101 protein-coding genes, 3 tRNA genes and 4 rRNA genes (2 of these 108 cut by a window edge) are annotated in these 115343 nt (G+C 46.9%); 56 read left to right on the top strand and 52 right to left on the bottom strand.

The genetic code is table 11. From position 1 onward, the window contains the following. From CEQ32_RS16675 to CEQ32_RS16660, 4 genes are all read right to left on the bottom strand, one after another. Positions 1-1341 carry the 5' portion of an AMP-dependent synthetase/ligase gene (locus CEQ32_RS16675; protein ID WP_069453857.1) on the bottom strand. 453 nt of this gene lie to the left of the window's left edge, so only the first 1341 of its 1794 coding nucleotides appear in the window; the start codon lies at positions 1339-1341; its stop codon lies off the left edge, out of view. A gap of 128 nt (positions 1342-1469) precedes the next feature. Further along, positions 1470-2780 carry an ABC transporter permease gene (locus tag CEQ32_RS16670; protein ID WP_069453858.1) on the bottom strand — a complete coding sequence of 437 codons (1311 nt, stop codon included), beginning with the start codon at positions 2778-2780 and terminating at the stop codon, positions 1470-1472. Further along, positions 2777-3640 carry an ABC transporter ATP-binding protein gene (locus tag CEQ32_RS16665; protein ID WP_047536432.1) on the bottom strand — a complete coding sequence of 288 codons (864 nt, stop codon included), beginning with the start codon at positions 3638-3640 and terminating at the stop codon, positions 2777-2779. The genes CEQ32_RS16670 and CEQ32_RS16665 overlap by 4 nt, the downstream gene beginning before the upstream one ends. A gap of 40 nt (positions 3641-3680) precedes the next feature. Further along, positions 3681-4052: a GntR family transcriptional regulator gene (locus CEQ32_RS16660; RefSeq protein WP_037427968.1), complete on the bottom strand. Its 372-nt coding sequence runs from the start codon at positions 4050-4052 to the stop codon at positions 3681-3683. A gap of 92 nt (positions 4053-4144) precedes the next feature. On the opposite strand from CEQ32_RS16660, the gene CEQ32_RS16655 reads away from it, so the two are divergent. From CEQ32_RS16655 to CEQ32_RS16640, 4 genes are all read left to right on the top strand, one after another. Further along, entirely contained in the window at positions 4145-5752 is a 1608-nt protein-coding gene (locus tag CEQ32_RS16655) for an alpha/beta hydrolase (RefSeq protein WP_088586466.1), read from the top strand. A gap of 3 nt (positions 5753-5755) precedes the next feature. Then, positions 5756-6490, top strand: coding sequence for an ATP-binding cassette domain-containing protein (locus CEQ32_RS16650; RefSeq protein ID WP_037416198.1), 735 nt, complete (start codon positions 5756-5758; stop codon positions 6488-6490). A gap of 89 nt (positions 6491-6579) precedes the next feature. Continuing rightward, positions 6580-7719, top strand: coding sequence for an ABC transporter permease (locus tag CEQ32_RS16645; protein WP_037427971.1), 1140 nt, complete (start codon positions 6580-6582; stop codon positions 7717-7719). A 56-nt stretch (positions 7720-7775) separates the two neighbouring features. Continuing rightward, positions 7776-8036, top strand: coding sequence for a phage-shock protein (locus CEQ32_RS16640; RefSeq protein WP_037416192.1), 261 nt, complete (start codon positions 7776-7778; stop codon positions 8034-8036). Between the two features lie 169 nt (positions 8037-8205). On the opposite strand, the gene mog is transcribed toward CEQ32_RS16640, so the two are convergent. From mog to CEQ32_RS16620, 4 genes are all read right to left on the bottom strand, one after another. Next, the gene (mog, locus tag CEQ32_RS16635; RefSeq protein WP_088587005.1) at positions 8206-8739 is read right to left on the bottom strand and encodes a molybdopterin adenylyltransferase; all 534 of its coding nucleotides are present in this window, start codon (positions 8737-8739) and stop codon (positions 8206-8208) included. 206 nt (positions 8740-8945) lie between these two features. Beyond that, a complete protein-coding gene (locus CEQ32_RS16630) occupies positions 8946-9905 on the bottom strand; it encodes a carbohydrate kinase family protein (protein WP_088586465.1) in 960 nt (319 codons plus the stop codon). A 92-nt stretch (positions 9906-9997) separates the two neighbouring features. Further along, the gene (locus CEQ32_RS16625; RefSeq protein ID WP_088586464.1) at positions 9998-12394 is read right to left on the bottom strand and encodes a TonB-dependent receptor domain-containing protein; all 2397 of its coding nucleotides are present in this window, start codon (positions 12392-12394) and stop codon (positions 9998-10000) included. Positions 12395-12652: 258 nt separating this feature from the next. Further along, a complete protein-coding gene (locus tag CEQ32_RS16620) occupies positions 12653-13873 on the bottom strand; it encodes an MFS transporter (RefSeq protein ID WP_088586463.1) in 1221 nt (406 codons plus the stop codon). Between the two features lie 257 nt (positions 13874-14130). On the opposite strand from CEQ32_RS16620, the gene gtfA reads away from it, so the two are divergent. Then, positions 14131-15615: a sucrose phosphorylase gene (gene gtfA / locus CEQ32_RS16615; protein ID WP_088586462.1), complete on the top strand. Its 1485-nt coding sequence runs from the start codon at positions 14131-14133 to the stop codon at positions 15613-15615. A gap of 60 nt (positions 15616-15675) precedes the next feature. On the opposite strand, the gene CEQ32_RS16610 is transcribed toward gtfA, so the two are convergent. The 4 genes from CEQ32_RS16610 to CEQ32_RS16595 all read right to left on the bottom strand — a co-directional run bounded on the left by CEQ32_RS16610 (position 15676) and on the right by CEQ32_RS16595 (position 19583). Beyond that, on the bottom strand, positions 15676-16704 hold the full coding sequence (locus CEQ32_RS16610; RefSeq protein WP_088586461.1) for a LacI family DNA-binding transcriptional regulator: 1029 nt from the start codon (positions 16702-16704) through the stop codon (positions 15676-15678). 88 nt (positions 16705-16792) lie between these two features. Next, the gene (locus CEQ32_RS16605; RefSeq protein WP_088586460.1) at positions 16793-18241 is read right to left on the bottom strand and encodes an MFS transporter; all 1449 of its coding nucleotides are present in this window, start codon (positions 18239-18241) and stop codon (positions 16793-16795) included. Between the two features lie 24 nt (positions 18242-18265). Beyond that, complete coding sequence (locus CEQ32_RS16600) at positions 18266-18730, bottom strand: NlpC/P60 family protein (RefSeq protein WP_037427995.1); 465 nt, start codon at positions 18728-18730, stop codon at positions 18266-18268. Between the two features lie 115 nt (positions 18731-18845). Further along, the gene (locus tag CEQ32_RS16595; protein WP_055646922.1) at positions 18846-19583 is read right to left on the bottom strand and encodes a sulfite exporter TauE/SafE family protein; all 738 of its coding nucleotides are present in this window, start codon (positions 19581-19583) and stop codon (positions 18846-18848) included. Positions 19584-19716: 133 nt separating this feature from the next. Here CEQ32_RS16595 and CEQ32_RS16590 point away from each other — a divergent pair, with 133 nt between their 5' ends. The 4 genes from CEQ32_RS16590 (at position 19717) to CEQ32_RS16575 (ending at position 23270) form a co-directional block, all read left to right on the top strand. Then, on the top strand, positions 19717-20643 hold the full coding sequence (locus CEQ32_RS16590) for a pirin family protein (protein ID WP_055646923.1): 927 nt from the start codon (positions 19717-19719) through the stop codon (positions 20641-20643). 228 nt (positions 20644-20871) lie between these two features. Next, complete coding sequence (locus tag CEQ32_RS16585) at positions 20872-21918, top strand: ATP-binding protein (protein WP_055646924.1); 1047 nt, start codon at positions 20872-20874, stop codon at positions 21916-21918. Further along, the gene (locus CEQ32_RS16580; protein WP_088586459.1) at positions 21919-22608 is read left to right on the top strand and encodes a response regulator transcription factor; all 690 of its coding nucleotides are present in this window, start codon (positions 21919-21921) and stop codon (positions 22606-22608) included. A 44-nt stretch (positions 22609-22652) separates the two neighbouring features. Continuing rightward, complete coding sequence (locus tag CEQ32_RS16575) at positions 22653-23270, top strand: potassium channel family protein (protein ID WP_088586458.1); 618 nt, start codon at positions 22653-22655, stop codon at positions 23268-23270. On the opposite strand, the gene CEQ32_RS16570 is transcribed toward CEQ32_RS16575, so the two are convergent. Next, complete coding sequence (locus CEQ32_RS16570) at positions 23267-24166, bottom strand: IS982 family transposase (RefSeq protein ID WP_088585327.1); 900 nt, start codon at positions 24164-24166, stop codon at positions 23267-23269. The two genes, CEQ32_RS16575 and CEQ32_RS16570, sit on opposite strands and share 4 nt — an antisense overlap. A gap of 203 nt (positions 24167-24369) precedes the next feature. Here CEQ32_RS16570 and CEQ32_RS16560 point away from each other — a divergent pair, with 203 nt between their 5' ends. After that, positions 24370-25731: a TrkH family potassium uptake protein gene (locus tag CEQ32_RS16560; protein ID WP_069453861.1), complete on the top strand. Its 1362-nt coding sequence runs from the start codon at positions 24370-24372 to the stop codon at positions 25729-25731. Between the two features lie 36 nt (positions 25732-25767). Here CEQ32_RS16560 and CEQ32_RS16555 read toward each other — a convergent pair whose 3' ends face one another. The 6 genes from CEQ32_RS16555 to CEQ32_RS16520 form a co-directional block, all read right to left on the bottom strand. After that, the gene (locus CEQ32_RS16555) at positions 25768-26847 is read right to left on the bottom strand and encodes a Fic family protein (RefSeq protein WP_088586457.1); all 1080 of its coding nucleotides are present in this window, start codon (positions 26845-26847) and stop codon (positions 25768-25770) included. A gap of 1198 nt (positions 26848-28045) precedes the next feature. Beyond that, a complete protein-coding gene (locus CEQ32_RS16540) occupies positions 28046-28366 on the bottom strand; it encodes a hypothetical protein (protein WP_047539601.1) in 321 nt (106 codons plus the stop codon). Positions 28367-28387: 21 nt separating this feature from the next. Then, on the bottom strand, positions 28388-29572 hold the full coding sequence (locus CEQ32_RS16535; RefSeq protein ID WP_088587004.1) for an NAD(P)/FAD-dependent oxidoreductase: 1185 nt from the start codon (positions 29570-29572) through the stop codon (positions 28388-28390). A 238-nt stretch (positions 29573-29810) separates the two neighbouring features. Then, positions 29811-30827: an NAD(P)H-dependent glycerol-3-phosphate dehydrogenase gene (gene gpsA / locus CEQ32_RS16530; RefSeq protein WP_088586456.1), complete on the bottom strand. Its 1017-nt coding sequence runs from the start codon at positions 30825-30827 to the stop codon at positions 29811-29813. Positions 30828-30831: 4 nt separating this feature from the next. Next, positions 30832-31317 carry a protein-export chaperone SecB gene (secB, locus tag CEQ32_RS16525; protein ID WP_011620882.1) on the bottom strand — a complete coding sequence of 162 codons (486 nt, stop codon included), beginning with the start codon at positions 31315-31317 and terminating at the stop codon, positions 30832-30834. 260 nt (positions 31318-31577) lie between these two features. Continuing rightward, positions 31578-32012, bottom strand: a complete 435-nt coding sequence (locus CEQ32_RS16520; protein WP_037414466.1) for a rhodanese-like domain-containing protein — start codon at positions 32010-32012, stop codon at positions 31578-31580. A 265-nt stretch (positions 32013-32277) separates the two neighbouring features. Between CEQ32_RS16520 and gpmM the strand changes: the two genes are divergently transcribed. The 4 genes from gpmM to CEQ32_RS16500 are packed head-to-tail and all read left to right on the top strand — an operon-like array spanning position 32278 to position 36988. After that, positions 32278-33822 carry a 2,3-bisphosphoglycerate-independent phosphoglycerate mutase gene (gene gpmM, locus CEQ32_RS16515; RefSeq protein WP_088586455.1) on the top strand — a complete coding sequence of 515 codons (1545 nt, stop codon included), beginning with the start codon at positions 32278-32280 and terminating at the stop codon, positions 33820-33822. A gap of 10 nt (positions 33823-33832) precedes the next feature. After that, positions 33833-34966, top strand: coding sequence for a murein hydrolase activator EnvC family protein (locus CEQ32_RS16510; RefSeq protein WP_037414470.1), 1134 nt, complete (start codon positions 33833-33835; stop codon positions 34964-34966). A gap of 48 nt (positions 34967-35014) precedes the next feature. After that, entirely contained in the window at positions 35015-36220 is a 1206-nt protein-coding gene (locus CEQ32_RS16505) for a S41 family peptidase (protein WP_088586454.1), read from the top strand. Positions 36221-36232: 12 nt separating this feature from the next. Further along, complete coding sequence (locus CEQ32_RS16500) at positions 36233-36988, top strand: divergent polysaccharide deacetylase family protein (RefSeq protein WP_088586453.1); 756 nt, start codon at positions 36233-36235, stop codon at positions 36986-36988. Here the strand turns inward: CEQ32_RS16500 and CEQ32_RS16495 are convergent. From CEQ32_RS16495 to CEQ32_RS16460, 8 genes are all read right to left on the bottom strand, one after another. Then, positions 36963-37418 carry an Rrf2 family transcriptional regulator gene (locus tag CEQ32_RS16495; protein WP_088586452.1) on the bottom strand — a complete coding sequence of 152 codons (456 nt, stop codon included), beginning with the start codon at positions 37416-37418 and terminating at the stop codon, positions 36963-36965. The two genes, CEQ32_RS16500 and CEQ32_RS16495, sit on opposite strands and share 26 nt — an antisense overlap. Positions 37419-37439: 21 nt before the next feature. Further along, positions 37440-37694, bottom strand: a complete 255-nt coding sequence (locus CEQ32_RS16490) for a YkgJ family cysteine cluster protein (protein ID WP_011624688.1) — start codon at positions 37692-37694, stop codon at positions 37440-37442. Positions 37695-37998: 304 nt separating this feature from the next. Beyond that, positions 37999-38075, bottom strand: a tRNA-Asp gene (locus CEQ32_RS16485). Positions 38076-38105: 30 nt separating this feature from the next. Beyond that, positions 38106-38221 (bottom strand): 5S ribosomal RNA (gene rrf, locus CEQ32_RS16480). Between the two features lie 221 nt (positions 38222-38442). Then, positions 38443-41335: ribosomal RNA gene (locus CEQ32_RS16475) — 23S ribosomal RNA — on the bottom strand. Between the two features lie 282 nt (positions 41336-41617). Continuing rightward, positions 41618-41693 (bottom strand) — tRNA-Ala (locus tag CEQ32_RS16470). 137 nt (positions 41694-41830) lie between these two features. Further along, positions 41831-41907, bottom strand: a tRNA-Ile gene (locus CEQ32_RS16465). Positions 41908-41977: 70 nt separating this feature from the next. Further along, positions 41978-43519, bottom strand: a 16S ribosomal RNA gene (locus CEQ32_RS16460). A gap of 554 nt (positions 43520-44073) precedes the next feature. Here CEQ32_RS16460 and CEQ32_RS16455 point away from each other — a divergent pair. Next, entirely contained in the window at positions 44074-44622 is a 549-nt protein-coding gene (locus CEQ32_RS16455) for a gamma carbonic anhydrase family protein (RefSeq protein WP_055647940.1), read from the top strand. A gap of 56 nt (positions 44623-44678) precedes the next feature. On the opposite strand, the gene CEQ32_RS16450 is transcribed toward CEQ32_RS16455, so the two are convergent. Together CEQ32_RS16450 and aroE are read right to left on the bottom strand one after the other, a co-directional pair. Then, positions 44679-44954, bottom strand: coding sequence for a DUF1488 domain-containing protein (locus CEQ32_RS16450; protein ID WP_037413524.1), 276 nt, complete (start codon positions 44952-44954; stop codon positions 44679-44681). Positions 44955-44974: 20 nt separating this feature from the next. After that, entirely contained in the window at positions 44975-45853 is an 879-nt protein-coding gene (aroE, locus tag CEQ32_RS16445) for a shikimate dehydrogenase (RefSeq protein WP_055647939.1), read from the bottom strand. A gap of 171 nt (positions 45854-46024) precedes the next feature. Here aroE and CEQ32_RS16440 point away from each other — a divergent pair, with 171 nt between their 5' ends. Then, complete coding sequence (locus CEQ32_RS16440) at positions 46025-46462, top strand: group II truncated hemoglobin (protein ID WP_037413521.1); 438 nt, start codon at positions 46025-46027, stop codon at positions 46460-46462. A 31-nt stretch (positions 46463-46493) separates the two neighbouring features. On the opposite strand, the gene hemF is transcribed toward CEQ32_RS16440, so the two are convergent. The 6 genes from hemF to CEQ32_RS16410 all read right to left on the bottom strand — a co-directional run bounded on the left by hemF (position 46494) and on the right by CEQ32_RS16410 (position 51537). Next, positions 46494-47402 (bottom strand): oxygen-dependent coproporphyrinogen oxidase, encoded by a 909-nt coding sequence (gene hemF / locus CEQ32_RS16435; RefSeq protein ID WP_037429386.1) that lies wholly within the window; start codon positions 47400-47402, stop codon positions 46494-46496. A 28-nt stretch (positions 47403-47430) separates the two neighbouring features. After that, positions 47431-47997 (bottom strand): L-threonylcarbamoyladenylate synthase, encoded by a 567-nt coding sequence (locus CEQ32_RS16430; protein WP_037413519.1) that lies wholly within the window; start codon positions 47995-47997, stop codon positions 47431-47433. 131 nt (positions 47998-48128) lie between these two features. After that, positions 48129-48692, bottom strand: a complete 564-nt coding sequence (locus CEQ32_RS16425) for a type I DNA topoisomerase (RefSeq protein WP_037429392.1) — start codon at positions 48690-48692, stop codon at positions 48129-48131. Between the two features lie 123 nt (positions 48693-48815). Continuing rightward, positions 48816-49292: a DUF494 family protein gene (locus CEQ32_RS16420; RefSeq protein ID WP_011070451.1), complete on the bottom strand. Its 477-nt coding sequence runs from the start codon at positions 49290-49292 to the stop codon at positions 48816-48818. A 2-nt stretch (positions 49293-49294) separates the two neighbouring features. Further along, positions 49295-50311 (bottom strand): DNA-processing protein DprA, encoded by a 1017-nt coding sequence (gene dprA / locus CEQ32_RS16415; RefSeq protein WP_055647938.1) that lies wholly within the window; start codon positions 50309-50311, stop codon positions 49295-49297. A gap of 83 nt (positions 50312-50394) precedes the next feature. Further along, positions 50395-51537, bottom strand: coding sequence for a LysM peptidoglycan-binding domain-containing protein (locus tag CEQ32_RS16410; protein WP_037413515.1), 1143 nt, complete (start codon positions 51535-51537; stop codon positions 50395-50397). 125 nt (positions 51538-51662) lie between these two features. On the opposite strand from CEQ32_RS16410, the gene def reads away from it, so the two are divergent. From def to CEQ32_RS16385, 5 genes are read left to right on the top strand one after another with little or no spacing between them, the layout of a single operon-like run. Continuing rightward, positions 51663-52169 (top strand): peptide deformylase, encoded by a 507-nt coding sequence (gene def, locus CEQ32_RS16405; RefSeq protein WP_055647937.1) that lies wholly within the window; start codon positions 51663-51665, stop codon positions 52167-52169. Positions 52170-52184: 15 nt separating this feature from the next. After that, positions 52185-53141, top strand: a complete 957-nt coding sequence (gene fmt, locus CEQ32_RS16400) for a methionyl-tRNA formyltransferase (RefSeq protein WP_055647936.1) — start codon at positions 52185-52187, stop codon at positions 53139-53141. Positions 53142-53143: 2 nt separating this feature from the next. Further along, positions 53144-54430, top strand: a complete 1287-nt coding sequence (rsmB, locus tag CEQ32_RS16395; RefSeq protein ID WP_088587003.1) for a 16S rRNA (cytosine(967)-C(5))-methyltransferase RsmB — start codon at positions 53144-53146, stop codon at positions 54428-54430. Between the two features lie 15 nt (positions 54431-54445). After that, on the top strand, positions 54446-55855 hold the full coding sequence (gene trkA, locus CEQ32_RS16390; protein WP_037429374.1) for a Trk system potassium transporter TrkA: 1410 nt from the start codon (positions 54446-54448) through the stop codon (positions 55853-55855). An 11-nt stretch (positions 55856-55866) separates the two neighbouring features. Next, a complete protein-coding gene (locus tag CEQ32_RS16385; protein ID WP_037413506.1) occupies positions 55867-57309 on the top strand; it encodes a TrkH family potassium uptake protein in 1443 nt (480 codons plus the stop codon). 46 nt (positions 57310-57355) lie between these two features. On the opposite strand, the gene hemG (CEQ32_RS16380) is transcribed toward CEQ32_RS16385, so the two are convergent. Next, the gene (gene hemG / locus CEQ32_RS16380; RefSeq protein WP_037413503.1) at positions 57356-57910 is read right to left on the bottom strand and encodes a menaquinone-dependent protoporphyrinogen IX dehydrogenase; all 555 of its coding nucleotides are present in this window, start codon (positions 57908-57910) and stop codon (positions 57356-57358) included. Positions 57911-58108: 198 nt separating this feature from the next. On the opposite strand from hemG (CEQ32_RS16380), the gene CEQ32_RS16375 reads away from it, so the two are divergent. Beyond that, the gene (locus CEQ32_RS16375; protein ID WP_011715321.1) at positions 58109-58417 is read left to right on the top strand and encodes an ArsR/SmtB family transcription factor; all 309 of its coding nucleotides are present in this window, start codon (positions 58109-58111) and stop codon (positions 58415-58417) included. 59 nt (positions 58418-58476) lie between these two features. Here CEQ32_RS16375 and hemG (CEQ32_RS16370) read toward each other — a convergent pair whose 3' ends face one another. From hemG (CEQ32_RS16370) to pepQ, 4 genes are all read right to left on the bottom strand, one after another. Continuing rightward, complete coding sequence (hemG, locus tag CEQ32_RS16370) at positions 58477-59001, bottom strand: menaquinone-dependent protoporphyrinogen IX dehydrogenase (RefSeq protein ID WP_037413499.1); 525 nt, start codon at positions 58999-59001, stop codon at positions 58477-58479. A gap of 1 nt (position 59002) precedes the next feature. Beyond that, complete coding sequence (locus CEQ32_RS16365; RefSeq protein ID WP_037429372.1) at positions 59003-60460, bottom strand: TrkH family potassium uptake protein; 1458 nt, start codon at positions 60458-60460, stop codon at positions 59003-59005. Between the two features lie 77 nt (positions 60461-60537). Then, positions 60538-61152: a YigZ family protein gene (locus CEQ32_RS16360; protein WP_037429370.1), complete on the bottom strand. Its 615-nt coding sequence runs from the start codon at positions 61150-61152 to the stop codon at positions 60538-60540. A gap of 15 nt (positions 61153-61167) precedes the next feature. Beyond that, a complete protein-coding gene (gene pepQ, locus CEQ32_RS16355) occupies positions 61168-62487 on the bottom strand; it encodes a Xaa-Pro dipeptidase (protein WP_088586450.1) in 1320 nt (439 codons plus the stop codon). Positions 62488-62930: 443 nt separating this feature from the next. Here pepQ and fadB point away from each other — a divergent pair, with 443 nt between their 5' ends. The 5 genes from fadB (at position 62931) to CEQ32_RS16330 (ending at position 70767) form a co-directional block, all read left to right on the top strand. Further along, positions 62931-65081, top strand: coding sequence for a fatty acid oxidation complex subunit alpha FadB (fadB, locus tag CEQ32_RS16350; RefSeq protein WP_055647934.1), 2151 nt, complete (start codon positions 62931-62933; stop codon positions 65079-65081). 22 nt (positions 65082-65103) lie between these two features. Further along, positions 65104-66267, top strand: coding sequence for an acetyl-CoA C-acyltransferase FadA (gene fadA / locus CEQ32_RS16345; RefSeq protein ID WP_037429364.1), 1164 nt, complete (start codon positions 65104-65106; stop codon positions 66265-66267). Between the two features lie 391 nt (positions 66268-66658). After that, on the top strand, positions 66659-66904 hold the full coding sequence (gene tusA, locus CEQ32_RS16340; protein ID WP_023266036.1) for a sulfurtransferase TusA: 246 nt from the start codon (positions 66659-66661) through the stop codon (positions 66902-66904). Between the two features lie 35 nt (positions 66905-66939). Next, complete coding sequence (locus tag CEQ32_RS16335; RefSeq protein ID WP_088586449.1) at positions 66940-67377, top strand: MOSC domain-containing protein; 438 nt, start codon at positions 66940-66942, stop codon at positions 67375-67377. Between the two features lie 201 nt (positions 67378-67578). Then, positions 67579-70767, top strand: a complete 3189-nt coding sequence (locus tag CEQ32_RS16330; RefSeq protein ID WP_088586448.1) for an amidohydrolase family protein — start codon at positions 67579-67581, stop codon at positions 70765-70767. An 85-nt stretch (positions 70768-70852) separates the two neighbouring features. Here the strand turns inward: CEQ32_RS16330 and CEQ32_RS16325 are convergent, their stop codons facing one another. Beyond that, a complete protein-coding gene (locus CEQ32_RS16325) occupies positions 70853-71428 on the bottom strand; it encodes a DNA-3-methyladenine glycosylase I (RefSeq protein ID WP_055647932.1) in 576 nt (191 codons plus the stop codon). Positions 71429-71546: 118 nt separating this feature from the next. On the opposite strand from CEQ32_RS16325, the gene glyQ reads away from it, so the two are divergent. After that, complete coding sequence (gene glyQ, locus CEQ32_RS16320; RefSeq protein WP_011070431.1) at positions 71547-72452, top strand: glycine--tRNA ligase subunit alpha; 906 nt, start codon at positions 71547-71549, stop codon at positions 72450-72452. A gap of 9 nt (positions 72453-72461) precedes the next feature. Continuing rightward, positions 72462-74528 carry a glycine--tRNA ligase subunit beta gene (gene glyS / locus CEQ32_RS16315; RefSeq protein WP_088586447.1) on the top strand — a complete coding sequence of 689 codons (2067 nt, stop codon included), beginning with the start codon at positions 72462-72464 and terminating at the stop codon, positions 74526-74528. A gap of 62 nt (positions 74529-74590) precedes the next feature. Here the strand turns inward: glyS and CEQ32_RS16310 are convergent, their stop codons facing one another. Beyond that, positions 74591-75634: an HDOD domain-containing protein gene (locus CEQ32_RS16310; protein ID WP_088586446.1), complete on the bottom strand. Its 1044-nt coding sequence runs from the start codon at positions 75632-75634 to the stop codon at positions 74591-74593. A gap of 291 nt (positions 75635-75925) precedes the next feature. On the opposite strand from CEQ32_RS16310, the gene CEQ32_RS16305 reads away from it, so the two are divergent. After that, positions 75926-76588 (top strand): glutathione S-transferase family protein, encoded by a 663-nt coding sequence (locus CEQ32_RS16305; RefSeq protein ID WP_088586445.1) that lies wholly within the window; start codon positions 75926-75928, stop codon positions 76586-76588. Between the two features lie 86 nt (positions 76589-76674). On the opposite strand, the gene gyrB is transcribed toward CEQ32_RS16305, so the two are convergent. The 4 genes from gyrB to dnaA all read right to left on the bottom strand — a co-directional run bounded on the left by gyrB (position 76675) and on the right by dnaA (position 82856). Further along, positions 76675-79092: a DNA topoisomerase (ATP-hydrolyzing) subunit B gene (gene gyrB, locus CEQ32_RS16300; RefSeq protein WP_088586444.1), complete on the bottom strand. Its 2418-nt coding sequence runs from the start codon at positions 79090-79092 to the stop codon at positions 76675-76677. Positions 79093-79108: 16 nt separating this feature from the next. Further along, entirely contained in the window at positions 79109-80191 is a 1083-nt protein-coding gene (gene recF / locus CEQ32_RS16295) for a DNA replication/repair protein RecF (protein WP_055647930.1), read from the bottom strand. A 161-nt stretch (positions 80192-80352) separates the two neighbouring features. Next, the gene (gene dnaN / locus CEQ32_RS16290; protein ID WP_088586443.1) at positions 80353-81453 is read right to left on the bottom strand and encodes a DNA polymerase III subunit beta; all 1101 of its coding nucleotides are present in this window, start codon (positions 81451-81453) and stop codon (positions 80353-80355) included. 20 nt (positions 81454-81473) lie between these two features. Further along, positions 81474-82856, bottom strand: coding sequence for a chromosomal replication initiator protein DnaA (gene dnaA / locus CEQ32_RS16285; protein WP_037413464.1), 1383 nt, complete (start codon positions 82854-82856; stop codon positions 81474-81476). 445 nt (positions 82857-83301) lie between these two features. Here dnaA and rpmH point away from each other — a divergent pair, with 445 nt between their 5' ends. The 5 genes from rpmH (at position 83302) to mnmE (ending at position 87128) form a co-directional block, all read left to right on the top strand. After that, positions 83302-83439 (top strand): 50S ribosomal protein L34, encoded by a 138-nt coding sequence (gene rpmH / locus CEQ32_RS16280; RefSeq protein WP_011070423.1) that lies wholly within the window; start codon positions 83302-83304, stop codon positions 83437-83439. A 16-nt stretch (positions 83440-83455) separates the two neighbouring features. Continuing rightward, positions 83456-83812 (top strand): ribonuclease P protein component, encoded by a 357-nt coding sequence (gene rnpA, locus CEQ32_RS16275; protein ID WP_011070422.1) that lies wholly within the window; start codon positions 83456-83458, stop codon positions 83810-83812. Further along, a complete protein-coding gene (gene yidD / locus CEQ32_RS16270) occupies positions 83779-84033 on the top strand; it encodes a membrane protein insertion efficiency factor YidD (protein ID WP_037413461.1) in 255 nt (84 codons plus the stop codon). The genes rnpA and yidD overlap by 34 nt, the downstream gene beginning before the upstream one ends. A 3-nt stretch (positions 84034-84036) precedes the next feature. Then, entirely contained in the window at positions 84037-85662 is a 1626-nt protein-coding gene (gene yidC, locus CEQ32_RS16265; RefSeq protein WP_037429332.1) for a membrane protein insertase YidC, read from the top strand. 104 nt (positions 85663-85766) lie between these two features. After that, positions 85767-87128, top strand: a complete 1362-nt coding sequence (gene mnmE, locus CEQ32_RS16260) for a tRNA uridine-5-carboxymethylaminomethyl(34) synthesis GTPase MnmE (protein ID WP_037429346.1) — start codon at positions 85767-85769, stop codon at positions 87126-87128. A 156-nt stretch (positions 87129-87284) separates the two neighbouring features. On the opposite strand, the gene CEQ32_RS16255 is transcribed toward mnmE, so the two are convergent. Together CEQ32_RS16255 and CEQ32_RS16250 are read right to left on the bottom strand one after the other, a co-directional pair. Next, positions 87285-88256, bottom strand: coding sequence for an L-threonylcarbamoyladenylate synthase (locus tag CEQ32_RS16255; RefSeq protein WP_088586442.1), 972 nt, complete (start codon positions 88254-88256; stop codon positions 87285-87287). Next, complete coding sequence (locus tag CEQ32_RS16250; protein WP_088586441.1) at positions 88253-89098, bottom strand: DUF6671 family protein; 846 nt, start codon at positions 89096-89098, stop codon at positions 88253-88255. The genes CEQ32_RS16255 and CEQ32_RS16250 overlap by 4 nt, the downstream gene beginning before the upstream one ends. Positions 89099-89266: 168 nt before the next feature. On the opposite strand from CEQ32_RS16250, the gene CEQ32_RS16245 reads away from it, so the two are divergent. Continuing rightward, positions 89267-90148 carry a LysR family transcriptional regulator gene (locus CEQ32_RS16245; RefSeq protein WP_088586440.1) on the top strand — a complete coding sequence of 294 codons (882 nt, stop codon included), beginning with the start codon at positions 89267-89269 and terminating at the stop codon, positions 90146-90148. Positions 90149-90345: 197 nt separating this feature from the next. On the opposite strand, the gene CEQ32_RS16240 is transcribed toward CEQ32_RS16245, so the two are convergent. Beyond that, positions 90346-91893, bottom strand: a complete 1548-nt coding sequence (locus tag CEQ32_RS16240; protein ID WP_088586439.1) for a POT family MFS transporter — start codon at positions 91891-91893, stop codon at positions 90346-90348. 179 nt (positions 91894-92072) lie between these two features. Between CEQ32_RS16240 and mioC the strand changes: the two genes are divergently transcribed. The 18 genes from mioC (at position 92073) to glmS (ending at position 111279) form a co-directional block, all read left to right on the top strand. After that, complete coding sequence (gene mioC, locus CEQ32_RS16235) at positions 92073-92513, top strand: FMN-binding protein MioC (RefSeq protein ID WP_037429343.1); 441 nt, start codon at positions 92073-92075, stop codon at positions 92511-92513. A gap of 440 nt (positions 92514-92953) precedes the next feature. Beyond that, positions 92954-94843: a tRNA uridine-5-carboxymethylaminomethyl(34) synthesis enzyme MnmG gene (gene mnmG / locus CEQ32_RS16230; RefSeq protein WP_037413447.1), complete on the top strand. Its 1890-nt coding sequence runs from the start codon at positions 92954-92956 to the stop codon at positions 94841-94843. Between the two features lie 117 nt (positions 94844-94960). Then, on the top strand, positions 94961-95581 hold the full coding sequence (rsmG, locus tag CEQ32_RS16225; protein WP_069453896.1) for a 16S rRNA (guanine(527)-N(7))-methyltransferase RsmG: 621 nt from the start codon (positions 94961-94963) through the stop codon (positions 95579-95581). Between the two features lie 74 nt (positions 95582-95655). Continuing rightward, positions 95656-96444 (top strand): ParA family protein, encoded by a 789-nt coding sequence (locus CEQ32_RS16220; RefSeq protein WP_011718840.1) that lies wholly within the window; start codon positions 95656-95658, stop codon positions 96442-96444. Positions 96445-96453: 9 nt separating this feature from the next. Further along, the gene (locus CEQ32_RS16215; protein WP_037413441.1) at positions 96454-97332 is read left to right on the top strand and encodes a ParB/RepB/Spo0J family partition protein; all 879 of its coding nucleotides are present in this window, start codon (positions 96454-96456) and stop codon (positions 97330-97332) included. Positions 97333-97557: 225 nt separating this feature from the next. Then, positions 97558-97941 (top strand): ATP synthase subunit I, encoded by a 384-nt coding sequence (locus CEQ32_RS16210; RefSeq protein WP_011074336.1) that lies wholly within the window; start codon positions 97558-97560, stop codon positions 97939-97941. Positions 97942-97953: 12 nt separating this feature from the next. After that, the gene (atpB, locus tag CEQ32_RS16205; protein ID WP_037413438.1) at positions 97954-98748 is read left to right on the top strand and encodes a F0F1 ATP synthase subunit A; all 795 of its coding nucleotides are present in this window, start codon (positions 97954-97956) and stop codon (positions 98746-98748) included. Between the two features lie 70 nt (positions 98749-98818). After that, on the top strand, positions 98819-99070 hold the full coding sequence (gene atpE / locus CEQ32_RS16200; RefSeq protein WP_006083840.1) for a F0F1 ATP synthase subunit C: 252 nt from the start codon (positions 98819-98821) through the stop codon (positions 99068-99070). 38 nt (positions 99071-99108) lie between these two features. Further along, complete coding sequence (gene atpF, locus CEQ32_RS16195) at positions 99109-99579, top strand: F0F1 ATP synthase subunit B (RefSeq protein WP_011624650.1); 471 nt, start codon at positions 99109-99111, stop codon at positions 99577-99579. A 16-nt stretch (positions 99580-99595) separates the two neighbouring features. After that, entirely contained in the window at positions 99596-100129 is a 534-nt protein-coding gene (gene atpH, locus CEQ32_RS16190; RefSeq protein WP_037413434.1) for a F0F1 ATP synthase subunit delta, read from the top strand. 14 nt (positions 100130-100143) lie between these two features. Beyond that, on the top strand, positions 100144-101685 hold the full coding sequence (gene atpA, locus CEQ32_RS16185) for a F0F1 ATP synthase subunit alpha (protein ID WP_037413433.1): 1542 nt from the start codon (positions 100144-100146) through the stop codon (positions 101683-101685). Positions 101686-101735: 50 nt separating this feature from the next. Beyond that, positions 101736-102596: a F0F1 ATP synthase subunit gamma gene (atpG, locus tag CEQ32_RS16180; protein ID WP_037413431.1), complete on the top strand. Its 861-nt coding sequence runs from the start codon at positions 101736-101738 to the stop codon at positions 102594-102596. Positions 102597-102631: 35 nt separating this feature from the next. Continuing rightward, entirely contained in the window at positions 102632-104023 is a 1392-nt protein-coding gene (atpD, locus tag CEQ32_RS16175) for a F0F1 ATP synthase subunit beta (RefSeq protein WP_037413426.1), read from the top strand. Between the two features lie 36 nt (positions 104024-104059). Continuing rightward, positions 104060-104488: a F0F1 ATP synthase subunit epsilon gene (locus tag CEQ32_RS16170; RefSeq protein WP_011624645.1), complete on the top strand. Its 429-nt coding sequence runs from the start codon at positions 104060-104062 to the stop codon at positions 104486-104488. Between the two features lie 170 nt (positions 104489-104658). After that, entirely contained in the window at positions 104659-106023 is a 1365-nt protein-coding gene (gene glmU / locus CEQ32_RS16165; protein ID WP_088586437.1) for a bifunctional UDP-N-acetylglucosamine diphosphorylase/glucosamine-1-phosphate N-acetyltransferase GlmU, read from the top strand. 259 nt (positions 106024-106282) lie between these two features. Then, a complete protein-coding gene (locus tag CEQ32_RS16160) occupies positions 106283-108403 on the top strand; it encodes a TonB-dependent receptor (protein WP_088586436.1) in 2121 nt (706 codons plus the stop codon). Positions 108404-108603: 200 nt separating this feature from the next. Further along, positions 108604-109374, top strand: coding sequence for a DeoR/GlpR family DNA-binding transcription regulator (locus tag CEQ32_RS16155; protein WP_037430947.1), 771 nt, complete (start codon positions 108604-108606; stop codon positions 109372-109374). A 75-nt stretch (positions 109375-109449) separates the two neighbouring features. Continuing rightward, positions 109450-111279, top strand: coding sequence for a glutamine--fructose-6-phosphate transaminase (isomerizing) (gene glmS, locus CEQ32_RS16150; protein WP_088586435.1), 1830 nt, complete (start codon positions 109450-109452; stop codon positions 111277-111279). Positions 111280-111358: 79 nt separating this feature from the next. On the opposite strand, the gene CEQ32_RS16145 is transcribed toward glmS, so the two are convergent. The 3 genes from CEQ32_RS16145 to CEQ32_RS16135 form a co-directional block, all read right to left on the bottom strand. Then, a complete protein-coding gene (locus CEQ32_RS16145) occupies positions 111359-111562 on the bottom strand; it encodes a DUF2061 domain-containing protein (protein WP_023266065.1) in 204 nt (67 codons plus the stop codon). Between the two features lie 167 nt (positions 111563-111729). Continuing rightward, positions 111730-112632, bottom strand: coding sequence for a 1,4-dihydroxy-2-naphthoyl-CoA synthase (locus CEQ32_RS16140; protein WP_037431666.1), 903 nt, complete (start codon positions 112630-112632; stop codon positions 111730-111732). Between the two features lie 116 nt (positions 112633-112748). Continuing rightward, positions 112749-113099 (bottom strand): hypothetical protein, encoded by a 351-nt coding sequence (locus CEQ32_RS16135; RefSeq protein WP_037424115.1) that lies wholly within the window; start codon positions 113097-113099, stop codon positions 112749-112751. A gap of 91 nt (positions 113100-113190) precedes the next feature. Between CEQ32_RS16135 and ccoG the strand changes: the two genes are divergently transcribed. Together ccoG and CEQ32_RS16125 are read left to right on the top strand one after the other, a co-directional pair. Then, positions 113191-114618 carry a cytochrome c oxidase accessory protein CcoG gene (gene ccoG / locus CEQ32_RS16130; RefSeq protein ID WP_037431664.1) on the top strand — a complete coding sequence of 476 codons (1428 nt, stop codon included), beginning with the start codon at positions 113191-113193 and terminating at the stop codon, positions 114616-114618. Between the two features lie 558 nt (positions 114619-115176). Continuing rightward, positions 115177-115343: ribosomal RNA gene (locus CEQ32_RS16125) — 16S ribosomal RNA — on the top strand; it runs 1375 nt beyond the window's last position.

Below are 115343 nucleotides of genomic sequence, written 5' to 3'. Positions count from 1 at the left end.
TCGTCCCGCATCGCCAGTCTTTAACCAGCCGTCTTCAAAGGCGGCGGCAGTATCTTCAGGGCGATTGTAATAACCACGCATCACAGTGTCGCCACGGACTAAGATTTCATCGTCTTTACCCAGTTTAATTTCGATTTCGGGCAAGACTTTACCGTTTGACCCCGCGACACGGTTATCCAAAGTGTTACAGGTCACAGTAGCGTTTGTTTCGGTCATGCCATAGCCACAAAGCACAGGAATACCAATAGCATGGAAAAAAGACGCCACATTTAAATCAAGTGCAGCACCGCCACAGGGCATAAACTTTAAGCGTCCACCGAGCACTGCCTGCAACTTGCTGTAAACCAATTTATTCGCCAAACGCCATTGCAAGGATAACCACAAACCGCCCTTAGCGCGGCCTTGGCTCACTTCAAACTGACGCTCGCCAACCCTCATCGCCCAAGCAAATAATTTTTTACGACCCTCTGCGGATTTCGCGACCTTATCCTGTACTGCGCTGTAAACCTTCTCGAGGAAACGCGGCACCACACACAAGGTATGCGGACGCACAGCACTTATCGCCTCTTTTACTCTTTGGGTATTTTGCAGATACACATTATGGCCACCACGGCATAAAACGTAGAAACTCCAGCTACGCTCAAACACATGGCTTAGCGGTAGGAAAGCTAAAGACACATCGCCAGCATTAAAAGGCAAAATCTGATCGTGCTGACGCACAGTCGAAGCCATATTGCGGTAATCCAGCATGACGCCCTTAGGATCACCCGTGGTGCCGGAGGTATAAATCAGGGTTAACAGATCATCAAGATTCGCGTCTTTTAAGCGTTGCCCCAGCTCGGCACTTTGGTCGTATGCCTGCGCTAGCACGTTATCTAAATGTCTATGCTGAGGTTTATCCTGAGCCAACTGAACTGCGGCATCGAACACAATCACATGCTCTAGAGTCGGACACTGTTTTTGTAGCTCGCAGGCCAGCGCATATTGCTTAGCGTCGTCGACAAAAATCACCTTAGCCGCCGCATCATTAATGATAAAGCTGGCTTGCTCTAAGGTACTGGTTGGGTAAATAGGCACGACAATGGCACGGCTTTTCAGAATGCCGATATCGGCACAGGTCCATTGTGGGCAGTTTTGTGACAGGATCACACAGCGGTCTTGCACTTGTACGCCGAGTTGAATCAACACTTGTGCAATTTTATGGCTGATCTCATCAAATGCCTGCCAACTGACTTGATGCCAAGGGGCTGCCATTTCAAAACCTTCCAGCGCAATAGCCTCCTTTAACGACTGGCTTTGCTGCTGTAATAGTCGAATTACGTGATATTGTTCGAGCGACATGAGTGACTCACCTTTTAGCTTACAAGTGTTCCGCTTTTGCAGCATTCTACCTGAAGGCAAGCTAAAAACTAAGAGTTTTTGCTCTAATCTTGTGCAAATGTCGCCCAAATCACGTCATTTAAGGCCGATTACAGCCCAACGATATCGCCCCGCCATAACTTTTTACGGCCGCCAAACAGGGCAATTTGCCCCAACACAACCAGTAAAAGATCGCCTATTAACCAATAATATAGATGACCATCATGCTGCAATGCCGCCAAACTGATAGACACCCATAGTGAATGCCCCAGCACCACCAGCATAGTCAAGCTAACCTGTAACACTCGGCGGCACAGGCAACCTAGCCCTAACACCAAGGCACAAGCCCAATAGGTGCTCATCACTAAATGCGCCAGCAATGGCGCACTTATCCCGCCATTGAGCCAAGTAATAAACACACTACAGAGCAACATGCCGACACTGATGAGATACAGCAATCGTTGCTGCCCTCGGGCAAAAGCATTAACCAAACCGGTTCTGCCATCAAAACCCGGCATCAATAACAGTAACTCTGTTGCACGCGCTCGTTGCACCCGACTCCAATGCACCAGCGAACAGCTGATCACACAAAACTGCGCCAGTAGCAGTAACACCGGAAAATCCCAATTAAACTGATGGGATAATACCCCCAGCACCAATGTCAGCACGGGCAGCAACAACAGCAATACGGTTAACATCGGCCCGATAAAAAAGTTAACCGGATGCAAATAACGCTCGAAACGGCTCAAAAACCGCATGGATTGCAGATTAGGCAACCAAAACCAGCCCATTTCTAACCCGTTGAGGTACACACTGCGTGCTTCCACCCGCCAAGGTAACACTAGGCAGCGGCGCCAAATCAGAACGACAAACACAAACAACACTATGATGCTCAGCCACAATGGTACTTGCTCAGCCAAAGCGCTAGAAAACGGCACTAAGATAAACAGTAAAAATGAGGAGTAAAACCATTGGGTGTGCCGCAGACACAGCAAAATAAAACCTAAGCTTATCCCTTGGGCAAACACCAGTAGCGACAGGCTAGAGGTAAAATCAAACAATACGCATAAGAGCACCGCAAGGCTAAACACGCCAATGAGCATCACCTCGCACTGGATAAAAATATTCTGCCGATAACGGGGGATTAAGATTGAGCACTCACTCGCCATCAAGCGAATCAACTGCCATGCGACCGCTGCCGAGGTAGAGACAATCCCCATGCCGACAAAAATATCAAAACTCTCCTTCTGCCCGGCCCATCCCGCCAAAACGCTCAGGGCTAAGCCAAATAATCCGGTACCCAAAAAACTCACACTGCCCACGTCAAATAACCACAGGCGCAGCATGCCGTTAAAGGGATTGATTGAATGCTGTGTTACAGGCTTATCAGTAGGTTGCACAAGCGGTTTAGCTGAACTCATTTGTGTAACTCCACAAAGAGTTGCTCCAAATTAAGCGCTTCACTTCGCTGCACGCCGGGAAGATTGAGATCGATTGCGCCACTATCCACCAGCACAGAATTACCATCACGGCTCAAAATACGCACCTGCTCAGGCAACTCCGTACCCACAGCCAGTTTGAGTAGACGCACCTCTTCCCGTAGAGCATCGATTTCCTTAAACAGCACTAATTCGCCCTGTTTAATCAGTGCCACATGACTCGCGACCCGCTCTAAATCTGAGGTGATATGGGATGAAAACAGCACCGCCGAGCCGGATTCGAGGGCCAAGTCGAACAAATCGACCATAAATTTGCGTCTGACGATAGGATCGAGACTGGCCACGGGTTCGTCGAGGATCAGCAACTCGGGACGATAGGCCATTGCCATGATCAGCGCCAAGGATTGGCGCTGGCCGACGGACAGACGTTGTACCTGTTGGCTGACATCTAACTCAAAGCGGGCAAGCCAATCTTGCTCTAACTGCATGTCCCAATGGGGATAAAAGCTGCGGTGTAAATCAAGGGCGCGCTCAACGGTAAAACCTTCATAACCAAAGGGTTGTTGTGGCACATAACCAAGGCGCTCCTTTGCGGCTGACGAAAGTTGTTCCGGCGTCTCACCTAAGGTGCGGATGTCACCCGAATCGGGCGAAAGAATCCCCAAAGCGCAGCGCATTAAGGTCGATTTACCCGCACCATTTTGTCCCAATAAGCCAACCACCATCCCGGCAGACAAGCACAAGGACAGATCCTTTAACGCCTGTTTTTCAACGCCATTTTTTCCACGAAAAACTTTGTTTACCTTAGAAAACTCAAGTATTGGGGGAAACTCTTGATCCATCGAATTGCGTCCTTTTTATTCTCGTTTTCGCTTGGGCCGACTAGGCTTGCCAGCGCTCGTTAATCAATTGCAGCAACTCGGGCAGGCTCACGCCCAGCTGCTTGGCTTGTGCCAATAAGCCATCTAATTGCGGCTCAAGCAAACTCACGCCCGACTCCATCGCCTCGGTACGGGCAGCAACCCGAGTCGCCTGCCCACGGCGGCGTTCTAACCAGCCCTGATCCACCAATTGCTGAATCGCGCGAGATACTGTCATCGGGTTCACCGCAAGGTATTCCGCAATCTGGCGCACTGAGGGTAATACGTCTTCCTCTTGCAGTTGGCCGCCCACAATCAAGCGCACGATTTGCTCGTGTAATTGCTTGTAAATTGGCTCACCACTGCTGGGGTTGACATTTAAAAGTTCTAACATTAGGCTTTACACACTGTATTAATACATTGATACACCGATACACTGCATTTAAAGTATCACACTCATCCTGAAATGCAAAAAGGAAAGCGCTCATGATAGATAGCATGATCCACAGGAAGTCCCATAATGCCGGCGCTTGCGTTGCGATTAAGCGTTCAAACACAGGCTGGCATAAACATATTTCAACTCGCAAAATCATAGGGTTGAGTACGCTTATGCTCGCTATGGCTAGCGCAACGGTTTGGGCAAGTGAAAAATCAGCTCCTTCAACAACCCCCACAAATACCTGTTATGTGGACGGTGTTTCGGACCGTTTAAACTGCGGCTTTGTGACTGTGCCTGAGAATCCCAACAAGCCCGATGGCAAACAGATCCAAGTGCATTATGTGGTCTTGCCTGCGGTGAAAAACGTCAATCATGAAGAAGCACTGCTGGCGATAGCAGGCGGCCCAGGTCAATCGGCCATAGATAATGCGGCAAGCTTTGATAGCATGCTGAATAAAGTGCGACAGCAGCGGGATATTTTGCTGATTGATCAACGCGGTACAGGTCGCTCAAATCTATTGAATTGCGATGCAGGTGAACAATCCTTACTCGCCCTCAACGATGACAATATTGATAGCTTAGCCGAGGCGCAAAAATGCCGAGATCAATTAACGGGTAGCGATGTAACCCAATACGGCAGTCTCAATGCAGTGGCAGACTTCGAAGCCGTGCGCGCCCATTTAGGCTACAAAAAGCTGCACTTATACGGCATTTCTTACGGCACACGCATGGCGCAGCTCTATATGCGTTTGTATCCCGAGCATCTAGCCACAGTCACCTTAGACGGCGTAGTGCCGATGCAGCAAAGCGTATTAGAAATCGGCTCGGCAATTGAGCGCGGCTTTGACTTATTGTTTAAAGACTGCCAAGAAACCGCGGCCTGCCATGCCGAGTTTCCTGAGCTCAAGGCCGAGTTTGACCAAGTGGTCGCAAGACTAACCGAAGGGCCAGTGATGGAGCAAGTACACGACCCGGTCACGGGTGAAAAGACCTTACTCACACTCACCCGCGCGAAGTTTTATGGCGCGATCAGAATGGCGTTATATCAAACCAATGTGCGCGCCTTAGTGCCCCATGCGATTCATCAAGCCGCCAAAGGTAACTATCAACCGCTACTCGGATTGTATGCCTTAACTACCGATGGTGCAGGCATGGCAATGGGCATGCACGCCTCCGTAGTTTGCGGTGAAGACATCCATCGCATCACCCCAGCGATGCGTGAACAGGCAAAAACCTCCTATGTTGGCAAATCTATGCTCGAAGGCCTAGAGGCATCATGCTCTGTGTGGAAAGTGCCACCCGTCGATGCCAGCTTTAGCGAGCCTATTAAGAGTGCTATCCCCACACTGTTGCTGTCGGGCGAAATAGACCCTGCCACACCACCAAGTTGGGCGGAACTTGCGATGGAAAAACTCACCAACGCTAAACACTTGGTCGCGCCATACGCCACCCATGGCGTGGCCTATCAGTCCTGTGCCAATAACTTAATCGCCGAGTTAGTGCGTACTGGTTCGGTTAAAGATCTCGATGGTGAATGTTTGAAAAAGGATGTGCGCCGTAGTTTCTATTTAAATGCCAGCTCGGTTGAGCCACTCGCGACCGAAGATGCAACCCAATCTGCCAAAGATAAGCCCAGCACTGGAGCCAAGGAGTAAGTCATGATCAAAGTATCCCATCTTTCTAAGCGCATCGGCGAAGTGCAGGCCTTAAACGATTTGAGTTTTGTTGCCGAAAATGGCCAGATCACCGGCCTACTCGGCCCTAATGGCGCGGGTAAAACCACCTGTTTACGCACCATTTTTGGCCTGTTAAAGCCCGATACTGGCACGGCTGAAATTGAAGGTATCGATGTCGCCATCGACCCGATTGGTGCTAAGCAGCAACTCGGCTTATTCCCCGATCCATTTGGCCTGTATGAGCGCCTCACGCCGCGGGAATATATCCGTTACTTCGCCGAACTCAGCGGGTTATCTGCGAGCGACGCCAAAGAAGCCACCAGCAAGGTTATCGCCAAACTGCGCCTCGAAGATATTAGCGATCGCCGCTGTAAAGGCTTCTCCCAAGGGCAACGAATGAAAACCGCCCTCGCCCAAGCCATAGTCCACAGTCCGAGCAATATTATCCTCGACGAACCGACCCGTGGGCTGGATGTAATGAGCACTCGCTTGCTGCGCGATATTCTTATCGACCTTAAAAACCAAGGGCATTGTGTGCTGTTTTCCAGCCATGTGATGCAGGAAGTCGCGGCGCTGTGCGACCAAGTGATTGTGATGGCACAGGGCCGAGTGGTGGCCATCGGCAGCCCAGAACAGCTTTGCGCACAAACGGGTAAGGCCTCACTCGAAGATGCCTTTATCCAGCTGATCGGCACCGATGAGGGTATTGCCGCATGATGACTCACAGCATCAACGCTCACACAAATTGCGATAACACCTGCTTCGACTTAAATAGCGAACAGATAAACTTGGGATAAGGAATAATCATGAACAAAATCATCGCAATGGTTCGCAAGGAACTGATAGACGCCGCCCGCGATAAACGCTCTGTGATGGCGGGGCTCTACTACGCCATCGGTACGCCGCTGATCATGTGCGGCCTGTTTATGGTGCTTATTGGCCAGCTGACCAGCCCGGACGATCTTAAAATCAGCATCACTAATCCCGACAAAGCGCCGGATTTAGTGCGTTTTTTATCTAACAAGGGCATTACCCAAGGCGAAGCTGGCGCGAAGGATTTGAAAGCCATCGAGCTGATTATCAGCCCCGACTATGCTAAGCAGATGAACCAAGGCAAAGGCGCAGAGATCACTATCGTTGCCGATAACTCAGAGGAAAAACTGCAAAACTCGATTCGCCGCTTAGAGAAACAGTTGCAGGCCTACAGCGCCGAAATGGGCAGCCTGCGCTTAATCGCCCGCGGTATCGACCCTCGCGTGGTGCAGCCCCTGAAAGTGAATGTGCACGACCAAGCCACCACCGACTCTAAGGGCGGGATGATCTTAGGCATCGCCATTTTCACTATGATTTACTCAGTGTTTATCTCGGGGATGAACTTGGCCATCGACACCAGCGCCGGTGAGCGTGAACGTAACTCCTTGGCATTGTTACTCAGCCATCCGCTAACCACGCGCCAATTAGTGCTCTCTAAAATCATTGCTGTCGGTCTGTTTGCCCTACTCGGCTTAGTGTTGATTTTATTAGTATCTAAGGTCGCCTATACCTTCGTGCCTTGGCAGGAGCTCGGCTTTAGCGTCAGCATTACCAGTGAATTTATGGCGTTGATGCTGCTGGTCGGTATCCCAGTTGCCCTGATGGCTGCCTGTTTGCAATTGTTTGTGTCCTTTATGGCCAAAACCTTTAAGGAAGCCCAGTCCTATCTAACCATGGTGCTGTTTGTGCCCTTGGCACTGTCGATGGCCGCCAGCTACAACATCGCGCCCGACGTCCTGCAATGGTTGCCCGTCTCGGGTCAGCAACAGGCACTGATGGACTTTATTAAAGGTAAAGATATGAACATGCTGCAATTGCTGGTATCGACGCTGGGCACACTCGCCATTGCGGTAATACTGGCATTCGGCATGGAAAAATCGTTAAAGAGCGAAAAAGTGATCTTCGGTTTATAACACTATCAACCCACAGAGGGCGCGCCGCGCCCTAACATTGAGTTAAGGAGCCAATCATGGAAAAAGAATTTATTATCATGGTCATTATGGTGACCTTTATTATCGGTGTAAGCGCTACAGAGATGTTTAAGCATTACCTAAAAATGCGCCAACTGGGTGGCGGAAACGATCGACAGCTTGAGGATAAACTCACCCAGCTGAGTCTACAAAATCAGGTACTGATTGAACGAGTACAAGTGCTGGAGCGCATAGTGACAGATGCAGAGGACAACGCCGCCAAGACCACACTGGCACAGCAAATTGAGGCATTAAAATAGTCGTTAATGCACCGCAGTTAAACTCGTATTACAGAGTATTAAAGCTGTGTCTATAGGCGCTAAGTCAAGCTGCGTAGTTGCGACTTAGCGCGACCACAACCGTCCATAACGAATGCCAATAAAAAACCCAAGCTAGGCTTGGGTTTATGTCATCTTGCTGTGCGGCGCGTTATTTTGCCTTAGGTCTAAAAGGCTTCATCACGGCCTCGTTACACTCGAGGTACGGCCCTTCCATCAGGTCGATACAGTAAGGAATCGCTGGGAATACCGCATCTAAACATTCGCGGATTGATTTAGGCTTGCCCGGCAGGTTCACAATTAATGAATCCCCCCGTAAGCCCGCGGTTTGGCGCGAGAGAATCGCCGTCGGTACAAACTTTAACGACTCAGCGCGCATCAGCTCGCCAAAGCCCGGCATCATGCGATCGCATACGGCCTCGGTTGCCTCAGGGGTGACATCACGTTTTGCAGGGCCAGTACCACCCGTAGTCACAATCAAGCAGCAATCCTGCTCATCAGCCATCTTGATCAGGGTCGCTTCAATCACATCCTGCTCGTCGGGGATCACTTGATAAATCGGTTCCCACTCGCTGGTGAGGTAGTCATTGAGAGTATCGATAATCGCCTTGCCCGAGATATCCTCATAAATCCCCGCGCTGGCACGATCGCTCACCGTAACAATCCCGATTTTTGCTTTGCTCATTGGAAATCCCCAATCATGTTGAAATAAAACCATATCGACCGTAAGCAGAGGAGAAACCTATGCTCCTTCGACTATAAGCCGCAGCTAAAATAGCATAAATGCTCGGCCAATGGGGCAAGTAAAACGTGATGAAGTTCGCGCAATATGCTCGAAAAAAGCTAAGGCAAGCCATAGCTCACCTTAGCTTGATAGTTTGGAGTGAAGGGTTAACTCACCTGCAACAACGTGGGTAAAGCAGGAAAAGCGCCTTTCTGGCAACAGGTTACAGCGCCGCAACGCACCGCAAACTCAACCGCCTTGCGCAACTGTGCCTGACACGCAAGTCGATGTTTTAAGGTTAAATGCTCGAGATCAAACTCCAACTCAGAACCCAGTGCAAACAAAAATCCCGCCATAAAGCTGTCACCCGCCGCCGTGGTATCTACGGCTTTAATTTGGGGGACTGGTACGCTAAATCGCTCATCTACTGTTATGCATTGCACTGGATTGGCGCCGTCAGTAATCAAAATCACTTCAACACCTTGCGCCAAACAAAACTGCAAATAATCTTCGAAACTCTTATTCCGCGTTAAGGCTAAATAGTCGGCTTCTTCACGGCTCATTTTCAGCACTTGTGTGTAACGAAAACACTGCTCTACTCGCTCTGCAAGCAATGCGGTATCGGGCCAGAGTGATAAGCGCAAGTTAACATCAAAACTCACTATCTTATTGAATGAATTAGCACAACGGGCGCCATAGAGACTCGCGTTAAAAATGTTCGCTTCGGTAAAGGTATTAGAACAGAGATGGAAAATATCCATCTGCGGCCATGGAATGGCATCGAAATGGCGCGGGCTATAGCACAGATCGGCCGTAGCCTGACGGTTAAACTCGAAGGTTCGTTCACCATTTTCATCCAAATTTACGACCACTGTCGCCGTTGGCGCACCTGGCACTTCGGTCAAGTAATCCGTTACAACCCCTTCATTCGCTAGGGCTTGTTTTAACATTGCGCCATAATCATCGCAGCTAATGCCGCCAGCAAAATAACTCTTACCGCCCAGTTTGGCATAACCTACAGCCACGTTTGCAGGCGCGCCGCCTGCAATGGCTTGATGGGATTTGTCGCTAGCCTCCGTGGGTAATAAATCCACTAACACCTCACCAAAACTGAGTAATACCGTCATATGGATCCCTTTATATTTCTATTAGTTAAGCAAAAAGCCCATGCTGGATGGGCCTTTTAAATTGTCGGTTTTAAACCCCAAACCCGCCGGAGTTAAAACTCGTATTTCAAGGTTGCACTCGTGGTTCTGCCATTAATGGTGCGAGCGCGGATAATATTGTTATCAGGAATCGAACCTTCCTCTGCTTCGGTAATACCCGTAGCGTCAAACAGGTTGTTGACGTTTAAGGAGACACTTAAGGCCTGAGTTAAGTTGTAGGTTGCAAAGGCATTGACCTGATTGTAACCATCAAACTTGAGGTCATTATTATCCTGTGCATAGGAGTCAGTAGTGCCAATCAGGTTGATACCCACTGAACCTTGGTCAAAGTTATAACGTCCCATCAGCGAGTAGATAAAGTCGGCCTGTCTTCTTGGAGTATTCCCGACAACGTCGGGTGTTAGAGCGTCCTTAGCAATTTCAGCGTCGGTCCAAGTGACATTGCCCCTAAAATCGAAGTCACCGATAAAATAGGCCGATTCAATTTCAATTCCTTTAGCTTTGTACTTACGGTCGAAGAAACGCTGACTCGTCGCCTCAAAGTTTTGCTCCTCGGTCTCTGAATAGAAGGCGGTCGCGAACACCGATAAGTCATCGTAACGGTACTTAACGCCTAACTCATATTGATCCACATTATCGACAGCATCTTCTTTTGCCACTGAACCATCGGCACGAACCTTACCAAACAACAGGCGATCCGCATTGGCGCGGCCACCATGACTCAAGCGACCAAATGCAGCTAAATCACTGGAAAACTGATAGTTTGCACCGAGAGAATAGGAGGTGTAACTCCAGTCATAATTTACGGTTTGCGGATTGGCATTATCGATAGAAGAGACACTTTGCTCAGGAATAGAGATAACGCCATCCAAGTTCATATCGACTTGCGATTGCACATTGCCGGCGTAGTAACCACTGGCATCACCGCTGTCGTAACGCACACTGGCATCCAGCGACAAATCCCCAAAGCTCGACGCGACCGCAAGATAAGGCGCCTTAATGTTGTATTCGGTATCGTAATTACGTTGGCAACAGTTGCCCCAATAAGGCACGCCATAGCCGTACAGTCCAGCATCTGAATAGGCGGTACCATCGGCGGCCACAACATCAAGCAATGCGGCGTTATCCCCTTTGACTTCCATCAAATAGGAGTTCCACATCCAGGTCATATTGATATTTTGGGTGGCATTGTAATAACCCACAGTAACGCTGGTATCGTCAAAGGTTTTCGTTAATTTTAAGTCGTTTACGATTGAGCCAAAGTCATTCATCTTAACGTCGAAGGTATGGATCCGCATGGCGAGTCCATCCATAGGATTGCCCGCATCAGGGCCATTGGCATAAATTAACTTAGCGCCAGTGCCGGCGATACTGGCCGCAATGTCGGCGCCATTAGCCACCTCGGCTGGGAATGGTGCCATAAAATTGCCGCTCACATCCGAGAAACGGAAGCGGTTTTCGACCTGCCAATCATTGCCTAAATCAAAAGACGCCTCTAAACCCACAGAGTTAACCTCAGGGTTCATCCCATCGCGCATATCACCGCGACGACGCTCACCATCGGCGCCCAAACTCAGGGTTGAGAGGAAATATGCTGACTGAATGGCATCGGATTTCGCATTAAAACCTGGGACAGAGCTACCGTCCGAATACATTGGCATGGGTAAGTAGCCAATACTTTTATCATCTAAGTGCTTGAAATAAAGACGAACATAGCCACTATCGAACTCTTTGGTTATGTTAGCTTTTACCTGACCGCCCTTGTTGGCGTCATAACCTGCTTGGCGAGGGCCTTCACCAGTACGCACAAAACCACCCACATGGAAACGCAGGCTGTCATTGATGCTGGTGCCATATTCAAAGTCGGTACGGAAGGTATCGTAGTCCAAGCCAAAGGTGGTCGACACGCTGCCAGCATCTGAACTTCCGGTTTTACTGATCACGTTAATAATGCCACCGGGCGCATTACTGGCTGCAGTTGATGCCGAACCACCACGAATAGATTCAATGGTTTGTACTGTAGAGTCTAAACGTAAAAAGATATCCGCATTACCAAAGGCAATATCGCCAAACTGCAGAATTGGTAAACCATCTTCTTGAATTTGGAGAAACTTAGCACCACCCGATGCCACAGGTAAGCCACGGACAGCAATGTTAGCGTTACCTTCGCCGCCCGTTGATTCCACCTTCATCCCTGGAATGATCCGAAATGCTTCGGCGGATGAACGTGGAGTACTAACCTCCAACTCGGCGAGTGATACGCTGCTGACTGACACGCTCGAGTCCATGACGCGGGTGCCACGGGCCACGCCCGTAACAGTAATGCGCTCAAGGCCTAACGCATCTTTCTTGGTTTCTTCCTGTGCAGGTGCATCGGCAGCCCAAAGCTGAGAACTCACCAAGACGGCGATTGTGCTTAACAAGAATTGTTGTGATGTGCGATTTATCATTTTTATGTCCCCACCCATATTTGAGAAGCCGCCCCTCTCCCCACGGCGACTTCTACTGAAATTGTTGTTAATCGATTAGCCTGTTATTTCACTTTACTAAAAAACATCTTAATCGATTAAGTTAACAAGTTAGCAACTAAATAACAAAAAGCAAGTGCATTTTTTGTACAAACCAACAAACTTAAAGTGGGAACAACAGACAATTAATTGATTCATTAGAGAAATGTGACATAAAAATTTTTTCTGTCACATTTCAATTTAAGCAGTTTCACGGCCCAACAATGATTGGGTAGGATCTTTAATCAGATTAACGCCCGCTAACAGGCACAGTAAAACGGCAAACCCAGTTGCGAGGTAAAAGCCATACTTCACATGGCCGAAAATATCCCCAACTAACCCCATACAAAGGGGAGCCAGCGCCGCAGAAACCGCGGTAAAAAACAGGATAACTCCAGCCACAGAACCGTGCTGCGCCACGGGGAAACAACTGATCCCCTTGGAGTTTAAGGTGGGATATATCATTGACATAAACAGCCCAGAGAGCGGCAAGAGAATAACAGCGGCCTCAACCCCATAGAGCATAGAGCCGAGATAGCAAAGGCTAATCGCTAAGCTAAACCAGAACATAACCTGTTGCCATGAAAAGTGATTTAGTATCCATCCGCCCAAAAACCGCCCACCCGCTCGCAGGGTAAAAAAGAGGGTCAAGGCATAAGCCGCCAGTACAGTGTAATCGCCCTGATACTCTTGCAGCAGGCTAGGCATCCATACATAAATCGCCACTTCGGTGGCCACATACAAACCAATCGCAAGGGAAAACCCTAATGCATAAGGGTTTTTCATCATGCGGAAGGTGTTCGCCAGATTAATTGTCTCCGTCGAGGATTGCTTAACCTGCGGATAATCGGCCCTAAACGCCAACCAACAAAGCAGCAGACAAAAAATCCCTGCCCCAAAATACAAATACTTCCATGACACACCACTGATAAGCAGATAGCTAACGATAGCTGGCCCCACCATAGCGCCAACCCCAAAGAATCCTTCGACCGTGTTCATGGTGCTGGAATGTTGTTTTGGTGACCGAGAGATATCACCGATCAGAGCTAAAGCCCCAGTTTTAAATACCCCAATTGCCAAGCCCACCAAGGCCAATAGCATCAGGAAATAATAAAACGACTCCCCAAGCGCAAATAAAAAACAGGCAATAGCGAACAACAACAACCCTAATAAAATGGTTAGTTTACGCCCTATTTTATCCGCCAAAAAACCCAGAAACAGACCGCTTATTGCGATAAAAATCATCGGCATATAATGGAAGGCGCTCGCCTGAGACAAAGAGAGGCCAAATTCAGATATCAGCTGCGGGATGATCACGCCCACGGCATCGGAGGTCATAGCAAACATAAAAAACATTAAATACGTCAGCACTCTAATACGAGTGTGATGGCGATTTTCTACAGAATTTGAATCACTTACCATACTGTTTCACCTTATCGTTATCGCGCCTAACTCCCTTTGAAGCTGGCTAAGCCCCAAACAGCTTTAGGCATTATTTATGTACAGCAGTGAGCTAATCCCCCCAAAACCTAAGACTAACTCAAAAATAAAACAAACCACTTGAATAATGTTTCACATTGGTTAAATATACAACTTAATCGATTAAGTTTGTTTGCGCAATTTATAAATAAAAGCGGGCAAACTTTACTCTGGGAAGGCTACTCAAACGTGGGCAAAGTATGAAAAATCAAGTGCAATTGATCACCTATGTCGATCGGATAACCGGTGCCGGACTCAAAGAACTCAAAGCCTTACTCAATAACGAGTTACAGGGGTTATTTGGGGGCGTTCACCTACTGCCCTTTTACTATCCTATCGATGGCAGCGATGCGGGTTTTGATCCCATAGACCATGTGCAAGTGGATTCTCGCTTAGGTGATTGGGACGATGTCAAAAGCATAGGTGAAGAGTTCGACATCATGGCCGACTTGATCGTTAACCATATGTCCGCGGAGTCTCCCGAGTTTAAAGATGTGCTCAAGCATGGCAAACAATCGGCTTACTGGGATTTATTCCTAACCAAGGACAAGGTATTCCCCGAAGGATTAAGCGAGCAGGATCAAAAAGCTATCTACCGCCCTCGCCCAGGGAGCTGTTTTAGCACTTACACCTTAGCGGATGGTTCAACGGAAGAGTTTTGGACCACCTTTACCCGCAACCAGATCGATATCGACGTTAATTCCGCAGCAGGTAAGGATTACTTAAACCGCGTATTGGCGCGATTTAACCACAGCAAAGTCAATTTAATCCGCTTAGATGCCGCAGGTTATGCAATCAAAAAGCCCGGCACTAGCTGCTTTATGATTGAGGAGTCCTTCGAGTTCGTGGATAAATTAGCAAAGCAAGCCAATCAGTTAGGCATGACAACCCTAGCCGAAATCCACTCACATCATATGACGCAAATCGATATCGCCAAACGGGTCGATATGGTTTACGACTTTGCATTACCGCCGCTGATTTTACACACGCTCTTCAGCCAAGATTGTCGCGCCCTGAGCCACTGGCTTGAAATGGCGCCTCGCAACTGCATTACCGTACTAGATACCCACGATGGTATTGGCATTATCGATGTCGGCCCAATGGATGGCTTGCGCGGATTATTAGACGAAAAACAAATCGATAATCTAGTTGAAACCATACACAGCAACAGTCAAGGCGAGAGTTTGCAAGCCACAGGGGCGGCCGCCAGCAATGTCGATTTGTATCAAATCAACTGCACCTACTACGATGCCCTAGGGCAAAATGACCTAGATTACTTGATGGCGCGAGCAATTCAGTTTTTCGCACCAGGTATTCCACAGGTCTACTACACAGGCCTGCTTGCCATACCAAACGACATGACGTTGCTGAATCAAACCCACATCGGCCGAGACATTAATCGCCCCTATTTAAACCGAGAAAAGGTGCAACAAGCCCTGCAAAAGCCTGTCGTTAACGCTTTAATTAAATTGATAAAACTGCGTAATAGTAGCGCAGCATTCAATGGCGGCTTTTCGATGGCTGCCAGTGGAAAATCACTAACACTCACATGGTCTGCACAAAATGCATCGGCCAGTCTTAGTCTCGACTTTGCCCATAAACAAGGGCTGATCACCCTGCTTGATGAGCAAGGCATCGAAACCCAAATTGCCTTGACCGACCTGCTTACCCCTGCGCAGGGGTAAATACCAAACATAAAACAAAAGGCGCTTTAACAGCGCCTTTTGCATTTAAAAATCAATACATTAGCAGCTTTTACCTAACCGTAATTCATACCCTAATACCTGAGCATGCACGGCATCGTCGATAAACATCTGCGCCGCCATTTGGCCTTTTTGCTCTGAGTATTGATAAACCGTGGTCAGCGGTGGAGTTGAGCGAGTTGCCTCATCAATACCATCAAATCCCACAACACGAATATCCTCTGGAATTGCTAATCCCATGGCCTGCGCCTCCCCCATCACACTGAGAGCAATTAAGTCGCTCATACATAAAAATACATTGGGTCTTGGGGTCGAATTCAGTGCCTCCTTAGCCGCTATCCGTGCATATTCCGCATTACTTTCTGGAATATTCCAAATCCGATCATTACCAAGGGTGACACCCGTTTCCTCAATCGCCTGTAAGTATCCCTGCAACCTCTGGTGTGCAATCGACATATCGATTTCGAGCAAATTCAAATCGTAAACTCGGCAGGTTAAATGGGTATCGAGCAACCTTAACCCTAATACAGCCACCTGATCGGTGGGAGATTTTAACGCTAATTTGGCCACCTCATAGGCGGCTAACTTATTGTCGATGCTGACAGAAGCGTTGCGGTGGATATCAAAATCCACAGTAACCACCTTCTTCTTAACTTGTTTTAGTTGCTCGGCAAGCAAGGCATTGCGCGGGCGACCATAACAAATAAACCCATCCACAAAATCGGCCACTGCATTCACACTGTCGGAGCTGCCAGAAAACAACAATAAGTTTAGTTTTTCCCGCTCCAATACCGAAGCTACCCCCTTCATAAACTTACTGGCGACAGGATCGGACACCATATATTCAACACTATCGGACAATACCAACGCGACGGTATCAAATTTGCCCCTACGTAGGGACTGCGCCGCCTTGTTTGGGCCAAAGTAACCCAATTTAGAACAGGCGGCCAAAATTTCGTTGCGGCGTTTTTCCGATAGTTGATCGGGACGATTAAAAGCATTAGAAACAGTGGCGTTAGAGACACCTAGCTCGTTAGCTATGCTTTTTAAGGTCCAGTTTTTAGTTGTCATGCAGAATTCCTGGCAAAGAATGGGGTCACAGCGGAAGCTAACCTATCGCAAATACTACACAGCTTAAATCCGTCGTGCACCAACAAATCTACTCATGATCCCTAAGCGCTGTGGCGGGCGAGAGATACCCTACAATCGCAGAGCTGAGCGCCACCAAGGCCGCCGCGATAAAACCCCATTGGAAGGCGTGATGCACAACCTCAATGGGTAGCTTTTTTATCGCCGCAATCCCCACCTGCGCCCCTTCGAGCGGTAACAAGCTATATAGCAACAGGCTGAATAAGGCCGTACCAATTGCCGCGCCCATGGAGCGACACAAGGACACCATAGCGGTAATTTGGCTTAAACGCGCCTTGCCCGACACACTCTGCACAACTAACTGCACGCTGGGCATCACGGTTCCTAACCCTATGCCCACCAGCACACCTAATCCGCCAATAAGATCCGCATTGGGCGGGACTAAACCGATAGAGAGTAAACCGATAGAAGCCAGCCCCATCCCGAAGGTCGGCAACCATTTAGGTGCTACATCTCGGCTCAACAACCGGCCCGCAATAGTAGAACCTGTCACTATACCAAAGGTCATTGGTATCAATAGCAAGCCCGTTTTGGCCGGATTGGTTTGCAGACCAACCTGTAAGTAAATGGGTAAAAAGAAGATCATCGCAAACAGACAGGCGGCAAACAGCGCAGCGGTTAATAGCGGCATATAAATGGCTTTGTTGGCGAGTAAATCCAGCGGCAAAAAAGGACTCTCACGCTGACGCTCCCACCACAACAGCAAGGCGGCGCCCACAAAGATAAATCCGATAAAGCCTAAGCTTGTGGCCGATAGCCAAGCAAAGTCTTGCCCTGCCACAGACAACCAATACAGCAGCGCCGTAATGATAGAAGGAAATAACAGCACGCCAAGCAAATCAAACCGACCCAGTCGTACTGGTTTAATACTCTGTTTATGCAAGCGATTAAGTCGCCAAACCGCCAGCATAGCCAAGGGAATATTCGCCCAAAATAACCAGTGCCAAGAATAGGCATGCACCACAAAACCACCAATCACTGGGCCGCCAACACTGGCGAGGGTAAACATAGCGGCAAAATAGCCCTGAAAACGCGCCCGTTGCCGTATCGGCACCAATTCCCCCACAAGGGATTGGGACAGACTCATCAGCCCGCCACCGCCGAGGCCTTGGAGAATCCTTCCGGCAATCATATGGTCCATCGTCCCGGCACTGGCGGAGACAATTGAGCCTAACGCGAACACCGCCAAGGCAATCATCAAGATTTTGGCGCGGCCAAAGTTATCCCCCAGCCAGCCATAAATAGGTACACTGGCCGCCATTGCCAACATATAGCCGATAGTGATCCACGAGGCTTGCCTGAGGCCGCCAAGATCTTCCACTATGGCTGGGGTTGCGGTGGCGAGTAGGGTTTGATCGACCGCCGCCAAAAACATGGGTAAGAACACGGCGGAGAAAATCGCCAGAAAAATCGAAGTGGGTAGAGGCTCATGTTGGGACGAAGCAGACGCTGGGGTCATAGAGTCTCTACCTGTGATTAAGGCTTAAATTCGCCTTGCATTCCAATACTTTGATGCCCAATAGCTATTAAGTAGGCTCGAAATTTTTACCCCTTGGCTCGTCGAGACATGGAGGAAATTATTCCCGCCCACATAAATGCCGACATGGTGCGTGCTCCAGCCAGTTTTAAAGAACACTAAGTCCCCCTTACGCAGTTGATCCCGCGCCACGGGTTTACCAAGTGCTTGCTGCTCCTCCACTGTACGCGGCAGAGTCATACCCAACATTTTTTGGTAAGCGACCGACACAAAGGCCGAGCAATCGATGCCTTTCTTGGTCGCGCCCCCCAAACGATAAGGGACGCCGCGCCATTCGGAATGCAATTCGGCGATATTGCTATCGTTCCAAACGGAGACGGGTTCAACTTGCTTAACCACAGGCTTAGGTTCTGGCGCGCTCGCACAGGCACCAAGACCTAAGGCTAAGATAACTATCAGTAATCGTTTCATTAGCGTAAAACTCATCGCGGGCAATTCTTGCGTAATATCGGGTGCTATCAAAGCGATAACTAACATACCGTGAAAAAATCGATGGTAACAGCCTAAGCTAATCTCAAGCTTAAAACTATAACGCCGTCCACAATAAGCGAATACCCACCAGCACCATTAAAATCAAGATGATGCGTTTAAACAACCTATCGCTGATCTTATCTTGGATCGACAACCCCAGTTTTACCCCTAACCAAGCCAAAGGCGCAAGTAACAGAGAAATCAGAATGTTACCTTGATTAATTTGCCCGAGCAGACTGTAGGGCACTAACTTAATCAGATTCACCACCGCAAAAAATACCACTGCCGTGGCTAAAAACTCTGGTTTGGCCAAACGTAACGGCAGCAAATAGGCATTGAGTGGCGGCCCGCCTGCATGGGCCACAAAGCTGGTAAAACCTGCGGTTAAGCCGCAGAGTCGTCCCACCAAAGGTGAAGGGGTCGCTTGGGTTTTATCCCCTAAAACCAAGCCATAAAGACCAAACCCTAAGGACACACAGCCTAAAATCGCCCGTAAGTAATCTTCGTTTAATCGGTCGAACAACCAATAGGCGATACCTATACCCACAATCGCCGCGGGTAAGAGGATCCATAATTGGCGTGGATTATGTTGGCCCCACCACGAACGAACACTTAAAAAATCCATATAAATCAGCAGTGGTAACATGATTGCCGCCGCTGTCGCCGGGCTTATGGCTAGCGCTAACAGGGGCACGGTCAAGCCACCGACGCCGCCGGCAAAACCCGATTTAGAGATCCCCGTAATCAACACCGCAGGAATCGCCACTAGCCAAAAAACAGGGTCTGTTAACATCCCTTATTCCCAATATTGCGTTAAAGTCATTAAGGTCGAGCGTGAGTAACAGACCTTGAGGGCGATAACACGCCTCGCTGCACCAGCATAAATGTTAAATCTATCCGTGTCTAAATGAAGATAAGGAGTCGATATGAGTCAAATGCAAACGTCGCCGTTTTACGGCGGCCCAAGGGAATGCCCCGTCGAAGATGGGCGGATCCAAATCCAACATATAGCCTCCAAAATCGGTGATGTAGGCGGGATACCCGTAGCGCGGGCTATTCCGCAAAAACCGCGTCGACTCATAGGCCCTTGGTGTTTTCTGGATCATATTGGTCCTGTCACCAACGGCCCCTTAATGAATGTGGGCGAGCATCCCCATATCGGCCTACAGACCTTCACTTGGATGCTGGAGGGGGAAATCATGCACAGGGACAGCCTAGGTAGCGCCCAAGTGATCCGCCCTAAGCAAGTCAATCTGATGACCGCAGGCCATGGTATCGCCCACACCGAAGAGTCCGTCGAAGGTCATCGCACTATGCATGCGGTGCAGCTATGGATTGCGCTACCGCTGGAACACAAAGACACAACCCCGAGGTTCGACCATTATCCCCAGCTGCCCACTTGGCAGGAGGCGGGCGCTGAATTCACCCTATTGATTGGCTCGTGGAAGGATAAACAAGCGCCCACACTACACTTTTCGCCAATCGTCGCGCTCGATATCTTCGCCACAGAGGCCACTCAACTAACACTTCGGCTCGATCCGCGATTTGAATATGGCCTAATGCCGCTTGAGGGCCGATTCGATATCGACGATGAATCCTTTGATAACAATAACCTCGCTTACCTTGGCATGCTGCGCGAGAGTATAACGCTCGACCTTCACCAAGGCGCACGTTTACTGCTGATTGGCGGCGCGCCCCTCGCCGACTCTGTCAGTATCTGGTGGAATTTTGTCGGCTACAGTAAGGAAGATATCGCCAGTGCCCAAGCCGATTGGGAGGCCAAGTCCCCACGTTTTGCCACTGTGCCGGGTTATAGCGGCAAACGCTTAATGCCGCCGCCCATCCCTTGGTAATCCCAGCCGTTCATGCGTTAGCGCGAGGTAATCGAGCTAGATTACCTCGCCTAATGGAGGTATTTGCAGCCACTATCTAATGCAAGTTGGTGAGTAGAACAGACTGCCTGATGTAAATGCCAGACAACATTCACACGCCAAGCCACAGAAAATTTTACGGATTTTTTACGCGCTATCCCTACAGGCCTTTGCTAGAGTAGCCTTAACTTCAGCAATGCCTTAGCCATTATGACTTTTGCAAACACAGCCTCCATCAACCAATACTGGCGCACGCATCCCGCGTTATTTACCGCCATGTTGTTAGTGGTAACGTTAATAACTAGCTATTTTATTGATGTATTTTCAGGATCAGCCATTGCTGTGCTGCTTATCCTGCAATTAGCCGTGATCGCCGTGGCCCTGCAATGCAGCGCCAACTATGCCTACTTTGTGGCCGTGTTTGGCGCCGTCAGTTTCAATTTTTTATTCACCACACCGCGCTATTCGTTACAGATGTTCAACGTCGAAGACATAGTCAATCTAAGCGTATTTTTGCTGGTCGCCCTTACTAGCAGCAAATTGGCTGAACATTACCGCCGCCAGCAGCATGCACTCGAACAGGCGCAGCTCAGAAACAGCATTTTGCTCTCGGTCTCCCACGATTTACGCACGCCCCTTGCGACCATTATCGGCACCTTAACCACGCTGAAGGAATACCAAGCCAAGCTCAACCCAGAGCAAACTGAGGAGCTTATCGACTCGGCCGCCGCCGAGAGTCATCGCCTGCACCAATATATCGAAAATCTTTTGCAAGCCACTAAGTTACAACATGGTGCGCTCAAATTTAGCCTAGATGAAGCCAATCTACGCGAAGTGCTACAGCGCACTATCGCTCGCTTTCAAACTGAGCAACCCAGAATCAAAATTCATACTGAGCCAGAGCTACCACCATTAATGATTTGCAGCTCTTTGATTGAACAGGCGATTTTTAATGTGCTCGATAATGCCCTGCATTATTCCCCCACCAACCAGCCTGTGATCGTAAGCCTCTATCGCCACCAAGATATGCTGCGTATCGATATTCAAGACTTAGGACAAGGCATAGCCCCATCTCAAAAGGAGGCGATTTTCGAACTGTTTTACCGCCAACATCCCTCTACCGATGGCGGAGCTGGATTGGGTCTGCCTGTCGCCAAAGGGATTATTACTGCCCATAACGGGCGTATCAGTGCCGAAAATGTTGCTCAAGGCAGCCTGATCCGCATCGCGTTACCGATAACGAAGGAAAGTGCATAAATGGCTTACAAGGTGTTAGTGGTGGATGATGAGCCACAAATCCATACCTTTATGCGGATCTCACTTGAGGCGGAAGGCTTTGAATACATAAGCGCCACCAGCATAGCCACGGCGCTCAAACAATACCAAAGCCACCAGCCGCACCTTATCGTGCTCGACCTCGGCCTGCCCGATGGCGATGGCATCGAACTACTCCAAGCACTGCGCCAGCAAGATAAGACCCCCGTGTTGGTTTTAACCGCCCGCGATCAGGAGGAAGAAAAAATCCGCCTGCTCGAGGCCGGTGCTAACGATTATCTAAGTAAACCCTTTGGTATCAGGGAATTAATCGTGCGTATCAAGGTATTAGTCCGTGACCTTGTGGATACCTCAAACACTATCGATATGCTGCAATTTGGCCCGCTCACCCTACAAAAGAGCAGCCATCAATGCTGGCTTAACCAGCAGGAAATCGCCCTCACCAAAAAAGAGTTTGCCCTACTGGTTCAGTTAATGTCCCACCCTGGGCAATTGCTGAAACAGAGCGAACTGCTGCGCAATATCTGGGGCGAAACTCACCAAGAAGATAGCCATTATCTGCGGATTTTAGTCAGCCAACTGCGTAAAAAGCTTAACGATAGTGACGAACAACAACTGATCAAAACCGAGCCTGGTTTAGGGTATCGACTCACCGACCTCGGCCCGCCGTAGGCCAGCTCGCCTCACTCTTTAGCTCAACCACACAAGGATATGAAATGGCACATTTTACTGTCATCGGATTAGGCCGCTTCGGCGTTGCTGTAAGCAGAGAACTGATCCACTTAGGTCATACAGTTACGGGTGTCGACAATGACCACAAAGCTGTTGAAAAATATGTAGAAAGTCTTACCGAAGCGGTGATTTGCGACTGCGCTGATGAGGCGTCGCTGCGGGAACTCGATCTTACCAGTAGTGAAGTCGTGATTGTCGCTATCGGTTTTGATATGCAATCGAGCCTGCTGTGCACTCTGGCACTTAAAAATCTCGGCGTGCAAAATATTTGGGTTAAAGCCAGCAATAAAGCGCACCACACCATATTGTCTAAACTCGATGTCGCGCGAATTATTCACCCCGAGGAAGATATGGGGATCCGCGTCGCCCAGTCGCTAAACTACCCTATGGTGAATAACTTTCTCGCCATCGGCGATGGGCTCTATATTGTTGAAATCCATATTAAAGCCCATTTACATCAAGTCACAGTTGGCCAACTACTAGGGAGCCTACAAGAGAAAAACACCGATGAGCAAACCAACGTACAGCGCAGCCCTAAAGGCAAAGTCACACCGCTGATGGTTAAGCGCGGGCAGAGTGTATTTAACCTCAGATCTGGTTAAGCCAGCACTAAATTAGAGCTATCTAACAGTTCAAGCTCCTGAGCTGTTAGATTTAACGATGGCTTTTCTTCTTTTAAACAATATGCAATCAATCCACCAAGTAGATTGAGCATGAACCCATGCTCGCTGCGGTGTCTTGAGTGTTCAATATAGGAAATGTTCTTCAATTGGTCATTCACTGTTTCAATGATGAATCGCTTTTTTAAGATTGCTCTATCCCATAGAGAAATAAACTTTTTCTTCATGTTCTTACGAACTGTGGTGATTAACTCAACGCCCTTTTCCAAAAGCTCACCTGTTAGGGCTTGGCTAATATAGCCTTTATCACCATAAAGCTTACCAAAAAGAGACTCAGCCATTTCACTGACAGGTTGCCTGTCATCGACATTACCTTTCGTCAGTTTTAACGCTACAATTTCACCCAAGTGATTGATAATAAGATGCAGTTTAAATCCAAACGACCAGCCCATAGTTCCCTTTCCATGTTCGGCAATGCCTTCAAAAACCTTATTTCGCTTCGCTCGAATAATATGACAGACTTCAATTTTAGTGGAGTCGACAAACTGAATTCCCGTTGGCTTTCCAAGCTTTGAAGTCAGATAGCTACACATAGGGACAACGACGCTAGGCATTAATGCAAGGAAACGAGTGTAGCTCAACAACTCTGGAAAATAGGGTTTTAGCTGGCGACAAACATAGTGCAGATAATAATTTTTGAAATCTCGGTAATGTGATTGATGGAAATGAATGATAATGGTCATCACTTCTGCGGGAGAAAGGCGACAAGGTCTATTACGCTTCATTTCACCATTATCAAGCAATAAGCGTTGCCAATGTGGGATAAATAACTGACAGAAATCATCGACATCACAGTAAGTTTCAACTAGTTTGTTCATGCTCGTTCCTTTTTCTAATCACTCTTGGTCGAATGATCGGATCAGGGAACGAGCATTTAGTTCCTTTTGGGAGCTAAATTCTTATCCGAAGCTCAGGTTATTTAGCAAGATTGATAGTGACTTTAGCCTGCACACTGAGGATGCTCTATTCCTCTGCGGTAGCCGTGCCGAGTTAAAACAGCTCGCATCAAGGTTGGTGTAACGTGGTTCAATGGCATCCTTCGCTCACCCTAGAGCACACACCGAAAACCAGTAAAAAACTCTTTGGCGCGCCGCCCTTTATCTTAAGTGCAAGCTTTGCTCTGCTAATCTTGGTCGGCACTTGCTTGCTTAAACTGCCTATCGCCACCGAGTCGCCCATTACTTGGCTGCAAAGCCTCTTTACCGTGACCTCGGCGGTGACGGTCACAGGGCTAGTTGTTGTCGATACCGGCAGTGTGTTCACGCCCTTTGGCCAAGTGATTATCGCGCTGTTAATTCAATGCGGCGGCCTAGGCTTGATGACCTTTGCCATTGTCACTCTGATAGCACTGGGCGGTAAGATAGGTTTCTTGCAGCAAACAGTGGCGAAAGAAGCGTTTAATCAAACTGATACCTCTACCTTAGTCTCGACTGCTAAGGCCGTACTGGTGTTTTCGCTATTGGTTGAAGCCGTGGGTATGCTGATTTTATCTGTCTACTGGAGCGGCGAATTGGGTTGGCAAACTAGCCTGTTTCACGGCTTCTTTTATACCATTAGCGCCTTTAATAACGCGGGTTTTGCCCTAAGCCCAGATAGCTTAATCCCTTATGTCGCAGACCCAGTTATCAACCTCACTATCACAGGTTTATTTATTGTGGGCGGCCTTGGGTTTTCGGTGTGGATTGATCTTAAACGCAATAAACGTTGGTCGAAACTCACCGTTTACAGCCGTATGATGATTACCGGCACCATATTGATCAATGCCGTGGCCGTGATAGCCATTTATCTGATTGAGTACAACAACCCCAACACCCTCGCGCCCTTAAGCGAACTCGGCAAATGGTTGGCCTCTTGGTTTCAGGCCGTAACCCCGCGCACCGCAGGCTTTAACACCCTACCCATAGACCAACTCGAGGATGGTTCCACCCTATTGATTTTAGTGCTGATGTTTATCGGCGGCGGCTCCCTCAGTACCGCCAGCGGCATTAAAGTCGTGACCTTTATGGTGTTAATCCTCGCCACCTACGGCTATTTACGCCGCGATGAAGCAGTGTATGTGTTTAAGCGCGAAATCCCCAAAGACACCATTAGCAAGGCACTCGCCCTCACGATGATCTCCATCGGCGTCACTTGGCTGGCAATATTCGCCCTCGTACTCACCGAAAACGCCCCGATAATGGATATCGCCTTCGAAGCCGTATCCGCCCTCGGCACCGTCGGGTTATCCCGCGGATTAACAGGTAATTTATCCAGTGCAGGCCAAGGGATTATCATCTTTATGATGTTTATGGGACGCCTCGGCCCATTGATGTTGGCCTACTTCCTTGCCAACCCAAGGGTAAAAAAGCTGCGCTATGCAGAAACCAAATTAGCGATTGGATAAGGAAAACACTAAGGCGCGCCGTAAAAAATAATTCGCTTAGCTATGAGCTATCAACAACCGACACAGTGGGGCATTAATGTAATAATTAGCACGCCCCACTTTTTGTTTCGTTAAGAAACCGTGCTCGACCAGCTGCTCTAAATATTTAGTGGCGGTAATGCGTGTCACACCCAATTCTTCGATTAGAAAGTCAATCTTGGTATAGGGATGATTAAACAAATTGTTTAGTAAATCTTGGCTATAGACTTTTGGAAGCTGCTCACGGATACCTTGTTTGACATCAGTCATCAAGGTTTTCATTTCGGTGATCAGCGAAATGGTATTTTGTGCTGTGTCGATAATGCCATCAAGCATAAATAGCAGCCACTGCTCCCAATTCCCTGAATCTCTTACCGCCTGCAATTTCGCATAATAATCAGGCTTATGCTGAATAATATAACGGCTTAAATACAGAACTGGCAGGTTAAGTAAATCTTTAATAACCAAGTACAAAATATTCAATATACGGCCAGTTCGACCATTACCGTCATAGAAGGGGTGAATACTTTCAAATTGATGATGAATAATTGCCATTTTTACCAACGGATCGGCATCACATTGCTCGTCATCGTTGATAAACAGAATCAGATTTTCCATAAGCTCAGCAATATCATCTGCATGCTGTGGTGGTGTATAGATCACTTCCCCAGTCCGCGTATTCTTAAGCTCCGTGCCCGGTAACTTCCGCAGTCCCGCATTGTTGTGCTCTAGATTTTGTTGTATCGCAAGAATATCGCTGAGGCGGATCAATTTGTTTTGCCGCGCAATATGAAACCCTTGCTTTAAAGCAAAAGCATAATCTTGGACTTCTTTGGTAGCAGGGTTAGTAATGGCCTCTTCAAATAAATTGGCCTTATAAAGCTCATCGTGCGTAGTGACGATATTCTCAACTTCAGAACTATCTTTTGCCTCTTGTAGAGCTAACGTATTGATTAAAATAGCTTCATTGGGAATGCTGGCTGCGACACCTTTAAGCTCTGCCAAGTAGCGATGTGCTTCGGCAGTTTTTTTGAGTACCGAACGGGTTTCCCACAGTTCAATGTTAGGAAGAGGAAGCAAAGCCAGTGAGTCTAACATAGATAAATTCCACTCTTTTTTATACTGAAGAGATTCAATATGTATAGTTTTCCTCAAAAATTATACATGACAGAGAAAACATGTATAGTTTTTCAAGTTTTCTATACATTACACCTAACTCGTTAGACTCAATGGCAAGAATGTTAAAAATGGTAGGATTACCGCAAAAGAGTCACGCAGCACAACACAGCTAACCAACTGATATACAAGAATGAACTCGAGGCTTTTCAGAGTTCTGCGAAGAAGCGGCATACAAACCTCCTTGTTTAATGCTTAACCAAACCAAGCATAATAGGAGGCTGACTTAAGTGCTATTAAGGATGAGTGTCCAGTTTTTCAGCCTCAAGTAAAGTTAAGCATAAATTCGTCCAAATCTTTTGCGATAGTATCTATCGTTTTCTTTTCTGACTGCCGAAGAACTGCTGCATGATAAGAAAATTTGTTACGCAATTGCTGAAAGTTCAATTGGTAGCTTTTCCCACTCAATATGGTTTCAATCGGATTATTGTAGCCTTTGAATAGACCGAGCAAACCAGACCTTTGGTCTAAACTACTTTTTATGGATGCAGCAACATTTACGACATCATGGTAATCATCACAAAACTGCCTTAGCATCGTCTCATAATTAAATTGACTAATTTGAAATTCATTTTCTAAAGCAACACGATTTTTTAATTCATTGATTTGGTCAAAATAGAAGATAAACGTAAATAAATATTAGATACGTCGATCTGAGCTATTAATCCAATATTCCGTTTATAATTTTTTTCGTTTAAGTCAAAAGAGTTTGTTGGGTTTCTCATTTCTTCAAAAACACTCATTATTAGTTTTTTGAACAAATCTAATACGTAGTTCGGATCAGTTAGTTCCATAATCTTACCTAAAAAATAGAGTCACCCAAAGTAAAGCAATAACATAATTCACTTTCGATTTTCCGACAACACATCTGGCTAGAATGACTTGAATAAGTAACAAGAAAAGTAGCAAGGCTGCATTCGAGGTAAAGAATCGAGATAATAGCTTAGATAGTTACGATTGCCATTGTCGTAACTTTGACCGTTGGCGGCATGTATGCCGCCGTCGAGCCTATAGGGATACTTCTTGTAAAATAAAAGGGCGGCGTGTCACAGGGGAAATAGTGACAATGTATACAACGCCAACTTCCTTGAATTGTTATGTGCAGAAAACAAACTTAAATTTACGTATTCCACCGCGCTAACTGAGAATTTCCCAATATTAATTCGATCTCATTATGCGACAGTACATTTGCATCTTCAGATTCAAGCACTTTAATATCTAAATGACATCCCATATTGGCACAAAAGAACTTTACTATTTTCAATCTAAAACTAGTAAGTTCATTCACTTCTAACTCTTTGCTTGCGCTACTTAGCAACTTGAGAGCATCAGCTCTTATACGGACGTATTCTTCATCAACCCAATGTTCATCTGAATCATCCTCAAAATTGTTATGACAAGCGATTTCTAGTTCATTTAATTTTTCTAAATATTTCTTCAAACTTTATTGTTCCCAAACAGACTAAACCGCTTGTCCAGCCGCCACACCAGATGCCCAGGCCCATTGGAAGTTAAAGCCGCCTAACCAACCGCTGACATCCATCACTTCGCCGATAAAAAACAGGCCGGGGACTTTTATGGCTTCCATGGTTTTGGAGGAGAGTTCATGGGTATCCACGCCGCCGAGGGTGACTTCGGCGGTGCGATAGCCTTCGGTGCCATTCATTAACACAGTCCAGCGGTGCAGATCATCGACTAACTTGGCGCGCTCTGCATGAACAAGCTGATTTAAGGCTTTGTTGAGTAAAGCCTCATCGAATAACACTTCCACCAGCCGCTTAGGTAACCACAGGCTTAAGGTATTACGCAGACTCTGTTTAGGATGTGCGGCCAGTTGTTGCTCTAAAGCCTGCGCGGCATCCATATTGGGTAATAGATTGATTTCTATGGTTTCGCCGGCTTTCCAATAGTTGGAAATCTGCAAAATAGCGGGGCCAGATAAGCCTCTGTGGGTAAAGAGCAGGGCTTCGCTAAAGGCGGTGCCATCTTTGGCGGTAATGCGGCTCGGTACGGCAATGCCCGACAGCGGTTCGAAGCGAATTTTATCTTCGCTGTGCCAAGTAAAAGGCACCAGACCCGCGTGAGTTGGCAACACCTTAAGCCCAAACTGCTCGGCCAATTGATAGCCGTAGGGCGTGGCGCCAAGTTTTGGCATGGATAAACCGCCGGTGGCGATCACTAAGGAGTCACAACTTAACTCGCCATTTGAGGTGGTTAGCGCAAAGCGGCCTGCCTCAGTTTTGCTCACCGCCAGAATATCGGTACGCAGCTTAATGCTCACACCCGCCCATTCACATTCGGTCAGCAGCATAGTGACTATCTCTTTGGCCGAGTCATTACAGAACAGCTGACCATGGTCACGCTCGTGGTATTCAATGCCGTGGCGCTCAACCAGTTCGATAAACTGCTGCGATGGATAACGCGCCAATGCGGATTTGACAAAGTGCGGGTTACCACAGATAAAGTTGGCGGGTTCAACTTTAAGGTTGGTAAAGTTACAACGGCCGCCACCGCTGATAAGGATTTTACGCCCTGCCTGCTTGGCATTATCGAGTACCAGTACATCACGACCTCGGTAACCCGCTGTTGCAGCACACATTAATCCTGCGGCGCCGGCTCCGATAATAATTACATCATGATGTTTCACACTCATACTCCAGTCGATAAATTAATTTGGCTATTGCCCATCATCCCAAATAGTTCAAAGACTTGGTTACGGTATTGGTCTTCGATATTGGGGTAGATATTCCGCGTTCAGCATCCAGCCTTAATGGATACAGCCAATGCAGACTGCTGCCAGTACATTAAGGCGATAGCGATCGGACATAAAAAAGGGCGCTATTTTAGCACCCTTTATTTTATTCAGCATCATCACGACTCGCGCTTTATTGCGCTGGCGTTTCTGATTTCTTTTCTCTGCTGAGCAGTTCTTTTGCGGCATCCAAGGGCGCTTTGCCTTGGTATAACACTTGGTAGATTTGCTCGGTGATCGGCATTTCGACGCCCATGCGCTTCGCCAGCGTAAACACTTCTTTAGTATTGCGATAACCTTCAACCACTTGGCCAATTTCGGCCTGTGCGGTATTCACATCGCAGCCTTTACCTAAGGCTAAACCAAAGCGGCGGTTACGGGATTGGTTGTCGGTACAAGTTAACACTAGATCGCCTAATCCAGCCATGCCCATAAAGGTGGCGGTGCTGGCGCCTAAGGCTTCGCCTAAGCGGGTTAACTCGACTAAACCACGGGTAATTAACGCCGTTCTGGCGTTGGCACCAAAGCCAATACCGTCGGACATCCCCGCGCCAATGGCGATAACGTTCTTCACCGCGCCGCCTAATTGCAGGCCGATAAAGTCGTCGTTAGCGTAAACGCGTAAACGTTTAGGGCTGTGCAGCAATTCCACTAGCTCAGCGGTAAATTTAGGACAAGTGCCCGCAACCGAAATCGCCGTAGGTAACCCCATGGCTAATTCCTTCGCAAACGTAGGTCCTGACAATACCGCCAGCGGATATTGCTCGCCTAACACATCACGGGCCACATCTTGCAGCAAACGTCCGGTTTCAGGCTCGAGTCCTTTGGTCGCCCATACGATGCGAGCATCTTGGCGTAACAAAGGTTTCGCTTGGGCCAGTACCGAGCCAAACACATGGCTAGGTACCACAACCAGCACATTATTGCTGGCCGCTAAGGCTTTGGCTAAGTCGGCTTCGATATGTAAACACTCGGGGAAGGCAATACCAGGCAGGAATGCTTGGTTGCATTTGTCCTGAGCGAGCGTTTGCATATGGGCAGGATCGTGCCCCCACAACAAGGTCTTATGACCATTGCTGGCTAGAGAGATGGCAAGGGCGGTGCCATAAGAGCCCGCCCCTAACACCGTGATATCGGCAGAGTTTTTCATGTAATTAAGCGTTAGCTTCTTCGGCTGCTGGTGCAGCTGCTGCGGCTTGACGTTGTTGCACGTATTGTGCGAACAGAGCGTCGAAGTTTACTGGTGCTAAGTTAAGTTGTGGGAAAGTACCACGACCTACTAAGCTACCTACAGCTTCACGCGCATATGGGAATAGGATGTTAGGGCAGTATGCACCTAATGAGTGAGCCAGTTGTGGCTCAGTCAGACCTGCGATTGAGAAGATACCTGCTTGTTGTACTTCACACAGGAATGCAGTTTCGCCAGCGTTTTGTGCAGTCACAGTCAAAGACAGAACCACTTCGTATACGTCGTCGGCTAATTTAGCGCTGCGAGTGTCTAAATCTAACTTAACTTCTGGATTCCATTCTTTTTGGAATACAGCTGGGCTGTTAGGTGTTTCGAAAGAAACATCTTTAGTGTAAACACGTTGGATGTTGAATTGTGGGGCTTGTTGTTCGTTGTTTGCTACTTCAGCCATAATTTCCTACCTATCCTATCAATGTTATGCCAACACTTATCTGGTTGGCTTTTTTGTCTATTTAGCTGGGCTTATGCTTTGATGCCTGAATGAGATCTCAGTACCGTCCCAACGTTCCCTTAACGGGGTACTTTTGAAGTCAATCTAAATACTTAATTTAAGCCCTTAGTGACCACAGGATTAGTATGCCAAACAATGATGACGCAACTGCTGCACAATCAATTAACTATGCAGCACAGCGCATAACTGCCGCCGACAACTTATCTTTTGCTTTTTGAAACAGGCATATTCGCTGCCTGCCATTCACCCATACCACCTTTCAAGTTATACAGGTTTTCAAAACCTTGTTTACTTAAAAGCTGAGCCGCTTGAGACGAGGTCATGCCAGCATTGCATACCAGTATAATGGGACTACCTTTAAACTTTTCAAGGGCAGAAACCTGATTATTTTTGATATCCGCGAGCGTAACGTTAACTGCATCAACAATATGGCCCTTGCGGAATTCGTCATTAGAACGCACATCCACGACTTTGGCGTCTTGTCGGTTCACCATAATAGTGAGTTCTTGATGAGTAACATTTTTGATTTTTGAAAAGCTCGATTTGATCACACTGACCACAAGCATTACAAACAAACCCACCCAAGCCAGACTTAGCATAGTGTGAGCCTTAAAAAATTCGATATATTCTTGCATGGTTACAGCCCGTATAAATGGCGAAAAATTCGATAAGGGCACAGAGTATACCCATTGCCTTGGCAGATTGCAGCAGTTTAGTCACAGTTCTAGAACACAGCTCAGCCCTTGCGCCATCTCGCTTCTCTTGGCGCTCACAGAATCCGCTGAAATAGCCATTCGATGACCTTAATCTAGGTAAAGCGCTTTTTCGTACCCCGCTTACGTAGTAATATTTAACCAATTTCAGATTTCTTTAGCTTCCTTAAACTTTAAAGGTATCACCATGACGACAACTAAACGTCCAATCGCGTTGTTGATCCTCGATGGCTGGGGTTACCGTGAAAATACGCATATGAATGCGATTTACCACGCCAACACACCAGTACTCGACCGTCTCAACGCCCAATATGCCCACGGTTTAATTTCAGGCTCAGGCTTAGATGTAGGCTTGCCCGATGGGCAGATGGGGAACTCTGAAGTAGGCCATATCAACTTAGGTTCTGGCCGAATCGTTTACCAAGAGCTGACTCGTATCAGCAAAGCCATTGCAGATCATGAGTTTGAACAAAACCCAGCCCTTTGCGATGCCGTAGATGCGGCCATCAAAGCCGGTGGTGCGGTGCACATTATGGGCCTGCTCTCTCCCGGTGGCGTACACAGCCATGAAGAGCATATCGAAGCCATGTGCCGCATGGCAGTAGCACGCGGCGCCACTAAAGTATACTTACATGCTTTCTTAGATGGGCGCGATACCCCACCTCGCAGCGCCAAAGGCAGCCTAAGCCACTTTGATGATCTGTTTACTACATTGGGCCATGGCCGTATCGCCTCGATTATTGGTCGTTACTTTGCTATGGACCGTGATAACCGTTGGGACCGCGTGTCACAGGCATACGATCTGATCACCCAAGGCAAGGCGAAGTTCCAATACGATAACGCCGTGACCGCGTTAGAAGCCGCTTACGAGCGTAACGAAAACGATGAGTTTGTGTCGTCGTCAGCCATTACCGACAGCGAAGGCAAGGTTGCCAGCTTGAACGATGGCGATGCGCTGATTTTCATGAACTTCCGCGCCGACCGTGCTCGTCAAATCACCCGCAGCTTTATCAATGCCGATTTCGACGGTTTTGAACGTGCAGTGACGCCAAAGGTTAACTTTGTAACGCTGACCGAATACGCGGCTGATATCAAAGCACCTATTGCTTATCCTTCTGAAAACCTAGTAAATACCTTAGGTGAAGTGCTGCAAAATCGTGGCCGTACTCAGTTACGTATCTCAGAAACTGAAAAATACGCCCATGTGACCTTCTTCTTCAACGGCGGTAAGGAAGAGCCATTCAACGGTGAAGATCGTATCCTGATCAACTCACCTAAAGTGGCAACCTACGACTTACAACCTGAGATGAGCTCAACCGAGCTGACGGATAAGTTAGTCGCAGCGATTGAATCCGCTAAATACGATGTGATTATCTGTAACTACCCTAACGGTGATATGGTGGGTCATACTGGCAACTTCGATGCGGCGGTTAAAGCCTGCGAAGCTGTCGATGCCTGTATCGGCCGCGTAGTTGACGCACTGGCAAAAGTAGGCGGCGAATGTATTATTACCGCCGACCACGGCAACGCCGAGCAGATGACCGACGAAACCACTGGCCAAGCCCATACGGCGCACACCAGTGAACTCGTACCCTTTGTGTTTGTTGGCCGTGACGCCACCATAGATGAAGGTGGTAAACTGAGTGATGTCGCCCCAACGATTCTGCACCTGATGGGTGAAACCATTCCCGCAGAGATGACGGGTAAGCCCTTAATCCACGTTAAAGAGTAGTTGTTACCTAGTGAGCACTCGACTCCCCGTTAAAGCCAGCATTATTGCTGGCTTTATGATGTTATCTTTCTCGGTCTACGCTTCTGATTTGGAGAAGCGTCAGTCCGAGTTGAAATCCATCCAAGCGCAAATCAACCAACAACAAAGCGCGCTTAAAAACACCAGTAAGCAGCGGGAAAAGTTACTCGCACTGCTACGCAGCGATGAAGAGGCGATTGCGGCGGCAGCCAAAAAGGTCAATAGCACCAAAACCAGTTTGGCGCAGATTGATAATACGCTTGCCGAACTCAAGCAACGCCAGGAAGAGTTAGAAACCCTCAAGGTGAGCCAGCAAAATACGCTTTCAAAACAACTTGCGAGCGCATACCTAGCCGGTAACCACGATTACACTAAGATGATGCTGAATCAGCAAAGTCCCGCCACTATTGAGCGGATGTTGGCCTATTACCAATATCTCAACAAAGCGCGGATGAAGTCGATTAACGAGTTAAAACAAACCATCACAGAGCTGGATGAGATTAAAGTCACCCAAACCAGCAAGCAAAAACAATTAACTAAGTTGATGGCCGAGCAACAAGTGCAATCTAAGCGCTTGAATCAAGAACAAGATCAACGCCAATTAACCCTCAATGAATTACAGCGCACCTTAAATACTAAAGGTGCCGAACTCGAACAACTGCAAATTGAAGAGGCCAGCTTAAAACGGGTGGTTGAACAAGCGCTTAAGGCCATGCGTGACAATCCTTCGATGGAAGGCTTCGATAAACAAGGCGGTAAACTCAAATGGCCAACAAAGGGCCGTGTTACTGCTGGTTTTGGCAGCCCGAGATCGGGCCAAGTGGTGTGGAAAGGCACTATGCTCTCTGCGCCCGAAGGACAAAATATTCGCGCGGTTTCTGGCGGTAAAGTCATCTATGCCGATTGGCTTAAAGGCTTTGGTATGGTGATGGTGATAGACCATGGTAAAGGTTATATGAGCCTCTACGGCCATGCGCAGGCCCTGTTAAAAAGCCCTGGAGACATGGTCAAAACCGGTGAAGCAATTGCTTTAGTCGGACGTTCGGGTGGACAGACAGAGCCTGGCCTATACTTTGAAATAAGGTATAAGGGGCAAGCGGTCGATCCAGCCAAGTACTGTCGTTAATCAGTACTGTCGCTAAGGTGGCCGTCCCCATCAACATCGGGGACGGCTATGAAACATCTAATCCGCAATATCGTCTGCCTTGGACTCGGCCTAAGCCTAGGCTTATCCATTAGCCTCTCCAGCCAAGAGAATGCCAAATCATATCAGAGTGACTTCGACTACCCGCTATTGCAGGATGTATTAGAAACGGTCGAAACCTATTACGTTAAAACCGTTTCCAAAGATGAGCTGGTGCAAGCGGCCATTAAAGGGATTTTTGAGCACTTAGATCCCTATTCCAGCTTTTTAAATCACCAAGAGTTACTCGACTTAAAAGACTCCAATCGCGGCGAATACTTCGGCTTTGGCTTTGAGGTCGCCAGCGATAAAGACCATATCAGCATTATCGCGCCCTTTGCGAACTCGCCCGCCGAACAGGCAGGTATCCAAGCGGGTGACATCATTATCAAGCTAAATAACACGCCAACCACCGAAACCAATCTTGCGGATATCCTCAATCAAATCAAACAACATAGTCTGAGTAATCAGGGTATTCACCTCACACTGAAGCACCATAATGATGACGCCCAGTTCGAGGTATCACTCAAACCAAGCACTATTACGATTCAATCTGTCGCCAGCAAATTACTGGATGGTAATATCGGCTATATTAGGCTCAGCAGCTTTCAAGAAAACTCCACCGAGGATATGGTGCGCAGTTTAAGCCAGTGGCAAAACGCGCATCTTACGGGCTTGATTTTAGATTTACGCAATAATCCCGGCGGCTTGCTGGATCAGGCAATCAAAATTGCCGACCTGTTTTTAGCTAAAGGACGAATCGTCTCAACCTCAGGCCGCTTCTTCGATGCCAATTCCGACTATTACGCCTCCCCCCAAACCATGCTGACCAATGTGCCTATGTTAGTGCTGATCAATAAAGGCTCGGCCTCCGCCTCCGAAGTCCTCGCCGCAGCACTACAAGAGAATGGTCGCGCCAAGCTGCTCGGTGAAACCAGCTTCGGCAAAGGCACAGTACAAAGCCTGATCCCCATACTGAACGACGGCAATGCCATCAAGCTCACTATCGCCCAGTACAACACACCCAAAGGGGAAAACATCCACGCTATCGGCATAGTGCCAGATATCAAAGTTGCAACCGAAACTGGCTCCAATCAAAAGAATATGGCTATAATCGACGCCATCTCAGCACGAACCGATGTCAGCCAAGATAACATAGTCATTTCCGCTATTGCTTGGATACAACATCATGACTAATAAGAAGAAATAGTGCGTCTATTTTATATATTGGCCCTTTTGGCTATCAGTATTGCGCCAAGCAATGCAGCTCAAATCGCCTTAATCATCGATGATATCGGCTATCGTCACACCGACGAAGCCGTGCTTTCACTCCCCAGCGCAGTCACCTTATCGGTGCTGCCACACACGCCGCTCAGCAATAAGCTAGCCAAAGCCGCACACGCCAAAGGCCACGAGATTATGCTGCACTTACCCATGCAGGCGCTCAATGGTAAAGCCTTAGGGCTTGGCGGTTTAACCAACAAAATGAGCGAAGCACAGATACGTAGCAGTGTACTTGCTGCTATCGCTAGCGTGCCCTTCGCTAAAGGTGCCAACAATCATATGGGGAGCCTGCTGACGCAGCTCGATGATCCTATGTTATGGGTAATGGAAACGCTAAAGCAGAAGCAGCTCTACTTTATCGATAGCATGACAACCAAATTCACTAAGGCGGGAGATAAGGCAGATTTACTCGGCGTGCCACTGCTACGACGCCAACTCTTTCTCGATAATGACGTCAGTGCAACAGCACTGGAAAAACAGTTTAACTTGATGATAAGCCAGGCTCACGCGCAAGGCAGTTTAGTGGCCATCGCGCATCCTTACCCCGAAACCATTCACTTCTTAAAAACGAACTTAGCACGCCTAAAGGCGGAAGGAATTGAGCTAGTACCGACATCACGCTTGTTGCCCATCGAACTAGCCCATGAGAAAGGCGCTAATCCAACTGTAAGACAGAAATAGTCATACCTGGCAGCAATGCTAGCAACTCATTTCGATTGCTTACAATGTCCTCCAAGCTGTATTGATCGAGCACACTTAAATACGCCTCAACCGCTTTGGCTAATACGCCCTTCAACTGACAGGCGGGAGTGAAGCGGCAGTAAGGTTTGCTGCAATCAATCGGTGCCAGCGAGTTCTCTAACGCACGAATGAGTTGCCCAAGATTAATCTCGCTCGCTGGTTTCCCTAAACGAAAGCCCCCCATCTTACCGCGTATGGTTTCTAGATAACCTAACTTGCCTAAGTGATGCACAATTTTCGAGACATGATTTGGTGACAAATCGAAGACCTCGGTAATCTCAGCGATCCTAAAAAGGGTTGTTCTATCGGGCTGAACCGCCAAATACATCAGCGTGCGAACACCAAAGTCGGTATAGCGTGTTAACTGCATAATTCACCTGTCAGCAATAAACTATTGAGATGTTTGAGATTCAAGGTTTGTGATCAACCAGAGCGCCTCTTCGTTTGAATCCCCACAGACATCTAAAGACGCTTCAAAATCACTACAAACCGCAGGACGATCAGGCGAGCCGAAAATCAAACATAAATTGTCATCACTGAGCTGCACACAGCGCTCTCCAGCCGCCTTACCATTTGGCATACCAGGGATCCCACTGCTGATTGAAGGCGCAATACAGCAAGCACCGCAACCTAGACGACAATTCATTTTATTACTCGTAAAAATTGGTAAACATTATACCGTTTAATTTATCTGAGGGCAGAAACACAGTTCAATACTGCCAAGTGGCGCACAACCACCTCACCCACAAATGAAAAACTGACCTGTCCAGCCGTAAAAACTAGCAGTCTATCATAAAGAAAACCGCTAAACCCTTTTAATAAAAAGAGTGGTTTCAGAATAACTTACATAAACGAGGCTGAGTAAAACACCGCTGAAAGTGAGTCTGAGCAGATTTTTCAACGCATAAACGAAAAAAGCCTCATCTTTCGATGAGGCTTATCTCTTGTGTTGGCGGAGCGGACGGGACTCGAACCCGCGACCCCCGGCGTGACAGGCCGGTATTCTAACCAACTGAACTACCGCTCCAACTCTGTCTGGTCATAGACCAAATTAGGCGCTTGGCGATGACCTACTCTCACATGGGGAGACCCCACACTACCATCGGCGCGATTGCGTTTCACTTCTGAGTTCGGGATGGGATCAGGTGGGACCACAATGCTATTGTCACCAAGCAAATTCTTACTGGTTAATTCTACGTCTGACGGCATTGTCTCCTCACTCCAGTACTCATGTACTACCGTACACTCCGCCCTTCGCTCGTCACGGCTTTGTCTGCCGTACAATTACCTGCGTAATTAACCTTTATTTGTTAATTTAGAAAGCTGTATTGAGTATCACTTCTTAAGTGTTTCTATTCGTCTAAGTGCTACTTAGTAAAACCCATCTGGGTTGTATGGTTAAGCCTCTCGAGTCATTAGTATCAGTTAGCTCAACGCCTCACAACGCTTACACACCTGACCTATCAACGTCCTAGTCTCGAACGGCTCTTTAGTGGACTTATAGTCCAAGGGATGACTCATCTTGGGGCTCGCTTCCCGCTTAGATGCTTTCAGCGGTTATCGATTCCGAACATAGCTACCGGGCAATGCCATTGGCATGACAACCCGAACACCAGCGGTTCGTTCACTCCGGTCCTCTCGTACTAGGAGCAACTCCCCTCAATCATCCAACGCCCACGGCAGATAGGGACCGAACTGTCTCACGACGTTCTGAACCCAGCTCGCGTACCACTTTAAATGGCGAACAGCCATACCCTTGGGACCGACTTCAGCCCCAGGATGTGATGAGCCGACATCGAGGTGCCAAACACCGCCGTCGATATGAACTCTTGGGCGGTATCAGCCTGTTATCCCCGGAGTACCTTTTATCCGTTGAGCGATGGCCCTTCCATTCAGAACCACCGGATCACTATGACCTACTTTCGTACCTGCTCGACGTGTCTGTCTCGCAGTTAAGCTGGCTTATGCCATTGCACTAACCGTACGATGTCCGACCGTACTTAGCCAACCTTCGTGCTCCTCCGTTACTCTTTGGGAGGAGACCGCCCCAGTCAAACTACCCACCAGGCACTGTCCTTACCCCAGATAATGGGGCCAAGTTAGAACATCAACACTACAAGGGTGGTATTTCAAGGATGACTCCATCAGAACTAGCGTTCCAACTTCATAGTCTCCCACCTATCCTACACATGTAGGGTCAATGTTCAGTGCCAAGCTATAGTAAAGGTTCACGGGGTCTTTCCGTCTAGCCGCGGGTATACGGCATCTTCACCGCAATTTCAACTTCACTGAGTCTCGGCTGGAGACAGCGTGGCCATCATTACGCCATTCGTGCAGGTCGGAACTTACCCGACAAGGAATTTCGCTACCTTAGGACCGTTATAGTTACGGCCGCCGTTTACCGGGGCTTCGATCATGAGCTTCTCTTGCGATAACCCAATCAATTAACCTTCCGGCACCGGGCAGGCGTCACACCGTATACTTCCTCTTGCGAGTTTGCACAGTGCTGTGTTTTTGATAAACAGTTGCAGCCACCTGGTATCTGCGACTCCCGTCAGCTTAGAGAGCAAGTCTCATCACCAACAAGAGCGTACCTTCTCCCGAAGTTACGGTACCATTTTGCCTAGTTCCTTCAGCCGAGTTCTCTCAAGCGCCTTGGTATTCTCTACCCGACCACCTGTGTCGGTTTGGGGTACGATTCCCGCTAACCTGAAGCTTAGAAGATTTTCCTGGAAGCATGGCATCAACTACTTCATCCCCTTGGGGACTCGTCATCAGCTCTCAGTGTATAGTGACCCGGATTTGCCTAAGTCACCCACCTACCACCTTAAACGCGGACTACCAACGCCGCGCTAGCCTAGCCTTCTCCGTCTCTCCATCGCAGTTAGCGGAAGTACAGAAATATTAATCTGTTTCCCATCGATTACGCCTTTCGGCCTCACCTTAGGGGTCGACTCACCCTGCCCCGATTAACGTTGGACAGGAACCCTTGGTCTTTCGGCGAGGGGGTTTTTCACCCCCTTTATCGTTACTCATGTCAGCATTCGCACTTCTGATACCTCCAGTGTGGGTTACCCCTTCACCTTCAACGGCTTACAGAACGCTCCTCTACCGCGCAACTCTAATGAATTGCACCCGTAGCTTCGGTGGTATGTTTAGCCCCGTTACATCTTCCGCGCAGGCCGACTCGACTAGTGAGCTATTACGCTTTCTTTAAATGATGGCTGCTTCTAAGCCAACATCCTAGCTGTCTAAGCCTTCCCACATCGTTTCCCACTTAACATACACTTTGGGACCTTAGCTGACGGTCTGGGTTGTTTCCCTTTTGACGACGGACGTTAGCACCCGCCGTCTGTCTCCCGAGTAGTACTCATTGGTATTCGGAGTTTGCAAAGGGTTGGTAAGTCGGGATGACCCCCTAGCCTTAACAGTGCTCTACCCCCAATGGTATTCGCTCGAGGCGCTACCTAAATAGCTTTCGAGGAGAACCAGATATCTCCCGGTTTGATTGGCCTTTCACCCCCAGCCACAAGTCATCCGCTAATTTTTCAACATTAGTCGGTTCGGTCCTCCAGTTGATGTTACTCAACCTTCAACCTGCCCATGGCTAGATCACCGGGTTTCGGGTCTACGCCTTGCAACTAAACGCGCAGTTAACACTCGGTTTCCCTACGGCTCCGCTATTCGCTTAACCTCGCTACAAAACGTAAGTCGCTGACCCATTATACAAAAGGTACGCAGTCACGGTCTCAAGAACCGCTCCCACTGCTTGTACGTATACGGTTTCAGGTTCTATTTCACTCCCCTCACAGGGGTTCTTTTCGCCTTTCCCTCACGGTACTGGTTCACTATCGGTCAGTCAGGAGTATTTAGCCTTGGAGGATGGTCCCCCCATATTCAAACAGGATATCACGTGTCCCGCCTTACTCGTTTTCATCAAAGGTTAGTTTTCGTGTACGGGGCTATCACCCTGTGCCGCTGGACTTTCCAGACCATTCCACTAACACCCCTCTGACTTAAGGGCTAATCCCCGTTCGCTCGCCGCTACTAGGGGAATCTCGGTTGATTTCTTTTCCTAAGGGTACTTAGATGTTTCAGTTCCCCTCGTTTGCCTCATGTAGCTATGTATTCACCACATGATGACCGCTTATGCGGCCGGGTTCCCCCATTCGGACATCGTTAGCTCAAATGCTTGTTACTAGCTCGCCAACGCTTTTCGCAAGTTACTACGTCCTTCATCGCCTCTGACTGCCAAGGCATCCACCGTATACGCTTAGTCGCTTAACCATACAACCCAAATAGGTTTCACTTACGTGAGCCACTTGAATTGTTGCGACCAGCTGGTTTTACTTGTCTCATCTTCGACCAAGAAGATGGACTCGCCTTAGACTTGAATATTCAAGACACTTAACAAGTGTTTTAAGAACTCAATTTTTTTCGTATTAACACAACGACAGACATCATTGTATTAATTACTATCAGCTTTCCAAATTGTTAAAGAGCGGGCTTAAAAAAGCCAAAGATAATGTTTTAGTTTATCTTTGGCATCTCTAACCATAATGCAGTAAATGGTGGAGCTATGCGGGATCGAACCGCAGACCTCCTGCGTGCAAGGCAGGCGCTCTCCCAGCTGAGCTATAGCCCCATTTACATGCAGTGCGAGTAAATAAGATGTTCCAAACCTCTTAAAGGATTGGTTTGCCAATCATTTCTTATCAAAGCGGACAGTGGCGACGTTTAGTTCACTAAACGAGTCACTTTCCAACGCTGAGAAGGAAGGATTGGTGGGTCAGAGTGGACTTGAACCACCGACCTCACCCTTATCAGGGGTGCGCTCTAACCAGCTGAGCTACAGACCCATCTTTTACTCTATCTTCTATCAAGCAAATCTGTGTGAACACTCAACAAACATCGAGTTAGTCGTATAGGTAAGGAGGTGATCCAGCCCCAGGTTCCCCTAGGGCTACCTTGTTACGACTTCACCCCAGTCATGAACCACAAAGTGGTGAGCGCCCCCCGAAGGTTAAGCTACCCACTTCTTTTGCAGCCCACTCCCATGGTGTGACGGGCGGTGTGTACAAGGCCCGGGAACGTATTCACCGTGGCATTCTGATCCACGATTACTAGCGATTCCGACTTCATGGAGTCGAGTTGCAGACTCCAATCCGGACTACGACGAGCTTTGTGAGATTAGCTCCACCTCGCGGCTTTGCAACCCTCTGTACTCGCCATTGTAGCACGTGTGTAGCCCTACTCGTAAGGGCCATGATGACTTGACGTCGTCCCCACCTTCCTCCGGTTTATCACCGGCAGTCTCCCTAGAGTTCCCACCATTACGTGCTGGCAAATAAGGATAGGGGTTGCGCTCGTTGCGGGACTTAACCCAACATTTCACAACACGAGCTGACGACAGCCATGCAGCACCTGTCTCACAGTTCCCGAAGGCACAACCGCATCTCTGCAGTCTTCTGTGGATGTCAAGAGTAGGTAAGGTTCTTCGCGTTGCATCGAATTAAACCACATGCTCCACCGCTTGTGCGGGCCCCCGTCAATTCATTTGAGTTTTAACCTTGCGGCCGTACTCCCCAGGCGGTCTACTTAATGCGTTAGCTTGAGAGCCCAGTGTTCAAGACACCAAACTCCGAGTAGACATCGTTTACGGCGTGGACTACCAGGGTATCTAATCCTGTTTGCTCCCCACGCTTTCGTGCATGAGCGTCAGTCTTTGTCCAGGGGGCCGCCTTCGCCACCGGTATTCCTCCAGATCTCTACGCATTTCACCGCTACACCTGGAATTCTACCCCCCTCTACAAGACTCTAGTTCGCCAGTTCGAAATGCTATTCCTAGGTTGAGCCCAGGGCTTTCACATCTCGCTTAACAAACCGCCTGCGCACGCTTTACGCCCAGTAATTCCGATTAACGCTCGGACCCTCCGTATTACCGCGGCTGCTGGCACGGAGTTAGCCGGTCCTTCTTCTGTAGGTAACGTCACAGATGAGCCGTATTAAGACTCACCCTTTCCTCCCTACTGAAAGTGCTTTACAACCCGAAGGCCTTCTTCACACACGCGGCATGGCTGCATCAGGGTTTCCCCCATTGTGCAATATTCCCCACTGCTGCCTCCCGTAGGAGTCTGGGCCGTGTCTCAGTCCCAGTGTGGCTGATCATCCTCTCAGAACAGCTAGGGATCGTCGCCTTGGTGAGCCATTACCTCACCAACTAGCTAATCCCACCTAGGTTCATCCAATCGCGAGAGGCCCGAAGGTCCCCCTCTTTCCCCCGTAGGGCGTATGCGGTATTAGCAGTCGTTTCCAACTGTTATCCCCCTCGACTGGGCAGATCCCTAGGCATTACTCACCCGTCCGCCGCTCGCCACCTCAGGAGTAAACTCCCTTGTGCTGCCGCTCGACTTGCATGTGTTAGGCCTGCCGCCAGCGTTCAATCTGAGCCATGATCAAACTCTTCAATTAAAAGTTTTGTGTTTAACTCGCGTTAAACGACTCAATGAATTCTACTGTTTTGATTCGCTTTGCTCCCTAAGAAGCATCGCGTTTCAATTCATACATTACTGTATGTACATATTGCTATGAACACTCATTCATTGATTTAATTCTTTGATTACTCGCCAAACGGCAGAGTAATTTCGATTAACTCAACACCTGTGAGTGTCCACACAGATTTCTTGTTTAGATTGTTAAAGAGCATTTGACCTCATCGCTTGCGTTACCGCTCACTGGGTCAGGGCTGCGTATTTTACGCATTTCCCTTATCGCGTCAAGGCGTTTTTACAAACTTCTTGAGGCTTTCGAATCAACTGCACAATTTGCATTCGATTCGCACTGTAACCGCGTTGGCTTTCGCTGTCTGCCGTGTCAGTGGATGCGCATTATAGGCAGCGAAACTTTTTGTGCAACCCCTAATTTTAAGATAATTGGCATTTTTGCACTGTTCGTTGGATATTTGACCTGACCTGTCAGTTTTTAACCTTTATAATGCTAAAAACCACTCAATTAGGGACTTTTTTATGTCTGGGCCACTCAGAACTTACCAAGGAATTCATCCACAACTCGGCGATAATGTGTATGTGGACCAAGCTTCAGTGCTCGTTGGCGACATTGCTTTAGATACCGACGCGAGTATTTGGCCTATGGTGGCCGCTCGTGGTGATGTCAATCATATTCGAATTGGTAAACGCTCCAATGTACAGGATGGCAGCATATTGCACGTGACCCGCAAATCCGCTTCTCGTCCTGAAGGCCATCCACTGATCATTGGTGATGATGTGACGATTGGGCATAAGGCGATGCTGCATGGCTGCAAGGTGGGCAATCGTGTTTTAGTAGGAATGGGGGCCATTATCCTCGACGGTGCCATATTAGAAGATGATGTGATTTTAGGTGCGGGTTCGTTAGTACCACCAGGTAAAGTGCTGCAGAGCGGCTACTTATATGTCGGCAGCCCTGCGAAACAGGCGCGACCGTTAACCGAAGCGGAATTGAAGTTTTTACCCGAATCCGCAGATAACTATGTGCGCTTGAAAAACGAATACTTGGCAGAACCTCAGCCAGAGTAGTGTTTCTATTAAATCGTGATGGCAGTGTTTAAGCTGCCATCTTGTTCATTTTGCTCTTAGCCTAAGTGCACTGCGCCAAATTCATCAAACTCTTCTGCTTCAATTAAGGCTTCTGCCATTTCTTCAGCATCAAATCGTACCGCATCAAATAGCGCTAACATGGCGGCCGCTTCATCGATATTAGGCTGGGGCGAAAAGTCATTTAACTGCGCCAACTTCTGTGCGCTGATATAACACTTAATATTCATTCCCTGCTGCTGGGCAATAAAGCAAATATGCTTTTGGGTTTCATCCCAATGTTGCAGATCGGGGAATAAAATACTCTGATTCATTTTATCTTCCTCTTGAGCCTCTATTGCGCGTCGGCCTGTAGTTTGTCCCTGAGCAATTTAAGCACTCCTGAGGTATCTGGCTCGACGCCACGCCAGAGCGCAAAACTCTTTGCCGCCTGACCGACAAGCATACCCAGTCCATCAATCACTTGCGCAGCGCCCTGTTGCACAGCCCATTGATTAAATGCCGTTGGTTTTGCGCCATACATCATATCGTAGCAAGCCGTCTTGCTGCCGATAATGGACTGTGGCAGTGGCGGTAGCTCTCCCGCTAGACTCGCTGAGGTCGAGTTAATCACTAAATCGAACTCCCCCGACAACTCTGGCATCGGCATCGACAGGAGTGTATCGCGGTAACGCCCTTGTTGTACTTGGCTAAAAATCTCTACTAAGGCCTGCGCCTTACTTTGAGTGCGGTTAGTGATGACGAGTTGACCCACTTCAGCCTTAAGCAATGGCAAAATACAGCCGCGCGCCGCGCCGCCGGCCCCCACCAAGAGTACCCGCTTATGCTGCAAACTGCCGAGATGGCGAATAAGATCGGCCACCAGCCCCAAACCATCGGTGTTATCACCATAAATTGTGCCATCGGCCAACAAACTTAAGGTATTGACCGCCCCCGCCAGTGTCGCTTCGGCGCTTAAGCGATCGCAGAGGGCAAAGGCTTGCTCTTTAAAAGGCACTGTCACATTCGCGCCCTTTCCTCCCGCCTGAAAAAATGCTCGTAAACTCGCCTCAAAACCATCAATGGGTGCCAGAATCGCTTCATAACTCAGGGACTGCTGCGTAAGGGCCGCAAACTGTCCATGGATAAAGGGTGATTTACTGTGACCTATCGGATTGCCAAACACGGCATATCGATCAAGTACTGGCGTAGTTACTGAGGGCATATTTGTCATCTGCGGGATTCTATTGGCTGTGAATGGCATGCAGTCTAGCGCGCTTTTAGGCGGTAGCACAGCCTAGTGGCGAGCCTAAGTTGTTGTACCTAACTTTAGCCTTCGGTTTCACAGTGACATTCAGGCTATAATGCGCGCATCGAAATTGTAGACAGCAATGCAGTTAGACCTATGAACTGGCTTAAAAAGATTTTTAGTAAACACACAAGCGTGTCGGATGACAGGGATCCGAATCAGTCTAATGCCTATGATTTAATTGGTGGCGACAAAGTGATCCGCGCGATTGCCAATAGTTTCTATCAGAAAATGGCAAGCTCAGCAGAAACACAAGCCTTATTCGCGATTCACCGTGCGCCGATTGCAGAGTCGGAACAAAAGCTCTATGAATTCTTAAGTGGCTGGCTAGGCGGTCCGCAGTTATATCAGCAAAAGTATGGTCATCCCGCATTACGCGCTCGGCATATGCCCTTCGCAGTAGATGAGACAATGCGGGATCAATGGCTATTTTGCATGAAGTTTGCCATTGAAAAACACATAAAAAAGCCAGAGCATCGCGCCGCTATCTATGAGGCGATTTCAACTCTGGCTGATCATATGCGTAATCAGTAAAGTACTGATTACGCGACTCGTGTTAGCGTGCTTATACCCAATCTCGAGGTTTGAGGTAGTTATCGTAAAGATCTGCCTCTGGGCTGCCCGCCTCTGGCGTATAAGCATATTGCCAACGTACCAATGGCGGCATTGACATCAAAATAGACTCTGTGCGACCACCGGTTTGCAGGCCGAACAAAGTGCCTCTGTCGTATACCAGATTGAACTCAACATAACGGCCGCGACGATATAACTGGAACTCACGCTCACGCTCACCATAGGGAGTCTCTTTACGACGCTCAACAATCGGCGCATATGCAGTTAAGAAGCCGTTGCCCACCGCCTGCATAAAATCGAAACTCTTATCGAAGCCTGTTTGGTTTAAGTCATCAAAGAACAGACCGCCCACACCGCGGGTTTCATTACGATGTGGCAGGAAGAAATACTCATCACACCACTTCTTATACTTAGGATAAACATCGTCACCAAAAGGCTGGCATAGATTTTTAGCACTTTGATGCCACTCGCGCACATCTTCTTCGAAAGGATAGTAAGGCGTTAAATCGAAACCACCACCAAACCACCAGACAGGATCCGCGCCGTCTTTATGGGCAATAAAGAAACGCACATTAGCATGGGTGGTTGGAATGTAAGGATTTCTTGGATGAATCACTAAGGAGACACCCATGGCCTCAAAGCTGCGACCCGCCAGTTCAGGGCGATGAGCCGTTGCCGATGCGGGCATCGCAGCCCCTGTCACATGGGAAAAGTTAACCCCGGCTTGCTCAAATACCGCACCTTGGGTTAAGACCCGACTGGTGCCGCCACCGCCTTCGGTGCGCGTCCATGAATCGGCTGCAAAGCTTGCTTGCCCATCCAACTGCTCAAGACCCGCACAAATTCGATGTTGTAGATCGAGTAAAAATGCTTTTACCACTGTCGCATCTGGCACACTCATAGCTTTTATCCTTATTTTTATTAATTAGTTACTGTCCGTTGCGCAAAATCTTGCCACTTCGAGCATCAACAATGGTGGACGGCTGACGCTGCTGACCTAATTGGCCTAGCACTAAGGCATCTATTTTGCCTTCAAAAGCGTTGAGAATGTCATCATCACTAAGTGCGGGATCTTCGCCGGCTAAGTTGGCACTGGTTGAGACGAGTGGTTTACCCAAGGCTTGGCACAAAGCCCGCACACCTTCATGGGCGGAGACGCGCACGGCGATAGAATCAAATTCACCGGATAAATAACGCGAGACATGCGGTTTAATCGGCATCACAAAGGTAAAAGGCCCTGGCCATTTAGAAAAGGCAAACTCAAGCTGCTCGGCGCTCAACTGTGATTCATCAACATAGTCTAATAACTGGGAAAACTCGCTCGCCACTAAGATAAGGCCCTTCTGCCAAGGACGTTGTTTTACGGCGAGTAATTTTTGAATGGCAGTATCATTATCTGGGTCACAGCCTAAACCATAGACGGCTTCAGTGGGATAAGCGATAACGCCACCGTTTAACACTACGTCTTTAATGTCAGAGGGGTGCAGCTGTAACATCTTAGGATTACCTTATGGATTTAATCGTTTTTCCAAACAAATTTTGGCATCTTGGCTACCCCATCCATGGTTGGACAGGGATTATACCTAAGGCGGTTTAAGCGGCCAAACTTTTAGAGAGATCGATCACACTAAAGCGCTCGTTTGTATTTACAGCTTTTTTGCGGGCATTCTAAACGCATTCCCGCCGCACCTTTACGCTCGACTAAAATCCCAAAGCCACAACTCGGGCAGCTTTCGCAAACGGGTGGATAATTGACGATAAACTTACATTTGGGATACGCGCTACAGGCATAAAAACTCTTACCAAAACGGCTGGTTCGATGCTCAAGTTTACCCGTTTTACATTCAGGACAGGCCACCTCAGGTTTATCGCTCTCCTGATCAGGTCTTTCAATATGAGTACAATTGGGATATTGGGTACAGCCGATAAAAATGCCAAAACGCCCCGATTTAACAGCCAACTCATGGCCGCATGCGGGACATTTAGAACCTTCAATCACTTGGGTTTCAATCGATTCGTGCTGCACTAAAGGACGAGTATATTCACAGGTTGGGTAATTATTACAGCCGATAAAACTCCCATGCTTACTGTGTTTTACCGACAACTCGCTGCCACATTCGGGGCATAACTCGTATTCTTTTTCCAGTGCATGCTCATGGGCACTAAATAGTTGTTCATCGATCTTAGACATAATCATTTACCACTAGTCATTGCGGCTAATCCGCAGATAACTCACCGCACAGGTCTCAACAAACATATGGCATCAAAAAAGGAGGGCTAGCCTCCTTTCTCATTATTTATCACGTCGCAACACTTAAGAATGTAGCCGGCCTTCTTCAGGCTGCTCAAAAATTAAATCTTCCATTTGCTCATAGGCAGACTCATGGCCGGGCGCATTAAACAGCACCATCAGAATAACCCACTTAAGATCTTCGAGGATCAAGGCAGGCTCATCAAGCTCCATGACTCTGTCGATCACCATCTCACGGGTTTCGACATTAAGCACTTTAACTTGCTCTAAAAATAGCAGGAATCCACGGCACTCCACATCCAGCTTTTCCATTTCGTCTTTGGTGTAAATCCGAAACGAATGCTGATCATGATTACACAGGTAAGGCTTATCCCCTTCCTGTAACTCTGCCAGACGCTCCAACCAAGTTAAGGCTTTTAAAATCTCCGACTGATGAAAACCAGCGCGAGTGAGTTCCTTGGTTAACTCGTCTTCATCAACTAGTAGTTCGACTTCACTGTGAACATAGTTTTCAAATAGATACATGAGGATATCAAACATGGCTAGCTCCTCTTTACTCTGACGTAACCACCGGGTACTGCAACAACCCAACCTTGCAACTCAAGTTCAAGCATTTGTTCTAACACCAGATCTATCGTTTTCCCACTATGTTCAACTACAGCATCAATTGTTGTAGTTTCATAACCTACACTAGCTAACAGCGATGAAAATGGCAAATCACAAATCTCACCTTGCTGTATATGGTGGCTGGAGTAGAGTTCTTCAAGATGAAAGGCTGTCAAACTTGCCAGCTCTTCCACTATATCGGCCGCGCTTTCCACAAGTTTTGCCCCATCACGTAATAAATCGTGACAGCCTTGGTGAAATCCTCCTAGGATGGAGCCAGGCACGGCAAACACCTCACGCCCTTGCTCCATAGCCAACCTTGCGGTGATGAGTGAACCACTTTTGCGACAGGCTTCAACCACCAGCGTCCCTAAAGAAAGACCGCTAATGATGCGATTTCGTTTCGGGAAATTGCCCGCAAAAGGCCCTACATCTGGCCAAAACTCGCTTATTATACAGCCTTGGCGCTGAATATCCTCATAAAGCTGCTTATGTCGGCGCGGATAAGTAATATCAATCCCAGTTCCCAGCACGGCAAGCGTTCTTCCACCATGATCAACACAAGCTTTATGCGCCGCACCATCAATCCCCATCGCCATGCCGCTACAGATACTAAATCCAAGCGCCGACATCTCTCGAGCCAATTGATAAGCCACCTGTAACCCACCAGGAGATGCATTACGGCTGCCCACAACAGCAAGAGATGGAATCGCTAGCGCCTCGACGCAGCCCTTAACAAACAAAACGCAGGGTGGATCAGTTAATTGTTTTAGCAACGGAGGATAAAGCGGATCGGAAAAACAGACTAAATGATGATGTGCCGCCTGTTGTTGCCACTCTAAAGCAGCATCGACTTTTTGATAGTCAATAACCAAGCTGTGGAGCTGATTGTCAGACAAAGGGAGCGAGTGTTTCTCATGCTCGAGCCTTTGCCTGAGGTCGTCCACATCCATGTGCGTTAATAATTGTTGTGTCCGAGCGGGTCCGAGCCCAGATACCGCACTAACAATTAACCAATCAACCAAGTTTTCAGAGATTATTGACCTCTAAAGGCTAAGGAATCTGGGGCGATTAATTTATCATCGACCCGCACAGAACGCTCCGTCGATACAATCAATCCTAAACTTGCTTTATCAAACACTTTGAATACTAATAACTTACCATTGTAAACATCAGGCATTTTGAGTGCCCTGTCGGATGAAAGTGACGCAACCACATTGTCATAGGCTGTCCGTTCCATCGAGGGCACAGGTTGGCCATCGTTATTAATCACGATTTCTTCGCCATCGCGATAAATGGAGAATACCTCGCCAGGCTCAATACCGTCCTGCGTACCTTTATCAAGATAGACAACATTGAGTTTACCGGCTTCGCGCATTTTCGACTCGATGGCCAATATGGTCGCTGGCGTCTTAAGTTCTGCGGGTTTTGGCGTAAAGTAAGCTGACATTAACGCTTCATCCTCCATAGGCAACACCCTAAAGCCCGCTTTGGTTTCACGGAAATTGCTCAGAATTTTTACCTTAGACACTTTGCCAGACTCAATGACTTGGCCTGTGGATGCCAGAATCGCTTCCTGTCCTAGCGCCTCGCCCGTTTCTTTATTAAAGAATTCTCGGCCACGCTCATAGACTCCTAACTTTTGATGCAAAGGTAATTCGCTATTAATATAAATCACATCACCAACAATATGATGGCGCGACGGGCTTTCACCGCCGAGTACCATAGGTTGCATGCCTAGCCAGCTAGCATCAACCACACGGTTTTGAACGAGATAGTTTTGGATTAATGCCAAATCAACCGCAGGAACCGCATTGCTCTTGGCAATTACGCGTCCCTCTGGAGTTTTGCGAATATGGGGTTTTGCTTCACTACCCCCAATACTCGCACTCGCGCCATTAAGCACTAATCTGGGTTGACCATCGATAAAGACTAAGGTGAGTTGATCACCGGGATAAATTAAATGAGGATTGGCTATTTGAGGGTTAACATCCCATAAACGTGGCCACTTCCACGGATCATTTAGAAAGGTTGCAGAAATATCCCACAGGGTATCGCCCTTCTTTACCACATATGACTCTGGATACCCTGCTTTCAACGTGAGAGTGTCAGCGTAAACCAATGTGCAATGAAAGGTCATTAACGCAAGTAAAATTAGCCGTTTCATGGTGCGGTCCATGTTGTTTAGCTCTTAAATCGAGCTTTTACTGTTATTGATAGGCACTAAAGATTAAAATTAACCCATTAGCCTCAGTCAGTATAACCAACTGATTGAGATTTGACAGACTTGTTAAGAGTTTAAGTATGGCACTATTAAAAGTTTTACGCTTTCCCGATGAAAGATTGCGAACTCAAGCACAACCTATCACAGAGTTTACTACTGAGTTGCAAACTCAAATCGATGATATGTTCGAAACCATGTACCAAGAAAAAGGGATTGGTTTGGCCGCGACCCAGGTTGATTATCATAAACAACTGATCGTCATGGATTTACAAGACGAGGTTGAACGTCCTAAAGTCTTTATCAATCCCGAGATTATTGCCAGTAGCGGTGATTTCTGTAACGAAGAAGGTTGTCTGTCAGTCCCTGGTATCTATGCCAAGGTTGACCGCGCCGAATTTGTTACCGTTAAAGCTCTGGATAGACACGGTAATGAATTCACCGTTGAAGCCGATGACCTATTTGCGATTTGCATTCAGCATGAAATGGATCACCTGAAAGGTAAGTTATTTGTCGACTACCTGTCGCCATTGAAGCGCCAACGGATCAAACAGAAACTTGAAAAAGCGGCCAAACAAGACGCCAAATAAGCATTAGGATCAGATTTGAAACCACTCAATATCATCTTCGCCGGAACACCGGATTTTGCCGCTCGCCATTTACAGGCGCTGATTAACTCACACCACAATGTGATTGCTGTTTACACACAGCCGGATAGACCCGCAGGGCGCGGTAAAAAACTCACCGCCAGCCCAGTGAAAGAGCTCGCGCTCGCCCACAATATTCCAGTTTATCAACCCGGTTCGCTACGCAAAGAACCCGCGCAGCAACAACTGGCCGCCCTTGATGCCGATATTATGGTGGTGGTTGCCTACGGTTTGATCCTGCCTAAAGTCGTGCTTGATACGCCACGTTTAGGCTGTATCAATGTTCACGGTTCAATTCTGCCTCGTTGGCGCGGTGCGGCGCCGATTCAACGCGCATTGTGGGCAGGTGATAAAGAAACCGGCGTGACGATTATGCAGATGGATATCGGCCTAGATACGGGTGATATGCTGCTAAAAACCTACTTGCCAATTGAAGATGACGATACTTCGGCAAGTCTTTACGAGAAGTTAGCCCAGCAAGGACCCGATGCGCTACTGCAAGCTCTCGAGGGTTTAGCCAACGGCACCTTAGCCGCTGAAAAACAAGATGAAACCTTAGCGAACTACGCCGAAAAACTCAGTAAAGAAGAAGCGAGGTTAGATTGGACTAAATCCGCGACCCAATTATGGCAGGAAGTTCGCGCCTTCAATCCTTGGCCAGTGAGCTACTTTGAGCACCAAGGCAATACTATTAAGGTGTGGCAGACCCAAGTCAGCACCACCAGCAGCAATGCCACACCCGGCACTATTATCAGCGCCAGTAAAAAAGGTATTGAAGTCGCCACCGGCGATGGTGTGTTAACCCTACTCAGCATGCAATTACCCGGCAAGAAACCCCTCAGCGTTGCAGATATTCTCAATGCCCGCGGCGAGTGGTTTACCCCAAATACTCGTCTCAATAACGAGGCGCAATAATGATGAACTTGCGAGCACTGGCGGCCAAAGCCATCTTCGACGTATTAGAAAAAGGCGTGTCACTTTCAGTTGCCCTGCCAGAACAGCAAAGGCATCTTGCTAGTGGTAAAGATAAAGCCCTGCTCGCCGAGCTCTGCTACGGCGTAATGCGTACTTTGCCACAGATAGAAAAACGCGTTGCCGAATGTTTGGCTAATCCGCTCAAAGGTAAGCAAAGGATCATCCACCAGCTATTGATTGTTGGCTGTTATCAACTTTACTTCACCCGCATACCAAGCCATGCGGCCATATCCGAAACCGCAGAGGCCTGCCGTCAGTTAAAGTTTGAGGGAATGGTAAAGGTCGTCAATGGCGTGCTGCGTAATATTCATCGCCAATTAACACCGCTTAGCACAGAGTCGGAGATCTTAAGCTACAACACGCCGGGCTGGTTAATTAAGCGCTTAAAAGCCGCTTATCCCGATCATTGGCAAGAGATAATCCAGCAAAGCCATGAACGTCCACCCATGTGGTTACGTAACAATCGCCTCTCCCAAAGCCGCGATGAATATCTTGCCGCCCTCAGTGAGCTTGAGATAGAAGCCAGTGCTGGCCTCAGTGATGATGCAATCCTGCTTGCCCATCCCAAGGATGTGGCGACATTACCACGCTTCCACGAAGGTGCGGCATCAGTGCAAGATGGCGCAGCCCAATGGGCCGCGACCCTGCTGGCCCCGCAAGCGAATGAACTGGTTCTTGATGCCTGTGCGGCTCCGGGCGGTAAAAGCTGCCATTTACTCGAACTTGAACCTAGCATCAAGCTGGTTGCCGTCGATTTCGATGCCAAACGTCTCGAGCGCGTGCAACAGAACCTTGACCGTTTATCATTAAAAGCGGAAGTTATTCATGGCGATGCGGCCAATATCGACTCATGGTGGCAGGGTGAACAATTTGATCGTATCTTACTCGACGCACCTTGCTCAGCGACGGGCGTTATCCGCCGCCATCCCGATATCAAATGGTTACGCAAAAACCATGACATCGAAGAACTGGCAGAGCTGCAAAGACAAATTCTCGATCACTGCTGGAAGTGGCTCAAGCCCGGTGGCACACTCCTGTATGCAACTTGCTCTATTTTGCCGCAGGAAAATCGAGACCAAATTAGTGCATTTTTAGCCAGAACCGCAGATGCTAAGCTAGACACACTTGCCCAGCAGGCTTCAAGCCAAGATATAGGTTGGCAAATCACGCCGGGACAACACAACATGGATGGGTTTTATTACGCCCGTTTATTGAAAGCGACCCATTAGGAAGTAAGCAAGGCCATGAAAATTATCATATTAGGTGCGGGTCAAGTTGGGGGAACCTTGGCCGAAAATTTGGTGGGTGAAAACAACGATATCACCATCGTCGATAGCGACAAATCCAGATTACGCGCCCTGCAGGATAAATATGACCTTCGCGTCGTGGCGGGCCATGGTGCCCACCCCGATGTGCTCAAAGAGGCTGGCGCCGAAGATGCCGACATGCTGATTGCTGTGACGAACAGCGATGAATGCAACATGGTCGCCTGCCAGATGGCCTACAGCCTATTTGGTACACCGACTAAAATCGCCCGTATTCGCTCCGAACCTTATCTAGCGATGCGCGATAAATTATTTATCGACAGTGAGACCAAAAATAGCGATGGGCGTCCTCGCGGCGGTTTTGTGATCGATGAACTTATCGCACCTGAACAGTTAGTGACCGCTTACATTCAACGTTTGGTTGAGTATCCCGGTGCACTGCAAGTGCTCGAATTTGCCGAAGGGCGCTTAAGTTTAGTTGCGGTGCGCGCCTATTATGGCGGCCCTTTAGTCGGTAATGCCTTGGCCGCGCTTCGCGAGCATATGCCAAATATTGATACCCGGGTGGCGGCGATTTTCCGCCAAGGTCGCCCTATCATGCCCCGCGGTACGACTATTATCGAAGCCGATGACGAAGTATTTTTCGTGGCCGACAGTCGCCATATCCGCGCGGTGATGAGTGAGATGCAAAAGCTGGATAACTCCTACCGCAATATCATGATTGCCGGCGGTGGTAACATCGGCTTAGGCCTGGCTAAACGCCTCGAGCGCACCCATTCAGTCAAATTGATTGAACACAAGTTCGAACGCGCAGAGTCTCTATCCGAACAACTTGAAAACACCACGGTATTTTGTGGTGACGCCTCAGATCAAGAGCTGCTACTCGAAGAACATATCGACCAAACCGATGTGTTTATTGCCGTCACCAACGATGATGAAGCCAATATCATGTCCGCCCTGCTAGCCAAGCGCATGGGGGCGAAAAAGGTGATGGTGCTGATCCAGCGCGAAGCATATGTGGATATTGTGCAAGAAGCTAATATCGATATCGCGATTTCACCCCAGCAGGCAACGATTTCAGCCTTACTGACCCATATCCGCCAAGGCGATATCTGTAACGTGTATTCCTTACGTCGAGGCGCCGCCGAAGCCATCGAAGCCATTGCCCACGGTGACTCCAGCACCTCTAAAGTTGTTGGCAAGGCCATTGGCGATATCAAGCTGCCGCCGGGAACCACTATTGGCGCAATTGTGCGGAATGAGGAAGTGTTGATGGCTCATGATAAAACAGTGATTGAGCAAGGGGATCACGTGATTTTGTTTTTGGTAAACAAAAAATTTATCGGCGAAGTCGAGAAGCTGTTCCAACCTAGCGCCTTCTTCTTTTAAGTCATCATCCTATGCTGAACTTTAGACCGTTATTGTTTATTTTAGGGCTGTTTTTATCGATGTTAACAGCCTTTATGTTAGCGCCCTTACTTCTTGCCGCATTCAACGGCGAGGAGACCGTAGGCTCTTTCATGTTATCGGCTTTAGTCACAGGGATTTGCGCCAGCCTGTGTTTGCATAACGGCCAAAGTAAGGCCATTAACCTCAATATTCGAGATATGTTTCTGCTCACCAGCCTAACTTGGCTGATCGTGAGTCTGTTTGCGGCTATGCCTTTTACGCTTTACCACGGTATAGGTTATACGGATGCCTTCTTCGAGACCATGTCCGGTATTACCACCACAGGTTCAACCGTGCTCTCAGGGTTAGATACGATGGATCACAGTATCTTAATCTGGCGCTCGTTATTGCAATGGCTCGGTGGTATTGGCTTTATCGTGATGGCGGTTGCGATTCTGCCCTTCTTAAACGTTGGTGGTATGCGGCTGTTCCGCACTGAGTCATCGGATTGGAGTGACAAGGCCGTTCCTCGTACCCAAAGCATGGCTAAGCATTTATTCTTTATCTATATTTTACTGACTATTATCTGCTGTATTGCCTACCATGTTGCAGGCATGACGTGGTTTCAAGCCATCAACCATGCGATGACCACACTGTCGACGGGAGGCTATTCAACCTCAGATAATTCGATGGCGGCGTTTTCAAATTCAGCCCATTGGGTTGGCGTTGTGTTTATGGCGGCGGGAGGTTTACCCCTGCTGATGTTTGTGCAGATGATCCAACAGCGCGATTTAAGCGTTTGGAATGATGCCCAAGTCAAAGGCTTCTTATTTTTTCTGACCTTTGTTTCTTGCTTTATTGGTGTTTGGTTATGGCAAACCCGCGATATCGCCTTGATTGATGCATTACGCTTATCCAGCTTTAACGTCGTATCTGTTGTGACCACAACGGGCTATGGGTTAACCGACTATGGTACGTGGGGCGCATTTGCTAATATCGCTTTTCTGTTCTTAATGTTTGTCGGTAGCTGTTCTGGCTCGACCTCTGGCGGGATCAAAATCTTCCGCTTTCAAATTGCTGGCGCCATTATGCGCGAGCAGTTAAAGCAGCAATGTCATCCCAATGGGATATTTAGGGAGCGCTATAATAACCGCCTGATTAGTGAGGATATTGTGCGCTCGCTGATCACCTTTGTACTGCTATTTATGTTTGTGATTGTTGGGCTTTCGGTGATTTTGGTGTTGACAGGGCTCGACCCCATGACCAGTTTTACTGGCGCAATTACCGCAGTCACCAACGTTGGCCCAGGACTTGGGCCGATTATTGGCCCAGCGGGTAACTTCTCGACACTGCCCGATCTGGCTAAGTGGGCGCTTGCATTAGGTATGTTGCTAGGACGCTTAGAGATTTTAACTGTGGCCGTACTATTCCATCCCAGTTTTTGGAAATACTAGTCGTATCAGTCATCAACTAAAAATGCGCTCACAGAGCGCATTTTTATTAGGCGGGCTCAGCAACCTTAGCCAAAGTCAGCAAATGGTCGGCATAGACCTTCACATCTTCCCAGTCGGTATAATCGATCACCGCCTTAGGATCCGTTGGCCCTTTGGTGATTTTCATAATCAATTGGATCATTAATCTGTCGTACCAAGGCCACGAAGGGTAATCCACCTTACCAGCAATAATCTTCAAATCGGCGGGAGTCCAAGGTGATAAGGTTATGAATTTTTGCAGGTATTTATTGTTCTCTGGAATACGTTTTTCAGGATTACGCGCCACCACATTGACGCAGAAAAAACTGTTTGGCAACGCACTCAACGCTTGCGAATGTTGTTCAACAAACTGGAATACGCTCTTGTCATAGGTACCATAGAGTACGCAAGCCCCCAAAGCCACCAGTTGATAATCGGGCCAGTTAATCCTTGTTGCAGCCGCACTATTGATGTCGACTAAGTCAACCTCAGCACCACGCAGAGTCAATTGCTGCGCGATTGCATTCGCAATCTTGGCCGTGTGGCCACCACGGGTAAAATAAAGCACCAAAATGCGTGTCATGGGGTATTCCCGTTCCGTTAAAGTGTGGCACCATTGTGGCAATCATCTGTTAAATAAACCCCTGATAGGATCACAAATCAGCGTTGTCTCATATTCTGAAATGCAAAAATTGAGATCTGAATTGCCGAGCAGTATGATTGCGTATAGAAACATGTTCAATTAGAATTATCTAATCAAAAGCGATCAAGTGAGTACCTTATGCAAAATGATATAGATGTAAATGCAATGGTAACTAATGCGGAAAGTGCGGCTAAATGGCTTAAAGCTATAGCGAATCCTTATCGCTTAATGATTCTGTGCCTTTTACTGGATAAAGAGCTGAGCGTGACGGAACTGAATGCGACTGTTCCTTTAAGCCAATCGGCACTATCACAGCATTTAGCAGTATTGCGAGCTGAAGACTTAGTCGATACCCGTAAGAGCTCCCAGATTGTGTATTACAAGCTTAAGAATGAACAAGTCACCCAAGTGATTTCCATTCTACATAGTCGTTACTGCGCGGTATAAATCGTTAAACGACGCCATGCAGTCATAAAGCCCTAGCTGAGACTAGGGCTTTATCATTTTTACAGCTTGCTAAAGTGCGTTCCGAAGGCTTCGACTTTACCCCAATCGGTAAACTCGAAGGTGCCCTTCAGGTCAGTCGGCCCCTTAGTCATCCACATGATAAAGCGGATCATGGTCCGGTCGAATAAACTATATTTAGGATAATCAATCTTGCCTGCAAACACCGCCAATTGCTGTGGTTGCCACAGCGATAATTTAAGGAACTTTTGCATGTAAGGATTGGTTTCTGGCGTGTTCTTTAATGGCTTACGCGCCACCACATTTACAGTGAAAAAACCGTTAATTTTTGCACTTAACACCGCGTGGTTGCGATTTACAAACTGATATAGCTCAGGTCTATGTTTACCATAACGAATACTCGCACCAATCAGCACTTTATCGAAATCGACAAGACTTAAGGCCTCGGCCTGTTCTAAGGTGACTAACGACACCTGCTCACCCGCTTGTTCGGCAAGCGTTTTGATTTTTCGGCAAATTTCCAGTGTTTGGCCATCGATTGTCGAATAGATTATTAATGTCTGCATATCAATCCTTCCAGAAAGTTGGCGTGAACAAAATCAACAAGGTAAAGACTTCGAGGCGACCAAATAACATGGCCACCACCAGCACCCATTTGGCGCCATCACCGATACTGGCATAGTTACTCGCCACTTCCCCAAGCCCTGGGCCAAGGTTATTTAAACAGGCAGCGGTGGCACTAAAGGCCGTAATATCGTCCAGCCCCATGGCCATTAGCGCCAACATACACAGTACGAAAACTAAAGCGTAGGCAGAGAAAAATCCCCATACTGCATCGACGACACGATCTGGTAACGCCTTGGAGCCAATACGAATTGAGAACATCGCCTTAGGGTGAACCAAGCGCTTAAGTTCACGAGAACCTTGCAACAGCAGCAGGATAACTCGGATCACCTTTATCCCGCCCGCAGTTGAACCACCACACCCACCGATAAAGCTTGAGAAGATCAACAGAATCGGCAGGAAAAGCGGCCACATATGGAAACTTTCAGTACCAAAGCCAGCAGTTGTCGCCACCGAAACCGCTTGGAATAAGGCGTGATCTAAGGTTTCTTCTGGCGAGTCATAAATCCCTGAGTGATAAAGGGTTAAGAAGCAAATCGCCGTCAGCACCAACTGAATTGCCACCAGCATCTTGAACTCAGTGTCTCGAAAATAGACTCTAAAATTGATCCCGCGGCGCGAAAATGCCGCAAAGTGCACGCTAAAGTTCACTGCAGAGACTATCAAAAAGAATACGCAAATCAGATTGATTACAGGGCTGTTAAAGTAGCCCATACTGGCATCGTGGGTCGAAAAGCCCCCGATGGCGATGGTCGAAAACGAGTGACACACGGCATCGAATACGCTCATCCCCGCCAGCCAATAGGCGCCAGCACAGGTGATGGTTAGCAGTAGATAGATGTACCATAACGCCTTAGCCGTTTCGGCAATCCTCGGCGTCATCTTACTGTCCTTCACAGGCCCTGGAATCTCGGCGCGATACAGCTGCATGCCCCCAACTCCAAGCACAGGCAGAATCGCCACAGCTAGAACAATGATCCCCATACCGCCGAGCCATTGCAGCATATGTCGATAAAACAGAATGGCCTTAGGTAAGGAGTCCAGTCCGACAATAACGGTGGCTCCTGTGGTAGTTAGTGCGGAGAATGATTCGAAGAAACTATCGGTCCAGCTGAGATCGGGTTGGCTTGAGAAGATAAAGGGTAAGGCACCGATGGAGCCAAGCACTGTCCAGAACAAAACTACGATCAGGAAACCCTCGCGAGTTCGTAATTCCTCTTTGCAGCGACGATTAGGATACCAGAGCCAAAAACCGATAAATAAGCTAACAAAAAATGCCTGAATAAACGCAGTACCACCGCCATCGTTATACCAAATGGCGATTAAGGCTGGCGGCAGCATAGTGATGGAGAACAGGCCGATTAGCAGGCCTATGATTCTTATTATGGTTTTGTATTGCATTCCGCGTGTTCAATTATTCCATTGGCTGCAAAGGTATTTTCAGCATTTTGCATATTTTGGCATAATTTACGCAGGCATCACAGCTCAAACTCTGCTCGCAGGCTACCCTGACTCAACGTTGCCAGTGATTCATTCAATATACCCTGTTGCTGTTTGCCTATTTCAAAATGGATATCAACGGCTTCGGCAAATTGCTTATCGATGATCACCGCTTCTAACTGTTGTAATAAATGTTCGACATCCCTTAATTGGGTGTAATCACAATGCAGTTTGGCTGGATAACGTAATTGCTTCAATCGCGTCGGCAATTGCCCTAAACCTTGGCGTAATCCCGAAGTATAGGCACGCACTAAACCGCCCACACCTAACTTAGTACCGCCATAGAAACGCACCACCACGGCACCGACTTCACCGAGATTCGCGCCTTGTAATACTGCGAGCATTGGACGACCAGCGCTGCCCGCTGGCTCACCATCGTCACTCGAACCGATGGCAATGCTGTCGTTGGGCGCTCCAGCAATAAAGGCATAGCAGTAATGGCTGGCGCCGGGATAATCTCGCTTTATGTCAGTAAGTACTAACTTCAGCTGTTCTAAACTTGTGCAATGAAATAGAAAAGAGATAAAGCGGCTATGCTTTATCTCTTCTTCTATCTGCACATTTTCACTCGGTATCAGATAACTTTCGAGCACTCGCTCTCCCTAAAATCACGCTAAGCCCAGTTCGCGGGTCATATTTTCGTTTCGATCCTGATGCACAATCACATTATCTTCGATACGAATGCCGCCAAAAGGTCGCAGCTCATCAACGGTGCGCCAATTGATCTGCTGACCACGGCTATCTTGTTTTAGCTCATTGAGTAAAGTGTCGATAATGTATAATCCTGGCTCCATCGTAAGCACTTGGTTTGGTGCCAAAATGCGGGTGCAACGCAGGAACGGATGGGCTTCTGGTGCCGGAATATGGGTACCACGCTCATCGAAGGAAAAACCGCCCACATCATGCACTTGCAAGCCTAACATATGGCCGAGTCCATGAGGGAAGAAGGCGCTGGTTATGCCTTGGTCGACTAAGCCCTGGGCATCGCCCGTGGCTAGCTCAAAATCCAACAGCATTTGCGCGACTTTGCCATGGGTCGTCAAGTGTAAATCGGGATAACGCACACCCGGACGCATCATATCAATCAGTTCGAGCTGCGCCTTATTCATGGCAGTGATTAATTCGTCGAAACGATTCTTCTCAAACGCATAGGTACGAGTGATATCCGACGCATAGCCAAAGTAACTGGCACCCGCATCGATTAAAAAAGATAAGCGGCGCACCGGATTTTGATGCTCAAGCGCGGTGTAATGCAAAATCGCCGCATTTTGATTTAAGGCTATGATATTACCGTAGGGCACTTCGTTCTCGCCCTGTCCCACGGCTGATAAATACTGCTGCTGAATTTCAAACTCGCTCGCACCGTTATAGAAGGCATTTTTAGCAGCTAAATGCCCTTGCACCGCAATCTGGTTGGCACGGCGCATACATTCGAGTTCATATTCGGTTTTAGTAGTACGGTGGAAATGCAGGTAGCTCATCACAGAGTCAGGATTGCGACTGGTGAAACCCAGCACCTCAGCCACATCTAAATGCTCACCCAAATACGCCCAGTTGGCGATATCGCTAGGCAATAGCTCGGCAACTTTATCGGCCTTAGTGAGTAACTTGATCTCAAAATGCTCGGTCCAAAACATCTCCGGCACGTCCGACACCTTATGCCAAAAATCCACTGGGCGATAAAAAATCAGTTGCGGCTTATCGCGCCCATTCACCACTAACCAACAGTTAGGGTTATCCAGCACAGGTAACCAAGCCTTGAAATGGGGATTGGCTTTAAAAGGATAATTAATGTCGTCCAAAAACATTCGATGTGGCTGACCCGAGTGGATCACTAAACCTGATAATGCTTCACGCGATACAATTTCAGCGACTCGACGATTAAGCTCGGCGATGTGGGCATGATAGTGATGAGCCAAGTGATCCATGTGTCATATCCTGTAATGAACGATAGTTAATAAAAAAACCGCAAATCTGACAGAGCCCTAAAGGCTCAGTGTTTTCCTTCGCGTATGCCCTATTACTTAGCAGGTTAGCAAATTCTCAGTTTAAGCCTATGCTTCTAATTCTAAAAATAAAATTATCCATTTAGCCAGCGAGCAATACCGCTAAAGTACAAATTCCCACCACGTACCCTTTAGCGTAATCTGGCACTTCTACACTTTGTGCAGTGTATCACAAAGCTTAAAATTCACTCTAGCCGACAAGAAATTAAACAGTCGTTTAAATTGGGTGTTGTAATTTATCGAATTTCGAAGCACACTGGCACACAACTGGTCAAATGATGGCCGAAGCTGCTGTGAGATAGAGAGTCGTACTAACACCAACAAATAATGGTGGGTATCACTTTTAAGCCAAAAGGAAGCAAGCAATGATCTACCAAAGTCCTACAATTCAGGTTGAGTTACTCGAGGATAATATTGCCAAGCTGTGCTTTAACGCACCCGGTTCGGTGAACAAATTCGACAGAGAAACACTCGCCTCACTCGATGCCGCATTAGATAGCATTAAACAACAATCAAACATTCAGGCTTTAGTGCTGACCTCAGGTAAAGATACCTTTATCGTGGGTGCCGACATTACTGAATTTTTAGGCTTATTCGCACAAGATGATTCAGTACTACTCTCTTGGGTTGAACAGGCCAATGCCGTATTCAATAAACTTGAAGATTTACCTTTCCCAACCGCTTCAGCGATTAAAGGTTTTGCCTTAGGCGGTGGTTGTGAAATTATTCTGGCAACGGATTTCCGTATCGCCGACACCACAGCCAAAATCGGTCTACCCGAAACCAAACTAGGTATTATCCCAGGCTTTGGTGGCACAGTGCGTTTACCACGTGTGATTGGTGCAGATAACGCTCTTGAGTGGATCACCACGGGTAAAGATCAACGTCCAGAAGATGCCTTAAAAGTAGGCGCGGTTGACGCCGTTGTTGCGCCAGAGGCTTTAGAAGCTGCCGCCATTCAAATGCTTAAAGACGCGGTTGCAGAAAAGCTTGATTGGCAAGCCCGTCGCCAACGTAAGATGTCACCACTGACCTTACCAAAACTCGAAGCCATGATGTCTTTCACAACCGCTAAAGGTATGGTTTTCTCTGTCGCTGGCAAACATTATCCTGCACCAATGGCGGCGGTAAATGTAGTTGAGCAAGCGGCGACCAAAGGCCGAGCCGAAGCGCTGCAAATTGAGCATCAAGCATTTATCAAGTTAGCGAAAACCGATGTAGCCAAAGCGTTGATCGGTATCTTCTTGAATGACCAATTAGTAAAAGGTAAGGCTAAGAAAGCGGGCAAGCTCGCTAAAGATGTGAAAAGTGCCGCCGTATTAGGTGCTGGTATCATGGGTGGCGGTATCGCTTACCAAAGCGCCAGCAAAGGCACGCCAATCGTGATGAAGGATATCGCTCAACCTGCATTAGATTTAGGTTTAGGCGAAGCCGCAAAACTGTTATCTGCGCAAGTTGCTCGCGGCCGCTCTACCCCAGAAAAAATGGCTAAAGTGCTGAACAACATCACTCCAGCCTTAGACTATGCACCAGTGAAACATGCTGACGTGGTTGTTGAAGCCGTTGTTGAGCATCCAAAAGTGAAGGCACAAGTACTGGCGGAAGTTGAACAATACGTGAGTGAAGATGCGATTATCGCCTCTAACACGTCAACCATTTCAATCAACCTGCTCGCCAAGAGCATGAAAAAACCTGAGCGTTTCTGCGGTATGCACTTCTTCAATCCAGTGCACAAAATGCCATTGGTTGAAGTTATTCGTGGCGAGCACAGCTCAGAAGAAACCATCGCATCTGTTGTCGCCTACGCCAGCAAAATGGGTAAAACCCCAATCGTTGTAAATGATTGCCCAGGTTTCTTCGTTAACCGTGTACTCTTCCCTTATTTTGCTGGCTTTAACGGCCTGCTCGCCGAGGGTGGCGACTTTGCCGCTATCGATAAAGTGATGGAAAAACAATTCGGCTGGCCAATGGGCCCTGCTTACCTGCTAGACGTTGTCGGCCTAGACACAGGTCACCACGCGCAAGCGGTAATGGCCGAAGGCTTCCCCGATCGTATGGGCAAAACTGGCAATGACGCGATTGACGTGATGTTCGAGAACAAACGTCTCGGTCAGAAGAATGGCAAAGGCTTCTACGCTTACTCTGTGGATAGCCGCGGTAAGCCAAAGAAAGACGTCGACCCAACCAGCTACGAGCTGCTAAAGGCTGCCTTTGGTGAACAAAAAGCATTCGATGCGGATGAAATCATCGCCCGCACTATGATCCCAATGATTATCGAAACCGTTCGCTGTTTAGAAGAAGGCATTGTGGCATCACCTGCCGAAGCGGATATGGGCTTAGTCTACGGTTTAGGCTTCCCACCATTCCGTGGTGGTGTGTTCCGTTACTTAGATACTATGGGCGTAGCCAACTTTGTCGCCTTAGCTGACAAATACGCTCACTTAGGTGGTTTGTATCAAGTCACCGACGCCATGCGCGCCCTTGCAGCCAACAACGGTAGCTACTACCAAGCCTAATTAGCGGGAAAGGAATTTAATTATGAAACAAGCTGTTATCGTAGATTGCATTCGTACGCCTATGGGCCGCTCTAAGGCTGGGGTGTTCCGTAATGTACGTGCAGAAACACTCTCTGCCGAATTAATGAAAGGTCTATTACTGCGTAACCCGCAATTAGATCCCAATACGATTGAAGACGTTATTTGGGGCTGCGTGCAGCAAACCCTAGAGCAAGGCTTCAACATTGCCCGTAACGCATCATTGCTGGCAGGTATCCCGAAAACGGCTGGCGCCGTGACAGTGAACCGCCTATGTGGTTCTTCAATGGAAGCCATCCACCAAGCCGCTCGCGCAATTATGACCGGTATGGGCGACACCTTTATCATCGGTGGTGTTGAGCATATGGGCCATGTGCCGATGAACCATGGTGTGGACTTCCACCCCGGTTTAGCCAATAACGTCGCTAAAGCCTCCGGCATGATGGGCTTAACCGCAGAAATGCTCGGCAAGCTCCACGGCATCACCCGTGAGCAGCAGGATGCCTTTGCTGTTCGTTCACACCAACGCGCTTACGCAGCCACAGTTGAAGGCCGTTTTGCCAAGGAAATCTATGGCATCGAAGGCCATGATGCTAACGGTGCACTGATTAAAGTACTGCACGACGAAGTGATTCGCCCAGAAACGACCATGGAATCGTTAGCAGCACTGCGCCCGGTATTCGATCCTGCAAACGGTACTGTGACTGCGGGAACATCATCAGCCTTATCCGACGGCGCTTCGGCCATGTTGATAATGGAAGAATCTAAAGCACGCGCACTTGGCTTACCAATTCGTGCACGTATTCGCTCTATGGCGGTTGCAGGTTGTGATGCGGCAATTATGGGTTACGGCCCAGTACCAGCCACGCAAAAAGCACTTGCTCGCGCCGGTATTACCGTTGCCGACTTAGATGTGATTGAACTGAACGAAGCCTTTGCTGCTCAGTCTTTACCTTGTGTGAAAGATTTAGGTTTAGCAGATGTGGTTGATGACAAAATCAACCTCAACGGCGGCGCAATTGCACTAGGTCACCCACTGGGTTGTTCTGGCGCGCGTATTTCAACGACGCTGATCAACCTGATGGAACACAAAGATGCGACCTTAGGTTTAGCCACTATGTGTATCGGTTTAGGCCAAGGTATTGCAACCGTTTTCGAACGCGTTTAATCCTTAACGATTCTCCCTTCAAAGCCGGACTCAGTTCCGGCTTTTTTATGCAGCTTTAAAATCATTGTGAAATAATGCCACGCTAAAACGTCGATGATAAAGTTGCTAAGCCAAAAACGCTTAAAGTTAGATTATCTCGATTTTATAGCAGCTATAAAAGTCCCGTATTTTTTATGATGAAGAGTTCCCATTCTCAAGCATTTGAGAAAGATTAGGGATCACGAAATAACATTGTTCCACGTGAAACATCTCACTAATCCCGACTCTCGGATAAATAAAATGGAGTAAAACCAATTACCCGTTGCATCACAAAATCAGGCCGCCAACTTGGTTTATCCAAACCACTGGAGTAACATTAGCCAATTCTGTTTAACCGTTCAGTCGAGGTCATATGAACGACGTTTTCTCAACCGCACAACACAAACTGGATGCTCTTGGTTTGCGCTGCCCAGAACCAGTAATGATGGTGCGTAAAACGGTAAGACAAATGGCTCAAGGAGAAACACTGCTTATCATCGCGGATGATCCTGCTACTACCCGTGATATTCCCAGTTTTTGTGAGTTTATGGATCACACACTGATCGCCAGTGAAACCAACCAAACACCCTATCAATATTTGATTAAAAAGGGACTCTAAGTCCCAACATCGACATTAGGATAAGGACATCAGAAATGCCGAAACTAGTTGCTATTGCCTACAAAACCGTAAAACGTGGCCCAATGAAAGAAGTGTTGTGTGCTAATGTCACTCAGCACAGCGGTGTTGAAAAGGATGTATTTGGTCGTCCAGGCAAACGACAAGTGACCGTTCTTTCAGTGCAGCAGTGGCAAGCAGCCTGTCAAAGCATAAATGCGGATTTAGTCTGGACGATTCGCCGCGCCAATCTATTAGTAGATGGATTAAGTTTTAGTCCTGCTGATGTGGGCAAACAATTGCGCATCGGTGATTTAAGCTTAGAAATTACCGGCGAAACCGATCCATGCAGTAAGATGGAAATGGCGCACCCAGGATTAGAATTAGCCCTCACTCCAGATTGGCGTGGCGGCGTAACCTGCCGCGTCCTCAATGACGCAATGATCCATCTCGGTGACCCAGTAACTCGCGACTAAACAACTTCACCTCGGAGAGTAATCCTATTACTCTCCCATTGCCCCCTACGCCAATCATCTAGCAGCCTTCCTCGGTCATTAATTGAAACAGTATTTCCGTTTTCCTTACGGGATATTTGTGCGATAACCTACACAGCATTTACAAATGTTTATCTTATTTGATAACAACCACACCCTAAAATAACGATAACAGGATATAGCATGTTTAGACCTACACTGACCCCGCTTTATATCGCCCTGATGCTTGGCCTTAACTCCCACGCTGTACAGGCAGCAGACGCCCAAAAAACGAGTTGGGACGTCAATGCGCCAGCCAATGCCCCGCTAGAAAAAGTGGCAATAGATGTAACCGAAGGCACTTGGATGAACATCAGTGTCAGTCCAGACGGCAAACATTTAGTATTCGATTTACTCGGTGATATTTATAAAATCCCAGTCACGGGTGGCGAAGCTAAACCATTAGCACAAGGCATAGCCTGGCAAATGCAGCCAGTTTATAGCCCTGATGGTAAACACATCGCCTTTACCTCGGATGCGGATGGTGGTGACAATATTTGGATTATGGATGCCGATGGCAGCAATCCACGCACCGTCACATCAGAAACTTTTCGCTTACTCAACAGCCCAGCGTGGAGCCCTGATTCGCAATATTTAGTGGGTCGTAAACATTTTACCGCCAGTCGTAGTTTAGGTGCCGGCGAAGTCTGGCTCTACCATGTAGCAGGTGGCGAAGGTGTAAAACTCACCGAACGCCCAAATGATGAGAAAGACTTAGGTGAACCCGCCTATTCACCCGATGGTCGCTATATCTATTTCAGTCAAGATGACACCCCAGGAAAAACCTTCCATTATTCCAAAGACTCAGTAAACGGCATCTATAAAATCAAGCGTTACGATACTAAAACAGGTGATATCGAAATTCTGATCGAAGGGACTGGCGGAGCCATTCGCCCAACCCCAAGCCCTGATGGCACCAAACTGGCCTACATCAAGCGTGATGATTTCCAATCATCCTTATATTTGCTTGATTTGAAATCCGGTGAAACCACTAAACTGTTCGGTGATTTAGACCGCGATATGCAAGAGACTTGGGCAATCCATGGTGTTTACCCGACGATGGCATGGACTCCAGACAACAAAGACATCTTCTTCTGGGCTAAGGGCAAAATTAACCGCCTCAACGTTGCTAATAAAACGGTCACCGATATTCCATTTTCTGTAAAAACCCAATTAGACGTTCAGCCTTCAGTACGCTTTAAACAAGATATTGATAAAGATGTATTCGATGTAAAAATGCTGCGAATGGCACAAGTTTCACCGGATGGCAGTAAGGTCGCCTTCGAAGCATTGGGTAAAATCTGGTTGAAGACACTTCCCGATGGCAAGATGTCGCGCTTAACCGAGTTAGATAACAATATCGAAGAACTCTATCCCCAGTGGTCGCGTGATGGCAAAAATATTGTCTTCACAACTTGGAATGACCAAGACCAAGGCACAGTACAAGTGATCAGCGCTAAAGGTGGCAAAGCGAAACAACTTACCACTGAGCCAGGAAAATACGTCGAGCCCACCTTTTCTCCCGATGGCGAACTTGTGGTGTATCGTAAAACCCAAGGCGGCCATCTCACACCTCGAACTTGGTCGCAGGAACCAGGTCTGTACAAGGTCGATTTAAAAACCAAACAAAATAAGAAAATCTCCGCAGAAGGCTATCAAGCACAATTCGGAGCCTCAGCCGATCGCATATTTTTTATGAATAGTGGTGAAGATGACACACCGCAGCTTGCCTCTATTAACTTGGATGGGTTTGATAAGCGCGTTCACTACAGCAGTAAACATGCAACCGAATTTAGAGTCTCACCCGACGGTAAACAGCTCGCCTTTGCCGAGCGCTTTAAAGTTTGGGTGACGCCCTTTGCTAAACATGGTGAAACCGTTGAAATCGGCCCTAACGCCAGCAATCTTCCAGTCACTCAGTTAAGTGTGCGAGCCGGCGAAAGTATCAGTTGGAATAGCAAGAGTAATCAACTCTATTGGACTCTTGGCCCAGAACTGTACCAAGCCGATGTTGATTCGCAGTATCTTAAAAAGAACGCGCAAACTAAGCCAAGCATTATCAATTTAGGCTTTACTGAAAAAGCTGATGTTCCACGTGGAACAGTCGCCTTTGTCGGCGGTAAAGTGATCACCATGGAAAATGACCAAGTCATCGATAAGGGAGTCGTGATCGTCAAAGACAATCATATTGTTGCTGTTGGCGACGCTAACACGGCAATTCCAAAGGATGCACAAGTTATCGATATAAGCGGCAAATCCATTATGCCCGGTTTGTTTGACGCTCACGCCCATGGCGCCCAGGCCGATGATGAAATAGTGCCCCAACAAAACTGGGCGCTCTACTCTGGATTATCCCTAGGCGTGACGACCATCCATGATCCATCGAACGATACCACTGAAATCTTTGCCGCTTCTGAGCAACAAAAAGCTGGTAATATCGTTGGCCCGCGGATTTTCTCCACTGGAACAATTCTCTACGGCGCAAATGCACCCGGATACACCTCGCATATCGACTCACTCGATGATGCAAAATTCCATTTAGAGCGACTCAAAAAAGTTGGTGCCTTTAGCGTTAAGAGCTACAACCAACCGCGTCGCAATCAAAGACAACAGGTTATCGCTGCAGCTCGTGAACTCGAAATGATGGTCGTGCCAGAGGGTGGCAGCTTACTGCAACATAACCTGACCATGGTTGCCGATGGCCATACAACCGTAGAACACTCGTTACCCGTGGCAAATATTTATAACGATATTAAACAGTTCTGGGGCCAAACTAAGGTCGGTTACACTCCAACCTTGGTCGTCGCCTACGGCGGTATTTCGGGTGAAAACTATTGGTATGATAAGACCGATGTGTGGGCCCATCCACGTTTGTCTATGTATGTGCCAAGCGATATTTTGCAGGCTCGCTCTATGCGTCGCCCCCATGCACCAGACGGTCACTACAATCATTTTAACGTTGCTAAAGTGGCGAATGAGTTTAATAAATTAGGCATTCATCCAAATATTGGCGCCCACGGTCAACGTGAGGGTTTAGCCGCCCATTGGGAAATGTGGATGTTCGCCCAAGGCGGCATGAGCAATATGGATGTACTCAAAACTGCGACCATTAACCCAGCCACCACCTTCGGCCTAGAGCATCAACTTGGCTCGATAAAGACAGGTAAGCTTGCAGATTTAATCGTTATTGATGGCGATCCATTAGCGGATATTCGCGTCACAGATAAAGTCACTTATACTATGGTCAATGGTAAGTTGTTTGATGCTGAGTCGATGAACCAACTCAATGGCAGCAAACAACAGCGTAAGCCTTTCTTCTTCGAGAAAATCTAATCTCAACAAGGTGAAATAACAAAAGGCATGTTCCACGTGGAACATGCCTTTTTATTTTGGATTTTTAGCTCAATAAAATAAGTACTTATTTGCCGCCACAGCAAGCATCATAGGCGATGCAATCAACTAGATGATCGTTCACCATTCCCACAGCCTGCATAAAAGCATAACAAATCGTTGGGCCAACAAAGTTAAAGCCGAGTTTTTTTAACGCCTTGGACATTGCCTCAGACTCAGGTGTTTGCACAGGCACCTGCGACATGGAAGTAAACTGATTAACCTTAGGCTTACCACCAACAAAGCTCCACAGAAATTCAGAAAAATCTTTGCCATCCGCAGTGTAGGCTAAATAGCCTTTTGCATTACGAATAATCGAATGGATCTTAAGGCGATTACGCACAATACCTGGATTGTTCATCAACTCTTCAACCTTAGCGTCGTCGAAAGTGGCAATGACTGTCGGCTCAAAATCCGCAAAAGCTTGTTCGTAGTTTTGCTGCTTCTTTAAGATAGTAATCCAAGACAACCCGGCTTGTTGGCCATCTAAACAGAGCTTGGCAAACAACTCCTTCGAATCATAAACTGGGCGTCCCCACACTTTATCGTGGTACTCACGATACAAGGGATCATCGCTGACCCAATTACAGCGGATTTCTTCCATGGCCTATCTACCTTAACGTTTTAACAAAGAAGGTAAAAAATAACCTACATAAGCAGAGATCTACAAGGTATAATCGAAACCATTTTCTATTCAAGCTGACGGCAGTAGACAAGTAGACATGACGACGAAACACGACGTAAAAACATTTCAGGGTTTCATTCTAACCCTACAGGAATATTGGGCGCAGCAAGGCTGTGCAATCGTTCAACCTTTAGATATGGAAGTCGGTGCGGGTACATTCCACCCACAAACTTTCCTACGCTCTCTAGGGCCTGAGCCAATGAGCAGTGCTTATGTGCAGCCATCGCGCCGCCCTACCGACGGCCGTTACGGTGAAAACCCAAACCGTCTGCAGCACTACTACCAATTCCAAGTCGTGTTAAAACCGTCACCGGATAATATCCAAGAACTCTATTTAGGTTCTCTGCAAGCTCTAGGTATTGATACACAAATCCATGATATCCGTTTTGTGGAAGACAACTGGGAATCACCAACGCTAGGCGCTTGGGGTCTAGGTTGGGAAGTCTGGTTAAACGGCATGGAAGTGACTCAGTTTACTTACTTCCAACAAGTCGGCGGCTTAGAGTGTAGCCCTGTCACGGGTGAGATTACCTACGGTTTAGAGCGTCTCGCCATGTATATCCAAGGTGTGGATAGCGTGTACGACCTCGTATGGACCGATGGTCCAATGGGTCGCATCACCTACGGTGATGTGTTCCACCAAAACGAAGTTGAGCAATCGACCTATAACTTTGAGCACGCAGACGTCGACTTTATGTTTGCCCTGTTCGATCAATGCGAAAAAATGTGTCAGCACTTATTGTCGCTTGAAAAACCATTACCTCTGCCAGCCTATGAGCAAGTGATGAAAGCCTCGCACGCCTTCAACCTGCTCGATGCACGCCACGCCATTTCAGTGACTGAACGTCAGCGTTATATCCTGCGCGTTCGTACAATGGCTAAAGCCGTTGCTGAATCCTATTATCAGGCACGCGAAGCGCTTGGCTTCCCAATGTGTAAGTAGAGGTAACACATGAATTTTGAAAACTTACTCATCGAGTTAGGCACCGAAGAACTGCCACCAAAGGCGCTGCGTAAACTGGCTGAGTCTTTCTTAGCGAACTTTACCGAAGAATTAATCAAAGCCGATTTAGCTTTTAAATCAGCTGTTTGGTACGCTGCGCCCCGTCGTCTCGCCATTAATGTGACTGAACTGGCTATTGCTCAAGCGGACAAAATCGTTGAAAAACGCGGCCCAGCTGTGAGTTCAGCTTTTGATGCCGAAGGTAAACCAACGAAAGCCGCAGAAGGCTGGGCACGTGGTAACGGTATTACCGTTGACCAAGCTGAGCGTTTGGTGACCGATAAAGGTGAATGGCTGGTTTATAACGCCAAAGTCGAAGGCGTTGAAACCAAGAGCTTAATCGCAGCGATGGCACAACGTGCGCTGGATAAGTTACCCATTCCTAAGCCAATGCGCTGGGGAAGCAGCAAGACACAATTTATTCGCCCGGTTCACACCGCTACCATGCTGTTAGGCAGTGAGTTAATCGAAGGTGAATTGCTAGGCATTAAATCGGCACGTAATGTTCGTGGTCACCGTTTTATGGGGACAGGCTTCGAACTTGACCATGCAGACAACTACCTGACGCGACTGAAAGAAGAAGGTAAAGTCATCGCCGATTACGAAAGCCGTAAAGCCTTAATCAAAGCCGATGCTGAAAAAGCGGCCGCTAAGATTGGTGGCACCGCCGATATCGAAGACGACCTGCTGGAAGAAGTCACCTCTTTAGTTGAATGGCCAGTCGTGTTAACCGCAAGCTTTGAAGAGAAGTTCTTAAACGTGCCTTCAGAAGCCTTGGTTTATACGATGAAGGGCGATCAGAAATACTTCCCAGTATTCGATGATGCGGGCAAGTTACTGCCAAACTTCATCTTTGTCGCGAACATCGAATCAAAAGATCCGGCGCAAATCATTGCTGGTAATGAGAAAGTGGTTCGTCCACGCTTGGCCGATGCCGAGTTTTTCTTTAATACCGATAAGAAGCACACACTAGAATCACGTTTGCCAAGCCTTGAGACTGTGTTGTTCCAGCAACAGCTCGGCACCTTAAAAGACAAAGTGACTCGTATCTCTGCCCTAGCCGCCTTTATTGCCGAGCAAACTGGCGCTAACGCCGTTGATGCCGCCCGCGCAGGTTTATTGTCTAAAACAGACTTAATGACCAATATGGTGATGGAATTTACCGATACTCAAGGCACTATGGGCATGCATTACGCCCGCCTAGACGGTGAAACTGAAGCCGTAGCCTTGGCCATGGAAGAGCAATATAAGCCAAAGTTTTCTGGCGATACGGTTCCGACAGCAGCAGTATCTTGCGCAGTAGCCTTAGCGGATAAACTCGACACCTTAGTGGGTATCTTCGGTATCGGTCAGGCACCTAAGGGCGCTGCCGACCCATTCGCACTGCGCCGCGCCGCTATCGGTGTGCTACGCATTATCGTTGAGAACAAGCTGCCACTGGACTTAGTGACGCTGATTGCTAAGGCTCAAGAACTCCATGGCACTAACTTAAGCAACGCGAATGCAAGCGATGAAGTGCTTGAGTTCTTAATGGCACGTTTCCGTGCTTGGTACCAAGATAAAGGTATCGATGTTGACGTGATCCTCGCCGTATTAGCACGCCGCCCAACTCGCCCAGCTGATTTTGATAGCCGTATCAATGCGGTATCACACTTCAGAAGCTTAGAAGCTTCTAGCGCACTGGCAGCGGCGAATAAGCGTGTGTCTAACATTCTGGCGAAAGTGGAAGGCGAATTACCTACAGCAATTAATTCGGCTCTGTTAGCCGAAACCGCAGAACAAGCATTAGCCGCTAAGCTTGCCGAACTGCAACCTCAACTCGCTCCGCTGTTTGCAAATGCTGATTACCAACAGGCATTGACACTGCTGTCGAGCTTACGTGAAAGTGTTGACCAGTTCTTCGAAGACGTGATGGTTATGGCGGATGACGAAGCCCTGAAAAACAACCGTTTAGCCCTGCTAAATAACCTACGTGAGCAATTCTTACATGTAGCGGATATTTCTCTGCTTCAGTAAGTCGCACGTTAGGTGCCAATAAAAAACGCGCTGATAGCGCGTTTTTTATTGACTGCAATTTATTAAAATTGCTGGAGTTTTTCATGCAACGCCTCAAATTGAACTTGATCGAGTCCAACCAAGGCTAACAAGTTACTCAGCATGTCTGCAGGCAATTTACCCGCTTGCTGCAGCATCGAAATCTCACTGATGATATTCGCGCGCCAAACCACTGCGGCAATCCCCTCATGCGGCCGGGTATGTACGTGGGCAAGTTTATCCAGTTCAGCTTCAAAAATACTGGGCAACTGCCAATATCTTGCTAATAACGCACTTAAGGTAAGTGATTTGGCCGTCATCACTTGTCGGAATAACCAAGAATTTGGCTGCTCACCAGGCTCTGCTTGCACAAAAGCATCAAGCAACATTTTGAAGATGGCGAGCTTACCCACATCATGCAGTAATCCTAATAGGAATGCGGTGTCCCTATCTTCTTCACTCAGCTCGCTAGTTAAAAAGGCCACCTGCATTGAATGACGCCAAATCTCAGCGCCAAAACGCCGAAAATAAATGGGTTTAATATCTAGCATCTCACGCACTAGGCAGCTAGTCACAAAGCAACGTAACTGTTCACGGCCAAGTTGTACTAAAGCTTGCTGCAAGCTAGTCACTTCCCGCTCGCCACGCTTAAAGGCCGGTGAGTTACACAACTTAAGCACTTCGACACTCAGTAAGGGATCTTGCTCGATTAACGCCAACAAGTCTTTAGTATCAAACTGTGGATCAGCTAACTTACGGTCTAACTCCAATACCTTAGAGGGAAGCTTAAGCACCTTTTCTGCTATCACTTGTGGCGATGCTAAGGCGAGCTCTATTTCAGCCATTACTCGCCGTTCAAGGTTATTAGCAACGCCACCAGCATCTTTGGTTCTGGCGGGGAATAACAAACTATAAAACAGCGCCGCTAAGTCAATACTCATCGAAGTATCACATTGCTCTTCTACACGTTTTTTAGGTAACGCTGTCGTTATAGGTTTGCTGAGATCGGTCTGACTAAAGCTTTTAGGTCGCTCAAGTGTTGCTTGTTCACGGATATTAAAAATTTTGTTGAATATGGACTTAATCAAAATATTCCAACCTATGAAAGCTGTGTTTACTGAGCCAGTATTACATTATCCGTCCATTGTAATTGATATGCTAGAGCAGCCACTATCAGTATTATGTGCAGCTTGAGTATATGTTGCCAAACTTAAGATAAGGTTACCAAGTCGAATTGTTTCACGTGAAACCATAGTCCAATTTAGCTTGATAGCGTGAGCAATTTTAATGGCTGAAATGAGTATGCAACAACTTAACCGCTCGGTGAAAAACAAACATAATGTATAGTGATTAGCACGACTCAAAATTGGAAGGCGCTTATGAAACTCTATATCGGCAATAAAAACTACTCTAGCTGGTCGCTCCGAGCTTGGTTAATGGCTGCGAAATCAGGCGTTAAGTTCGATGAAGTGCTATTACAACTCGATACCGATAGCTTCTACCAGCAACTCCAATCTATTTCACCAACGCTAAAAGTACCAACACTGGTCGATGGTGACATTACCGTTTGGGATTCACTGTCGATTTGTGAATATATCAATGATTGTTATCTTTCAGGCGCTGCATGGCCACAAGAGCCAAAACAAAAAGCCAAAGCTCGTTCCCTCGCCTGTGAAATGCATTCAGGCTTTCATGCCCTGCGAAATGCCCTGCCTATGAATATCCGTGCCCGTCGATATGTCGAGCTTAACCCCGCGGTTCAGCAAGATATTGCTCGGATCGACAGCATTTGGTCTCAGCAAATGACTGAGTTTACCCCATCCAAAAATCAGGGCACTTGGTTATTTGGCCAGTGGTCAATCGCCGATATGATGTTTGCACCAGTGGTAATGCGCTTCTTTACCTATGAGATTGAAGTCTCGCAAGCGAGCCGAGCGTATATGGAATTTATTGTGAGCCAGCCAGAAATGCAGGCTTGGATAACTGCCGCAAAAGCGGAGACTGAAATTGTCAAAGCTGATGAGGCGGGTGTTGATAGGTAATTTTTTGCAAAAGAAAAGGGAAAGCAAAGCTTTCCCTTCTTATCAATCACTTTAGTCTGTAAAAAACGATATTAAACGTTTAGATATTAAACGTCTAAGTTAGCTACGTTCAGCGCGTTGGCTTCAATAAACTCACGACGAGGTTCTACTTGATCGCCCATCAAGCAAGTAAACAATTGGTCTGCGCCGACGGCGTCATCAATGGTCACTTGCAGCATACGCCGTGATTCAGGATCCATTGTGGTTTCCCACAATTGCTCAGGGTTCATCTCACCCAATCCTTTATAACGTTGGATATATAAACCACGTTTAGCTTCAGAAATAGTCCAATCTAGTGCTTCAATGAAGCTACCAACTTCTTTCACTCGGTCGCCACGTTGCACATAACCACCGACTTCAATCAAGCCTTCTAGGGCTGCACCTAACTTAGCAATACGTTGATAATCCATTGATTGGAAGAAGTCATAGCTAAATAGGTAATGCGTGTCGATACCATGTTTACGAATGGTGATCTTTGGCAGATACACTTTACGCTCAGGATCGAGTACAGGCTCACCAGAATACAGCACGCCGCTGTTTTCTAATTCCACCAACTCATGGATAAAGGCGTCTATCCATTCCTTCATCTTAGCTTCATCGGCCAACATCTCATTGCTGATCATTGGGTGGTAAAGCATCCGATTAGTGATATGGGTTGGATAACGTTGCTCTAAACGGGCAACAATCGCTTCTACTTCGCGGTATTGCGTCACTAAACGCTCTAATGGCTCACCCGACATACCTGGCGCACCTTGAGATGGATAAATGCTGGTTCCATCTAACGCTTGAGTGGTCAGATACTGAGTCAGTGCCGCTTCGTCTTTCAGATATTGTTCTTGCTTACCTTTCTTCACTTTGAATAAAGGCGGCTGAGCAATATACACATAACCACGCTCAATCAGTTCAGGCATTTGGCGGAAGAAGAAGGTCAACAGCAAGGTACGAATGTGCGAGCCGTCGACGTCAGCATCCGTCATGATGATAATGTTGTGGTAGCGAGTCTTATCGGGGTTGTATTCATCACGACCAATACCACAGCCAAGTGCGGTGATTAGTGTTGCAACCTCTTGAGAGGAAAGCATTTTATCGAAACGAGCTTTCTCAACGTTTAAGATTTTACCTTTCAGTGGCAGAATCGCTTGATTCTTACGATTGCGTCCCTGCTTAGCACTACCGCCAGCAGAGTCCCCTTCCACTATGTAGATTTCTGAAAGACCAGGGTCTTTCTCTTGGCAATCCGCCAGCTTACCAGGCAAACCACCTAAATCGAGCGCGCCTTTACGACGGGTCATTTCACGGGCTTTACGCGCCGCTTCACGGGCACGAGCCGCATCCACAATCTTACCAACGATTAACTTAGCATCGGCAGGATTTTCAAGCAGATAGTCGTTTAGCTTTTCACCCATGGTTTGTTCAACCGCGGCTTTAACTTCGCTAGACACTAGCTTGTCTTTGGTTTGCGAGCTGAACTTAGGATCGGGCACTTTAACCGAGATAACAGCCGTTAAACCTTCGCGGGCGTCATCGCCAGTCGCGTTGGTTTTGCCTTTCTTGTTATAACCTTCGTTTTCCATGTAGTTGTTGAGGTTACGTGTCAACGCACTACGGAAACCGGCTAAGTGAGTACCACCGTCACGCTGCGGGATGTTGTTGGTAAAACAGAATATGTTTTCTTGGTAACCATCGTTCCACTGCATCGCCACTTCAACGGTAATGCCGTCGTCACGCTCCTGCATAAAGTGGAATACATCTTTGTTTACCGGCGTTTTATTACGGTTCAAGTAATCAACGAATGCGCTGATACCGCCTTCGTATTTAAAGAATTCGTTTTTATTATCACGCTCGTCGACTAAGCGAATCCCCACACCAGAGTTAAGGAACGATAGTTCTCGCACCCGTTTAGCCAGGATTTCAAAGTGAAACTCAACATCACTGAAAGTTTGCTCACTTGGCCAGAAACGGATTTCGGTACCCGTTTTAGTTGCATCACCAATCTCTTTGATTGGCGCATCAGGTACACCATGGGTGTAAAACTGCTCGTGGACTTTACCATCGCGGCGAATGGTTAATTGCAGCTTTTTAGAAAGCGCGTTGACCACCGACACACCCACACCGTGCAGACCACCTGACACTTTATAGGAGTTATCGTCGAATTTACCACCAGCATGCAGTACCGTCATGATAACTTCTGCGGCCGATACACCTTCTTCTTCATGGATAGAGACCGGAATACCACGGCCATCATCCTTAACAGAAACCGAACCATCCACATGGATAGTAATTGTGATATCAGTACAATGGCCCGCTAAGGCTTCATCGATAGAGTTATCGACTACTTCGAACACCATATGATGTAGACCCGTACCGTCGTCGGTGTCACCAATATACATCCCAGGTCTCTTACGTACTGCATCAAGGCCCTTAAGGACCTTAATACTCGAAGAATCGTAACTATTCTCTGACATATTATTCTCTCAATGGTTATTCAATTACCGTTACACGTCCGTGTTCCACATGGAACATCCTACTGGGAGGCGTGTGTAACGAATCGACTATTGCTGCTGGCTCAATGGCGGTCACAAACACTTGTGCACCAGTGTCCACTAGCTGTTTCAGCAATAGCTGCCTATGCTGTGCATCCAACTCGGATGGAAGATCATCCACAAGATAAATACTGTGTTTATCTATTTGTTGTTTGAGCAACTTTCCCTGTGCAATACGCAGTGCACAGACTAATAATTTCAATTGACCACGGGACAGGGCATCCTGCGCCGGCAAAGTGCCTACACGAAGTCTTAAGTCAGCTTTATGGGGACCGCTGACGGTATGACCCGTAGCCAAATCTCTGGGATATTGTGATTCGAGAAGTTGTGCAAAATCCGTTTTGCTATCCCAGCCGCGGGTAAATGAAACCTTAACATTCACCTGCGGTAAAAACTCCTCGATTATACCCTTAAGTAGCTCATTTAACGAGTCTACATAACGGTTTCGTATTTCGGTGACCTGCTCGGTATAACGGACAAACTCCCGATCCCAATATTGGATTTGATCATAGGGAGAATTATTTCTAAGCAATTGATTTCGTTGTTTAAGAACTCGCCTCACATTCGCCCACGCCGTATAAAACTGTGGGTCAGAATGAAAGGCCCCCCAATCAATAAATTGCCTGCGGGATTTTGGACCTTCAAACAATAACGAAAAGCTTTCTGGCGTGATGACTTGTATGGGCAAGGTTTCAGCTAAAGTCGATAGCCGTTTGACCTTTTCGCCGTCAATTTTGACTTCGGTTTCGCCACTGCGAAAACGCCGCAGACCGATTTTACTGTCGCCGCGGGGTAAATTTAAGGTCGCAAACAGGGTTAGTTTGTCTTGGTCATTATTGATGACTCGCTGGGATAAGTGGCTGCGAAACGAACGCCCCATCCCGAGAAAGTAAATCGCCTCAAGAATACTGGTTTTGCCACTGCCATTTTGACCATAGATCAGATTAATCCCTTCACTCGGGCTCAGTTGCGCCAATTGAATATTGCGAAAAGAATCAATATTAAGACGGATAAGGCTCATGCGTTACTCATCAAACCGCATCGACGGCTCTGGCCAAGACTCAGGACTGTTATCATACCGCAATTCACATCCATTAGAGTTAATAAGGCAACAAGGGGTAAGGTCTGAAGACATATACGCCGCTAAAAAGCGGCGTATGGCACTGCGTAGAAATAGGATGACTATAAGCGCATTGGCATAACCACATACATGGAATCTTCTTCCAAGTGGTTTTCCAATAAAGCACTCGAGTTACCATCGATTAAAGTGATACGCACATCATCGGACTTAAGGTTGTTGAGCACGTCCAATAAGTAACTGACGTTGAAACCAATTTCGAGTGGCTGATTGTTGTAATCCACATCGATGATTTCTTCCGCTTCTTCTTGCTCTGGGTTATTAGCGGTGATTTTCAGTAATCCCGCTTCTAACTGAATGCGTACACCACGAAACTTCTCATTCGATAAAATAGAAGCGCGCGTTAAAGCTTGCTTGAAGTGGTTACGGCTGGCGATAACGATTTTATCACCGCCCTTAGGTAACACGCGGCGATAATCGGGGAAGCGACCATCGACTAATTTGCTGGTAAAGACTGTGGTGCTGGTGGTCGCGCGAATCGCATTATCACCAATGGCAATTGCGATATCTAAATCATCGACTTCCAACAAACGCGCCATTTCCATCACGCCTTTACGGGGCACGATCACTTGTTTTTCAGGTAATTGTGCATCTATGGTTCTGTGACTTAAGGCTAAGCGGTGACCGTCGGTAGCAATGGCGCGCAGCACATTACCTTCGGTTTCGAGCAATAAACCATTCAGATAGTAACGAACGTCTTGGTTCGCCATCGAAAACTGGGTCGCATCAATCAACGACTTCAGCACGCCTTGCTTAAGGGTGAATTCGATTTCCGCCTGAAAGGCTTCCACGTTGGGGTATTCTTCTGCGGGCAGGGTTGCCAGCGAGAAACGACTACGGCCAGAGCGTAACAACCACTTGTTATCTTGCTGCTCGACCTTAAGCTCGCTTTGCTCAGGCAAAGATTTAACGATATCTAACAGCTTCTTAGCAGGAACTGTAGTTCGACCTTCTTCGATATCACCATGAATAACCGCCTGACCGACTAACTCAACTTCAAGGTCAGTACCTGTTAATTTGAGTGAGTGACCACTAACTTCTACAAGGAGATTTGCCAAAATAGGCAAGTTATGGCGTCTTTCTACCGCACCACAAACCAATTGAAGCGGCTTTAATAGGGCGTCCCTATCAATTGAAAATTTCATAGTGTCCAAATTCCTTGATTTTAAGAAGATAAGGTTCTAATCAAGTTAGCATAATCTTCTTTAATGTCGTGACTCTCTTCCCGTAGCTGAGCAATCTTACGACAGGCATGTAACACTGTGGTGTGATCTCGACCACCAAAGGCATCACCAATTTCCGGCAAGCTCTGGTTAGTTAATTCTTTGGATAACGCCATGGCCACTTGTCTTGGGCGCGCAACACTGCGCGAACGACGCTTAGACAACATATCAGCCATCTTGATTTTGTAGTATTCAGCTACGGTTTTCTGAATGTTGTCTATAGTGACTAATTTTTCCTGCAGTGCCAAGAGGTCACGTAGTGCTTCACGCACAAAATCAATCGTTATTGGGCGACCGGTAAAGTTAGCGTTGGCGATCACGCGGTTTAACGCCCCTTCTAACTCGCGTACGTTTGAACGTAAGCGCTTAGCAATAAAAAAGGCCACTTCATCAGGCAGGTTAATACCGCTCTCTTGCGCTTTGCGCATCAAAATTGCCACGCGAGTTTCAAGCTCTGGCGGTTCAATAGCAACTGTTAAGCCCCAACCAAAGCGGGATTTTAATCTGTCCTCTACCCCGTCGATCTCTTTTGGATAACGATCCGATGTCAGGATGATCTGATGGTTACCTTCAAGCAGTGCGTTAAAGGTATGGAAAAATTCTTCTTGGGATCGGTCTTTATTGGCAAAAAATTGAATATCGTCGATAAACAGTGCATCGACACTGCGGTAATAGCGTTTGAATTCTTCGATCGCATTGTTTTGCAGCGCTTTGACCATGTCTTGCACAAAACGCTCGGAATGCATATAAACCACTTTAGCATTGGGATTATTTTTAATGATCCCGTTACCGACAGCGTGCAACAAGTGAGTCTTACCTAGACCAGTTCCACCATATAAGAATAGTGGGTTATATGCACCGCCTGGATTTTCAGCTACTTGCAATGCAGCCGCTTTACCAAGTTGGTTTGACTTACCCTCAACGAAGTTATCGAATTGATAAGTTGGATTGATATTGCTGCGATGGTTAGTGTTAGTCACAGGCTCGGTGGTATTAAATGATGTACCAACAGAAGCCTTAGTTTGGGGATTGGGTACGCGCACTGCTGCGACGGGCGCAGGTTCTGGCTTTTTCGCGGACGGACGACTACCGATATCGAAGCGTAGCTTAGGCGCATCATTACCCATTTGCTCAGTAAAAAACTGATTAATGATATTGATGTACTTATCCCTAACCCAATCGAGCACGAAGCGGTTAGGCGCATATAACACCAAAGTATCTCCATCCATTTCGGCTTGTAACGGTCTGATCCACATACTGAACTGCTGAGCAGAAAGCTCATCTTGCAGTCTTCCGATACATTGTTGCCAAAGTGAAACCGCCACTAAGTTATCCCCAAAAGATCATCAAAAAGAGGTGTATTCTATAGCGAGATCTCAAGGATCGCTATCCTTAAAAAATAATTATCCCCAACAAGATCATTCTTTGTCAGCATCCTCGATCATCAAAGATCAAATTCGATCCTTTTATTCAACAAATAGGGAAAATCCCGCTTTATTAAGCGATCCAGATTGATCTATAATGGCGCCCCTTTGATCTGTTAACAGTTCCTCTTAACTACTAGATGTAGTGTCCATACACAGAGTTATCCACATCTTATAGTGTGTGGGGGGAGTTGATCTAAGGATACGCTGGCAGAAATAACCCACTTGCTGACTTTCGTTGTTGACGGGGACAAGTAAAGTGATTACAATTCGGCCTCTTTTTTACCCTTACCTCTATTCGTGGAGATAAGGATATGTTCACTAATAACAAAGACGGATTGCCATCATGAGTAAACGTACTTTTCAACCTAGCAACCTGAAGCGCAAGCGTTCTCACGGCTTCCGCGCTCGTATGGCTACTGCAGGCGGCCGTAAGGTGCTTGCACGTCGTCGTGCGAAAGGTCGCGCTCGTTTATCTGCTTAATTAAGTGGATAACTAGTTGACTAGCTATACCTTTACGCGGGAGTTACGCTTGCTAACTCCCGCGCAATTTAAATCTGTATTTTCCAATCCCATCAAAGCATCTTCTGCTGAAATAACCTTGCTTGCCATTCCTAATTCGGAACAACATCCGCGTCTGGGTCTTACTGTTGCTAAACGCTACGTAAAACGTGCCAATCAGCGAAATCGCATTAAGCGAGTGATCAGAGATAGTTTTCGCCTCAATCAACACAATATTCCTCATCTTGATATTGTTGTGCTGGTTAGAAATGGGGTGATGGAAATGGAAAATGCCGAACTCAACAAGTTGATAGAAAAGCTATGGCGCAAACTCAGTCGCCGCTACAATGGCTAGCAACCACGTTTATTCGTGGCTATCAAATCTTCATCAGCCCAATCTTGGGACCTCGATGTCGTTTCAATCCCACTTGCTCTCATTACGCCATTGAGGCAATAAAAGTGCACGGAACCGCGAAAGGTTGTTGGTTTGCATTGAAACGCATATTAAAATGTCACCCTTTGCATCCCGGCGGTAGTGATCCCGTCCCCCCTAAAAATGACAGGTGTAATAAATAGGCTATGGAATCTCAACGCAATATATTGCTAATAGGACTACTGTTTGTCAGCTTTTTGCTGTGGCAACAGTGGCAAGCAGACAAAGCTCCAAAACCCGTTGCAACCGAATCGTCTGTAGTGGCGAATGCGACCACTAATCACAGTGCTGATGTTCCAGAAGCGGATACTGGTGTGCCAGCAGCAGTCGCTGCGACGCAAAATCTAATCACGGTTAAAACCGATCAGCTCGATGTGCAAATCAACCCTGTGGGTGGTGATATTGTTTTTGCTGCACTGGTTTCACATAAATTGGAACAGGGTAAAGACCAGCCATTTGTTTTGCTTGAGCAAACCAAAGATTACACTTATATCGCTCAGAGTGGCCTAATTGGCCGTGATGGTATCGATAGCAGTGCTAAAGGTCGCGCCGCATTTGCCGCCAGCAAAACTGAATTTACCTTAGCCGATGGCCAAGACACCTTAGAAGTACCACTGACCTATGTGGCTGATAACGGTGTGACTTACACAAAAGTGTTTGTATTCCATCGTGGCAAGTTTAATGTTGATATCGATTACAAAATCAACAACACCTCAGCTGCTCCATTGCAAGTTCAGATGTACGGTCAGATTAAACAGACCATCAAGCCATCTGAAAGCAGCATGATGATGCCAACTTACCGTGGCGCCGCGTTTTCGACTCAAGATGTACGTTACGAAAAGTACAAGTTTGAAGATATGAGCAAGAGCAACCTCAATCAACCGACTCTCGGTGGTTGGGCGGCGATGCTGCAACATTACTTCGTATCAGCTTGGATCCCACCAGCAACCGATAGCAACACGATTTTCTCGAGTGTAAGCGCTGGCGGTTTAGCGAACATTGGTTTCCGTGGCGCGGTATATGATATTGCACCAGGTGCAACGCAAGAAATTAGCTCACAGTTCTATGTTGGCCCTAAAGATCAAAAAGCGCTATCTGCGTTATCTGATACCTTAAACCTAGTAGTTGATTACGGTTTCCTTTGGTGGTTAGCCGTTCCAATCCACTGGTTATTGATGTTCTATCAATCATTTGTGGGTAACTGGGGTGTGGCAATTATCCTGATCACCTTAACCGTTCGTGGTTTACTGTTCCCGCTTACCAAAGCGCAGTACACCTCAATGGCTAAGATGCGTAACCTACAGCCAAAACTGCAGGAACTAAAAGAGCGTTTCGGCGATGACCGTCAAAAGATGGGTCAAGCCATGATGGAACTGTATAAGAAGGAAAAAGTTAACCCTATGGGTGGCTGTTTACCTATTATTTTACAGATGCCAATCTTTATTGCCCTATACTGGGTATTGCTAGAGAGCTTCGAGCTGCGTCACGCACCATTTATGTTATGGATCCACGACTTATCAGTACAAGATCCATACTACATTCTGCCGCTGCTGATGGGTGTGTCCATGTTTGTGATGCAAAAAATGCAACCCATCGCACCGACAATGGACCCAATGCAAGTGAAGATGATGCAATGGATGCCAGTGATCTTTACCGTATTCTTCCTGTGGTTCCCATCGGGTCTGGTACTGTACTGGTTAGTAGGTAACATTGTTGCCATCATCCAGCAGAAGATTATTTATGCAGGTCTAGAGAAAAAAGGCTTAAAATAAGCCCAAGCGCTAGATAGGAGCTAACAGCTCAGCATATTCAAAAAGGCGGCTTCATTGGCCGCCTTTTCCTTTAGATAATTTGATCGATATTAATGGGTATTTCCGTGACAACTGACACTATCGTGGCACAGGCCACCGCGCCCGGACGGGGCGGCGTGGGTATCATTCGAATCTCTGGTGATAAGGCAACTGATGTGGCCATGGCCGTATTGGGTCATTTACCTAAACCCCGTTACGCCGATTACTGCGACTTTAAAAATGCCTCAGGCCAAGTGATAGACCAAGGTATCGCACTGTTTTTTAAAGGCCCTAATTCCTTCACGGGTGAAGATGTATTAGAGCTGCAGGGACACGGTGGTCAAATCGTCCTCGATATGCTGATCAAGCGCGTATTAGAAGTCGATGGCATTCGCATCGCCAAACCTGGCGAGTTTAGTGAACAGGCCTTTATGAACGACAAGCTGGACTTAACCCAGGCCGAAGCCATTGCCGACCTTATCGATGCCACCAGTGAACAAGCGGCTAAAAGCGCGCTGCAATCACTGCAAGGTGAGTTTTCGAAGGAAGTGCATGAGCTGGTGGATCAAGTCACCCATCTGCGTTTATACGTCGAAGCCGCGATTGATTTCCCCGATGAAGAAGTCGACTTTTTAAGTGATGGCAAAATTGCCAATGCACTCTACAAAATCATCGACAAACTCAGCGCCGTCCAAGCCAGTGCCAAGCAAGGCTCGATTATCCGCGAAGGCATGAAAGTGGTGATTGCCGGTCGCCCCAATGCCGGAAAATCCAGTCTACTTAATGCGCTCGCCGGTAAAGAGTCGGCGATTGTGACCGAAATAGCTGGCACCACTCGCGATGTGCTGCGCGAACACATCCATTTAGATGGTATGCCGCTGCATATTATCGACACCGCAGGTTTACGTGATACGACAGATACGGTTGAACAAATCGGTATCGAGCGCGCTTGGAATGAAATAAACAGTGCCGATCGGGTGTTGTTTATGGTCGATGGTACTACCACGGATGCCGTCGATCCCCACGATATTTGGCCGGATTTTATCGATCGTCTCCCCGCCAATTTAGGCGTGACTGTTGTCCGCAATAAGGCCGATCTCACAGGTGAAAACCTCGCCATGACCGAAGAAAAAGGTTACAGCGTGTATAGGATCTCGGCCAAAACAGGCCTCGGTGTTGACGAGTTAAAACAGCACCTTAAATCGCTGATGGGTTATCAGAGTAATCTCGAAGGTGGCTTTATCGCCCGTCGTCGTCACCTAGAAGCATTGGATGTTGCCGCGAGCCATCTGCAACTTGGTAAAGAGCAATTAGAGGTTTATCTCGCAGGTGAACTGTTAGCAGAAGAGCTCAGAATGGCGCAACTCGCCCTATCTGAAATCACTGGCCGTTTTACTTCAGACGATCTACTCGGCAAAATTTTTAGCTCATTCTGTATCGGGAAGTAAAAGAGTAAACGCATCCGATAAATTAAAATCAATATTATGATTTTTAAGTATTTTATTGATGATTAAAAGGTTGCTACCAAAAAACATATGCCCCTCGTTAACATTTTAACGAGGGGCATTTTTTTGCAAAAAACTGCAATACTGACCACAGAGAAACTATTCCGCAGCCGCGCGGTTTAATCGATCCCAAATATCAGCCCAATCCTCTAGACGAGGCGGCGCTTCAACCAAAAGTGTTTTAATCCCCTTTAGGTCTAATGCGTAAAGAGAGGCATAAAGTGCTTGTCGATATCCTTGGTGGTTGTTCGGTAATATCAGCTTAAGTTGGCAATGGATATTTTCCATCTGTGCAGAATATCCCAATATCCCCGTAGCTTCAGGCTCTGCATAAAATTGCGTTGCAAGTGAAGCAGCAGCACAAATCACTACTTTGGCATTAGGTTGATAATGGACTTTCATATTGCCAGAAATCGCTTCTTGATGGCATTCAGGCGTAATAACGGGGAACGGTAAGTAGGGCTGAAAATCCCTCGCGGATAATGGACCACTTCGTAAAATCTCAGCTTGATTTTCACTTATCCGTAAAATAGTCGACTCAGTACCCACACAGCAAATCCCACCATCGAGTACAGCAGCAATCCTTCCATCAAGCCCACTCAATACTTGCTCTGCACTAGTCGGGCTCAGTTTTTTATGTAAGTTTGCAGATGGAGCAGCAACGGCAATATTGAACTGTTGCAGTAGTGATAAAAGCACCGGATGATCAGGCATTCTTATCGCAATACTGGGCAATCCACCGGTTATAACATCCGAAACCGAGGGATGACGCTCAAAGATAAGTGTCAGCGGCCCAGGCCAAAACGCCTCGGCAAGTGGCGCAACCCAATCAGGAATATCCTTAACCCATCGAGAAAGCTGATCGATGCTGCCAATATGAGTTATGAGTGGATGATTTCTAGGACGTTGTTTAGCAGAAAAAATCTTTTCAACCGCTTCAGGGTTGCTGGCATCCGCCGCGAGCCCGTAGACAGTTTCAGTCGGTACTGCGACTAGTTCGCCCGCAATTAGCAACTCTCCCGCACGTTGTAAATCAGCAGGATTCAGCGCATTAAGTCTTTCTGTTCTCATGGATTACACCAGTGGCAACGATAAGGATCAGCCACACTCTCCTCTTTGGTTTCAATTTGTTGATATTGGCAGTGAAGACATTGACGGATAAAAGCTTTAGCGAGATCTGTTGGCGTACCACACTCGCGGCAAGGCAAACCCACGATGCGATCGCGCAGCCAGAAATTCGCTTGATGACATTGTGGGCAATGTGTTTGAAGGCGCTCAACCAGTTGCTGTGCAGCCTTGATAATATATAGCTGCCGCAGCGGAGAATGCATCGCGCGAAGGTCTGGAGCGACATCAATTGGGCAAGCAAAACGACCATTTTCAGGCGCGAGATTCATCGCTTCTAATGTGGCTAGCAACATATCTAGATTAGCTACACCTTTGATCGTATGACCATCGACCTTAACTATCCACGCTTGACCCTCTTCGGCACCAGATAACGCCGCACTAAGTGCACTCACATCATCCCCTTGGTAACTTTGCAAGCTTACCGGACCAGATACATTCGCTACGATATCAATATTTTGCCTTGCATCATGCAGTACGATAAGCTCCGTATCCCAATTCATTATTCCAGGCAAAGGCCCTCCCCCAAAACTACCTTCGCTGCCTAACCCCGCCTCTAAACCGGTTAACTCACAGGCAAGTCGCGCTTTTTTCTTAGCGCACTCTAGTGGTGAAAGCGTACGCTCAACTTCTCCAGAAAAGGTGCCCAGCATGTCGGTATCAAATGCATCCGTTGCGACAATTTCAATCCCAAGTGGCGACAGAATTGGCGCAATTTGTGCCGCCTTGCCATGTTTGCTTAACAAGGCAATTCGCTTTGGCATTTTATAATGTGATTGATGATCCATGATGAATACTCACTCCTGAAGTGAGGGGGTAATTCTTAACTTTAAGCAAACCTAGCCCTCTACAACGCGATAACGACGCTGAATAAGGAAGGCTATTGTTGCCGTATCAGTGATGGGATGTAAAATAGATAGATATTCACATAACGTTCTATATAAGTGAACGATTCTATGAGAAACCTCAATTTTCACCATCTACATTACTTCTGGACTGTCGCTAAAGAAGGACATTTAACTCGAGCCTCCCAGAGGCTAAACATTTCACAATCGGCTTTATCATCCCAGATCAGACAGTTAGAGGAACAACTAGGGCATGATCTGTTTCACCGTCAAGGCCGAGCATTATTACTGACAGAGGTTGGGCATCTCGTTCTCGAGTACGCTGAAGGAATTTTTAATTTAGGCCACGAATTGCTTTCAGTTATGGAAAATGGCGAGCACCAAAGGCTTCAGCTACTAAGAATAGGTGCAGTGGCGACCCTTTCACGCAATTTCCAAGAAAACTTACTACGCCCGGTCATTAAATTAAATAACGTCAAACTTGCTTTAAAATCATCCAACTTTGATGATCTACTCGAGCAATTGCGTGTACATAAATTAGATTTGATCCTCTCAAATCGCCCTGTGGCATCGGACTCTTCAACCCCTTGGCGCTGTAAATTAATTGCTCAGCAAGGCGTATGCTTAGTCGGCCCAAATAAAGCGGAATTCAATGCATTACGCTTTCCAGAGGATCTCACAAAAGTAAAATTACTATTACCTGGCCCCGACAGTGATATTCGTAGGCAATTTGATTTGTACTGCGAGCAACATGGTCTCTCACTAACCCCTTATGCAGAAGTCGATGATATGGCGATGCTCAGACTATTAGCACGGGATTCGGGTGCGGTGGCCGTGGTACCTGAAGTGGTTGTACAAGATGAGATTCAAGCGGGACTATTGAAAAACTACGCGGCCTTAGATTGTGTGACTGAAAGTTTTTATGCCATAACCGCTAAAAGACACGTTGATTTACCGATCTTACATACTTTGTTAAGCACAAAAATGGAGTAACTGATATCACAATCAGTCGATTGGGATTGATTTTAGTTGCACATAAGCGGCAGGTGCGTTTATTCATCTATTAACCCGAACAGAGGTGTTTTGCCAGCCAATTTAGGGCTGAAATTGGCTGGCATTTTGCAGCATCATTGTCTTAAACCAATGAATTACCACAATTTAAACATCTGAATCCCAAAATATCAGCTCAATCATACCTGCCGGTAGTGATCTTGCATTTGGTATGAACGGGCATACAGTGCAAACACTAATGCCGCCAAAATAGCAAAACCCGCAAAGAAAAACATTTGGAATGCCGTCACGCTCATCCCCGTTTGCATTATTTGCTCAGTCACAGCAGGACTTTTAACACTCACATTGGCAAGCAATACCCAGAGGTTACCAACGGTAACTGAAAGCGTCCAAAAACTCATGATTGTCCCTTTCATCGCTTTAGGCGCTTGGCTATAGGCAAACTCTAATCCTGTTGCCGAAACCAGAACTTCACCAAAAGTCAGCAAAGCGTAAGGTAGAATTTGCCAGAAGATCGAAAGTGCTGAACCACCATCCATCATCAATTGAATCGTCCCCACCACAATCCAACTCAATCCAGTAATGGCAATCCCCGCCCCCATTTTACGTAATGCGGTTAACTTAATCCCCATACGCTCAATCGCGGGGTATAACACAAAGTTATTGAATGGGATCAATAGCATCACTAACAGTGGATTTAAAGCCTGCATCATTGCAGGTTCAAACCACGAAGGTTTAACCATATCATTGGCCTGCAAAATCCAAGTCGAAGCCTTTTGATCGAATAACGACCAAAATGGGGTAACCAACGCAAATAAAACCAAAATTCGAAGGACTGAACGTACACCATCTACCGCAATATCAGGATGACAGCTTCGAGCACGCTCAAGTTGTAATGAAGCGCCAGCCCCTACAAACCCCATCAGTAGCACCATAGCACTACAAAGGCCCGCGACGATTCCTAGAGTTGGGATATTCACCAGCGCATAGGCAGCAGATATCCCACCAATTAGTGCCAACACTAAACCGATATTTCCCTTACCTTCCACTTTAGTAAGCAAGGCGCTGCGGATCACAGGTAAAAAACCATGGGGATCCTTTGGTTCTGGCGGCATATGAATATAACGCTTGCGACCTAACCAGAAAAATACCGTCGCAATAAACATCAGCACGCCGGGGATCCCGAAAGCAACAGCGGCACCAAAGTTTTTAAGTAACAATGGCATAGATAAGGATGCGAAGAAAGAACCAAAGTTGATCGTAAAGTAGAACATATCAAAGGCTTTTTGAGCCAATGACTTATTAGTCTGATCAAATTGATCGCCCATAAAGGAAGAAACTAAAGGTTTTATCCCACCAGAACCTAAAGCAATTAAAAATAACCCCGTATAAAAACCTTGTACACTGTGCTCAAAAATCGCCAAAAAAGCATGGCCCACGCAATAAAGTAAGCTTAACCAAAGAATGGTGTTGTACTTACCAAAAAATCTATCCGCAATCCAGCCACCCAATAATGGGAAAAAGTACACACCAATTACAAAGGAATGGAACACATCCTTAGCCACAGCGCCACGGAGATCCTCCGGAATGGACAGCAAAAGTGCTGTCATTAAGAAAGGTGTTAGAATGTTGCGCATGCCGTAAAAGCTGAAACGCTCACAAGCTTCACTGGCAATAATATAGGGGATTTGACGTGGCCATTTTGGCGCATCAACAGGTGTAGTCATCTGTTATCCTATTATAATTGTTATAAAAAACTTAAGGTTATCGGTATAAAACCAAGATTGCAGCCAAGGATACTAACAGACTGCGAATCAATATTGGCTAAATTTATACAACAAAATACGCTAAGTAGATGTAAGCCCCAAAAATGATAGAAAATTAACGACCACAGAGAGCAGTAACAATGACCAAAATTGCTATATTAGTCGGTACCACCCTCGGCAGCAGCGAATATATTGCAGATGAAATGCAGGCTCAGCTGACCAAATTAGGGCATGAAGTAGACACTTTTTTAAGTCCAACACTGGATTTACTGCAACCCTATTCCCTCTGGATCATCGTTTCATCAACCCATGGCGCAGGTGATCTTCCCGATAATCTACAGCCATTTTGTAAAGAAGTTCTACTCAATACACCAAATCTACACCAAATTAAGTTCGCATTATGTGCCATTGGTGATTCGAGTTATGACACCTTTTGCCAAGGCCCAGAGAAGCTTGTTGATGGACTTGAATATAGCGGTGCAAAAGCGTTTGTGGATAAGATCCAGATCGATGTACAACAGGATCCTGTGCCAGAAGACCCAGCTTTAGCGTGGTTGGCACAATGGCAAGATCAAATTTAAGATCCTCATTTTCAAAATACCTGAAACAACCCACAGTTTAGATCTTATTTATCCACAAAAAACTATTTATATGTATATTTTTGTGGATAAACTATTATTTAGATCTGATCAACCTCTGTGCTATTCACATCATGATCCGCTCAAAGATCCACCCTGTGGATAAATAGCGGATCTATCCCCACCTTTAATGACAGTAGATCTCGGTTAGATCACAGGATCAAAAGCTCATTAACCACTGATATAAAAGAGAAATTAGCCTTACCCACAGGAAAGTTCGATCCTAATAGTAAACATAATAAGAAGATCTATATAAAGATCTTAAGATCTATTAGTCCAGATCCACTGGATCTATTTTCGAAAAATGATCATTCACCTCAATCAAAGCAAATGCTAAAATGATCGGCTCTCATTGGGTCACTTAAGTTTTTAAAGGTAAGGTCATGCATTTTCATGAACGGTTTGATGTTATTGTAGTTGGTGGTGGTCATGCCGGAACTGAAGCCGCATTAGCCGCAGCAAGAATGGGTTCTAAGACATTATTGCTAACGCATAATCTTGATACTTTAGGACAAATGTCATGTAACCCTGCGATCGGTGGCATTGGTAAAGGTCATTTGGTTAAAGAAATCGATGCATTAGGCGGTGCAATGGCGATCGCAACCGACTATGCAGGGATCCAATTTAGAACCTTAAACTCGAGTAAAGGCCCAGCAGTAAGAGCAACTCGTGCACAGGCAGATCGCGCGTTATATCGTCAGAAGATCCAAAATATTCTGCAAAACCAACCTAACTTACGTATTTTCCAACAAGCTGTAGATGATCTTGTTGTAGAAAATGATCGCGTTATCGGTGTCGTTACCCAGATGGGATTAGCCTTCGAAGCCGCTGCTGTCGTATTAACCGCAGGGACTTTCCTCAGTGGTAAGATCCATATAGGGTTAGAAAACTACAGTGGCGGTCGTGCAGGCGATCCACCATCTATCGCACTCGCCCATCGTTTACGCGAGTTGCCTATCCGTGTTGGCCGTTTAAAAACCGGTACACCACCACGTATAGACGCCAATACCATCGATTTTACTCAGATGACAGAACAAAAAGGTGATACGCCATTACCTGTAATGTCATTTATGGGCGATTTGAGCCATCACCCGAAACAAATTTCTTGTTGGATCACCCATACCAATGAAAAAACACACGATATTATTCGTGGAGGTTTAGATAGAAGCCCTATGTACTCCGGTGTTATTGAGGGGATAGGCCCACGTTACTGCCCTTCTATCGAAGACAAGATCCATCGTTTTTCTGATAAATCATCGCACCAGATCTTTATCGAACCAGAAGGCTTAAACACCAATGAGATTTACCCTAACGGGATCTCTACCAGCCTTCCCTTTGATGTACAGTTAAATTTGGTTCGTTCGATCAAGGGGATGGAAAATGCTGAGATCGTACGTCCAGGATACGCGATTGAGTACGATTATTTTGATCCTAGAGATCTTAAAAACTCGTTAGAAACCAAAACCATTAATGGATTATTCTTTGCTGGCCAGATCAACGGTACAACCGGTTATGAAGAAGCTGGCGCCCAAGGTTTGCTCGCAGGGATGAACGCAGCACTGCAAGTTCAAGGTAAAGAAGCTTGGTGCCCTCGTCGCGATGAAGCTTACATCGGAGTATTGGTTGACGATTTATCGACGTTAGGCACTAAAGAACCCTACCGCATGTTTACCAGCCGTGCCGAATACCGCCTATTGCTGCGTGAAGACAACGCCGATCTGCGTTTAACCGCAAAAGGTCGTGAACTGGGTCTGGTGGATGATGCGCGCTGGGCCTCTTTCAGTGAAAAACTGGAATCGATCGAATTAGAGCTACAACGTCTACGTAGCCAGTGGATCCATCCAAACTCTCCATTAGTGCCAGTGTTAAATCCGCACTTGAATACGCCTATTTCTCGCGAAGCATCTTTTGAAGAATTACTTCGTCGTCCAGAAATGGATTACAACAAACTGATGCAGATTGAAGGCTTTGGTCCTGGTCTTACCGATCCACTCGCCGCTGAGCAAGTACAGATCCAAGTGAAATATTCTGGTTATATTCAACGTCAGCAGGAAGAGATCAATAAAGCGGTACGTAATGAGAACACGGGCTTGCCATTGAACCTTGATTACAAAGAGGTTCCTGGGCTTTCAAATGAGGTGATTGCTAAGTTAAATAGCCATAAGCCTGAAACCATTGGTCAAGCGTCACGTATCTCAGGTATCACCCCAGCAGCGATTTCAATTCTGCTAGTACATCTGAAAAAACGTGGTTTATTACGCAAGAGCGCGTAAAAGCTAGCTTAATCGCCAGTTTGGTCGCAGAAGGGAAGCATTCAGGCTTCCCTTCGACGTTTCAGGGCTTCATAATAGCCGACGAGTTTATCATTGCATTTTTGTTGAGGTTGTTCAGTGTTATCTGCCCAGTTAGAGGCCTATTTAGCCGAAATTAATCTGCCCGCTACCGCTGAGCAGAAAAAGCAACTGCTTGATTTTGTTGGCATGCTCAACAAATGGAATAAAGCCTATAACTTAACCTCAGTAAGAGATCCCGAGATCATGCTTGTCCGTCATATCATGGACAGCTTAGTGGTATCAAAACATCTGCAAGGTGAACGCTTTATTGATGTAGGAACTGGTCCTGGACTGCCTGGCATCCCACTGGCGATTATGAATCCAGATAAAACTTTTGTGCTGCTTGATAGCTTAGGTAAACGCATTCGTTTTCAAAAACAAGTAGCCTTCGAATTAGGCATTCATAATATCAGTTCGATAGAAAGCCGAGTTGAGGCCTATCAACCTGAGCAAAAGTTCGATGGTGTGCTAAGCCGTGCCTTTGCGTCAATCCATGATATGTTGACATGGTGCCATCACTTGCCAGCTGAGCATGGGCAATTTTATGCTCTCAAGGGACAACTGAGTGATGAAGAGATGCAACAAATCCCCGCTGGCTTTGCGATAACTGAAACCATCGAACTCAAGGTGCCAAAACTCGATGAGCAAAGACATTTACTCAAAATAATCAAAGAATAACAGGCTTAAAGCTCCTCATTTTGAATGGATTTTTAAGTAGGCAATAAACCAGAATTTACATACAGGGTGACATTGTGGGTAAAGTAATTGCCGTGGCCAACCAGAAAGGTGGCGTAGGGAAAACAACAACTTGTGTCAATTTAGCCGCCTCATTAGCCGCGACTAAGCGTAAAGTGCTACTGATCGATCTTGATCCACAGGGCAATGCCACTATGGGCAGCGGTGTCGATAAATACGAAGTCGAAAACACGGCTTACGAACTGCTGGTAGAAGAAAAGCCCTTCGATGAAATAGTGGTCAAAGACACCACGGGAAAATACGATCTAATTGCCAGTAATGGCGATGTGACTGCGGCAGAAATCAAACTCATGGAGTTTTTTGCCCGTGAAGTGCGCTTACGTAATGCGCTCGCGCCGATAAAAGATCAATACGATTATATCTTTATCGATTGCCCTCCTTCGCTCAACATGTTGACAGTTAATGCGATGTCGGCGGCGGATTCTGTGCTGGTGCCAATGCAGTGTGAGTACTTTGCACTGGAAGGTTTAACCGCCTTGATCGATACCATCACCAAATTGGCAGCCGTGGTGAATCCTGGTCTTGGGATAGAAGGGATTTTACGCACTATGTATGATCCGCGTAATCGTCTTTCAAATGATGTGTCCGATCAGCTAAAACAACACTTTGGCGATAAGGTGTATCGCACTGTTATTCCGCGTAACGTGCGTTTGGCCGAAGCGCCGAGCTTTGGTGCACCCGCTATGTATTATGATAAATCGAGCGCGGGAGCTAAAGCATATTTAGCGCTGGCTGGTGAGATGATCCGCCGTTCCGAACAGAAAACTCAGGCTAAGCGAGCGTAAAGGAAAACCATGACGTTAAAGAAAAGAGGGTTAGGTAAAGGCTTAGATGCCTTACTGAGTAATAGCCACGCCGCGAGTAAAAAACACACGGAAGAAGTGGTCGTTGTCGATAAAAAAGAAGAACTTATCCATCTTGATCTCGACCTATTACAGCCGGGAAAATACCAACCTCGTAAGGACATGTCTCCCGAGGCATTGGAAGAACTTGCCCATTCCATCCGTAATCAAGGCATTATCCAGCCGATTGTAGTGCGCCCAGTTAGCAATAACCAGTATGAGATTATTGCCGGTGAGCGCCGTTGGCGCGCTTCCCAATTGGCGGGTGTTGAAAAAATCCCTTGTATCGTTAAAGCGGTTCCCGATGATGCCGCTATTGCTATCGCCTTGATCGAAAACATTCAGCGTGAAGACTTAAATGCCATGGAAGAAGCCATTGCATTACAACGTTTAATGCAAGAATTTGAACTGACTCACCAACAGGTCGCCGATGTTGTGGGAAAATCTCGGGCGAGTGTATCTAACTTGTTACGTTTAAACGGTTTAAATGAGCCTGTTAAGCGTTTACTCGAGTATGGCGATATTGATATGGGCCATGCGCGCGCTTTGCTCGCAATTGAGGGTGAAGAACAAACAAATCTGGCGAGATTAGTGGCAGCCAAGGAATTAACCGTTCGCGAAACTGAACGATTGATTAATCAAACCTTAAATCCACCCAAACCCGTCGAAACTACGACTAAAGATCAAGATGTTTGTCGTTTAGAGCAGCAGTTAATTGAAAGATTAGGTGCCAAGGTTTCGATCGCTCATAGCAGTAAGGGGAAGGGTAAAATTGTAATTAACTATCAGAATCTGGCTGAATTAGACGGAATTCTTAGCAAAATTCGTTAATGTCTGTAGATTAACAGTTTTTAATGTAAATTTGTGACATATGTTAATTTTGGATTTTGACTGTTTTGGCGCTATATCACGTTAAAAGTGCTGTTTTTCCTTATCTCAAAGTTGCAATGAAGGCGTGAAAAGGTATACTTTCGCAAGCTTTTTGTGCATCGACATAAATACGGATATTTGTCATCCGGTCATCGAAACAAAAAGTATAAATGCGGAGAGGATGAGTTGAGTAAGGTTTTAGCGCGTCGTGGCCGGTGGTCAGCCTATAAATTGGTGATGATGCAGGCGGCGGTGGCTGGGGGTGCTTCAATTCTCTTTTTCGTCGTGTGGGGAGTTCAGTTTGGCTATTCTGCATTAGCAGGTGGTTCAATTGCTGTGCTCCCTAATTTTGTATTCGCGACCCTCGCTTTCTCCCATACGGGAGCAAGTTCAGCTGCAAAAGTGATTAAAACTTTTTACTGGGGGGAAGCGGTAAAGTTGCTGTTAACCATCGCAATGTTTTCGCTAGTGTTTATCAATCTTAAGGTCGCATTTATGCCTCTTTTTGTTTGTTACGTGCTGACGTTGATCGTGCATTGGACAGCTCCTTTATACTTCAAGCAAAGTTAAGTGGGATGAATCATGGCTGCAACTGGTGAAGCGTTAACACCGCAGGGCTATATCCAGCATCACCTTACCAACCTACACGTTGGTGAAGGCTTCTGGACATGGCACATTGATTCGTTGTTCTTTTCGGTTGGTCTTGGTGTTCTGTTCCTGTGGATTTTCCGTAGTGTTGGTAAAAAAGCGACTTCAGGTGTTCCCGGTAAGCTGCAATGCTTTATCGAGATGATCGTGGAGTTCGTTGATAACAGCGTGAAAGAAAGTTTTCATGGCCGCAATGCCGTGATCGCGCCTTTAGCTCTGACCATTTTTGTATGGGTATTCATGATGAACTTCATGGATATGCTCCCTGTAGACTGGCTGCCTTGGCTAGCAAGTTTAGCGGGAATTCCATACTTAAAAGTGGTTCCGACGACTGATGTAAACATCACCTTCAGCTTAGCTATCGGTGTGTTTGTGCTGATTATTTACTACAGCATTAAGGTCAAAGGCGTGTCTGGTTTTGTTAAAGAACTGACGCTACAGCCCTTTAACCATAAGGCAATGATACCCGTCAACCTCCTATTAGAGACTGTTACCTTAATCGCTAAACCAATTTCATTGGCATTGCGTCTATTCGGTAACTTGTACGCAGGTGAGTTGATCTTCATCCTTATTGCGCTGATGTATGGTACCAACTTGTTATTATCTTCCCTAGGTGTGACTCTGCAACTAGGTTGGTTAATTTTCCACATTTTGGTTATCACGCTGCAGGCGTTTATCTTCATGATGTTGACCATTGTTTACTTAAGCATGGCCCATGAAGATCATTAAGGATTGCTGAAGAAATTTTAAACTAAATCATCAACTAATTAGATTTAGATTTTAGATACTGGAGATACAGATGGAAACGATTTTAGGCATGACAGCTATCGCTGTTGCTCTGCTGATTGGTATGGGTGCTCTTGGTACTGCAATCGGTTTCGGCTTATTAGGTGGCAAGTTCCTGGAAGGCGCTGCGCGTCAACCAGAAATGGCTCCTATGCTGCAAGTTAAAATGTTCATCGTAGCGGGTCTGTTAGACGCCGTAACAATGATCGGTGTTGGTATCGCATTATTCATGCTGTTCACCAACCCACTGGGTGCAATGCTGTAAGAAAACGCTTCTGTCTTAACTCTAAATAGGAGGCTGTTGTGAATTTCAACGCTACCCTAATCGGTCAGACGGTCGCCTTTATCATCTTCGTGTGGTTCTGCATGAAGTTTGTATGGCCCCCTTTGATGAATGCCATCGAAGCGCGCCAAAAAAGGATTGCTGACGGTCTAGCTGATGCTGATCGTGCGGTAAAAGACCTAGAGTTGGCTCAAGCGAAAGCGACTGACCAACTAAAAGAAGCCAAGGTGACGGCTAACGAAATTATTGAGCAAGCTAACAAGCGTAAAGCTCAAATAGTGGAAGAAGCTAAAGCCGAAGCAGACGCTGAGCGTGCCAAAATCATCGCTCAGGGTAAAGCAGAAATTGAAGCTGAACGTAATCGCGTGAAAGAGGATCTGCGTAAGCAGGTTGCTACTCTTGCCATCATGGGTGCTGAGAAGATCCTTGAGCGTTCTATTGATCCAGCCGCCCACAGTGACATAGTTAATAAACTAGTCGCTGAAATTTGATAAGGGAGTTTGAGTTATGGCTGAATTAACCACCATCGCTCGCCCTTACGCAAAGGCAGCTTTTGACGTTGCTGTTGAACACAACGCAGTGGATACCTGGGCTGAAATGCTCACGTTTGCCGCATTGGTTAGTGAAAACGAAACCATGCAGCCACTGCTGACTGGCTCTTTAGCCAGCACCAAACTCGCCGCACTCTTTATCAGTGTGTGTGGTGAGCAAATCAATGAGCAAGGTCAAAACTTGATAAAGGTAATGGCTGAAAACGGTCGCTTAAAGGTACTACCTGCTGTATCTGAGCTTTTTGCTCAATACCGTAATGAGTGGGCAAAAGAAGTGGAAGCCGATGTGGTTTCTGCAGCTGAGCTCAGCTCTGAACAACAGCAGCAGATCAGTATTTCTTTAGGGAAACGTCTCGCACGCAAAGTTAAGCTGAATTGCAGCACTGACGCCGCGCTTATCGCCGGTGTAATCATTAAGGCAGGTGACTTAGTCATTGATGGCTCTGTCCGCGGTAAGTTATCGCGTCTGTCTGAAAAGCTGCAGTCGTAATTGGGAGTTTGAGCATGCAACTGAATTCCACTGAAATCAGCGATCTGATTAAGCAGCGGATCGAGCAGTTCGAAGTCGTTAGCGAATCTCGTAACGAAGGTACTATCGTTGCGGTTAGTGACGGCATTATCCGCATCCACGGCCTAGCCGATGTGATGCAAGGTGAAATGATCGAACTGCCTGGTAGCCGTTTTGCAATCGCGTTGAACCTTGAACGTGATTCTGTCGGTGCCGTAGTAATGGGCCCTTATGCTGATTTAGCAGAGGGCGTAAAAGTTAAAACTACTGGCCGTATTCTGGAAGTTCCAGTCGGTCGTGGCCTGTTAGGCCGCGTAGTTAACACTCTGGGTGAGCCTATTGACGGAAAAGGAGCTATCAACAACGATGGTTTCTCTCCTATTGAAGTGATTGCTCCTGGTGTTATCGAGCGTAAGTCAGTAGATCAACCCGTTCAAACTGGTTATAAAGCCGTTGACGCTATGATCCCAATCGGTCGTGGCCAACGTGAATTGATCATTGGCGACCGTCAAACTGGTAAAACAGCAATGGCGATCGACGCAATCATCAACCAGCGCGATTCTGGCATTAAGTGCGTATACGTAGCAGTAGGCCAAAAGGCTTCTACTATCGCTAACGTAGTGCGTAAGCTAGAAGAACACGGTGCATTAGCTAACACTATCGTTGTGGTTGCTACAGCTTCTGAAGCTGCTGCGCTGCAATACTTAGCACCGTACTCTGGTTGTGCTATGGGTGAATACTTCCGCGACCGCGGTGAAGATGCTCTGATCGTATACGATGACCTGTCTAAGCAAGCAGTTGCTTACCGTCAGATCTCGTTACTATTGAAGCGTCCACCAGGCCGTGAAGCTTATCCTGGTGACGTATTTTATCTACACTCTCGTTTACTAGAGCGTGCTTCACGCGTAAACGAAGATTATGTAGAAAAGTTCACTAAAGGTGCAGTAACAGGTAAAACCGGTTCGTTAACCGCGCTGCCTATTATTGAAACTCAGGCGGGTGACGTATCTGCATTCGTACCGACCAACGTAATTTCGATTACTGACGGTCAGATCTTCCTTGAGACCGATCTGTTTAACTCTGGCTTACGTCCAGCGGTTAACCCAGGTATTTCTGTTTCTCGTGTTGGTGGTGCGGCTCAGACTAAGATCATCAAGAAACTGTCTGGTGGTATTCGTACTGCTCTTGCACAGTATCGTGAACTTGCTGCGTTCTCACAGTTTGCATCTGACTTAGACGATGCAACTCGTGCTCAGCTAGAGCATGGTGTGCGTGTTACCGAACTGATGAAGCAAAAACAATATGCTCCTATGAGTGTAGCTGCTCAAGCTGTGTCTATTTTCGCAGCTGAAAAAGGTTACCTGAAGGGCATTGAGCTGAAAAAAGTTGGTGATTTCGAAGCCGCTCTGCTCTCGTACATGAACAGCGAGCATGCTGCTTTAATCAAGCTTATCAACGAGACTGGCGATTATAACGCCGATATCGAAGCTGAATTAAAAGCTGGCCTCGACAAGTTCGTAGCAACCCAAACCTGGTAACAATGATAGAGGTGTCTTAAGACACCTCAGGTCCAGATTGGAGAGTAGAGATGGCCGGCGCTAAAGAGATTAAAACCAAGATCGCGAGTGTAAAAAACACTCAGAAGATCACGTCCGCCATGGAAATGGTGGCAGCCAGCAAAATGCGCAGAGCGCAGGAACGCATGGCTGCGAGCCGTCCATACGCGGAAAACATGCGTAAGGTGATCGGTCACGTAGCGCAAGGTTCTCTCGAGTATAAACACCCCTACTTAGAGGTGAGAGAGGCTAAGCGGGTTGGTTACATTGTTGTAGCAACCGACCGTGGCCTTTGTGGTGGTCTGAACGTCAACCTCTTTAAAAAGGTTGTTGCAGACGTGAAAAGCTGGAAAGAGCAAGGTGCAGAATTTGAATTCTGCCCTATTGGTGCTCGTAGTGTGCAGTTTTTCAAAAGCTTCGGTGGACAGGTTTCTGCCCATGCTTCAGGTTTAGGCGATGCGCCAAAGCTCGCTGACCTGATCGGGACAGTACGTGTGATGCTAGATGCTTACAACGAAGGCAAACTGGATCGTCTGTATGTAGTGTTCAACAAGTTTGTAAACACTATGACGCAGACTCCTGTGATCGAGCAGCTGCTACCTTTGCCTAAATCGGAAGATGATGAGGTTGCTCATCGTTGGGACTACATCTACGAACCTGATCCAAAAGCCCTTTTGGATACCTTATTGGTTCGTTATGTAGAATCTCAGGTTTACCAAGGTGTTGTTGAAAACATTGCTTCCGAACAAGCTGCCCGTATGGTGGCGATGAAGGCGGCAACGGACAACGCGGGTACACTGATTGACGATTTGCAATTGGTCTATAACAAGGCTCGTCAGGCTGCGATTACGCAGGAACTGTCGGAAATTGTTTCTGGTGCCTCTGCGGTTTAGGTTAGGTAACGAATACAAGTTTTAGAGGATTAATCATGAGCACAGGTACTGTTGTCCAAGTGATTGGCGCGGTTGTGGACGTAGAGTTTCCACAAGATGCCGTACCTCAGGTATATGACGCTCTGAAGATCACAGGTGAAGGCTCCTGTAATGGTTTGGTGCTGGAAGTTCAGCAACAACTAGGTGGTGGTGTAGTTCGTACCATCGCTATGGGTACTTCTGATGGTCTGCGTCGTGGTCTTGAGGTAGTAAACTCAGGTTCACCTATTTCTGTTCCTGTTGGTACCGCCACTCTTGGCCGTATCATGAACGTTTTAGGCGACCCTATTGATGAAGCTGGTGCAATTGGCGAAGAAGAACGTTATGTGATTCACCGCAGCGCTCCTTCATACGAAGAGCAATCAAACACGACTGAACTGTTAGAGACGGGTATCAAGGTTATCGACCTTGTATGTCCATTCGCTAAGGGTGGTAAAGTAGGTCTGTTCGGTGGTGCGGGTGTTGGTAAGACAGTTAACATGATGGAACTGATTAACAACATCGCTAAAGCTCACTCAGGTCTTTCTGTATTCGCTGGTGTAGGTGAGCGTACTCGTGAGGGTAACGACTTCTACTACGAGATGAAGGATTCTGGCGTTCTCGACAAAGTAGCCATGGTTTATGGTCAAATGAACGAGCCACCAGGAAACCGTCTGCGTGTAGCACTGACCGGTCTGACTATGGCTGAAAAGTTCCGTGACGAAGGTCGTGACGTACTGTTGTTCGTTGACAACATCTACCGTTACACCCTAGCCGGTACTGAAGTATCAGCACTGTTAGGTCGTATGCCTTCTGCGGTAGGTTACCAACCCACTCTGGCTGAAGAAATGGGCGTTCTGCAAGAGCGTATTACTTCAACTAAGACGGGTTCTATTACCTCTGTACAAGCGGTATACGTACCTGCGGACGACTTGACTGACCCGTCACCAGCAACAACCTTCGCTCACTTAGATGCGACTGTTGTATTGTCACGTCAAATCGCTTCTCTGGGTATTTACCCAGCGGTTGACCCATTGGATTCGACTTCTCGTCAATTAGATCCATTAGTGGTTGGTCAGGAGCACTATGACGTAGCTAACGGTGTACAAACTGTTCTGCAACGCTACAAAGAGCTGAAAGACATTATTGCGATTCTCGGTATGGACGAATTGTCAGATGATGACAAGATGACCGTTTCCCGTGCACGTAAGATTGAGCGTTTCTTGTCTCAGCCTTTCCACGTAGCAGAAGTCTTTACTGGTTCTCCTGGTAAGTACGTTTCTCTGAAAGACACTATCCGTGGCTTCAAGGGAATTCTGAGTGGTGAGTTCGATCACATTCCAGAACAAGCGTTCTACATGGTTGGTTCTATCGACGAAGCTGTCGAGAAAGCTAACAAAAAGAAATAACTAAGTAGTCATACTTAGTTTTTTAAGGAGAACGGGATGGCAGCCATGACAGTACAGCTTGATATAGTAAGTGCAGAGAGCAGCATCTTCTCAGGTCGCGTAGCTAGCCTACAAGTGACCGGTTCTGAAGGTGAGTTGGGCATCATGCATGGCCACGCTCCACTGTTAAGCTATATCAAACCTGGCATGGCGCGCATTGTCAAACAAGACGGCAGCGAAGAAGTGTTTTACCTTTCTGGTGGTTTACTGGAAGTACAACCTTCTTCTGTTTCTGTGTTAGCTGATGTGGTTATGCGTGCCAAAGATATTGATGAGCAGGCAGCATTAGAAGCCAAGCGTCGTGCAGAAGCCCATATGGCAACTGCGGGTGCGGACTTTAATTATGATGCCGCTATGGTTGAGTTAGCGAAAGCAATGGCTCAACTACGTGTTGTTGAAACCATCAAGAAAAACATTGCCAGATAAAGGTTATTGTTTGTGATAAAAGGCGGTTATCGAAAGATACCCGCCTTTTTTGTTGGTTTTTTCGCTGCGTTTTGAGATCTGCCTTTCGCTTTGCTGCGCCTTTCCGTTAAAATTGCGCCATTAAATAGAGCTCAGTTTATCCCTTTGGGATGTTAATCAAGGATATGGCAATGGCATTAAATGTAGTGATCTTGGCAGCAGGAAAAGGAACTCGCATGCGCTCGGATCTTCCCAAGGTATTACATCCTATCGCTCATAAGAGCATGGTGCAGCATGTGATTGATACTGCACACCATATTGGCAGTGATGCTATACAGCTCGTTTATGGCTACGGTGCCGATAAATTAAAATCCGCTTTGGGTGAGCAGCAACTCAATTGGATGTTGCAAGCCGAGCAGTTAGGCACTGGCCATGCGGTCGCTCAGGCGATTCCTAATATCGATGATAATGATACTGTGCTGATCCTTTACGGTGATGTGCCGTTAATCCAAGCCTCTACACTTGAAGCTTTGCTCGCTGCGCGTCCCGATAATGGCGTGGCAATTTTAACCGTCAATCTAACCAATCCTACTGGCTATGGCCGTATCGTCCGCGAACAGGGCAAGGTTGTCGGTATTGTCGAACAAAAAGATGCTAATCCCGAGCAACTTGCTATTAATGAAGTTAACACGGGCATTATGGCGGTTCCTGGTAATGCATTAAAAACCTGGCTTGGTCGCCTATCGAATAACAATGCCCAAGGTGAATACTATCTAACGGATATTATCGCCATGGCCCACGCCGATGGGGTTGAGATTAATACTGCTCAGCCGCAATCTGCTATCGAAGTGGAAGGCGCTAATAACCGCGTGCAGCTTGCACAACTTGAGCGCACTTATCAGGCCCGTGAAGCCGAAAAGCTGATGATTGCTGGTGCTAATCTGCGCGATCCAAGCCGTATCGATATCCGTGGTGAAGTGACCGTGGGTATGGATGTGATGGTCGATGTGAATGTGATTTTCGAAGGTAAAGTGGTGATTGGCAATAACGTTAGCATCGGCGCTGGTGCAATTCTGATTGATTGTGAAATTGCCGATAATGCCGAGATCAAACCTTACTCTATTATCGAAGGCGCTAAACTCGGCGTAGCAGCCAGTGCGGGGCCTTTTGCCCGTTTACGCCCCGGTGCTGAGTTAATGCAAGATGCCCATATCGGTAACTTCGTTGAGATGAAAAAAGCCGTTTTAGGTGTGGGGTCTAAGGCGGGTCACTTAGCCTATTTAGGCGATGCGCAAATCGGTGCGGGTGTGAATATTGGTGCGGGCACTATTACCTGTAATTACGATGGTGCCAATAAACACTTAACCGTGATTGAAGATAATGTGTTTGTGGGAAGTGATACTCAGCTGGTGGCGCCGGTGACTATTGGTAAAGGCGCGACGCTTGGTGCGGGGTCAACAATTACCCGTGATGTGGGTGAGGATGAGCTAGTGATCACCCGTGTTAAGCAAAAACATCTGACTGGCTGGCAACGTCCGGTAAAGACTAAGAAGTAACGGCTTCATTTTTTGTTATAGAAAGCGGCAATTAGCCGCTTTATGTTTTTTTGTCAAAGGTCTAAATCCTCTCCAAATAAAAATCAGCTAAATTAATGTTGAATTAATACTGTGGTGTTATGGGTAATTCATTGTTTTTATTCAAAGTTGATCTAAGTCACGCCAAATTGTAAATCCATGTAAAGATCCTTAAATAAAAACAATTCTTATTTATATTGCCTGCAATTCTAAGACGAAAGGTCTACTTGAGGTGTTGGCAATGGTATTTAAATATTCAGTTGTAGGTTTGGCCGTTGGGGCTGCATTAATGGCGATGCCTGTTATGGCAGAAGCGCCAAACGATGCAAATATAGAACGTATTAAGGTAACAGGCCGTACTTTTAACGATTATAAAGTCGGTAGCGCATCGGGCGCTATGCGTGGCGATATTGACTTAATGGATACCCCGCAGTCCGTTAATGTTATCCCTGATTTTGTTACCGATGAACAATTAGCAACAAACCTTGCGGAAGTCTTAGTTAACGATTCGAGCGTAACGGCGGGTACTACTCGTTGGAACCGTCAAGTCTTCAGTATCCGAGGCTTCGAACTCGATTCCGGTAATGGTTATCTCATCAATGGCCACCAGCAATGGTCTCATTACGTTCAACCTATCGAAACGCTGCAGCAGGTAGAAGTACTTAAAGGCCCTTCAAGTATGTTGTATGGCCAATCCGGTCCTGGCGGTTTGGTTAATATGGTCACCAAAAAGCCGACCTATGATTCAATGCTCGATTTAGGTTTTGATACTGATGGCTACGGCTCTACCCGTGCGCAGTTAGATGCGGGAGGCAGCTTAAACGATGCTCAAAGCATTCGTTATCGTGGTGTGTTAGTTAAACAAGACACTAAATACTGGCGCGAATATTCAACTACTAATGAAAACCAAGAGCGTGATCGTTGGTTGGGTTACTTAAACTTAGAATTTGATATCAGTGATGATGTTTTGTTATCGGTTAAGTACGACCATACCCAAGACAAAGCGGGCATCGATGCGGGTGGCTGGTTAGATAAACAAGGCAATGTGATTGGCGAGCGTAAAACCGTATGGGACGCGCCTTGGGCCTTTACCGATAATACTGTTTCAAATTTAGGTGCTGATCTGACTTGGCAAATGAGTAACGACTGGAAAGTTAAAGTCGGCTACAACGATCAACAATTTAATCGCCAACGTTTAGACTCTGCGCCAAGTTTGATTGAAGGCTCTGAAGATCCATTCAAAGATGGTTATAGCATCAAACCATTCGACCGTTATGACGATTGGCAGCATAAAACGGCCTATGTGGATTTCACGGGTGAATTTTCTTTGGCAGGAATGGAGCATCAATTCCTTATTGGTGCTAACTATTTAGACTATTTCTATCAGCAGCAAATTCAGAAAGGCAAAAGTCAGCGTGTAATTCCTGGGCAACCAATTATTCAGCAAGATCTTGATTATCATCAAGGTCAGCTAAGCAACCCAAGTGAATACAAGTATTACGGTTTCTATTTGCAGGATTTAATGACATTAAATGAGCAATGGAAGTTGCTTGCTGGTGTACGGTATGACGAACAGAAAAAAGATACCGCTGGCGGTAACAGCTATGCCGTATCGCCTAAATTCGGGGTGATTTATTCGCCTATGGATAATGGCAGTATTTATGTTAACTATTCAAAAAGCTTTACCCCGCAAGGATCTGTAACCAGTTCCGAAGATGTGAATCAAGGGGCTAATCTAAAACCTGAGTATGGCACTCAGTATGAATTGGGAACGAAGTGGGAGCTCTTTAATGACAGTCTACTGCTGACAGCTGCTCTGTTTGATATAACCGTGTCCAATGTCACAACAGTGCTAGATATTCCAGTAACAAGTGATGGTGATAAAACAATAACCACTCAAGGTGGTGAGCAACATCACCGTGGTTTTGAAGTTGGTGCCCAAGGCCAGTTAGGTGATAGCTGGTTTGTGACTTCATCTATGATGTATTTAGATGCGGAATATAATACGGGTGCAGGCAAAATCGGTGGCAAGAATTTAGATGGTAAAACTCCTATTGATGCCCCTGAGTGGTCTGCCAATATCTGGACTCGTTACGAAGTAACTGACAACTTTGCGATGAACTTTGGCGCTATCTACGTTGGTGAGCGTTTTGCTAATGATGTAAATACCATAACCAAAGATGGTTACGTCCGTTTTGATATCGGTGCTGCCTACACTATGGATATTATGGGTAAAGACGTAAGCATCCGCGCAAACGTGAGAAACCTATTTGATACTGAATACTTAGATGGTGGTAGCGATAAGATGGTCACTATCGGCCAAGATCGTAACTTCAGCGTGGCACTTGAAGCTAAGTTTTAAGCTCAGTTCCCCTTTTTAAGTTTCATACAATTAAAGCAGTTTACCTTTGGGTGAACTGCTTTTTTATTATTTTTCATAGAGTTAATTAATCCAACTTAAAAGCGACCCATCTTGATTCGAAATTATCTTTCGAATACTAGTAAAAATGTTTCGTTTCTTTATAATATATCTTTCGAATCGAAAGTTAACTGAAAGGTTTTATGAATAAACGAAATACACAGCAACGACGCCACAGTATCATCAGCATCCTGAATGAACAGGGTGAAGTGAGTGTCGATGAGTTGTCATTACGTTTCGAAACTTCTGAAGTGACTATTCGTAAAGACTTGGCAGAACTTGAAAAAACGGGACTGTTGCTACGCCGCTACGGTGGTGCTGTGGCTATTCCCGATGAAGTGACGCAACAGTTTTCTGCCAAGATTGCCCCTAATAAGTTATCCATCGCTAAAGCTGCGGCGCAGCTGATTAAAGATCACAATCGCATCATTATCGATAGCGGTACCACCACTTCAGGCTTAATTGCTGAACTCAACCAAAAACGTGGGCTGGTGGTAATGACCAATGCTCTGCATTTGGCTAACGCGATTCACGAACTTGAAAATGAGCCGACCCTATTGATGACCGGTGGAACCTGGGATCCGCATTCTGAATCCTTTCAAGGCCAAGTGGCCGAACAGGTATTACGCTCCTATAACTTTGACCAACTGTTTATCGGTGCCGACGGTATCGATTTAGCGCGAGGTACCACCACCTTTAATGAGCTGACGGGTTTAAGTAAGGTGATGGCTGAGGTTTCCCGCGAAGTCATCGTGATGGTGGATTCGGACAAAATAGGCAAGCGGATCCCTAATTTAGAACTACCTTGGTCGCAAATCAGTGTACTAGTCACCGATGATCGCATCGAAGAGAGCGCCCTTAACCAAATTACCGAGCAAGGCGTGAAAGTCATCTTAGCGCCCTACTCGCCTTAGGCATTTGCCCGTGATAAGCCAGAGCAAATGACTCAAACAACTTCATTTTTATTTTTCATTTTATAGGTAAAAACTATGTGCGGAATCGTTGGCGCCGTGGCGCAAAGGGATGTGGCCGAAATTCTGGTCGAAGGTTTACGTCGTTTAGAATATCGTGGATATGACTCCGCTGGTGTTGCGGTGATCCACAATGGCGAACTCAATCGCACCCGCCGCGTGGGTAAAGTGCAGGAATTGTCTGCTGCACTCGAAACCGACCCATTAGCGGGCGGCACTGGTATTGCGCATACTCGTTGGGCGACCCATGGTGAGCCAAGCGAGCGCAATGCTCACCCACATTTATCTGAAGGCGATATTGCCGTGGTGCACAATGGCATTATCGAAAACCATCATAAACTGCGCGAAATGCTAAAAGAGCTGGGCTATCACTTCAGTTCTGATACCGACACCGAAGTGATCTGTCATTTAGTTCACCATGAATTGAAATCTAACGACACTTTACTGGCTGCGGTGCAAGCCACGGTTAAACAACTCGAAGGCGCTTATGGCACTGTGGTGATTGACCGCCGCGACAGCGAGCGCATGGTCGTGGCGCGCTCAGGCAGCCCATTAGTGATTGGTTTTGGTTTAGGTGAAAACTTTGTCGCCTCTGATCAATTGGCGCTATTGCCTGTGACCCGTTCATTCGCCTTTTTAGAAGAAGGTGACGTGGCCGAAGTGACTCGTCGCACCGTGAGCATTTTCGATGTGCATGGTAATAAAGTTGAGCGCGAAGTTAAAGAATCAGAAATCACCCACGATGCCGGTGACAAAGGTGAATATCGCCACTATATGCTCAAAGAGATTTATGAGCAGCCATTGGCACTGACACGCACTATCGAAGGTCGTATTGCTAACAAGCAAGTGCTCGACACGGCTTTTGGCGATAATGCTGCTGAGTTTTTAAAAGATATCAAGCACGTGCAAATCATTGCCTGTGGTACTAGCTACCATGCGGGTATGGCGGCGCGTTATTGGTTAGAGGATTGGGCCGGCGTTTCTTGTAATGTCGAAATCGCCTCCGAATTCCGCTACCGCAAGTCACATTTGTTTCCTAACAGCCTGTTGGTGACCATTTCTCAATCCGGCGAGACCGCCGATACGCTGGCGGCGATGCGCCTAGCCAAAGAAATGGGCTATAAGGCGACACTGACCATCTGTAACGCGCCCGGCTCTTCTTTGGTGCGTGAGTCAGATATGGCGTACATGATGAAAGCAGGCGCTGAAATTGGCGTTGCTTCAACTAAAGCCTTTACCGTGCAATTAGCGGGTTTATTAATGCTGACGGCGGTGATCGGCCGCCATAATGGCATGTCAGAGCAAATGCAGGCGGAGATCACCCAAAGCCTACAGTCTATGCCCGCTAAAGTGGAGCAAGCCTTAAGCTTAGATGATGCGATTGCTGAATTGGCGGAAGATTTTGCCGACAAACACCATGCCTTATTCCTTGGCCGTGGCGATCAGTACCCGATTGCGATGGAAGGTGCGCTCAAACTAAAAGAGATCTCCTACATCCATGCAGAGGCATATGCCTCTGGCGAGCTGAAACATGGCCCACTGGCGTTGATTGATGCCGACATGCCCGTCATCGTGGTTGCACCAAACAACGAACTGTTAGAAAAGCTGAAATCTAACGTTGAAGAAGTGCGTGCCCGTGGCGGCTTAATGTATGTCTTCGCCGATGTGGATGCAGAGTTTGAATCTGACGAGACCATGAAGGTTATCCCGGTTCCACACTGCGATATCTTTATGGCGCCGCTGATTTACACCATCCCATTACAGTTGCTGTCGTATCACGTTGCCTTAATTAAGGGCACCGATGTGGATCAACCACGAAACCTCGCTAAATCGGTGACGGTGGAATAAATCGGAAGCAATAAAAAACCGCCTAAATGGCGGTTTTTTATTGGGGCTTTATTAGAGTATGTGCTGGTGGCTGAGTGTATTAAGCCGTTATTGCATTAAGTGCGTTCTGCTTTTTTGCCTCGAAACGTTTCCATACTCTATCGTGGAAATAAAACACTACAGTGTTTATCGCGGGCTCAACTAAGGCGACGGCACCACCGACCAAAACACTACCAGTTAATAAATAGGTAACGGTGAAGGCAACGCTGAAATGTAATACGGCAAAAGTTAATGTCTTGGTCATGATCTTATCCTCTAATGTTAGCCCCAATTGGGAATGATTAAATGATAACAATTCTCATTAAAATTTAAACCCGTATTTTGAGATTAGTTTAAACGGTTTTTTCTATCTATAAGCGCTAAAAAATATAAAGCCCTCGAATGAGGGCTTTATATGGCAATCAGCTTCGATCAGTAATGCCAAGGAAACGCTGAAAAGTCCTGGTCACGTTTCTCAAGGAAAGCATCGCGTCCTTCTTGAGCTTCTGCGCTGGCATAGGCTAAGCGTGTCGCTTCACCCGCAAACAGTTGCTGACCGACCATGCCGTCGTCGGTCATGTTAAAGCCGTACTTCAGCATACGCATCGCCGTAGGCGATTTGGAGTTAATCTCTTTGGCCCATCTTAATGCTTCAACTTCGAGTTCGGCATGGGGAACCGATTTATTCACCATTCCCATGGCAAAGGCTTCATCGGCACTGTAGTTAAAGCCGCAGAAGAAGATTTCGCGGGCGCGTTTTTGGCCAATCATCTTGGCAAGATAAGCACTGCCGTAGCCAGAGTCGAAGCTCGCGACATCAGGATCCGTTTGCTTGAATATGGCATGTTCTTTGGACGCTAAGGTTAAATCGCAAACCACATGCAAACTGTGTCCGCCACCCACAGCCCAACCAGGCACGACCGCGATCACTACTTTTGGCATAAAGCGGATCAATCGTTGGACTTCGAGGATATGTAAACGCCCCATTCTGGCTAAATCGGCTTTGCCCTCTTCGGCGCCTTCATATTTATAACCATCTTTACCACGAATGCGTTGATCGCCGCCGGAGGAGAATGAGTATTGTCCTTTGGCCGAGGGGCCATTGCCAGTGAGTAATACACAACCTACATCGGACCATTGGCGAGTGTGATCGAGGGCGATATATAACTCATCAACCGTTTTTGGACGAAAGGCATTGAGGCAATCTGGACGGTTGATGGCGATACGCACTGTGCCGTGGGCTTTGGCTCTATGGTAAGTGATATCGTCGAAATTAAATCCGCTGACTTCATCCCACAGTGCGGGATCAAAAATATCTGATACTGGTTTAGTCATGATACAAGGCCTATGTAATTGAAGTTCAAAGGCTAGGCGGAATCATGTCTTTGGTCAATCGCCTAAGCGTCATGCTTAGTGATGGGCTGCAAAATTCCGTTTGCCTGTTAGTGGAATTAGAGGTTATCGCAGATAAATAGCAAGTTATCTCGGCTAAAAATGGGATGCTCAGTGGCTGTAGTGCCACAGTAGTTTTCTTTAAAATCAGCAATGCCATCTTCGGTGAGTGGGATTTTATTAAACTCTTCAGCCTCAGATGCTGATAGCCGCTCCAATATCTCTGTTCGTGCTTTCGTGAGATTTTGATTAATTTTAATTATCTGAGTGCCCATTGCTGAGCTCACTTTGCTTTCTATCTTTTGAACCATTTCCTCTGTTTTTGCTATAGGTGCATCTAGTTTATCTGTTTCGGTGTATAAGTAATATAATGCACCACAAAGGAGCGCTAATATGATCCAACCTTTCATCTTTTAGTCCAACATAAGTGAATAACCATTAATAATATGGGTATAATAAGCCAGTTTTCGTCCAATATTAAAGCAGTAAAAGGCTGTCACGATGAACGCAGAATCTAATAACAAGGACTATTCGAAAACCAATCGAATTAAGATTCACCAGCCTGATGCAGATAAGGCTGATCGCTTTAACCCCCGTAATCGGATTTATGTCCGTGCAATCGATGGATTATGGAGTAGTTTACGCCGCCGCATGGGCTGGATAGCAATGCTCTTCTTCCTGATATTACCTTGGATCCCTTGGGGAGACCGTCAAGCCGTATGGTTTAACCTCGCTGAGCAGAAATTCCATGTCTTTGGCTTAACGATTTGGCCGCAGGATCTGACCTTACTTGCCGCTCTCTTTATGATAGCCGCCTTTGCGTTATTTTTTGTGACAACCTATCTCGGCCGAGTCTGGTGTGGTTACACTTGCCCGCAAACCGTATGGACATTTATGTTCATCTGGTTTGAGGAAAAACTCGAAGGTGCCCGTAATAAGCGCATTAAGCTAGATCAAATGCCATGGGGTTTTGACAAAATCTGGCGCAAAACCGCAAAACACACTGCATGGATAGTACTTTCGCTCATCACGGCAATGACCTTTGTGTCCTATTTTGTGCCGAGCCGTGAAGTCTATGTCGATGTATTTACCCTTAATGCATCAGGCGCAATCTACTTCTGGGTGGTGTTTTTTACCTTAGCGACCTACGGTAATGCGGGTTGGATGCGTGAAATCATGTGTATCCATATGTGCCCTTACGCGCGTTTCCAATCGGCGATGTTTGATAAAAACACCTATATCGTTGGTTACGATGCAAAACGCGGTGAGACCCGCGGCCCGCGCTCACGTAAAGCCGACCCCAAAGAAATGGGTCTAGGAGATTGTATTGACTGCGACCTTTGTGTTCAGGTTTGCCCTACCGGTATCGATATTCGTAATGGCTTGCAATATGAATGTATTAACTGTGGTGCCTGTATTGATGCGTGCGACCAAACCATGGAGCGGATGGGATACCCTCTAGGGCTGATTAGTTACACCACCGAAAATAAACTCGAAGGTATTAAAGAGAAGGTACTGCGTCCGAAGCTGGTGGGTTATGGTGTGGTGCTGGCCGCGATGATACTTATCTTTATCTATGCGAGTGCGACAATTGCGCCTGTGCGTATGGATATTATCCGCGACCGTAATCAACTCTATCGAGAAAATGATCGAGGTTTGATTGAAAACACCTTCACCTTGAAGATCCTGAATAAGACAGAGCAAGCTCATGAATACACTATGAGTGTTGAAGGCCTCAACAACTATAAGTGGTATGGACCTACCTCAGTGACGATTGCTGGTGGAGAGGTATTAACTCTACCTATTAGTATCGGGGTCGATCCGGTCGAACTTTCGCGTTCAGTGACAAACATCGAGATAAAAGTGAAAACCCATATTGATGGTGAAGAAGTCGAAGTCGAGCAAGAATCGCGATTCTTTAGCCCATAGTTACTGTTTCGTTAACCAAATGAGTTTAAAAAGGGACTGTTTAGTCCCTTTTTTATTCATGTTGCTGGATATCTAGGCGTCTAGATGATTAATCGTAATTTTCTGACAAAAAGCGCTTGCACAAAAGTTTTCGCTGCCTATAATGCGCATCCACTGACACGGCAGACAGCGAAAGCCAACGCGGTTACAGTGCGAATCGAGTGCAAAATGTGCTGTTGATTCGAAAGCCTCAAGAAGTTTGCAAAAACGCCTTGACGCGACAAGGGAAATGCGTAGAATACGCAGCCCTGACCTGCTGAGCGGTAACGCGAAGTGAATGGTCAAACGCTCTTTAACAATCTAAACAAGAAATCTGTGTGGACACTCACAGGTGTTGAGTTAATCGAAATTACTTTACTTTCGAGTGAGTAATCAAAGAATTAAATCAATGAATGAGTGTTCATAGCAATATGTACATACAGTAATGTATGAATTGAAACGCAATGCTTCTTAGTGAGCAAAGCGGATCAAAACAGTAGAATTCATTGAGTCGTTTAACGCGAGTTAAACAAAAAACTTTAATTGAAGAGTTTGATCATGGCTCAGATTGAACGCTGGCGGCAGGCCTAACACATGCAAGTCGAGCGGCAGCACAAGTAAGTTTACTTATGAGGTGGCGAGCGGCGGACGGGTGAGTAATGCCTAGGGATCTGCCCAGTCGAGGGGGATAACAGTTGGAAACGACT

Origin of the sequence: Shewanella sp. FDAARGOS_354 (assembly GCF_002209245.2) — a bacterium.
GTDB classification, from domain to species: Bacteria; Pseudomonadota; Gammaproteobacteria; order Enterobacterales; family Shewanellaceae; genus Shewanella; species Shewanella xiamenensis.
Note: the sequence above shows the minus strand (reverse complement) of the source record. Positions and strands in the feature narration are given on the sequence as shown.

What these genes read in the sequence shown, in the direction of transcription:
- atpG (WP_037413431.1), top strand. Translation starts at nt 101,736, where the DNA reads ATGGCCGGCGCTAAAGAGATTAAAACCAAGATCGCGAGTGTAAAAAAC.
- CEQ32_RS16625 (WP_088586464.1), bottom strand. Translation starts at nt 12,394, where the DNA reads ATGATAAATCGCACATCACAACAATTCTTGTTAAGCACAATCGCCGTC.
- CEQ32_RS16330 (WP_088586448.1), top strand. Translation starts at nt 67,579, where the DNA reads ATGTTTAGACCTACACTGACCCCGCTTTATATCGCCCTGATGCTTGGC.
- yidD (WP_037413461.1), top strand. Translation starts at nt 83,779, where the DNA reads ATGGCGCAAACTCAGTCGCCGCTACAATGGCTAGCAACCACGTTTATT.
- CEQ32_RS16620 (WP_088586463.1), bottom strand. Translation starts at nt 13,873, where the DNA reads ATGGTAAGTGATTCAAATTCTGTAGAAAATCGCCATCACACTCGTATT.
- glyS (WP_088586447.1), top strand. Translation starts at nt 72,462, where the DNA reads ATGAATTTTGAAAACTTACTCATCGAGTTAGGCACCGAAGAACTGCCA.
- fadB (WP_055647934.1), top strand. Translation starts at nt 62,931, where the DNA reads ATGATCTACCAAAGTCCTACAATTCAGGTTGAGTTACTCGAGGATAAT.
- atpA (WP_037413433.1), top strand. Translation starts at nt 100,144, where the DNA reads ATGCAACTGAATTCCACTGAAATCAGCGATCTGATTAAGCAGCGGATC.
- CEQ32_RS16650 (WP_037416198.1), top strand. Translation starts at nt 5,756, where the DNA reads ATGATCAAAGTATCCCATCTTTCTAAGCGCATCGGCGAAGTGCAGGCC.
- mioC (WP_037429343.1), top strand. Translation starts at nt 92,073, where the DNA reads ATGACCAAAATTGCTATATTAGTCGGTACCACCCTCGGCAGCAGCGAA.
- recF (WP_055647930.1), bottom strand. Translation starts at nt 80,191, where the DNA reads ATGAGCCTTATCCGTCTTAATATTGATTCTTTTCGCAATATTCAATTG.
- CEQ32_RS16655 (WP_088586466.1), top strand. Translation starts at nt 4,145, where the DNA reads ATGATAGATAGCATGATCCACAGGAAGTCCCATAATGCCGGCGCTTGC.
- CEQ32_RS16495 (WP_088586452.1), bottom strand. Translation starts at nt 37,418, where the DNA reads ATGCAGTTAACACGCTATACCGACTTTGGTGTTCGCACGCTGATGTAT.
- CEQ32_RS16430 (WP_037413519.1), bottom strand. Translation starts at nt 47,997, where the DNA reads ATGTTACAGCTGCACCCCTCTGACATTAAAGACGTAGTGTTAAACGGT.
- atpD (WP_037413426.1), top strand. Translation starts at nt 102,632, where the DNA reads ATGAGCACAGGTACTGTTGTCCAAGTGATTGGCGCGGTTGTGGACGTA.
- rsmB (WP_088587003.1), top strand. Translation starts at nt 53,144, where the DNA reads ATGAACTTGCGAGCACTGGCGGCCAAAGCCATCTTCGACGTATTAGAA.
- CEQ32_RS16160 (WP_088586436.1), top strand. Translation starts at nt 106,283, where the DNA reads ATGGTATTTAAATATTCAGTTGTAGGTTTGGCCGTTGGGGCTGCATTA.
- CEQ32_RS16450 (WP_037413524.1), bottom strand. Translation starts at nt 44,954, where the DNA reads ATGAATCAGAGTATTTTATTCCCCGATCTGCAACATTGGGATGAAACC.
- gpmM (WP_088586455.1), top strand. Translation starts at nt 32,278, where the DNA reads ATGACGACAACTAAACGTCCAATCGCGTTGTTGATCCTCGATGGCTGG.
- hemG (WP_037413503.1), bottom strand. Translation starts at nt 57,910, where the DNA reads ATGACACGCATTTTGGTGCTTTATTTTACCCGTGGTGGCCACACGGCC.
- CEQ32_RS16240 (WP_088586439.1), bottom strand. Translation starts at nt 91,893, where the DNA reads ATGACTACACCTGTTGATGCGCCAAAATGGCCACGTCAAATCCCCTAT.
- fadA (WP_037429364.1), top strand. Translation starts at nt 65,104, where the DNA reads ATGAAACAAGCTGTTATCGTAGATTGCATTCGTACGCCTATGGGCCGC.
- atpB (WP_037413438.1), top strand. Translation starts at nt 97,954, where the DNA reads ATGGCTGCAACTGGTGAAGCGTTAACACCGCAGGGCTATATCCAGCAT.
- CEQ32_RS16255 (WP_088586442.1), bottom strand. Translation starts at nt 88,256, where the DNA reads ATGAGAACAGAAAGACTTAATGCGCTGAATCCTGCTGATTTACAACGT.
- CEQ32_RS16670 (WP_069453858.1), bottom strand. Translation starts at nt 2,780, where the DNA reads ATGAGTTCAGCTAAACCGCTTGTGCAACCTACTGATAAGCCTGTAACA.
- gpsA (WP_088586456.1), bottom strand. Translation starts at nt 30,827, where the DNA reads ATGAAAAACTCTGCCGATATCACGGTGTTAGGGGCGGGCTCTTATGGC.
- CEQ32_RS16170 (WP_011624645.1), top strand. Translation starts at nt 104,060, where the DNA reads ATGGCAGCCATGACAGTACAGCTTGATATAGTAAGTGCAGAGAGCAGC.
- CEQ32_RS16585 (WP_055646924.1), top strand. Translation starts at nt 20,872, where the DNA reads ATGACTTTTGCAAACACAGCCTCCATCAACCAATACTGGCGCACGCAT.
- CEQ32_RS16250 (WP_088586441.1), bottom strand. Translation starts at nt 89,098, where the DNA reads ATGGATCATCAATCACATTATAAAATGCCAAAGCGAATTGCCTTGTTA.
- CEQ32_RS16595 (WP_055646922.1), bottom strand. Translation starts at nt 19,583, where the DNA reads ATGTTAACAGACCCTGTTTTTTGGCTAGTGGCGATTCCTGCGGTGTTG.
- CEQ32_RS16630 (WP_088586465.1), bottom strand. Translation starts at nt 9,905, where the DNA reads ATGACGGTATTACTCAGTTTTGGTGAGGTGTTAGTGGATTTATTACCC.
- dnaN (WP_088586443.1), bottom strand. Translation starts at nt 81,453, where the DNA reads ATGAAATTTTCAATTGATAGGGACGCCCTATTAAAGCCGCTTCAATTG.
- mog (WP_088587005.1), bottom strand. Translation starts at nt 8,739, where the DNA reads ATGAGCAAAGCAAAAATCGGGATTGTTACGGTGAGCGATCGTGCCAGC.
- hemF (WP_037429386.1), bottom strand. Translation starts at nt 47,402, where the DNA reads ATGAGTGTGCCAGATGCGACAGTGGTAAAAGCATTTTTACTCGATCTA.
- glmU (WP_088586437.1), top strand. Translation starts at nt 104,659, where the DNA reads ATGGCATTAAATGTAGTGATCTTGGCAGCAGGAAAAGGAACTCGCATG.
- dprA (WP_055647938.1), bottom strand. Translation starts at nt 50,311, where the DNA reads ATGGATGTGGACGACCTCAGGCAAAGGCTCGAGCATGAGAAACACTCG.
- CEQ32_RS16305 (WP_088586445.1), top strand. Translation starts at nt 75,926, where the DNA reads ATGAAACTCTATATCGGCAATAAAAACTACTCTAGCTGGTCGCTCCGA.
- CEQ32_RS16135 (WP_037424115.1), bottom strand. Translation starts at nt 113,099, where the DNA reads ATGAAAGGTTGGATCATATTAGCGCTCCTTTGTGGTGCATTATATTAC.
- secB (WP_011620882.1), bottom strand. Translation starts at nt 31,317, where the DNA reads ATGGCTGAAGTAGCAAACAACGAACAACAAGCCCCACAATTCAACATC.
- tusA (WP_023266036.1), top strand. Translation starts at nt 66,659, where the DNA reads ATGAACGACGTTTTCTCAACCGCACAACACAAACTGGATGCTCTTGGT.
- CEQ32_RS16365 (WP_037429372.1), bottom strand. Translation starts at nt 60,460, where the DNA reads ATGCAATACAAAACCATAATAAGAATCATAGGCCTGCTAATCGGCCTG.
- aroE (WP_055647939.1), bottom strand. Translation starts at nt 45,853, where the DNA reads ATGACAAATATGCCCTCAGTAACTACGCCAGTACTTGATCGATATGCC.
- CEQ32_RS16610 (WP_088586461.1), bottom strand. Translation starts at nt 16,704, where the DNA reads ATGACAACTAAAAACTGGACCTTAAAAAGCATAGCTAACGAGCTAGGT.
- glmS (WP_088586435.1), top strand. Translation starts at nt 109,450, where the DNA reads ATGTGCGGAATCGTTGGCGCCGTGGCGCAAAGGGATGTGGCCGAAATT.
- CEQ32_RS16505 (WP_088586454.1), top strand. Translation starts at nt 35,015, where the DNA reads ATGAAACATCTAATCCGCAATATCGTCTGCCTTGGACTCGGCCTAAGC.
- pepQ (WP_088586450.1), bottom strand. Translation starts at nt 62,487, where the DNA reads ATGGATCACTTGGCTCATCACTATCATGCCCACATCGCCGAGCTTAAT.
- CEQ32_RS16645 (WP_037427971.1), top strand. Translation starts at nt 6,580, where the DNA reads ATGAACAAAATCATCGCAATGGTTCGCAAGGAACTGATAGACGCCGCC.
- hemG (WP_037413499.1), bottom strand. Translation starts at nt 59,001, where the DNA reads ATGCAGACATTAATAATCTATTCGACAATCGATGGCCAAACACTGGAA.
- yidC (WP_037429332.1), top strand. Translation starts at nt 84,037, where the DNA reads ATGGAATCTCAACGCAATATATTGCTAATAGGACTACTGTTTGTCAGC.
- CEQ32_RS16325 (WP_055647932.1), bottom strand. Translation starts at nt 71,428, where the DNA reads ATGGAAGAAATCCGCTGTAATTGGGTCAGCGATGATCCCTTGTATCGT.
- CEQ32_RS16605 (WP_088586460.1), bottom strand. Translation starts at nt 18,241, where the DNA reads ATGACCCCAGCGTCTGCTTCGTCCCAACATGAGCCTCTACCCACTTCG.
- CEQ32_RS16375 (WP_011715321.1), top strand. Translation starts at nt 58,109, where the DNA reads ATGCAAAATGATATAGATGTAAATGCAATGGTAACTAATGCGGAAAGT.
- trkA (WP_037429374.1), top strand. Translation starts at nt 54,446, where the DNA reads ATGAAAATTATCATATTAGGTGCGGGTCAAGTTGGGGGAACCTTGGCC.
- mnmG (WP_037413447.1), top strand. Translation starts at nt 92,954, where the DNA reads ATGCATTTTCATGAACGGTTTGATGTTATTGTAGTTGGTGGTGGTCAT.
- CEQ32_RS16665 (WP_047536432.1), bottom strand. Translation starts at nt 3,640, where the DNA reads ATGGATCAAGAGTTTCCCCCAATACTTGAGTTTTCTAAGGTAAACAAA.
- CEQ32_RS16245 (WP_088586440.1), top strand. Translation starts at nt 89,267, where the DNA reads ATGAGAAACCTCAATTTTCACCATCTACATTACTTCTGGACTGTCGCT.
- CEQ32_RS16580 (WP_088586459.1), top strand. Translation starts at nt 21,919, where the DNA reads ATGGCTTACAAGGTGTTAGTGGTGGATGATGAGCCACAAATCCATACC.
- CEQ32_RS16660 (WP_037427968.1), bottom strand. Translation starts at nt 4,052, where the DNA reads ATGTTAGAACTTTTAAATGTCAACCCCAGCAGTGGTGAGCCAATTTAC.
- CEQ32_RS16600 (WP_037427995.1), bottom strand. Translation starts at nt 18,730, where the DNA reads ATGAAACGATTACTGATAGTTATCTTAGCCTTAGGTCTTGGTGCCTGT.
- CEQ32_RS16555 (WP_088586457.1), bottom strand. Translation starts at nt 26,847, where the DNA reads ATGTTAGACTCACTGGCTTTGCTTCCTCTTCCTAACATTGAACTGTGG.
- CEQ32_RS16570 (WP_088585327.1), bottom strand. Translation starts at nt 24,166, where the DNA reads ATGAACAAACTAGTTGAAACTTACTGTGATGTCGATGATTTCTGTCAG.
- CEQ32_RS16490 (WP_011624688.1), bottom strand. Translation starts at nt 37,694, where the DNA reads ATGAATTGTCGTCTAGGTTGCGGTGCTTGCTGTATTGCGCCTTCAATC.
- CEQ32_RS16155 (WP_037430947.1), top strand. Translation starts at nt 108,604, where the DNA reads ATGAATAAACGAAATACACAGCAACGACGCCACAGTATCATCAGCATC.
- CEQ32_RS16640 (WP_037416192.1), top strand. Translation starts at nt 7,776, where the DNA reads ATGGAAAAAGAATTTATTATCATGGTCATTATGGTGACCTTTATTATC.
- CEQ32_RS16425 (WP_037429392.1), bottom strand. Translation starts at nt 48,692, where the DNA reads ATGTCTAAGATCGATGAACAACTATTTAGTGCCCATGAGCATGCACTG.
- CEQ32_RS16420 (WP_011070451.1), bottom strand. Translation starts at nt 49,292, where the DNA reads ATGTTTGATATCCTCATGTATCTATTTGAAAACTATGTTCACAGTGAA.
- CEQ32_RS16385 (WP_037413506.1), top strand. Translation starts at nt 55,867, where the DNA reads ATGCTGAACTTTAGACCGTTATTGTTTATTTTAGGGCTGTTTTTATCG.
- gyrB (WP_088586444.1), bottom strand. Translation starts at nt 79,092, where the DNA reads ATGTCAGAGAATAGTTACGATTCTTCGAGTATTAAGGTCCTTAAGGGC.
- CEQ32_RS16590 (WP_055646923.1), top strand. Translation starts at nt 19,717, where the DNA reads ATGAGTCAAATGCAAACGTCGCCGTTTTACGGCGGCCCAAGGGAATGC.
- CEQ32_RS16440 (WP_037413521.1), top strand. Translation starts at nt 46,025, where the DNA reads ATGAACTGGCTTAAAAAGATTTTTAGTAAACACACAAGCGTGTCGGAT.
- CEQ32_RS16455 (WP_055647940.1), top strand. Translation starts at nt 44,074, where the DNA reads ATGTCTGGGCCACTCAGAACTTACCAAGGAATTCATCCACAACTCGGC.
- def (WP_055647937.1), top strand. Translation starts at nt 51,663, where the DNA reads ATGGCACTATTAAAAGTTTTACGCTTTCCCGATGAAAGATTGCGAACT.
- glyQ (WP_011070431.1), top strand. Translation starts at nt 71,547, where the DNA reads ATGACGACGAAACACGACGTAAAAACATTTCAGGGTTTCATTCTAACC.
- CEQ32_RS16575 (WP_088586458.1), top strand. Translation starts at nt 22,653, where the DNA reads ATGGCACATTTTACTGTCATCGGATTAGGCCGCTTCGGCGTTGCTGTA.
- gtfA (WP_088586462.1), top strand. Translation starts at nt 14,131, where the DNA reads ATGAAAAATCAAGTGCAATTGATCACCTATGTCGATCGGATAACCGGT.
- atpE (WP_006083840.1), top strand. Translation starts at nt 98,819, where the DNA reads ATGGAAACGATTTTAGGCATGACAGCTATCGCTGTTGCTCTGCTGATT.
- ccoG (WP_037431664.1), top strand. Translation starts at nt 113,191, where the DNA reads ATGAACGCAGAATCTAATAACAAGGACTATTCGAAAACCAATCGAATT.
- CEQ32_RS16410 (WP_037413515.1), bottom strand. Translation starts at nt 51,537, where the DNA reads ATGGACCGCACCATGAAACGGCTAATTTTACTTGCGTTAATGACCTTT.
- CEQ32_RS16140 (WP_037431666.1), bottom strand. Translation starts at nt 112,632, where the DNA reads ATGACTAAACCAGTATCAGATATTTTTGATCCCGCACTGTGGGATGAA.
- rpmH (WP_011070423.1), top strand. Translation starts at nt 83,302, where the DNA reads ATGAGTAAACGTACTTTTCAACCTAGCAACCTGAAGCGCAAGCGTTCT.
- CEQ32_RS16335 (WP_088586449.1), top strand. Translation starts at nt 66,940, where the DNA reads ATGCCGAAACTAGTTGCTATTGCCTACAAAACCGTAAAACGTGGCCCA.
- CEQ32_RS16215 (WP_037413441.1), top strand. Translation starts at nt 96,454, where the DNA reads ATGACGTTAAAGAAAAGAGGGTTAGGTAAAGGCTTAGATGCCTTACTG.
- atpH (WP_037413434.1), top strand. Translation starts at nt 99,596, where the DNA reads ATGGCTGAATTAACCACCATCGCTCGCCCTTACGCAAAGGCAGCTTTT.
- CEQ32_RS16520 (WP_037414466.1), bottom strand. Translation starts at nt 32,012, where the DNA reads ATGCAAGAATATATCGAATTTTTTAAGGCTCACACTATGCTAAGTCTG.
- CEQ32_RS16145 (WP_023266065.1), bottom strand. Translation starts at nt 111,562, where the DNA reads ATGACCAAGACATTAACTTTTGCCGTATTACATTTCAGCGTTGCCTTC.